The sequence below is a fragment of the Sphingobium chungbukense genome (genome assembly GCF_001005725.1).
GTDB lineage: Bacteria > Pseudomonadota > Alphaproteobacteria > Sphingomonadales > Sphingomonadaceae > Sphingobium > Sphingobium chungbukense.
On the sequence record NZ_LBIC01000005.1, the window covers coordinates 452,883 to 550,239 of the forward strand.

The following is a 97,357-nucleotide window of genomic DNA, read 5'->3' on the forward strand; positions in this document are numbered from 1 at the left end:
GCCTTCGAGATATTGCGTGAATTTCTGGCCGGTGAAAAGCAAGGCGCCGGTTACGCGGAGCGACCGATTGCGAGGCAGCGAAACCTCTACAATCTCCTGGATACCTTCGTTGGTTTTGCGGGCGTCCAACCGGCTTGTGCTGATGTAGAACCATCTGTGGAGCATCGCGCCATTATGACGATTGTAAAATTATGAGTAAAGGCGAGGCGCATGGTGGGGACCATTTTTATGCGCCTCGCCTCCCCCACTTGACCGCCTCTTCGGGGGAAGAAGCGATTGATCGAACAAGGCTTTTCTGCCTGAAAGGGGTGAATGATCGACCTATGTCGATGTTGTAAAAATACGACACTCCGCTGGGTGAGATCGTTATTTATGGAACATTATAGAATTGTTCCGCACTGACGGAGCAAGACTATGTTTTCACCGAACAAATCTGAGTTCCGGTCCGACGGGCCAATCGAAGAACAGCGTCGGCATCCTCGTAAGGCGGTCTTCAAATCCGCACTAATCTATCCCGTGTTGAGCAGAGCCTGCCTGTCTGTCACCAATGTTTCCCCGCATGGCATAAGCGGGCGGGCGGCGCTCACGCTCGGCTTGCGGGAGCAGGTGCATGTCGGCTTTGACGACACCAACTTCATCACGGCCGAAGTTCGCTGGACCAACGGGCAGCAAGTCGGCCTTATGGTCGAAGACCCTCTTCTCTGGGTGACGGGGAATGACTCCCTGCTCGAACGCCTGAGCGACAGCCATCATCCCAGGGAAAGCCGCGTCGTGGTCAATATTTCCGCCACGCTGGTCACATCCGCGCCCGTCATGGTCGGAACCATCCGAAACATGTCGGAAGAGGGCATGATGATCGAATCTTCCGGCCTGAGGGAGGGAACGAGGCTGCTGGTGAAGAGCCGGGGTAGAAGTACCCGGATGGGCCGCGTACAATGGGCGACCGATCACATGGCCGGTGTCTTTTTTGAAGGAGGCGTTTAAAAAAAGTTAACCATGTCTGGAACCTAATTTCCTTAACCACGTTATGGGGGCAGGGAAATTATATATGTAGGTCGCAATGAGGACAAAATGTCCCGTCTACATTGTAATTGGGGAGGCGCCTCTTCGCCGTCATCTGGTGTCGATGCTGCGGTCGCACGGCCATGTCCCGACCCCTTTCTCCACCGGAACCGATTTTCTTGAAGCGAGCCATTTCCTCCATCCGGGCATTGCGGTTCTGGACGTCCATCTGCCCGACATGCCTGGCCTCCTCACCCTTCAGGAATTACTTTCCAGACGGCGCGATATTCCCATCATCATGACGTCCACGGGCGCGGACATTCGCGTTGCCGTGCAAACGATAAAAAAGGGTGCGGACGACTTTGTCGAGCAACCCGTCGATGACCAGATTCTTCTGGAAACCATCGACAATACCGCTTTGCTTCTGGAGGAGAGAATCGATCTGCAGAAGGAAAAGATTCGCGTCGAAATCTTCCTCGACAGACTTAGCAAAAGAGAATTTGACGTCTTGAAAGAGCTTGCCAACCATGACGACAATTACAGTGTCGCGAAGAAGCTCAATTTGACGGTAAGGTCGATAGAAACCTACCGCTCGCGCATCATGCGGAAATGCGGGACATCCAAATTTGCCGATGCCGTCTCCATGTGCCGGGGATATATATCATAGGGGAGCCCCGGATTCTCTTGGTCGCAAACGATCGATCCCACTATGTCCGGCCAATCGTTATCTGGCGCACAGGCCTTGCGGTGACGCCTATATGAGCAGAAATATGGTCAGGAGGTGCGGCAAGGAGTGGGAGCAGGGAGAAGATCACGACCGATGATCCCATATTTGCCGATACCGCTCCCCGCGACAGCCGAGGATGCGTGGGTGGCGATGATCGCCGCGCAATCCATCCCCGCCGGACGCCCCCGCTTGCGATATGCCGGAGCGATCGATCTGATAATGGAATCGGATCGATCGCTCCGTTTCTTTGTTTTACTGCGATTTCTTGACCGTCAAATGATGCCATCGGACGGGAATTCGCCCTATTGCGAGGCCGACCGAATATAGGCGATGACGTTCTGGCGGTCCGCCGGCTGCTTCAGCCCGCCGAACGGCATCCGGTTGCCCGGAAAATTCTGGGACGGGGCAGCCAGAAAGGCGTCCAGCGTCGCGTCGTTCCATGGCCGGGCGGCCTTCGTCATAGCCGGGGAAAAGCGGAAATCGGCCAGGCTGCCCGACTTGCGGCCGAACAGCTTGTACAGATTGGGTCCGATGGTGGATTTTCCGCTGGCATCGATCCGGTGACAGGCCTGGCATTGCGCGAAGACCTGTTTTCCCTTTACCGGATCGCCCGCCGCAAAGGCATTTCCGGTGGAAATCGCGACAAGAAAAGTGACGGCTGACAGGGACGCTAAAGATCGCTTCATGGGACAATTCCATTTGGAGGATGGGAGGAAAGGATGGGGGTGAGAATTGAGCTGCCGCGCATCTTTCACCCGATCGAGCGGGCGATGGATTTCAGGATGCCGCCGCCCAGAAAATAGCGTTTCTCCATCATCGTATCGATCCGGCAGAGCGTTTCGAACGACAGGGATGATCCGTCGGCCCGATCCACCCGGACCGTGACAGGCCCTAGCGGTTCCAGATCGGCCAGATCGAGGATGGTGAAACGATCGCTGTGACACAGCCCCAGACTGTGGCGGTCCTCGCCCGGCATGAACTGGAGCGGCAACACGCCCATGCCGACAAGGTTCGCGCGATGAATCCGCTCGAAACTCTCCGCGATCACGACGCGGACACCAATCGCCGCCGTTCCCTTCGCGGCCCAGTCGCGGGCCGACCCGGTGCCATATTCCTTGCCCGCGACGATGACGAGGGGGATGCCGTCCTGACAGAAACGCAGGGCCGCATCATGGATGGGCATGACCTGTCCTTGATGGAGCGTCATGCCGCCTTCGATGCCCGGCACCATCTCGTTGCGGATGCGGACATTGGCGAAGGTGCCGCGCACCATCACCTCATGATTGCCGCGCCGCGTGCCATAGGAATTGAAATCCTCCGGCGCGACATCCAGCGCGCGCAGATAATGACCGGCGGGGCTGTCGACCGCGATCTGCCCCACCGGGGAGATATGGTCCGTGGTGATCGAATCGCCCAATATCGCGATGGGTGCCGCCCGGAGCACATCGTCTGGCGGCGTCGGTTCGGGGGACATGCCGTCGAAGAAGTCCGGGCGGGCGATATAGGTCGACCCTGCCTGCCAGGGGAAACGCTCCGCCGCGTCCGCCGGAAGGTCGGACCAGCGGGCATCGCCGGTGAAGACATCGCCCGCCAGCGCTGAAAAGCCCGCCCGGGTGACGAAGCGGGCGACAAGGTCCGCCACTTCGCCGGCACTGGGCCAGATGTCGCGCAAATGGACCGGCCTGCCGTCGGCGTCGGTGCCTAGGGGTTCGGTCATGATGTCGCGGGCCGTGGTGCCCAGCAGCGCATAGGCGACGACCAGCGCGGGCGAGGCGAGATAATTGGCCCGGACCAGCGGCGAGATGCGGCCTTCGAAATTGCGGTTGCCCGACAATATGGCGGAGGTAATGAGGCGGTTGTCCGTGATCGCCGCCGCGATATTATCCGCCAGCGGCCCGGAATTGCCGACGCATGTGGCGCAGCCATAGCCGACAAGGTGGAAGCCCAGCGCATCGAGATCGTCCTGAAGCCCGGCGCGCGTGAGATAGTCGCTGACCACGCGGCTACCCGGCGCGAAGGACCGTTTGACCCAGGGTTTGCAGGACAGGCCCATGGCCCTGGCCTTGCGCGCGAGAAGCCCGGCGGTGATGACCGAAACCGGGTTCGACGTGTTGGTGCAACTGGTGATCGCGGCGATGACGATGTCGCCATGGCCAAGGTCGAAATCGCCGCCTTTGACGGGGTGGCGGTCCGCTGCGCCCGCTGTCACGCCGAAGCCGGGCAGCGCGTCGGCGAAGCCTGTCGCCAGCGCCGGCAGATCGACCCGGTCCTGCGGACGGCGCGGTCCGGCGAGCGAAGGGACGATGGCCGACAGGTCCAGTTCGACCAGATCGTCATAGCTCGGTTCGGGGTCGGCCGGGTCGCGCCACAGATCCTGCGCCCGTGCATAGGCTTCGACGAGGGTCACAAGCGCCTCGTCCCGGCCGGTCAGCCGCAGATAGGCGATGGTCTGCCTGTCGGGAAATAGCCGCAGGTCGCGCCATATTCGGGCGCCATATTGGCCAGCGTCGCCCGGTCCGCGACCGGCAGCGTTTCCAGCCCCGGCCCGCAAAATTCGACGAAGCGCCCGACCACGCCCCTGGCGCGCAACAATTGGGTGACGCGCAGCACCAGATCGGTGGCAGTCGTGCCTTCGGGCAGGGCGCCGGTCAGCCGCACGCCTGTCACCTGAGGGCGCAGCATGGATACGGGATGGCCCAGCATCGCCGCCTCCGCCTCTATGCCGCCCACGCCCCAGCCCAGCACGCCAAGACCGTTGACCATGGTGGTATGGCTGTCGGTGCCGACGCAACTGTCGGGATAGAGCAGCGGCATGGCTTCGCCGTCCTGCTCGCTCCACACCACGCGCGCGATATTCTCGATATTGATCTGATGGCAGATGCCCTGACCGGGCGGTACGACATGGAAATTGTCGAGCGAGCGCGCGCCCCAGCGCAGAAAGGCATAGCGTTCCGCGTTGCGCGCATAATCCAGCGCAAGATTGCGTTCGAAGGCGTCCGCGCTTCCCGCATGGTCGACCATCACCGAATGGTCGATCACCAGATGCACCGGGATGGCCGGGTTCACGGCTTTGGGCGACTTGCCCAGGGCGGGCATGGCGTCGCGCATGGCGGCCAGATCGGCGAGGCAGGCGGTGCCGGAGAAATCCTGCATCAAAACGCGGGCGGGATAGAATTGGATCTCCCGCGCCGCGCCCGCTGCGGGCGCCGCGAACGCCTCTATATCCGACGCGCCGATATGGAGCCCGTCCTCCTTGCGCAGCAGATTTTCCAGCAGCACGCGCAGCGAATAGGGCATGTGCCGCAGGCTGCCGAACCGGGCCTCGGCTCGTTTCAGCGAATAATAGGCATAATCCTGACCCCCCAGGTGCAGCGTGGCGCGCGTGTCGAAGCTGTTCATTCCCGATGTCATGGCGATCCTCAGGCCGTCGTGCGCAGGGCGCTGCGCAATGCCGCAAGATTGCCGCCCGTCTTGACCTTGCCGGGCAGGGGGTGGCCGACGATCTGCTCCGCCATGGCGGCGCATTCGATCAGCGCATCCAGGTCGATGCCGGTTTCGATGCCCATTTCATGGCACATCAGCACCAGATCCTCGGTGCAGACATTGCCCGCCGCGCCCGCATGTTTGGCGAAGGGGCAGCCGCCAAGGCCAGCCACCGCCGCGTCGAAATGGGCGACGCCCATCTCCAGCCCGGCATAGGCATTGGCAAGGCCCATGCCCCGCGTGTCGTGCAGGTGGAGCGATATGGCGACGTCCGGATTGGCACCCCGCACCGCGCCGACGACGCGCTTGATCTTTTCCGGCGTGGCCCAGGCCATGGTGTCGCCCAGACCGATGATCTTCAGATCCTCGCCCTGATCCGCCGCGATCCGCCGCATCGTGCCGACCAGTTCGACCACATAGGCGGGATCGACATCGCCTTCGAAATTGCAGCCGAAGGCGGCCGTGACGAAACCGGTGGTGATGGGCACGTCATGCGCCTGATAGAGGCGGATGAGATCGGGCTGCGCGGCCAGTTGCTCTTCGGGCGTGCGGTTCTGGTTGCGCTTCAGAAATGCCCTGGAGGCATAGAGGGTCAGCTTCCCCTCCATATGCAGCCGCTTGCTCTCCAGCGCGCGGAGGAAGCCCTGCTGGTTCAGCCAGAGGCCGGTATAATGCACGCCTGGAACCGGCGTGATTCCGGCCACGACCGCTTCTGCATCGGCCATGCCCGGAACCCGTTTGGGATTGACAAAGGATACGATCTGAATGTGTTTAAGCCCTGTCTGCGACAATGCATTGACCAGGCCGATCTTATGGGACGTGGGAATAGCGGCGGATTCGATTTGAAATCCCTCTCTCGGACCTTCCTCCTTGATATGGATTTCCTTGGGCAGATCATTCATTTCCTGTCTCCGCATGGAATGAAGGCTCGACAATGGCTTTTGCTTCACTAATAAGAATATTGTTCTGATAGTCGGAACCAAGAGGGGTGACGTGACGAAGCGCGATCAAGAAGAAGGCCAAAGCAACTCCAAATCGGGCGTCGCTGCTGTCGACCGTGCTTTCACCATATTGGGGGCATTCACCCATGAGCAGCCGGTGCAGTCGCTTGCCGAACTGGCGCGCAACACCGGGCTTTACAAGAGCACGATCCTGCGCCTGCTGGGATCGCTGGAGGGCTTTGGCTATATCCGCCAGATGGCAGACGGCAATTACCAGCTCGGGCCGAAGCTGGCCGAACTGTCGTCCATCTTCCAGGATGCGTTCGACCTGCGCGACTATGTCGAGCCGGCGCTCAAGGACGTGGTGAACCAGACCCATGAAGGCGTGTCCTTCCTGGTCCGGGACGGCGACACCCAATTGTGCCTGTTCCGGCAGGACGGCCGCCATGCGGTGCGCGATTATCATATCCGCGTCGGCACGCGGCTCAATCTGGACAGCGGCGCTTCCGCGCGGATTTTCCGCCATCTGAGCAATCCCGCCAGGCTGCCCAACCCGCTGCCGCGTTATTATGCGATTTCGCGGGGCGAGGTGAACGGCGAAATGGCGGCGATTTCCGCACCCGTCTTTGGCGCCCGCAACGAACTGGTGGGCGCGCTTCAGATTTCCAGCCCGATCGCGCGCTTCACCGACGATCATGTGGAAATGCTGAAATCGGTCGACACCGAAGCCAGCGTGAGGCTGTCGATTTCGCTGGGTCTCGATCCCCGGCAATTTTCGTCGGATCTGGAAGCCCTGCACGATTGAAGGCGCTCTCCTCTGTTCCCCTGTCCGGAAGGACGGACAGGGGGTGGGGGCGCGCCGTCCCGATGGGGCGGCGCGGGTCGCCGAAGCGCCGGTCACACCACCCTCTGTTCGCGCAGCGCCGTTAGCTCCGCCTCGTCGAGGCCGAATTCACCGTAGATTTCCGCATTATGCTCACCCAGCAGCGGCGGCGCGTGACGCGCGCCCGGTTCGCTGTCGTTGAAGCGATAGCCGCCGCGCACCACCCGGACGCTGTCCAGTCCGCCATGGGCATAGGGTATTTCCTGCACAAGCCGCCGCGACTGAACCTGCTCGGATGCCAGGATTTCCGGAATGGTCAGCACCCGTCCGCTCGGGACGCCCGCTTCGTTGAGCAGCGTTTCCCATTCCAGCGCGGGGCGGGCGCGCAGGGCGGTGTTGACCTCCGCATTCAATGCCTCGCGATGGGCCTTGCGATCCTCGCGCCCGGCAAAGCGGCTGTCGGTGATCAGATCCTCGCGGTCGATCAGGCGGCAGAGCGTCTCGAACTGCTCCTGCTTGTTCGCCGCGATGTTGAGCGGGCCGTCGGCCGCGGTGAACACACCCGATGGGGCCGCCGTCATATTCTGGTTGCCGATGGGGCGCGGCTCCACCCCTGCGAGCAGATAGTTGGACACCGCCCAGCCGAGCGCGGACAGGGTGGAATCCAGCATCGACACATCGATGAACCGTCCCTTGCCGCTGTCCTTGCGGGCATAGAGCGCGGAAACGACGGCGAAGGCGGCCGACAGCCCGCCCAGAGTGTCGCACAGCGGATAGCCCACCCGCAACGGCGCGCTGTCCTTGTCGCCGGTGATGCTCATCACGCCCGACATGCCCTGCACGATCTGGTCATAGGCGGGATTGCCGCGCATCGGCCCATCCTGCCCGAAACCGGAAATGGCGCAGAAGACAAGGCCCGGATTGATGGCGCTCAGCACGTCATAGCCAAGGCCCAGCCGGTCCATCACGCCGGGACGGAAATTTTCCACCAGTACATCGGCGGTGGCGACGAGCTGCTTGAACAGTTCGCGCCCCTCCGGCGTCTTGAGGTTCAGCGAGACGGACTTCTTCCCCGCATTCTGCGCGAGGAAGGAAGTCCCCAGCATCTGCCGGTTGAGGTCGGACGAAGCGCCAAGCTGGCGGGCGAGGTCGCCCCCCTGCGGATTTTCGACCTTGACGACCTCTGCGCCCAGCATCGCCATCTGATAGGTGCAATAGGGACCGGACAGGATATTGGTCAGGTCCAGCACCCTGATGCCCGACAGCAGGTCGGCCGGCGGAAGGGAAGACGCTGCGCTCATCAGATTTCCGCTGTCAGCACGTCGTAGCGATAGAGCCAGTCATAGCGATCGGTGATCGGATCGCGGCTCCATTCGCTTTCCATATAGGTGATGGCGCCTTCTTCGGTCGCCAGCGCCTTTTCATGGAAGCGCCCGGTATTCTCGCGCGCACCCTGCACCATCTTGGTGGTGCGTTCGACGCGGGCGCCCTCATAATGCTGCAAGGCTGTTTCCGCATCGTCGAAGCCGTCGAGGCAACGGCCCAGAATGACGCCGTCCTCGATCGACATCACCGCGCCCTGCGCCAGGAAGGGCAGGGTGGCGTGGCAGGCGTCGCCCAGCAGGGAAACCCGGCCCTGGCCCCAGGTCTGGCGCGGCTTGCGCTCCATGAACGCCCATTTCATCAGCGTGGGGGCGGTCTGGATCAGCGTCTGCACATCCTCGTGCCAGCCGGCGAAGTCGCGGGCGCATTCTTCCTTCGACCCTTCGACGCGCCAGCTTTCCACCTGCCAGTCATTGCGCTCGATGGTGCCGATCATGTTCATCAGCTTGCCGCCGCGCAGCGGATAATTGACCATGTGACCGCCCGGCCCAATCCAGGTGGAGCCGACCATCTCCTGCATATGCCTGGGCAACGTCTCCATCGGAATGACCGAGCGCCAGGCGACCAAGCCATAGAATTGCGGCGCGTCGTCGCCCCAAAGTTGCTGGCGGATCGTCGACTTGACGCCATCGGCGCCGATCAGCACGTCACCCGTCGCGACCGTCCCATTGGCAAGGAGCAGGCGCACGCCATCGTCGTCCTGCTCGAAACCCGTGACGGTGGCGTCGAGATGGATCGAGTCCGGGGAGATCGCCTTTACGCCGTCCACCAGCGCGCCCAGCAGGTCCGGGCGATAGATGGTGAGATAGGGATAGCCGTAGCGTTCGATGGCGGAATCGCCCAGATCGAACATCGGCCAGGCCTTGCCCGTGTTCCAGAGGCGGAATTCCTTGCGCTTGGGCGCGCAGGAGGCGGCGCGCAACTGTTCGAACACGCCCAGCGCATCGAGCGCGCGCGAACCGTTGGGGCTGATCTGCACGCCTGCGCCGACCTCGCCCAGTTCGGGCGCCTGCTCGTACACTTCGACCTCAAAGCCCCGGCGCAGCAGCGCGAGCGCGGCCGACATGCCGCCAATGCCCCCGCCGGCGATGAGTATCTTCTTGGGCTTGCTCACTTCATGCTCTCCTCATGGGAAATTTCAGATGGCCAGATCGGGTCGGCCATTTCAAAAAGTCTGGGTTCTCAACCAGCCGAAGGCGTCCATCGCTGGCGCATCTGACACTTTCAGCAACACGGCATTCTCGCTCGCGCGATGGCGGTAGGGCCGCCATGCGGGCACGCAGACGGTGTCGCCGAAATTCCAGGCGAAGCGCTGGCCGTCGATTTCCGTCTCGCCGCTGCCGCGCACCACCGCGTAGATGATGTTGGCGGTCGTGCGACTGAGGCCTGTCGGCTTGCCCGCATCGAGCTGCTGCATGTCGAGCCGGATGGTCTTGAGCGCCGGATCGCCAAGCTGGACGGAGGCATGGGCATCGACATGGCCGTTGCCGCGATCCGCCTCCAGCCGGGCCAGCGTGTCTTCCCAGCGGAAGGCGAGCGCCCCGCCCTCGCTGGGCGTGCTTTCCTTTTCCAGTCCTTCGGGATGCGGTTCGAAGAACATGGGTTCCAGCAGATGCACCAGCGGAACGTCCAGAAAGTCCATCCAGTAGCAGTCGTCCTTGCCCACATTGTCGTGCGAATGCCATGCCCAGTTGGGCGTCAGCAGCACGTCGCCGGGACGCATCTCGACCCGTTGGCCGTCCACCACCGTATAGGTGCCGCGCCCTTCCAGGATCAGGCGAAGCGCGTTGGGGGTGTGCCGGTGGGCGCGAGCGATCTCGCCCGCCTTGACCAGCTGATAGGCGGCCACCAGCGTCCGGACGGTGGGATAGATGTTCCCTTCCGCCGGATTGAACATGGTGAGGTTGCGCCGTTCGGCCTTGTCCGTGCCGATCAGGTGGCCTGCGGCCTCCAGGATCGGTTTCACCTCGCTGTAGCGCCACTGGAAGGGCAGGAAATTCGCCACCGGCTCCCGCCACAGGGCAGGACGGGTGCGATGCCAGCCGCCTTCCATGTTGAGGTCGGTGAAGGCCGCGTATAGCGCCTCCAGAGACTGAATATTCGCTGCCATCGGATCAGTTCTGCTTGATGATCGGCGGGACATAGGCCTGAGCGAAGACTTCGGTCGCGCCTTCGCTGCCCTGCACGACATCCACGGTCATTTCGCCGACATTTTCGATCCAGATGCGAACCTTGTCGCCGTCGACGATCGGACCCACGCCTTCGGGCGTGCCGCTAGCGATGATGTCGCCGGGCTGGAGCGTCATGACCGCCGAAGCGGTTTCGATCATGCCGGGAATGTCGAGTACCAGGTCGCGGGTGTTGGCCGACTGGCGCAGTTCGTCGCCCACCCACAGCTTGAAGTCGAGCTGTTCGGCGTCGCCCACCTCGTCGGCAGTCGCGATCCAGGGGCCGACCGGGCAGAAACTGTCATAGGCCTTCCGGAAGACGCGCTCCTCGCGGCCGCGCACCACCATGTCCATCAGACAGGCGTAGCCGAACACATAATCCTTCCAGTCTTCGCGCTTAACCCCGCGCGCGGTGCGGCCGATGATGATGCCCAGTTCGGCTTCGTGATGGACCTCGCGGCCCGGCACATTGGGCAGCACCACCGGGTCGGCGGGGCCGGAAAGCGAGGAATTGGGCTTCAGGAAGAAACCCTGATTGGTGGCGCGGTAGCCCGCCTGCATTTCCTTGCCATGGGCATGGTAGTTCACCGGATAGGCGATGATCTTGTTCGGCCATGGCACCGGCGTTTCCAACCGGACGGAGGCGAGGGGAAGCCGCTCGCCCGCAGCCGCCGCCGCTTCGATGGCGGGACGCAGTTCAGCGAAATCGCGGATCAGGCGCACCGGCCCGACCGGGGGCCATTCGCCTGGAGCGATGCCGCAAGCCTCAGTCACCTCGACGATCTCGTCCCCCAGGACGACACCGATCCTACCTCCGTCGAAACGAGCAATTTTCACCGCGATCTCCACTATGTTCTGTCTGATAGAATATAGTTCTATTTTATTATGCGAGGCGTAAAAGAGTCAAGACCGCACACGCCGATTTGCTGCATTTTTGAAAAGAAAAAAGGGCGGAAATCCGCCCTTTTCCTAATCTGAGGCCGGGGCGCGGATGCCGATGCACCCACGCCCCGGAACGCTCAGGCGACCTTTGGCTCTTGCCTTTAGAAATTGGCGCGCAGGCGAACGCCATAGACGCGCGGTGCCGCGATCGTCGCGGCGAAGAAGCCGCCAATGGCCGGGATCTGATCGCCGCCGGTATAGACCGCCTTCTTGGTCAGGTTCTGGACGAAGGCATCCACCGTGAACCGATCTTCCGGCGCTGTGTAAGTCGCGTTCAGATTGACCAGCGCGTAGCCGCCGGCATGCGCGTTCGGCACGAAGGACGCGTGCAGCCAGCGACTCGAAGCGAAGGTCATGTTCGCGCCCAGGTCCAGATGACCGCCATTGCCGACATTGAAGCTGTGCGTATAGCCCGCGCTGCCCGTCCATTCGGGCGAACGTGCCATCTGGAGGCCCGAACAGTCGACGCTGTAATTGGCCGTGCCCGAAATCGGGCTGAAAGCGCATCCGGTCGACGGAGCCGTGGTATAGGCGGTCCAGATGAACTCACCATAGCGCGCCTTGTTATATTCTACCGCGAAGTTCAGCGTATCGGCGTCCGTGACCTTTGCAATCACATCCAGATTCGCGCCCTTGGAGGTCGCCTTGCCTGCATTGATGATGGTGGACACGCTGCGACCATTGCGGCCCAGGCGCTGTAGGCTCTGCTGAAGATTGTTATACTTCCAGTAGAAGAGTTCCAGATTGGCCTGCAAACGCCCGTCGAAGAAGCGGTTCTTGGTGCCGGCCGTGAAGGCGGTGATGGTTTCCGCCTTATAGGGTTCGACATCCGCCACGGTCTGGCCGCCTGACTTGAAGCCGGTCGATACGGTTCCATAGATCATGCTGCGCGGCGCGATATTATATTCGAATCCCGCCCGATAGTTGATCCGGTCATCCTTCAGACTGGTGTTGATGTTCAGCGACGATGCACAGGGCGTCGTGACAGTCGCCGAGCAAGCCGTGGACGGATAGCGCGGCAGCAGGAACTGCTTACCATCGATGATGGAACGCTTTTCATTGGTGTAGCGCAGGCCACCGATCAGCTTGAAACCATCGAACAGTTCATAGCTCAACTGACCGAAGGCGGCATAGCTCTTGGTCTTGAGCAAAGCCGAATAGGCAAGGGCGACGGTCGCCAGGTCGACGGTCGATGCATTGGTCTGATTCTCGTCGAAATAGAACAGGCCCAGCGTGTAGGTCAGCGGGCTGCCGCCATTGTCGATCAGACGGGCTTCCAGCGATTTCGCCTTGGACACCTGGCCTTCGTCGGTCAGCGCGGAAACCGTGCTGTACATAATGCCGGGATAATTTTTGGCCCGCATGCTCACATGCTGATAGGCCGGGACGACCGTCAACGTGGCGAAGCCCAGATTGACGTCGGCCTGCGCGTGCAGATTGTAGGCGTCGATATTCTGATAGCTGTCGGAAGAATCGTAGCGGCGCGGGGCCCGCAGAAGGGCGAGCCGCTTGTTCAGTTCCGGAACAACGCTGGTCCATTCATTGTCGGGCAGGTCGGGACCGCCCAGGGGCGTGCTCGCGCTGGGATTGTAGGACACATTGCCGGGGCCGCGGCCGCCCAGATGCTGATAGCTGCCCCAGAGCCGCAGGGAGAAGGCGTCGCTCGGCTTGAAGAGCAGTTGGAGACGAGCGGACTGGTGCTTGTCGTCATCCGAACCGTCCGAAATATAGCCGTCTCGCGACACAATCTGGCCGGAAGCACGAAGGGCGATGGTATCGCTGATCGGGAGGTTGACCGCTGCCTCGCTGCTGACGCCCGAATAATTCTGGATGCCGAGCTGAACATAGCCGCCGCGCTCGCCCAGCTTGGGCGTCGCGGGAATGACGTTCAGCGCGCCGCCGCTCGAATTGCGGCCATAGAGCGTGCCCTGCGGGCCCTTCAGCACTTCGACGCGTTCAATGTCGAAGAAGGAGCCGCCAAAGGACTGGGACCGGGCGACATAGACGCCGTCGAGGTTGAGCGACACCGACGGATCGCTGAGCGGCGTCGTGGTCGGCGTACCCGCGCCGCGGATATAGACCTGCGTGGCCGTACCGCCCTGGGCGATCTGCACGCCGGGGGCGATCCTCGCTATGTCGGTTGCCTGCGACACGCCTGCCTTGCGCAGGGAATCGGCGGAAAGGACTTCGATGGACAGCGGCAGGCGTTGCGCGCTTTCCGAACGGCGCTGCGCGGTGACGACGATATCGCCAAGGCCGCCCTGGGATGCTTGTTCGGTTGCCGATTCGGCAACGGCTGCGGGCTGGGTGGCGGCTTGTGCCGCGCTCTCCTGCGCCCACACCGCTGCGGGCATCAGCGCGCTGGCCGCGATGCCGGCAAGCAGTGAAGAATAAAGCGAATTCCGGTGCATTAAGCTCCCTCCTGAAAGATTCCGTGATTAACGGAACGGTGATGTACGGCGCCACCGCCAACCATTCTTATTATCGTTCCGTATGTCAGAACGGCATTCTCTTTTTATAACCATCTTTGATACCGGTCAAGTCGGCCCGAAAACTCTTGCTCGATTGTTGCCGATTGGCCGCAGTAAGGCGGCGGCTGCTGGGCGGGGATGACCATTCTCTCCCTTGACCTTCAAAAAAATAGAACATAATTCTCTCTACCGGAACCATGACATCGATAGAGCTGCGTTGACGCCCATCGCGCCCAGCTTCGTCGCCTGATAGGAGAAGAGGATGACCAGCTTTCCCAACACCCCCAGCTTCACCGGCTTCAATACGCCGTCACGGGTGGAAGCCGATGTGCAGGACCTGAATGTCGTCGGCACGGTGCCTACGGAAATAGACGGCGCCTTCTATCGCGTGCAGCCCGAACATCAGTTCCCGCCGCTGCTGGGCGACGACATCGCCTTCAACGGCGACGGCATGATCAGCATGTTCCGGATCAAGGGCGGCAAGGTCGATTTCCATCAGCGTTGGGCAAAGACCGACAAGTGGAAATTGGAAAATGAAGCGGGCCGCGCGCTGTTCGGCGCCTACCGCAATCCGCTGACCGACGACGAGTCGGTCAAGGGCAGGATTCGCGGCACGGCGAACACCAACGCCTATATTCATGGCGGCAAGCTCTATGGCCTGAAGGAGGACTCGCCCGCGCTGGCGATGGATCCGGCGACGCTGGAAACCGAAGGTTACACGGATTTCGGCGGCAAGATGAAGGGCGAGACCTTCACCGCCCATCCCAAGACCGATCCCGTCACCGGCAATATGTGCGGCTTCGGCTATGCGTCGAAGGGCATATTGACCCGCGACATGACCTATTACGAGATTTCGCCGCAGGGCGAACTTCTGTACGATATCTGGTTTGAAACGCCCTATTATTGCATGATGCATGACTTCGCCATCACCGAAGACTATGCACTCTTCTCCGTCATGCCGATGACAAGCAGCTGGGAACGGCTGAAAGCGGGCAAGCCCCATTTCGGGTTCGATACGTCCATGCCCAGCCACCTCGCGGTCGTGCCGCGCAAGCCCGGCACCGCGGCTGACGAGATTCGCTGGTTCAAGGGCGAAAGCTGCTTCACCGCCCATGTCATGAACGCCTATCAGGAAGGGTCGAAACTGATCCTCGACATGCCGGTGGCGCAGAACAACATGATGCCCTTCTTCCCGGACATCAACGACAAGCCCTTCGATCCCATGGCGGGCCGCACCTTCTTGACGCGCTGGACCGTCGACCTCAGCCAGAATGAGGAGGAATATCGCAGCGAGCGCCTGTCCGATATGATCGGCGAATTCCCCCGCTATGACGAGCGTTACACGGGCCGCAAATATCGCTATGGCTGGATGGTCGTGATCGATCCCTCGCAGCCGGTCGAACTCAAGGGCGGCAGCGCGGGCGGATGGGTGATGAACACGCTCGGCATGGTCGATCTGGAGACCGGAGAGGAGCAGAAATATTGGGTCGGGCCGACCTCCAGCATTCAGGAACCCTGTTTCGTGCCCCGTTCCAAGGATGCGCCGGAAGGGGACGGCTGGATCGTCATGGTCTGCAACCGGCTGGACACCCACGGCAGCGACCTGCTGATCTTCGAGGCGACCCGCATTGCCGACGGTCCGATCGCGACCGTCAATATTCCGGTGCGGCTGCGTTTCGGCCTGCACGGCAACTGGGCCAGCGCCGAAGATCTGAAGGTGCTGGAAAATATCTGACTTGCGGCCTGGCCCGGCCGCTGGAAGCGGTCCGGGCCCCGCATAGCGTAGCAGGATGATATGACCTCTCTCACTCCCCGGAATGTCAGCGCCGCCGCCTTCGCCAAGGCCATCGACCGCTTCGGCGCGGCGATCGGAAAGCAATGGGTGCTGACCAGCGACGAGGATCGCGCCACCTATCTCGATCCTTACGCGATGGGCGATGGCATGGACCATGAGTCGTCCGCCGTCCTCGCCCCTGCGTCAGCGGAAGAAGTGCAGGCGCTGGTGCGCATCGCCAATGAGCATAAGGTGCCGCTGTGGCCGGTCGGCCGGGGCAAGAATTTCGGCTATGGCGCTGCTGCTCCGGCGATGCGGGGCAATGTCATCCTGGATTTGAGCCGGATGAACCGCATCCTCGATGTCGACGAGAAATTCGCCCATTGCCTGCTGGAGCCGGGGGTCAGCTATTTCGACCTCTATAATCACCTCAAGGACAATAATATCCCGCTGTGGATGTCGGTGCCGGGCAATAGCTGGGGCAGCGTCGTCGGCAATGCGCTGGATCGCGGCATCGGCTACACGCCCTATGGCGACCATACCGAAACCCTCTGCGGGCTGGAGGTCGTGCTGCCGGACGGCGACATGGTCCGCACCGGAATGGGCGCACAGGCGAACAGCAAGGTGTGGCAGGCCTATCATTACGGCTATGGTCCCGGCTGGGATCAGATGTTCGTCCAGTCCAATCTGGGCGTCGTGACCAAGGCGGGCCTGTGGCTCCAGCCCGAACCGGAAATGACGGCGAAGATCACGCTCGCCCTCCCCAATTTCGAGGATGCGAGCTGGGCGCTCGACATATTGACCGAACTGCGCCGCCGCGACGTCATCCAGCATAATATCGTCTTCGGCAGCCCGGTGCGCGCCGCATCCGTCCAGTCGCAGCGCAAGGACTGGTATGACGGCCCCGGCGCGCTGCCGAATTCGGCCAGCGAAGAAATGATGAAGAAGCTGAACCTTGGCTGGTGGAACACGAAACTGTTCCTGTTCGGCTATGCGGGCGCGGTGCAGGCGCATGTGAAGCTGATCCGCGATCTGTTCGAACCGAAACTCGGCAAGAAGATCGACTTCGAAATCTGGCAGAAGGGTGATCCGGTGGAAAAGTCCGCGCGCGGCATTCCCTCGACGCTCGCGCTGCAATCGGTGAACTGGTATGGCGGCCGCGGCGGGCATTTGAGTTTCGCGCCGGTCATGCCGCCGGACGGCAAGCTGATCCTCGACTATGCCAAGCGCACCAAGCGTCTCTATGACGAGGTCGGCCATGATTATTATGCCAGCTTCACCATCGGCAAGCGGCATATCAACAATGTCAGCCTGATCCTCTACGACCGCGACGATGCCGACATGACGGCGCGCGTGGACAAGCTGTACCGTACCCTCGTCGCGCGCGCGGCGGCGGACGGTTACGCCGAATATCGCGGGCATATCAGCTATATGGACATCGTCGCCGACACGTTCGACTTCAACAACGGCGCCATTACCCGGCTCAACGACCGGGTGAAGAAGGCGCTCGATCCCAACAACATCATCGCGCCGGGCCGCAACGGCATCGGCCGGGAAGGGGCGAAGGCATGATGCGGCGTAACGGGTCCTTCTGGGCGACGGCGGGCACCATGGCGCTCGCCCTGACGGCACTGGTCGCCTGCGCGCGGCCGGATGGCGGGGAAAAGGCTGATGCGGCCACAGTGGAGCCTTCGGCCAGCGCCATGTCGCCCGGCGAAAAGCTTTATCGCCAGGAATGCGGCTTCTGCCATATCGGCCATAATACCGGCACCATCATGCTGGAGCGGCGGCTGGGCGAAGGGCAGGGCGAACTCGCCAAGCGCACCGACCTGGACGCCGATTTCGTCGTCAGCGTGGCGCGCAACGGTCTGATGAGCATGCCGCCCATTTCCCGTGTGGAGGTGACGGACGAGGAACTGAAGCTGATCGCCGGCTATCTGGCCCGCAACAACAAGGCCGGGGAGGCCGCCAAGTGATCACGCGGCGGCGCCTGATCGGGACGATGGGGGGCGGGGCGGTCCTGTCCGCCGTGACCCTGCCCGAGGGGCTGTTCGCGGCGGTGCGCCCGCCCTTTCGCGCCGTCTGCGACAGGCGGCTGGAAGGCGGACGGTCGCTGCATGACGCCGCCCGCGCGGCCGGTTGCGACGTGGCCGATCCGCAGGGGGAAATGGTCCGCCTGTTCCACGGCGATTGCGCGGCATGGCTGGCCTCGGACGTGCCGGTGGTCGGCTATACGAGCTGGTCGGACTATCACATGATGGGTGAACTGGCGCGTTCGGCCGGTCGCCGGATGACACAGGGCGCCATGATAGGGCGTGACCGCGACAGCCGCGAACTTGTGCTGGGCCGGGACAACAGGATGACGCTGCGGATGCGCGGTCTGCTCGACCAGAGCTGTGCCGGTTGCACGCAGGGCGGGATCGCCTGGATCGTCGAGAGCTGATCCCAGGAGCTAATAGTCGCGGGATGTGATGCGGCCGATCTGACCCAGTCAGATCGGCCGCTTTTTCATGGCTGCTGCTTGAAGGGCAAACCGATCCGCCGAGTCACATCAGCACAAAAAAAGGCCGCTCCGAAGAGCGGCCTTTCCTGTATCGCAGGGGATGAAGGGGCGATCAGGCGCCCTTGTACCCCACCCAATATTTGGGCTTGAACGTCAGCGCGAGGGCGCTGGCGACAAGAGCGGTGACGATCACGCCGATGAACGGCACGGTATAGCCGCCGGTCATGTCATAGCCGAGGCCAATCAGGCCGATGCCCGTCGCCGCGCCCAGGTGGAACGCGGCCATCAGGAAGGCGATGGTCTGCGCCACCGGGCGCAGGCCGAACATATGCTTCGCCAGGATGGGTTGCTGCACCACGACGCCGCCCTGGGCAAGGCCACGGAACAGGGTGAAGGTGATGAATGTCACAGGGCCAGCGACCGGGAAGGCCAGTGCGACGGCGACGGCGCACAACAGCCAGCACAGCGCCACGCCGCGCGTGGAAATGCGGTCGAACACCCAACCGAAGGCGATCTTGCCGAGCGCGGAGATCACCATGACCATCGTGAAGCCGAGCGCCGCCATATATTTGCTGAGGTCCGCATGGTGCGACAGGAACAGCGCGGTATGTTCGTTGATGCCGTTACTGAAGGCGCCCGATGCGAACACCGCGGCCAGCAGCACATAGAAGCGCGGCGAACGCAGCATAAGGTTGAAATCCTCGCCCGGAGGCGGTCCCGCGACAGCAGGCGCGGCGTGCTGCGTGCTGCCCTTTGGCGGGTCGATCTCGTCGGACGTGTAGCCATAGACTTCCGGCGATTCATGGGCGAGCAGCGCCACCAGCGTGGTCAGCACCACCAGCACGACCAGACCGGCAAGACCCGAAGTGACATGCCAGCCATATTGCTGGACCAGATAGGTGGTCGTCAGCGGAATGATCGCGCCCGCGACGGCACCGCCCAGCAGCGCCGTGCCGGTGATCGAACCCAGCCGCGCCGAAAACCAGCGGGCCAGCGTCACCTGGAAGGCAATGTTGCAGTTGATGCTGAAAAAGCCCGACAGCGCCGCCGCGCCATAATAAATGGGCAGGGTCTTGGCGAAATAGAGCAGGCAGGTCGAAAGGCCGATGGCGGCCAGCGACACGATATAGACCCGCTTCAGCCCGAATTTGATGAACATCGGCCCGACCAGCAGGCCGGTCAGCGCCGACACCAGCGACTTGATCACCATGAAGTTGGTGGTCTGGCCCAAGGTCCAGCCGGTATCCTTGGCGATGCTGTCATACATGACCGGCATCATCATGGAGATGCCCGCCAAAGCGAAACCCCATACCAGGAAGCTGGCGACGACATTCAGATAGGCATATCGCCGCACGGTGGCGATGGGCAGCCTGGCAGTTGTGGACACGTCAGTGACCCTTTCGATCTCGGGCGTCTCGCCTTCGGTGGATTGAAGGAATATCCGAAGCCGGATATTCGCTCCGACGGGCCATACCGCGCGGAATGCAGGCGCCATCCGAGTCGTCTTGCTGCGCGACCCCTTGAGACATCCTTATCCTAACGGTTCCGTCTGTCAGAACTTCGTTCCCTTTTATGCGCGATTCGTTTGCGCACTGTCAAATGATTTTGCCCTCGACGGGCATGAATGCCCAGGAAATCCGCCGTTTTTCAAGGTCTCATTTTCCATCTTGCGCCCCTGCTTCTTAACGAATACATATGTATTCATCAAACGATTTTCGCTTCAGGAGTAGGGTGAATGGCAGTTCGCAACGGGCAGCAATATCTTGCGGGTCTGAATGACGACCGCGTCGTCTGGCTGGGGGACAAAAAGGTCGATGTGCTGAACGAGCCCAAATTCCAGGGTTCGCTGAACGGCATGGCCAGCTATTTCGACTATCAGATCGAACATGCCGACGACTGCATCGTCGACGATCCCGAAAGGCGCGACGAAAAGATGAGCGCCAGCCTGATCGTACCGCGCTCGAAGGAAGACCTTCAAATCCGTCACCGTGCGCTCGACCGTTTCGCGCGCTATAGCTACGGCATGTTGGGTCGCACGCCTGACTATGTGAACGTGGTTCTGTCGGGCCATGTCGCCCGCCGCGACATCTGGGAAAAGGGCGATCTGGTCTATCATGACCGCCTGACGAAATTCCACCGCGAAGTCATCGAGGGCGACCTTTCGCTGACGCACGCCATCGCTCATGCCAACATCGACAAGGGCACGGGTGATCTGGCTGGCATGAATGCAGACCTTACCCTGCATGTCGTCAAGCGCACCGAAAGCGGCGTCGTGGTACGCGGCGGCAAGATGCTCGCAACGCTCGGGCCGTTCTCCGACGAATTCTATGTCTATCCTTCATCACCGATTCCGAGTGGCGCTGAAGACTATGCACTCTGCTTCTCTGTTCCGTCGAACACCAAGGGTCTTACCATGTTCTGCCGCGACCATTATGGCGTGCAGGCGAGCGTGGCCGATGCACCCTTCTCCTCGCGCTTCGACGAGCAGGACGTGTTCGTGGTCTTCGACGATGTCGAGGTGCCCTATGAGCGGCTGTTCATCGACGGCAATCTCGACGTCTACAACAATGTGACGCGCGGCGTCTCGCCGGGCAACACGCTGCAACAGACCGCGATCCGCGCAATGGTGAAGCTGGAATTCGCTTACGATCTGTGCACGCTGATGGCGCGCATCACCAACAGCGAGGGCCGTTCCGACGTGGCCGCCATGCTGGGCGAAATCCACACCTATATGAAGCTCACCAAGTCGGCGATCACCGCCGCTGAAGCCAATGCCCATGAATGGGGCACCTCGGGGGCCTTCTTCCCCCATGGCGATCTGGCGGTCTTGCGCTCGATCATGCCGGAATGGATGGTGCGGGTGAACCAGATCATCTGCGCGTTGGGGTCGCACAACATGCTGGCGACGCCGTCGATGGACCTGTTCGAAAATCCCGAAGTGGGCGACATGCTGCGCCGCTACCTGCCGGGCGCGAACGACATCCCGGCGGAGGAACGCGCCCAGATCATGCGCACCGCGCGCGATTTCGCCATCTCCTCGCTGGGCGGGCGCGTCGAGCTCTATGAAATGTTCTATCTGGGCAGCCTCAACCGCGCCCGCGCAGGCGACCATATGGTGGCCCAGCGCAACGGCTTCGGCGGTCAGGTCAAGGAATTCCTGGCCAAGTCGGGCGTCGGCCGCAAGTAAGAAGAACAGGTGCAGCCGGGCGGCCTTCACGCCGCCCGGCTGCATGAGGAGTGGAGTGACCCATGGCATCAACTGCATATTTCGAGCGTCTGAACCCGCTTGACGGGACGGTCGCCAGCCGTTCGCCGCGCGCGACCGTGGCCGACGCCATCGCCGCGGCCGACCGCGCCGCCGCCGCGTTTCCCCAATGGTCGGCGCTTGGCCCCAATGCCCGCCGCGCCGTACTGAACCGGGCGGCCGATGCGCTCGACGCCCGCGCCGACGCGCTGGTCGATGCGATGAAGACCGAAATCGGCGCGACCGAGGGCTGGGCGCGCTTCAACGCGACGCTGGCCGTCGGCATGGTCCGTGAGGCCGCCGCGCTGACCACCCAGATCGGCGGAGAGGTGATCCCCTCCGACAAGCCCGGTTGCCTCGCCATGGCGGTTCGCGAACCGGCGGGTGTGGTGCTGGGCATCGCGCCGTGGAACGCGCCGATCATCCTGGGCGTCCGCGCCATCGCCGTGCCGCTCGCCTGCGGCAACACGGTGATATTGAAGGCATCGGAAACCTGCCCGCGCACGCACAGCCTGATCATCGAGGCCTTTGCCGAGGCGGGCTTCCCCGAAGGTGCGGTCAACAGCGTCACCAACGCGCCGGAGGATGCGGGTGACATCGTCGGTGCCCTCATCGACCATCCGGCCGTCCGCCGGATCAACTTCACCGGTTCCACCCATGTCGGCCGGATCATCGCCAAGCGGGCCGCCGAGCATCTGAAGCCCGTTCTGCTCGAACTGGGGGGCAAGGCGCCCTTCGTCGTGCTGGACGATGCCGATCTGGACGAAGCGGTGAAGGCCGCCGCCTTCGGCGCCTTCATGAATCAGGGCCAGATCTGCATGTCGACCGAAAGGATCATCCTGGTCGACGCCATCGCCGACGCCTTTGCCGAGAAATTCGCGGCCAAGGCGGCAACGCTCGTCGCGGGCGACCCGCGTGAGGGCAAGACGCCGCTCGGCTCGGTGGTCGACATCAAGACGGTGAACCATGTCAACGCGCTGATCGACGATGCGCTCGCCAAGGGTGCGCGCTTACTGTCGGGGGCCAAGGGAACGGGCGTGCTGATGTCCGCCACCGTCATCGACGGCGTGACGCCGGAAATGAACCTCTATCGCGACGAGAGCTTCGGCCCGGTCGTCGCCATCATTCGCGCAAAGGACGAGGCGGACGCGATCCGCATCGCCAATGACAGCGAATATGGCCTGTCCGCCGCCGTCTTCACCGGCGACGCCGCGCGCGGCCTGCGCGTCGCACGCCAGATCCGGTCGGGCATCTGCCATGTCAACGGCCCGACCGTGCATGACGAGGCGCAAATGCCCTTCGGCGGCGTCGGCGCGTCGGGCTATGGCCGTTTCGGGGGCAAGGCGGGGATCGACAGCTTCACCGAACTGCGCTGGATCACGGTGGAGACCCAGTCGGGTCATTTCCCGATCTGAACGATAAAGACGCGCGAGAGGAGTATCGAGGGATGAGCCACCCCGCGCTCACGCAGGATCATCCGATATTGGACGATTTCCGCCAGGCCATGCGCCGGGTGGCGAGCGGGGTCGCGCTCGTCACCACCGGCGACGTTGAGGGCAACCGCTTCGGCATTGCGATGACGGCGTTCATGTCATTGAGCTTCGATCCTCCCTCGCTGGTCATCGCGGTCAATCGCACGGCCTCGATTCACAAGCCGTTGCTTGCCAACGGCGCGTTCTGCGTCAATGTGCTGTCCGACAGTCAGGAGGCGCTGTGCCAGGACTTCGTGTCCCGCGCTTCGCACGACCGCTTCGGTGCGGGCGAATGGCTGGCGGACGAACGGGGGATTCCCTATCTTCCCGGCGCGCTTTCCAATATTTTCTGCGCCGTCGGTTCCCGCCAGTCGTCCGGATCGCACGATGTGATCGTCGGCCTGGCGAGCAGGGTGGCCAATCGTGATGAAATATCGCCGCTGCTCTTCGTCGATGGCCGATATGGCGCTATGGCCGGGTCATGAACAAGTCAGACAGCAGCGCGGCGGCAGCCGCCAATGGAAGCAGGGGACGAGGCGCGTCGGAACGCGGCGGGGAAAGCAGCCGCGAGCGTTTCCTGGACGCCGCCGATCAACTGTTCATCCGCGAAGGCTATGACCGCTGCACCATCCGCGCGATCAGCGCCGCGGCGGGCACAAGCCTTGCGGTGCTCAGCCGCCATTGGGACAACAAGCAGCAATTGTTCGAGGAGGTGTTCAAGCGCCATTTCGACCCGATCCATTCGGCGCAGAACGCCCGTTTCGATGCGCTTGAGGCAAAGGGCGAACCGGCCCTGCGCGCCATATTGGAGGCTTTTTTCAGCCCGGCGCTGGCGGGCAATATCGGTCCGCTGGAACAGCGCACCAGCCATCTCGTCTATTGTCGCGCCTTGATGGACCCTTCGCCGGAGGCGCGGGCGATCGCCCGGCCGCTGGTGCGGGCGACGCGTTCGCGGCTGATCCGGCTGCTGCGCACGGCTCTGCCCCATCTTGACGAGACCCGTTTCTTCCTCGCCATGTCCACCGTGCTCGGCGCCTATATCTATCCGCAGGTTAACGGGCCACGGCTGGCAGAAATCATGGATGTCGAATTCGGCAAGATCGACTGGGCCAGCGCCGCGCTCATCATCCCCCATTTTCTGGAGGCCGGCCTGCGCGCGGACAGCGCCGCCCGGACACCCCCTGAGAGGCAGATGTGACATACACCATCGCCACCACCGAGGAGATCGTCGAGGAGGCGCGACAGGGCCGGACGTTCATCCTGGTCGATGACGAGGATCGCGAAAATGAGGGCGATCTGGTCATCCCGGCGCAGATGGTGACGCCCGAAAAGATCAGCTTCATGGCGACCCATGGGCGCGGGTTGATCTGTCTCGCGCTGAGCCGGGAGCGGGTGGAGGCGCTGGGCCTCACGCCCATGAGCCGCACCAACGGCACGCAATATGAAACCGCCTTCACCGTCTCCATCGAGGCGAAGGAAGGGGTGACGACCGGCATTTCCGCTGCCGACCGCGCCCGTACCATCGCCACGGCGATCGACGGGACCAAGGGTGCGGCGGACATCGTGACGCCTGGCCATGTCTTCCCATTGATCGCCCGCGACGGCGGCGTGATGGTGCGCGCCGGCCATACCGAGGCATCGGTCGATATCGCCCGGATGGCAGGGCTGAATCCGTCCGGTGTGATCTGCGAGATCATGAACGATGACGGCAGCATGGCGCGGCTGGACGACCTGATCGGCTTTGCCGAACGTCACGGGCTGAAGATCGGCACGATCCGCGACCTCATCCATTATCGCCGCCGCTTCGACAAGGTCGTCGAGCAGGTCGCGCAGTCCACCCTGCATTCCGATTTTGGCGGCGAATTCACGATCAAGGTCTATCGCAGCACGGTCGACGGCGTGGAAAGCGTGGTGCTGCAAAAGGGCGAGATCGACGATGGCGAACCCGTGCTGGTCCGCGTCCATGGCAGCCTGCCGCTCTACGACCTGTTCGGCATGAGCGGCCCGCGCAGCCGCCTATTGCAGCGTTGCATGGAGGAAATCGGGCGCGAGGGCAGGGGCGTCATCGTGCTGGTGCGCACATCGACATCGGATCATATTTCCCGCGCGGTCGAAACGGGCGATCATGTGTCGGAAATGGAGCTGCGCCATTATGGCACCGGCGCGCAGATATTGGCCGACCTTGGCGTGCAGAAGATGGTGCTGCTGACGACGCTGCGTCGCCATATCGTCGGGCTGGAAGGGTTCGGCCTGGAAATCGTGGGGGAACGGACCCTATCGGGTGACGCCTGATCGTCCCCTCCCTATCTGCGACAAGAAGAGGATATAATGACAGCCTATCCGCAACTCCACATGATGATCGACGGAGAACGCGTCGCAGCCGGGGACCGCGCCACGCACCGGGTGATCAATCCCGCGACGGGCGAGACCCTGGGCGAACTGCCGCTGGCGACCGCCGCGGATCTCGACCGGGCGCTGGAAGCCGCGCAGCGCGGCTTCCGCCGCTGGCGCAATTCCTCCGCGCAGGAACGCGCCGCCGTGCTGCAAGGGGCCGCGCGCCTGCTGATGGAACGGGCAGATACGATAGCCCGCATCGCCACGATGGAGGAAGGCAAGACCGTCGCGGAGGCAAAGGCGGAGGTCGGCATGGTCGCCGGTCTTTTCAACTTCTATGCCGGCGAATGCCAGCGCATCTACGGCCGCACCCTGGTCCGCCCGGCGGGCCTACGCTCCATCGTGACGAAGGAGCCGGTCGGCCCGGTCGCCGCCTTCGCGCCGTGGAATTTTCCGTTGTCCAATCCCGGCCGCAAGTTGGGCGCGCCGATTGCCGCGGGTTGTTCGGTCATCCTCAAATCGGCGGAGGAAACCCCGGCCTCCGCGCTGGGCGTGCTCCAGTGCCTGCTGGACGCGGGCCTGCCCGGCGATGTGGCACAGGCGGTGTTCGGCGTTCCCGATGAGGTGTCCCGTCACCTGCTCGCCAGCCCGATCATCCGCAAGCTGAGCTTCACCGGATCGACCGTCATCGGCCGTCATCTGCTGAAACTGGCGGCCGACGACCTCAAGCGCACGACGATGGAACTGGGCGGCCACGGCCCGGTGCTGGTGTTCGACGATGTCGACACCGGCCGGGTGCTTGACGCGATGGTGCCGCACAAGTTCCGCAATGCCGGTCAGGTCTGCGTCGCGCCCACCCGCTTCATCGTTCAGCAGGACATATTCGACGACTTCGTCCAGGGCTTTGCCGAGCGCGCCGCAGCGCTGAAGGTCGGCAACGGCCTGGACCCGGACGTCCGCATGGGACCGCTCGCCAATCCGCGCCGTCCCGACGCCATGGAAAAGATGGTCGCCGACGCGGTGGCCCGCGGCGCGAAGCTCCACACTGGCGGCGAACGGCTGGGCAATCAGGGCTTTTTCTACGCGCCCACGGTCCTGTCCAATGTTCCGCTCGATGCGGAGATCATGAACGAGGAACCCTTCGGGCCGGTCGCCATCCTCAACCCCTATGTGGGTGAGGAAGAGATGATCGCAGAGGCCAATCGCCTGCCCTATGGTCTTGCCGCCTATAACTGGACCGACAATGCCGCCCGCCAGCGCCGTCTGGCCCGCGAACTGGAGGCGGGCATGATCACGATCAACAACATCTCGGTCGGCGCGCCCGACTCGCCCTTCGGCGGGGTCAAATGGTCCGGCCATGGCTCCGAGGACGGGCCCGAAGGGATCGAGGCGTGCCTCGTGACCAAGGCCGTTCACGAAGCCTGAGTAACATAGAAGGGGGTGCATTCCAGACGAAATGCACCCCCTTCCTGTATCTATGCCCAAGGCTGGCGGCTTGACGAAGGGGCTCGGCCGGTCCGGCGCGCTTTTCCCTTGTCACGACACCGGATCAGCGATGTCGCGATATTTCCCCAGCGCTTCATACCAAGTCGCTGAGATGCTGACGCATCACGACTTGGAAATGCTCAAGCGCCGCGCAGACTTTGCCAATCAGCCATTGCGCATGAACGCCGCGAAAAAGGCATAGAGTCGGTCGATCCCGTCCAGCGGCAGGACATGCGCGACATATTGGTCCGGTCGCACAACCACCATCGCGCCCCGCGCACGGTCGATGCCGCGTCGGTCGTAAATGTCCCCTTCCGGCCCTGCTGCCGCGCAGAAGATCTTTTCATAGTCATGCAGGCCGTATCGACCCTTTTTCGGCCGGAGGATCGCGGGCATGCGATCGATGCGCAGCGCGTCGCGCGGCTGTTGGAACACAGCGCGTATGTCGAGGAAGGCGTCCGGGTCCTCGCCTTCCCGCGTATAGAGCCGCAGCGGCGAGTTTGCGTCCTGCGCCAGCCGGGTGCAAAGACGGGCCACGGGCGAATCCGCGACACCCTCATCCTCCTTCCCTGCGAAGAGGAACAAGCGCCACCGGCCGTCCGCCTTGATTTCATGTCCAAGGTGCAGCGGCTTGCCGTCCGCCAGCCGTTCGACCGGCGCGGAATGGAAACGGGTGCCGATCTCGAAGCCCGTGGCGAGCGGCTGGTCATCGGCCGTGCCGGTGAGCTGCGAGGGTGAATAGCGCGTCGCCGTACCAGCGGTGAACCGGCCCTGCCGGATGAAATATCGCCGGAACTCCTCCGGATCGATCCCCCCCTCGTCATTTTCCGAGGTCTTGGGCTTTTCGCTGAACATCGCCGCCCATTCGCGGTCGAAGTCGATCAATTCCCGGGCGATCGTCTGCCGTTCGGCCGAATAGCTGTGAAGAAGCTCGGGCCTGGCCTTGCCGGAGAGCACGGCGGCGAGTTTCCAGCCAAGGTTGAATGCGTCCTGCATGGACACGTTCATGCCCTGACCCGCCTTCGGACTATGCGTATGGCAGGCGTCGCCCGCAATGAAGATGCGCGGGGTAGTACCGGCAGGATCATCGTCGCGCACGTCGTCGAACTTGTCGGTCAGTCGCTGACCGATCTGATAGCAGGACCACCAGGCGACTTCCTTCACCTCCAGGCTGAATGGTTTGATGATGCGCTGCGCTGCCGCGACCAACTGCTCGATGGTGATGGTCTTTTCGGTGATGCGCTGGTTCTCGTTGAGCGCGTCCAGCTCGACATAGAAGCGCGTCAGATAGCCGCCCTCGCGCGGGATGATGAGGATGCTGCCTTCCTCGGCCGACTGGATCGCCGCTTTGTGCCGGACATCGGGAAAGTCGGTGACGGCAAGCACATCCATCACGCCCCAGGCATGGTTGGCGGAATCGCCGTCGAGCGTGCGGCCGATCAACTGCCGCACGGCGCTGCGCGCGCCGTCGCATCCGACGACATAGCGGGCGCGGACGGTTTCGGTGCCCAGGACCGTGCCATCATCATCGATCCGTTCGATCGTCGCCGTCACCGGATAATCCGGATCGGCGGCATCGTCGCGTACCAGATTGACGAGCTGACGGCTGTAATAGGGCACCAGGCGGCGCGGCGAATTGGCCATGATGCGCAGATAGCGGTCATGGACGCGCGCCTGGTTCAAGATGATGTGGGGCTTTTCCGAAAGCCCTTCCTCCACGTCGCGCACGCGTCCGCTCCGGACGATGCCGCCCCTGGCGTCCGGCTTCCAGAAGGTGACTTCGTTGACCCAATAGCCTTCATTCTCGATCTCGTCGGCGAAACCGAAGGCCTCGAACATTTCCATGGTGCGGCAGGCAATGCCGTCCGCCTGACCATGGGTCAGCGGGCCGTCCTTGCGCTCGATGATCATCGTGCGGATATCGGGGAAGGCGGAAAGCTGGGCCGCCAGCGTCAGCCCGGCCGGGCCGCAGCCGACGATCAGCACATCGACTGCGTCTGGAACGGTTTTCGGGTCAAGGATGGTGGCGGCAGCCTCGGTATAGGAGGGGTCGCCCGGTCGGAAGCCGTTGAGGTGAAACTGCATGTTCGATCCTGCTATATGATATGCGTGGGGAGGCGGGGCGGTATCAGGCCGTCTCTTCGACGACGCCGCTTTCGATATGTCCCAGACCCTCGATTTCGATGCGGACGCGGTCGCCGGCTTTCAGGAATTCGGGCTTGCCCGCATTGGGCGGCGGCGATCCGGTCAGGATCATGTCGCCGGGCCGCAGTTCGAAGAAGCCGGAGAGATAGCTGATCAGCTTGGGCAGCTTGAACACGGCCTCCGACGTATTGGCCGAGGTGCGGAGGTCGCCGTTCAAATACTGGCGCACTTCCAGATCGTGCGGATCGGCGATCTCGTCGCGCGTGGTGATCCACGGGCCTGAAGGCGCGAAGCTGTCGAAGGTCTTGGCCATGGCGTAGGGACCGGGCGATCCGACGATCACCTGCAACCGATGGCTGAAGGCGGTGACGTCGTTCACGATGGTATAGCCTGCGACATGGGACAGCGCGTCTTGCTCCGCGATGTGGCGGCCGCGCTTGCCGATGATGGCGGTCATTTCCGGTTCGACCACGATGTCGCCCGCTATGCGCGGCAGGATGATGTCGGACGTGGGGCCTGTTATGGCGCTGTCGAACTTGGAGAAGAATACGGGCTGGTCCGGCAGCTTCGCCATCGCGGGATTCAGATAATTGACCCAACTGCACAGGATTTTCGAGGGATCGGCAATGGGTGCAAGCAGGCTCACATCGCCCAGAGGCTGCCGCGCCTCAGCTGGCGCCGCCCGCGCAATGGCTTCCAGTTCGGCCAAGGCCTCACCGCCCAGCGTCAGCAGCGTCCGCGTGTCGCCCGGAGCGAAGCGCTCCGCCAGCTCGGGCGCGGCCCAGTGCAGATCGACGACGGTCTCGTTCAGGACGATGCCGCTGCGTTCAGCCCCCTGATGCTCGAAACGGCAAATCCTCATGATAATCCTCCCGCTATTATGAACATGTTTTCGATGGATTGAGGGATGGTCGATGAAAGGCCTACCCCTTGTACCCATAAAGCTTGCTGGCGTTGTCGAACAGGATCGCCGCCTGCATCTCCTGACTGAGACCCGAGAGGGCGGCGCAGGCCTTCTCCACCATCTTCAGATAATCGCCACGCGTCTGACCAATGTCCGATCCCCATATCAGCCGGTCATGGCCGAAGCGGGAAACGGCCTCGTCGACAAAGGCGGCCGGGTCGGGCGCGCAATCGAAATTGATCGTCGACATCTTCATGACGGCATTGGGGCAGTCGGCCAGCGCGCCGCTTTGTTCGACAAAGGGTTCACCGATGGAGAGTCCCTGTTCCTTTAACCACAGCTGTTCGATATGCGCCGGATGAGCGCCGCCGACATGGTCGATCACGAAGGTCGCGTCGCGAAATTCACGGGTCAGGCGCACGACTTCGGGCAGCACGGCATCGCGCTGCACATGCAGGACATGGACGCAGATCGGGATGTCGAGATCGGCCGCCGCGCGAAAGGAGGCCTGCGCTTCATCCGATACCAGCCAGTCGAGCGCGGCGCTGGGGAAACCCGGCGAGACGTAACGGACACCCGCCGCGCCGCGGTCGCGCACAAGGCCGCGCAGCGTGTCGGGCGTCGCGGGATCGGCGGAGTTGAGGACGACGACGGCGCGCAGATCCCGCGGGTGCTCCTTCGAACAGTCGAGAATATAGCTATTGTCATAGCCATAGACATGCGCGCGCTGCACAGCGCAGGTGGAGACCACGCCGGCTTGCGCCGCAAGTGCCAGAAAAACCTCCTTGCTGTTCGGATTGTCGAACTCTCCGGGAGCAAGCACGCCCCTGAGCGGACGTGGCGGATATGCGTCCTGATCCGGCGTGACGAGATGGGCGTGGGTGTCGAATATAGGCTGTTTCTGAGTCATGCCTGATTTATTGTCCTACAATCCATTTTCGTCAACTGCTCTTTTGCGGAATCCTGCTGCCGTGATGAAATTCACCTGTTCCGGAGCAATATTCGGTATCCCGGAATGAAAAAAACGCGACCTCGGATGAGGTCGCGCTTCAATTATTATCCATGATGGAAGAAGTTTATGGCATTCAGCGAAACAGCGTCTTCAACTCGTTGAGGCAATCGGCCGTCGGTTCATCGGTCGTGGGTCGGAAAAGTGGCTTGAAGGACTTGATATAGCCGACACCCATAAGGGCAAGAATGACGAGGATCACTGTTGCCGTCGCAAAGCTTTCCGCCCCTTTGTTCAGGAAATAGTTTATATAGGCGATGACGACTGCGGCGGGCACTGCCAGTACGATGCCGAGCGGCACGAAGCGGTGGGAGAGAAGCAGGATGCCGCTGACGATCTCTCCTCCCTTGATGAGATCGAACAGTCCGGTGTCGATCATGACGCGGATGAGTTGCGAGGTCAGGCTGTCGGATCCTGGCGGTTGCGGAAAGAAATGAACCCAGTGGTTCAGCCCGTGGATCAGGAACCACGCGCCGAAAAAGGTCTGTCCTGACAGCACCGCGACCCGGAACCAGTCCGTCTTCGCCGCAGCGTGGGGCGCTGCGCTGCCTGCTTGCATTATCGGTTGGGAACTCATGGCCTGTATCTTCCTCTGGAAAGCGCCGCTGCGCGGGTCAGGACTTCTTGCTGCGGAATTCGGAAATCTCGGCGATCTTGCCGCCTTCGACGCGATAGGCGACGGATATATTGCCGTTGACGCCGTCATCGTAGAATTCGACGATCATATTCTTGTCGGCAATTTCTTTCGTGACTTTCTGGTCGCCATTCTGCCTCAGCCAGGCGCGCACGGCGTCCCGCCCGGTGCCGCCGGGCAGTTGTGTCGCGACATCGGGCGCGACATATTCGGCGACGGCCTCATCCGGCCGCCCTTGTTGCCCGGCCAGGTCGCGGAAGCCGCGGACGATGTCCCTGGGCTTTGCCTGGGCGGCCTGCTGGGCACGGACGACGGCGTAGTTGGCCTGCGCATTGCGCTCCTTGGTCAAGGTGATGGCAAAGACCAGTGCGCCTGCCGCTACGGCGGCGAGCAGTTTCTGAATGGCTGTCACAATCTCTCCCCAATATATTTTGTGGTGATGGTGGAGGCGCCGGTGCCGGCGCCCGCAATCGAGGGTGGGCGATCACGCACGGGGCGGAAGGTCCCAGGGCCTGGGCTTCTTCCAGGGCTGCGCATGGTTGTCCCAGCGGTTGATGGTGAAGCGGCGGAACTTCCACCGGCCGTCTTCCTTCACGCAGTCGTTGACGAAATAGCCGAGGCTGCGCACGCCCATCGTGACTTCCGCGGGGTAGGGCTTGGACGCAGGCGTGCCACGGAAATGCGTGGCGTAGCAATAGACGATACAGTTGCCGCCATCGCCCTCGAAACGGAACTGGCTGGCTTCGTGAAGCCAGTAATCGTCGGCCTTGTCGCGTATGTCGAGGAGATAGCGGAACCATTTGCGCATGGCGGCCTCGTCCCGGTGCCAGGTGCCATGGCCGATGACCATGCCATCCTTGGCGAAGAGGTCGATGAAACCCTGTTCGTCGCTGCAGTCATAGGCCCAGACATATTCGGTGTGCAGATCCTGAAGCCCGATGCGATCCTCGACCGTCAGCGGGCGGGCGACGGACCCCTTGGCTTGTGCCAGGCCAGGAACGGCAGCGGCTGCCCCCAGCATGCCCGTCGCGAGGAGGGCGGAACGTCTGTTCATTGGGGCGGCGGGGTCGGTCATACGGTCTCTCCTGTCATTTTCGATTTTGGCCGCTGGATGATGAGCAGCAGGATGGAGGCGCTGCAAAGCATGAAACCCAAAGCGATGATGAAGGCCATGCCACTGCCACTGCCATATTCCAGCGTGGCGGCAAGGCTGGCCGCCAGCGTCCCGAAGGCAAAAGTGGTGGCGCCGTAGAGCGCCGAGGTCGAGCCGGCCCGTAGCGGATCGACCGAAAGGGCGCCCGCCATGACATTGGCCTGGACGATGGCGGTGCTGGATACGCCGGCGAACAGCAGCAGCATGAGGAAAGGCAGGCCGCCGATCTGGGTCAGCGCGAACAGCAGGAACAGCGGCCCCATGATCGCGGCGCTTACCGCCGATCGGCGCAGGACGGTTTCCACGTCGCGACTTTTCAGCATATGGCGGTTCGACTGGTTGGCGATCAGCAGCCCGACCGCATTGGCGCCAAAGGCCAGCGAGAAGGCAAAGGGGTTCAGGCCATAGCCCTTCATCAACACCGTCGCCGAATTGGCGATATAGGTGAACAGGCAGGCGCTGTTACCCGACGCGGCGAGCAGATAGCCAAGGATTCGCCGGTTGCCGAGCAGGGTGAGATAGGATCGTAGCGGGCTTTCGCTGCGGGACTGGCTTTCGGCCGCCGCCGATCGGGTTTCCGGCATGAAGGCAAGCTGGCACACCAGAACGACAAGGGCAAATCCGCCCATCACCTGGAAGATGGAGCGCCAGTCGCCGAATTTCGTGACCAAGGTTCCCAGCATCGGCGCCAATATGGGCGCAATGCTACCCACCAGCGCGAGCAGGGAGAAGGTGCGTGCCGCTTCCCTGAGGTCGAGGCAGTCGCGGACGATGGCGCGGCCCGCAACCGTTGCGGCGCAGGCGCCGAAAGCCTGGGTCACGCGCGCGAGCATCAGCAGGAGGAAGCTGTCGCACAGCGCGGCGGCGACGGATGCCGCGATGAACAGGATGAGGCCGCCCGCGATCACTGGCTTGCGCCCATGGCGGTCGGATAGCGGTCCGGCGAAGAGCTGGCCGAAGGCGACGCCAAAGAAGAAGGCGGAAATGGAGTAGCTTGCCGCGCTCATGCCAACGCCCAGATCGTCGGCGAGGCCCGGCATCGCCGGAAGATACATGTCGACAGCCATTGGCGTGAGCGCCGCAAAACTGGCGAGCAGCAGGATCCGCTGGGTGGGAAGCGCCGTCATGACCGGAGCGCGGCTCCGCCCGCAGGGTGCGGAGCGGCTGGTTTGCCCTCCTGCATCTTCATATATTCGGGGTCCTGCGGCAGGAACACCTTGAACGTGCTCCACGGCAGCAACCACTGGTCGACCACCGCCAGCAGCCATCCCGTCGATGTGACGCCAAGGAACAGGGACAGCACGGCCAGCGCGACCATGGCGCGCCGTTTGAGTCGCGTGCCGGCGTTCATGCGGCGAACCTCGGGTTGGCGCGCCATGCCAGCATGGAGCGGTATTGGTCGAAATAGGCGAACATCAGAAAGGCCTGCATCACCAGGACCGCGCCGCCAAAATAGATGGCGTCGAGCAGCTTGGCGAAAATATGGGCGTTGGATGCGTGGCCGGTGGCCCAGGCCACGATGTCCTTCCAGATCAACGCGTCGGTGATGAAGGTCATGAATGTCACCGGCACCGCCACCACGAGCATCAACGCGACGAACCGGTTGGTGATGAGGGCAAGGCCGAGCGCCAGTTCAATGCATTTCGCCGCGCCGAACATCCAGCCGGAATCCAGCATGACGCGGACGATCTCCGCCTTTACCGGCAGGCCGGGCGGGTCGAACATGTTGGGGAAGGGCAGGATCTTGATCCACCAGTTGATGCCATGCAGCATGCACTGGATGCCGAGCAACCAGCGGATACATAGTGTCGACGCCTGCAGGAAGCCTTCGCTCTTCGCGTCGGCCAGGTCATTTTCCGATGTCATCTGCGGTCCTGGATTGAAGGGGTCATGCGCTCGGGACGCGCTTTCGACGCGGGGGTACGGGCGAGCGCAGCGCCCCCCGACAGGAACAGCGCTATGAAGGTCAGCGCGATCATCCCCATCATCAGAATGAAGAAGGTGGAGGTTCCGAACATCTCGAACACCCGCGCTCCGATGAAGGCGCCGACAATGGCACCGACCCGCCCGCAGGTCGCCGAAAAACCGACGCCGGTGGCGCGAACGGCGGGATCGAAGCTGCCTGCGGCATGGGCATAAAGGCTGGTCATCGCACCGTTGAACATGAAACCTGCGGCAGCGATGATGCCGTAGAAGAAGATATAGCCGCCACTGGCCTCCACAGAGGCCGGCGAGGTGGGCAGGGCGACGACGATCGTCATGACCATGAGGATCGCACCCGCCGTAAAGCCCATGGCGACGCGGCGCGTGTCGTGCGCCGACATGAGCAGGCCGGCATGGAGCGTGGCGGCGATGCCCGCAAGACTGAATGTCGACAATGCGCTGCTCGCAATCTCGACCGAGAAACCGCCGCTCTTGAGCAGCGAGGGCATCCAGTTCAGCACCAGCGTCAGCGCGAGATAGGCTGAAAAGAAGGCAATGAAGATGGAGATGGTGAGGCGACGATGTTCCCCTTTGAACAGGGCGCGGGGTGTGGCCTTCGCAGGCTGAGAGGAAGCCGAGGCGCCGCCTCCTCCCTGCCGTTCCGCGGCGCGCGCGAGGAAGGCCGGGGATTCGGGCAGGCCGAAATAGCCGATGACGGCAATGAGGAGGGGAATGAACCCGAAGAGGATATACATGCTCTCCCAGCCGAAGCGCGGGATGGCGAGCGCGGCACATCCGCCCGCCGCCGCAATGCCGAGCGGATTGGCGAGGATGCAGAGCGACACGCCGACCGCTCGGAGACGCGCGGGCAGCGTTTCGGACACCAGCGCCAGCGCCGGCGGCAGGCATCCCCCAAGACCGAGGCCCGCGACAAGACGCGCGAATGCGATTTCGCCGGTCGTCCTGGCCATCAGCGTCGCCAGCGTGAAAAGGCTGAACCACAGCACGCCCAGCAGGATCGTGGTGCGTCGGCCGATGCGGTCTGCGAGCATGCCGCCTGCCGTCGCGCCGATGGCAGCGCCCAGATGGCCGGCAGCCATCGCCATGCCGAAGGCCGATAGCGGCAGGCCCCATTGCTCCGATATGGCGGAAACGGTGACGCTCAATATCTGCATGTCGACGCCATCCACTGTCAGCAGCAGGACGATGACGATCAGGAACAGAATTTGCGATCCGTCCAACCGGACCGGCCCTTCCGCATGATCGGCGTGAACGATGTCTGGTGCGTGCATGCTCTCTCCTCGAGGCGCACCGCAGCGATTTTTCGCTTCCCTGGCGGTTCGCTCTCCTGCTCGAAGATATCGTCCAACAATTTTTTGCTGTCAACAGCGATTGGCGCATGTTTCAGCTTTTTGGTCCGGATTTTTTGAACGGCTTCCAATTCTTTGGCAATTCTTTGGAACGTCGATAGAACCGGAATAATGTAAATGAATCTGAAAATTATGATGGAATAGCAGTTGCCAATGTCCGCAATGTCCGGCGAAACGGAAATCCGATCTGCTTAGGATGGAATGTTGGACAAAATCTGCGATCACTACGCGCGGGGGGCCTTGTTGCCGTCAACGCGATGCCCGACCGGATTCGCGCTGCGTCGCCATGAATGTACAGAATAATCCGCCGATCGCGAAGAGAGTGATGGCAATGGCATAGGGCAACAGAGTGCCGTCGAATGCCTGCCCCGCCCAACTGGCGAGCAGGGTTCCCGCCAGCATCGAACCGCTGCCCTGGATCGAGCTGGCGGTGGCCGCCTGTCGGCCCATATTTTCCATGGCGAGCGCCTGAAAGCAGGTGTTGCAGATGGAGGTGAGCGCGCTGATCGCCGCCTGGAAGGCGATGAAGCCGATGAGTCCGAAGGATCCCAGCGCAACCCATGCAAGCTGCGCCGCGCAGATGGTGGTCAGCAACAGCGTCGTGATGCGGCTCATCCGCATCAGCCCGACCCGTGTCACCAGCCTCGCGTTCACCATCGATCCAATGGCGATGACGGCGGCAACGAAGCCGAAGACCGGGGCCAGCAAGTCCTCGTGCTTCCACACCTGCTCGAATATCTGTTGTAGCGAGAGGAAGAAGGCGAATTGACCGGCAAAGCGGAAGGACATGGCGGTCGTGAACCAGGTGGATTGCCGGTCCTGCAAGACATGCTTCACGCCTTCCACCAACGACTTTGCCGACAATTTTCGCCGCATCGCGGGAGGGAGCGTTTCGGGCAGGCGGAAACAGATGATGAGGAAGGAGAGAATGCCAAAACCGGCAAAGGCAATGAATATCCACCGCCAGGACGCGACCGCCAGGATGAGCGTGCCGAGCGCCGGTCCCAATATAGGCGCGATGATGAAGGCCGTGGTCGCCATGCTCATCACCCGCGCCATCTGCGCGCCGCTATAAAGGTCGCGCACGGCGGCGTTGATGAGGACGCGGGTCATGCCGCCGGCCGCGCCCTGCAGAAAGCGCACGATCAGCATGACGGTCAGATCCTGCGCCGCCGCCGCCGCCAGGCTGAACGCCGCATAGCCGCCGACGGCGCCAAGCAGCAGGCCGCGTCGGCCCAGCGCGTCGGACACTATGCCGACCCCCGCCTGGCTGATCGCAAAACCGAACATGAAGGAACTGATTACATATTGGCGGTCATTGTCCCGCGTGACCGCCAGCGCCTCGCCAATGTCGGGCAGGGCCGGCAGGACGACATCGATGGCCAGCGTCACCAGCATCATCACGCTGGCCACGATGAACGGCAGCGACCTGCCCGGAGCGGCCGGCGCCGATGCCCGCATCGCCGCCATGCTCCGCGTCACCGCGTGGTCGAACGGGGGGTGAACCCGCCTGTCCTCCGGCCGATGGCGATGTTGAGGAGCGAAAGGCAAGCGGCGAGCGCGGCGATGACGAGCAGCGCGTTCTCCAGCCCGCCAAGGCCTGCCGACAATGCGAGTATGACGAGGGGGCTGAGGAAATTGCCGAGGAAAAATGCCGTCTGCCACCCGCCGGTGCCGCGGCCGCGATCCTCGAAGGAGAGGTTGGCCATCAACGCGGTCAATATGGCGGGCAGGGTGATGCCGCAGCCGATGCTGGCGACGATGACGCCTCCGAGCGTCATGAAATAGCTGCCGTCGCCGATGAACAGACCCATGCCGATCGCCACCAGCGAGAAGGCCAGTGCCAGCACATGTTCCAGCGCGACCTTGCTGATGGCCTTGAACAGGAAGCCGCCCGCGGTCACCGCGGTGCCGCTGACTGCGGCCGTGAGGCCGATGAGAGTCGGGGAGTCGAGGCCGCGCCCCGTCAGCAGGAACGGCGTCTGGATGGGCACGATGAAGAAGATGAGGGCGGCCGGAAAACCGATGGCATAGAAGCGCCAGACGGACGCCCAGGGGAAGGGCTGCGTCGCCGGCCGGATCGTGGTTGCCGCACGTGCGCGCCGGGGTTCCCTGATCAGGAACAGGACCAGCGGGATGTAGATCAGCGCCATGCCGTAGACAAGGAAGGGCGCGCGCCAGCCCCATTCGCCCAGCAGGCCGCTCGCAAAGCCGAACAGGACCGAGGCCAGGCTGGCAATGCCTGTCTGGATGACCAGCCAATATTCGCGGCGGCTGCCCTTGAAATAATCGCCGATGAGCGTTGTCGAGGTCGTCATCACCCCCGCCTCTCCCAGCCCCACGCCGATGCGCGAGAAGATGATGTGATCGAGGCTGGCGAGGAAATAGGGGGCGATGCCGCAGAAGAAATAAATGGCGAGTGCCGCCAGCAGCACCGGCTTGCGGCCGACGCGTTCGATCAGGCGCCCGATGAAGGGGGCGGTGATCGTCACCACCAGCGCCGGGATCGTCAGCGCCAGCACGACCTTCGTCTCCGCCGCGGGATCGCCGGCGAAGGCGGCGAGCATGCGCGGCAGCACCGGCGCGATCAGCAGCGCGGCGGCAACGGCCAGGGTGGAGAGTATCGCGAGCAGCGCGCCCTGAAAGGCCGTGCCGGTGCCGCCCTCTTCATCAATGCCGGTCATGGGGATCTCCGGAGAAAGAAAGAACGGTCGCGCCGCATGATGGCGGCGCGGCCGGGGCAGGCGGGGTTCAGGGGGTCGCGGCGACGGCCTGCGCCACCGCTTCGCCTGTCGGCGCCGCCGGTTCCGCCCGCATGACGAACATCGGCAGATAGTAGCGCAGGTAGAAGAGCATCAGCAGCGCCTGCGGCACGACCAGCAGCGCTCCGAAGACGATGCTGTTGGGGCTGACGATCAGGACGAAGTCGACCCAGGCGATCACCACCGTCAGCGGCAGCATCGCCGCCAGCGCCAGCGGTACGAAGCGGTTGAAGATCAGCATCAGCCCCGCCGCGACCTCGACGACCTTGACGCAACTGAACAGCCCCGATGCCACCAGTCCGTGCATCAGGTCGAGCGCGGTCTGGCTGCCGGGCATCTGCACAGGCAGGAACGGGAACCACATGTTGATCCCGTTGAAGAGCAGGAACACCCCCAGGAAGAGGCGTGTCACGGTCAGTAGGATGCGCATGCCCTTGTCTCCTTACGCCTTTTCATATTGCAATGCGCCGGCCAGCCGGGCGGGGACGGCCTTCCAGTCCTCGCTGTTCCGGACGACCTGGTCATAGGACTGCGCGGCGGTCATGTCCTCGACATGGAGCGCGGGCGGGTTTTCACCGGCCTCGAAACGCTTGAGCGCGTCGAGCAGCGTCTGGCGCAGGGTGACCACCGCTATGTCGGCGGCGACCAGATTTTCCGTGCTGCGGTCCCACGGCTCGGTCAGCGACACGGCCATGGCGACGTCTTCCACCTCGATCGCCGGCAGGCCGCTCCAGCTCCTGTCCATGATGCTGCGGTCCTGCTGCATATTGTCCGGCCAGGAAACGTTAACATTGCAGGTCTTTTCATCATAGACGGGCGGAACGAAGCCCAGGAACCGCGCGGCCCATTCGCGGTCGATCGGCTGGCTGTGGCTGTAGGCCATCTGGTAGGTCGCGGTACGCTTGTCGTCCATCGGCACTTCGAAGATCGCGATGGCGAAATCGGCATGGCCGGGGATGATGCGCATATTGGGCAGGATCGCCGGCACCTGCCGGGCATGGCGCGCGTCGGGATTGCCGGGAATGCCGCGGAAGGCGACGTAGCGATAGCCATAGGGCGTCCTTTCGACTTCATAGGTCGGCGCCAGGCTATCCCAGGCCGAAGGCCCCACATCCTCGCCGCGCAGCTTGGCTCCCCAGCTCGGACGCGCATCGTTGGTGTGCAGCATGCCGACATGCGAGCTGTCGACGCCGCCTTCCCACAGCACCAGATAGGGGGCGGCGGCATTGCCGCGGAACACGCTCTTGTTGCCGTCGGGCACCTGGTCGAAGTCGAAGGTGCGGAACGGCGGCTCCTGGTCGGCGGGGCCGATATAGGTCCAGATCAATCCGGAGGATTCGCGCACCGGAAAGGCGCGTGCTTTCTTGCGCTCGCGGAAGGCGCAGCTGTCATGGTTGGGCGTCTCCAATATCCTGCCGTCGCGGGCGAACTTCCAGCCATGGTAGATGCAGCGGATGCCGCCTTCCTCCACGCGCCCAAGGCCGAGCGAAACCCCACGATGCATGCAGTGGTCGTCGAGCACGCCGACCTTCCCTTCCGTGTCGCGGAACACGACGAAGCGTTCGCCCAGAAGCCAGGTGACGAGCGGCGCGCCATCGGGTGCGGCGACCTGCGCGGAGGTGGCGATGGGGTGCCAGTAGCGGCGCATGAAAGTCCCCATGGGCGTGCCGGCGCCCACACGGGTGAGGCGTTCGAATTGCTCGTTGTTCATCGCTGTTTCCTGAATATTAGGTCCGGGTTCAGAAGCGGTTCTGAAGAAATTCGTGGACGACATGGGCGAACTTGTCGGGATGCTCGATCATCGCCCAATGGCCGCAATGCGGCATGATGAAGCCGGTCGAGTTTTCCAGCAGCTCAAGGTAGCGATAGCCCATGGATACGGGGACGACCTTGTCATCCTTCCCGTTGACGACCAGCGTGCGATGCTTGACCCTGGCGATCTCCTCATCTTCTATCCACAGGCCGCCGCGTTCCTTGAGGATTTTCATGGTGGCGCCGAAAGCCTGGCGCTGCGCGGGCTGGAGGGAGAGGTCGAGCCGATACTGAATCAGCCTGTCATCCTGCGGGAAGCCGTCGTGGGTCAGCGCCTCGACGATTCGCTTCATGCCGTTGAAGGTGAAATCATATTCGGTGAGCGCGCGCAGGACGCCGCCCATCGAGCGGTCGAGTCCGGCGCTGCCCATCAGCACGAGATTGCCGATAAGGTCGGGGCGGGCAATGGCGACGGCGAGCGAGGTGCGCCCGCCCATCGAATTGCCGACGATGTCCACCGGGCCAAGCTCCAGCGCCTCGATGAAGGCGATCAGCTGCTCGACGCGCGCTTCGGGAGTGTAGGCGAAATCGTCGGGCGAAGGAGCGTCCGTATGGCCAAAGCCGACCATGTCATAAGCGATCGTCCGATAATTGTGGGCAAGAAGGGGCATGCACAGATGCTCCCAATTGCCACGCGCGTCGGCGCCGGCGCCGCCGCCATGAACCAGCAGGAGCGGGCGGCCCGTGCCCATTTCGATATAATGAGTTGAATATCCAAGTGTTTTGACGAACTGGCTTTGCACGTCGCTCATCCGAGCCCTCTCCATCATTGTCTGATAATTTTTCCTCTTATTGTTCGACAATCTTGTCTTGTCAACCGATGCCCGACGTGGGAAATGCGTGATTGTGGAGCATTTGTGAATTTTTTGCGGTTGCAGCTCTGTCGATCTTGTCAAACAATGTTGTGACACGATATGGCTTAGGCGGGATCGGCACCTGCGGCCGCTTCTGCAAGATGCTCATGAGGAGGCGGCAGCTCGGTACGCCCGGAACAGGAAAGAGGAAGACTTGTCTCAGAATCCAGCGAACGAAGACGGCGACATTCGCAAGACGGTAGCGGACATGGCCTATGACGCCATCGCCGAGCGGATCGCTTCAGCCGAATATGGCGCGCTGGAACGCATCACCGAAGCGCGGATCGTCGAGGAGTTCGGCGTTAGCCGCGGCGCGGCGCGCGAAGCGTTGAGCCGGCTGGCCGCCGACGGGCTGGTGGTGCTGGAGATCTACAAGGGTGCCGTGGTGCGGGCGATCAGCCGCAAGGATATGGCCGATTTCCTGGATGTGCGCGGGTTGTTCGAAGCCTATGCGGCGCAGCGGTCGGCCGGGCGCATCAATGAGGAAGGCGCGCGTGAGCGGGTGCATGAGGTACTGGAGCATTGCCGTCAACTGGAAGAGGCGCCCACGTCCGACGGCATGGTGGAAAATGATACGCTCTACCATTCGACCATCATGGACCTGTCGGGCAATTCGATCCTGCCCGCCGAATGGCGCCGCCTGCGCCGTTCCCGCTACCGCATACGCTTCATCGAATCGCTGAACAGGGACGAGATACTGGAAACCACGGCGCAGACCCGGGACATATTGCACGCGATTCTGGACGGCGACACGGAGCTGGCGGCAGAGCTTGCCACGCGCCACATTCGGCTGGTGAACAGCCGTATCCAGCGTATGCCTACCGAACAGTTCGACGCCATTTTCAATCCTCCCGCCCGCAAGAAGGGCCGGGCAGGCAAGAAAGATGGGGAGGGGGAGGGCGCACCGGCCAAGGCCCGCCGACCCCGCACCAAGGTGGCCTAGGGTGTGTGGGGAGCGTATTTCAAATCCATAAACCACACTAGAATCATATATTTGCTAGTGACCCTGATGAATCTGAAGTTCGTTCAACGCCTGCCCAACAATGTGACGAACTTCAGATTCAGGTCACTAGGTCCAATCGACATTGAGCCCTGACGGCCTGCAAGTGCTCAAGGCGAGTCGCGTGCCTCGCTTCGACCATTTTCGGCTCGTCCTCTTCTGAATGTCGATCGGCCCTGGAAGGCCGAGTCCCATTGCTGCGGACGGAACGCGCTTCATGCGCGTGCCGGGGACCTGTGCCCGCAGCGCATCCATGGAGAGAGATATGAAGGTAGACCAACTCGGATATCTGGCGTTCGATTTTCCCTCAGCGGCGATGGCGGACATGCGCACCCTGTTCCAGCATGTCATCGGCGCGGATGTCGTCGACGGCGAGGACGGATCGGTCCGGGTGCGGCTCGACGGCCGCGCTTTTCGCATCGACATGCGGCCGCAGGACGGTCTGGAAAGCGGCTACCGGGTCGCTGCGGTGGGCTGGGAAGTGGCCGACGGGCCCGCGCTCGACGCCCTCGTCGCCCGCGTGCGGGCGCGGGGGATTGAGGTGACGCAAGGCGATGCCGCTGCCTGCGAAGCGCGCAGCGCGGCCGCGCTGGTGCGTTTCACCGATCCCTTCGGCTTCCCGGTCGAATTTTTCGTCGACCGGCCGTTCGGCACCGATGAGCGGCTGTCCACGCGGTTTGTCTGCGGCTCCACCGATCGGGGCAAGTTCGGACTGGGCCATGTCGTGCAGATCACGCATGACCATTTGGCCGCGCTCGATTTCTATCGTGACGTTCTGGGCTTCGGCTTCAGCGACCGCATCACCTGGGACGCGGCCGACCTGTTCTTCCTTCATTGCAACAAGCGCCATCACAGTGTCGCGCTGGGCGGCGAGATATTCGGAATGAAGAGCGGCCAGATCGACCATTTCATGATCGAGGCGACAGCCAGGGAATATGTGGACGAAGCCTATGCGAAGCTCAAGGAGCATGGCTTTGCCGTGTCGCAGACGCTGGGCCAGCACACGAATGACGATGTCTATTCCTTCTACCTGATGGCGCCGGTCGGCTTTCGCGTCGAATTCGGCTTCGGCGGCAACATTGTGGACGATCCCGAACGCTGGGTGGCGAAACAATATGATTCACCCAGCCGCTGGGGACATGAACTGATGCATCCCTAGAGCGCGCTGCGTTAAATCGTACGCAAACCGCGCGCTCTAAGTTTTTGTTGTCGCATCGTTTTAAGCGCCAAACCGGTTCCCACTTTTGCGCACGATGCTCTAGACGAGGATGGGGATTGCGGGTTGAGCATTTGATCCAAGAGCGGAGGGTTTGCGCTCATGCATATCTATGTCGGCACGTTCACCGATGGATTCATGGGCGGGGCGCCGTCCGAAGGTCTTTACATCTTCGATTTCGACGGCGACGCGCTTCGGGCGAAGCCGGTGGGGATCGCGCGGGATGTCTTCAGCCCCTCCTATCTTGCTCTGGATGCAGCCGGGCGGCGCCTTTATGCGGCCGAGCGGCAATTGGACATCGACGACCGTACCACCGGGGCGATATCGGCCTGGTCGATCGCGGCGGACGGCGGGCTTGCACCACTCTGGAAGATCGCGTCCGGTGGCGCGAACTGCGCCCATATCCGCGTCGCGCCCGACGGGCGGTCGCTGGCGGTCGCCAATCCGCTGGGGCCGACAGTCGCGCTGTGCCGGTTGGGCACGGACGGACGACCGGACGGGCCGCTGAGGATCGCGCGCCATGAAGGACGGGGCGCGCGGCCGCGCCAGGCCGAACCCTGGCCTCACAGCGCCTATTTCGATCGCGACGGCGCACGCCTGCTCGCCTGCGACCTCGCGCTCGACCGGATCTTCGTCTATCGCACGGATGCGCGGGGCATGGGCCTGCCGCCCGGCCCGCAGCCCTTCGCGCAGGTGCATTCGGGCGCTGGCGCGCGTCATATGGCCTGGTCCCGCGATGGCGCGACGGCCTATGTCGCCAATGAGCTGGACAGCACGCTGTCGGTCTTTGCCTATGATGGGGAGAGCGGCAGCCTGATCTGCAAGCAGACACTGCTGTCCGTCGCCGACGAGGCGCAGGCGGAGGGCAATCAGCCGGCCGAGATAATGGTCTCGCCCGATGGCCGCCATCTCTATGTCTCCAATCGCGGGGCGGACTGCATTTCGGTGCTGGCGATCGACGCTGTCACGGGCCGGCTGGCCCATGCCTCGCAGGCGCTGGTGCATGGCCGGGTGCCGCGCAACATCTGCCTCTCTCCCGATGGCCGCTTCGCCTTTGTCGCGAACCAGTTGAGCGGGCAGATCGGGCTTTATCGGGTGGACGGCGCGTCAGGCACGCTCGCCTATGCGGGCGTGCTGTGCGAGGTGCCCAATCCGTCCTGTATCGTGCTGTTCGATTCCGGTTTCGGCTGATGTTCCGTCTGGCCTGGGGCCTGATGTCCTTACGCCAGAGCGGTTTTCGATCTGATTGAATCAGATCGCCGCTCCAAGCCTTTTGTCTGCCGCGATGTCCTGACCAGCGATCGGTTCCGATCGCTTGGGCGGGAGAGGATGCCGCCGGGGCTGCGGATCGCAGCCCCGGCAAGCCGTCAGCGGCCGAAGACCCGGATGTCGTCGCCGTTGTAGAAACCCGGCATCTTCCAGCCGTTGATGTCATATTCGTCCATGCACTGTTCGGTCAGGTCCGCGAACCGCTTGGCATCGCCATTGGCAAGCGCGCGGAACAGCGGGCCCATCAGCACATCCTCATGACCGCCCAGATAGTTGCGTTCATACAGCTCGTGCCGGGCGCCGAATTCACTGCTGACCGAATCCCACAACAGCTTCATCGTCTTGGACCGTTCCTCCGCCGTGATGCCGTCCGATCCGCGCAGATAGACGTCCAGATAGGGGCGCAGCTCCTCATTCTGGAAGTCGACAGAATTGGAGTTCAGATAGATCAGGCTGGAGCTGGAGACCTTCTGCACGATGTCGCGCATGCGGGTGTAGATGTGCGGGCCAAGGCCGCGCAACGTCATGCCATAGGTTTCGTTGAAGGTGATATAGTCGCCATGCAGTTCGTCCGGATGGGCGATCATCGCGTCCGTCAACCCCTTGATGACGTTGCGGTACATGATGAGCTCGCCGATCAGCACCTGATTGGTCCGCATTTCATGCGTGCCGGCGATGCGCGACGCCTTCATCACCAGACCGATGATGAAGTCGAGCTTCACCTTCAGGCGGGTGAAGGCCTGGATGACGACGCGGCCGGTGGTGCGGGCATTCTGCATCAGCTTGTCGGACTTTTCGACATCGCCGTAGAAGAAGACGTTTTCCCACGGAATGAAGGCGTTGTCGAAGACGAGCACGGCGTCATTTTCATCGAGTCGGCTCGACAACGGATAGTCGAACGGACTGCCGGTCGCCGCCGCCGCCAGTTCGTAGCTGTGGCGGCAGATCAGCTTCACACCCGGCGTGTCCATCGGCGCGAAGAAGGCGAGCGCATATTCGCGCTTTCGCAGGGTGCCGCGGTTGCTGGCGCAGAAATTGGCCTGGGTCAGGGCCGATCCGGTCGCCACGACCTTCGCCCCGCGCACGACGATGCCCGCGTCGGTTTCCTTGACCGCATGGACGAACACGTCCTCCACTTCGTCGACCGGGCGGTTGCGGTCCACCGGCGGATTGACGATGGCGTGGTTCAGGAACAGCACCTCGTTCTGCGCCCTGGCATACCAGTTGCGGGCGGTATCGGCGAAGGGCGCGAAATGATCGGGATTGGCGCCGAACACGCCGGTGAACGACGCCTTGTAATCGGGGGTGCGGCCCATCCAGCCATAGACCATGCGCTGCCAATATTCGATGGCGTCGCGTGCATGGGCGAGGTCTTCCCTCGTCTTGGGCGCGCGGAAGAAGGCATGGGTGTAGCCGCCATTGCCGGTGTCGGTGGGGCAGGTCAGTATGTCCTTGCTCTCCGGCGCGTGCAGCGCATCATAGAGGCGCGCGACCGACTGGGCGGAATTGCGGAAGCAGGGATCGGTGGTCACGTCCTTGACGCGCTTGCCGTAGATCCAGATTTCGCGGCCGTCCTGGAGCGATTCCAGATATTCCTTGCCCGTGGGCGGGCGGCTTGCCTGCTTGGCAGGTGCGTTGGCGGGACGGGGGTCTGTGTCGGTCATGTCATTGCCCTGGGCGCTGCTTTCCAAATTCATCTCTCTCTCCCAATATCTTGAATTATGTCTCAAGGATGCAGGTCGTTTTCATAGGCGAGGCCGTTGATCAGAACGTCGTGCGTCGGCTTGCTGATCGGCGCCAGTTCGCGCGCGATCGTCTGCCAGCTCTCACCGCCATCGCTGCTTATCAGCACTTCGCCGTCGGTCGTGCCGGCAAAGATGTCATAACCCCCGGAATGGGCGCACATGGACATCGCCTCGACATTGCTGCGGCCCTCCGGGAAGCCGGAGCGGGGCGCCCGCCACGACCTGCCGCCATCCTCGGAGATCATGACCGTCCCCCTGGCCGATTTCGCCTCCACCCAATAATAGGGAATGGCAAAGCCGCCGGATACGAACAGGCGCTGGTCGTCATTTGGTGCGAAAAGCAGTTGGTCGGGATAGCCGATGCGGAAATCGTCCCCGGTCAGCCGTTCCCAGGTCGATCCGGCATCGTGGCTGCAATAGATGCCAAGGCCGGTCGTGATATAGACTTCGTCGGCATTGCCGGGGCGCAGCAGGACCTGGTGGATGTCCTTGTAGACGAAATTCTCATAGTCGACGAATTCGTCCAGGTCGTTCCAGCTCTTGCCGCCGTCGGTGCTTTTCAGCAGCGCGCCCTGTTCGACGCCGGCATAGATGACATTGGCATCGCGGGGATCGACATAAAGCGTTTTCAGATGCGGCTGGTGCCCCGGCGCGGGAAAGCGCCACTGGTCGTGCATCGGCGCCGTGCGGATGCTGGCAATGTCTTCCCAGCTCGCCCCGCCATCGTCGCTGCGATACAGGCCCGCGGGCTGAGTGCCGACATAGATGCGCGTGCCGCCCTCATGCGGGTAGCAGCGCACCGAATAGGCGCCTTCTTCCCTCCAGCCAGGCGTCAGATCGTCCCAGCTTTGCCCGCCGTCGGCCGAAGCCATCAAGCTGCCGGGCATGCACGCGGCAAGCAGGCGCCCGGTGCCGGGTTCCACCGTCATGGCGGAAATATGGTTGCCGGACAGCATGTCCCGCACGCGGGTCCAGCTTCCGTCGCCTTCCCGTCGCAGCAAGGCAATACCGCTGGTGGTTGCGACGAACAGCTCGGTGACAGGAACGTCGGTCCGAAAATGGTTCCACCCGTTGGTGGAAAGGCAGGCAATGGTCATGAATCGCTCCAACATGGGGTTGCGCCAGGCCGCAAGCGGCCTGCGGCGAATCGTTGTCCTCAGACGAAATTGTTCGATTTGGCGGGCGGCAGGCCGAGCAGCGCGCGGCCGTAATTGGACGCGGCGATATCGTCGGTGAAGGCATAATGGGCGGCACCCGCATTCACATCCCTCAGCATCCGCTCCAGCGTGCCGTTCTGATAGATGGCGCTGCCGCCGCTACCCTCGAACAGACGGATGGTGGCATAGCGTGCCAGTTGCGGCGCGGCCGCCAGATCGCGCCGGAAGCGGGCGAGGACCAGAGGGTCGACCGCCGCAAATTCGACCGTGTCGACGGTCTTGAGGTCGTCGAGGATCAGGCTGTGCGCCGATGCGATGTCCTGATCGCTGTGCGAGAGGCGGCTATAGAGCGCGGCCATGGTCGCCAGCAGTTCATCATCCCATCCGGCGATGCGCTTCTTGACGCCGGTGAGAGCGGTTGTCAGCGCGCCGCGCGCGACGCCGAGCGGGGCACCCACGATGGCATAGGGCGCGATCGCGAAATAGGGCCAGGAAAAGACCGGGCCTTCCTCTGCCGCCGGACCGACGGCAGGACCGCCAAGATCCACGGCAAGCGCCGTCATTTCATCCGAAACGAAGACGTTGTCGATGACGATGGATCGGCTCTGCGTGCCGCGCATGCCAAGCGTATGCCAGTCGTCGAGCAGTTCCAACCGATCCTTGTCGATCATGCAGAAGGCGAGCTGGCCCGCGTTGGGACCGCTGTCGATGACGGCGTTGACGCCCACATATTTCGCATAGTCGACGCCGCTGCAAAAGCGCCCCTGGCCGCCGGTCAGCACATATCCGTCCTTGGCCGGAGTCGCCTTCCACGGTTCCGACAGGCGGAACACCACGGAGATATGCGATCCGGGCGTTCCCAATATCCGTTCCTGAACATGGACGGGAAAACGCGTGAGCATATGATTATGGCCGGTCATTACGCCATAGACCCATGCCGTCGAACCGCAAACCGAACCGATTTCCGATACCACGGAAAAGAAAGCCCGCCATCCCAGCGCCGATCCGCCGAAGGCGCGCGGGGTCAATATGCCGAAAAGCCCGGCATTCTCCAGCGCGCGGATCGACTCTGCGGGAACGCGGCGATTCTGGTCGGTGTCCCGGGCAAACTCGGCGAAACGGGGCAGAAGCGCGCGGACCGCCGCCAGCGCCTCCTCGGTCGACTCCAGCCGAGGAGGGCCGTCACCGATGTCAGACAATCTGGCATCCCTCATGATTTCCGCTTTATGGATTCCCATCGAAATTCCTCGCCTAGAAAGCTGGTAACTTTGTGTTGTCCGACAATCTTATGACATTTATCTCTTCGGTCAATAGGAGAAATCAGGCATTAAATCGCTGACACCAATCGGAGTTGGTAAATTTTGACGTTGAATGATTGACAATACCAGCGACGCGGAATATTCGATGAAAAAGATGTCCGACAATGTTGAAAGATCGCCACTCTGATCCCGGCATGCGGGGTTGGGCTGAGGCGGCTGACAGATCGGACTGACTGAGAGGAGCCTTTGAAAGTGCAAAAGGCCGAAGACCTGGTGCGGGCGCGCATCGTGCAGAAGCGCCTGGAAGCCGACGATATAGTGAGTGTGCTGCTGCGCGGCGAGGGAAGTGGCCCGCTGCCGTCCCATGAAGCGGGCGCGCATATCGACCTTCACCTGGGCGAAGGCGTGATACGTCAATATTCGCTCTGTCCGTCATCGGGGAAAGATGGGGAATATGAAGTCGCGGTGCTGCGGGAACCACAGTCACGCGGTGGATCGAGGGCCGTGCACGACCTTCTCCAGGTCGGGCAAGTGATTGATATCAGTGTGCCGCGCAATCATTTCCCGCTGAAATCCTGCAAGGGCAAGGTTCTGCTCTTCGCCGGTGGCATCGGTATTACGCCGATCCTTGCCATGGCGGAGGAATGCGTACGGCGTGGACAGCCATTTTCCATGCATTATTGCGCCCGCTCGGCTGACCGCATGGCCTATGCGCGCCGCATCAGCGAAGGCGCGGTGGGTCCGCACTGCCAATTGCATTATGATGACGGGCCGGACAGCCAGAAGCTGGATCTCGCGGCCGTTCTTCAGGCTCCTGGCCCCGACGATGCCCTTTATGTCTGCGGCCCGGCCGGTTTCATCAACTGGGTGCTGGAAACGGCGGCGGCCAACGGCTGGACGGAGGCGCAGCTCCACCGGGAATTCTTCGCCGCGCCGGAAATCGATGCCGGCCAGGACAGCGCCTTCACCGTGCGGCTGGCCCGCGCCGGCAGGGATGTGCAGGTCGCGCCCGGCGTGTCCATCGTCGAGGCACTCGATGCCGAAGGGGTGATGGTGCCGGTATCCTGTTCGGAAGGGATTTGCGGCATGTGCGTCGTGTCCGTGCTGGATGGCGAGCCTGAGCATCGGGACTTCGTGCTGAGCGCGGAGGAGCATGCCCGCAACGATTGCCTGACGGCCTGCTGTTCCAGGGCGAAGACCCCGGTTCTGGTCCTTGATCTCTAACAGGGGATGCCGCCGGTCGGCGGTTGTCCCGGACGAGGAGGATGTGAATGTCTCAATCGCAGCTTGAACCGGATGTCGGGATGTCGCTCAAGGTGGCGATGCGCCGTATGGCGAGCGCTGTTTCCATCGTGACGGCAGTGGATGCGGCCGGCGAGCGTGCGGCGATGACGGCAACGTCGGTGACGTCGCTGACGCTCGATCCGCCCTCCATGCTCGTATGTATCAACCGGAATGCCCGTATCCACCGCTTTCTGGAGGCAGCGGGCAATTTCTGCATCAACATCCTTGCCGCCGACCAGATCGTCCACGCCCAGGCCTGCGGCGGCGGGTCCGTGCCCGGTGAGCGGTTCGCCATTCCCGGTTGGGATGAGAAAGCCGGCATTCCCGTGCTGGACGGCGCGCAGGCGGCAATATTATGCCGGCAGAAAAGTCGGATGACTTTTGGGACGCACGATATCGTTATCGGCGAAGTCATGAAAGTTCTGATTGGAAATACGGATGTCGATCCCTTGCTTTATATCGACGGATCCTATGCCCGCGTAGGAGAGAAGATTTGAATCTCAATGTTTCACGGGAACAAATGAACATCAAAGCCACAAGGTCGCTCTAAAAATATATGATCGCAAAACGTCAATCACTCTGTTTGTTCGTATAAATACCGATAAAAGTTCAACACAATCTTGCGCCGGAAAGCAGGCAGCGGGCATTTCTTGTCCCGATGCTACATACCCTGCGCATAAGGAGGAGATCTGAAAAGCCATGTTGCCTAATCCTTGTCATGCGCGCGTGCGGCGCGGCTTCCGGTCGATCGCGGTTTCATCGGCATCCCTGCTGGCGCTGGGGGGCATTCTGGCCCCGGCGGCAGCGCAGGAGGTGGCTCAAGCGCCCGAGCAGACTGGCCTGGGCGACATCGTCGTCACGGCACAGCGTTATGAGCAGCGCCTTCAGGACGCGCCGATCTCCATCGTCGCCGTGGGCGGCGAGCAGTTGGCGTCGATGGGCGTGGACAGCCTCAACGGCTTCGACACGTTCGTGCCCAACGTCACCATCGGGGGTACGTCGGGGCAGGGAAATTCTGTCGCCAACTTCGCCATTCGCGGCATCGGCGGCGCGCCGTCGGGATCGCTGACGCAGGAAAGCGCCGTCGGCGTCTATATCGACGACGTGCTTTATGCGCGCCCGAACGGCGCCTTGCTCGACCTGCTCGACATCGAGCGTATCGAAGTGCTGCGCGGGCCGCAGGGCACGTTGTTCGGCCGCAACACGGCCGGCGGCGCCATCCGCTATGTGACGAAGAAGCCGTCTGACCAGATCGAAGGCAATGTGCGCGCCGTCATCGGCTCATATGACCGCCGCGACTTCTCGGGCGTGCTGAACCTGCCGCTGGGCGACATCTTCGCCGCGCGCGTCTCCTTCTCCAGCAACGACCGCGACGGCTATGTGAAGCGCATCGTTGACGGCAACCGGCTGGGTTCGATCAATTCGCAGACCGGCCGCCTGCAACTGCGGGCGCGCCCGACCGACCGGCTCGACATCAATTTCTCCGTGGATACGATCAGGTCGAAGGATAATGGTTCGGCGACGATCGTCCCCAACTGGTCAGCATCCGACATTTTCACCGCGGGCCTGTACGGCGCGCAGGTCCCCGGCGGTCCTCCCGTCAACGTCGCGCTGGTGAACCAGATGCGCGCGCTGATGCCGGCATCGGTGTCGCGGTCCAATTATTGCGGGCAGGGCACTACGCTGGCGGCGCCTGTGGCGCTCAGCAGCGTCCTCGGCTGCATCCAGTCCGACATGGATTATTACCACAACCAGGGCGGCAAGAAGACCGTCTATGGCGGCGTGCCTGATGTGAGCAAGTTCGACAGTACCGGCCTGTCGCTCAGCCTGTCCTATGAGTTGTCCGATACCGTTACGCTGAATTCGATTTCCGGATACCGCAATTCCGATCAATATATATTCCAGGATTGGGACCGCACGCCGCTCCCGTTCATGCAGCAGGTCGACGAGAACAAGATCGAATATTTCACCCAGGAGTTGCAGGCTATCGGAACCGCCTTTGACAAGCGGCTGAAATGGCAGGCAGGTGTCTTCTATTATTGGGACGATGCGACAAATTATCGCCGGCGTTTCGATCCGACCGCGGGTGCCAACAGCGCGTCCGAGGGCACGATCGGCCTTGGCGCCATCGAGAACAAGTTCATCACGACCAAGAGCATCGCTGCGTACAGCCAGGGCACCTTTGAAATCACGGACCGGCTGAGCGCCACGGTCGGCATCCGCTGGACACAGGACAAGAAGGACTTCTCGACCTTCCGCGACGGGCGCGGCCGTGTCCTGGTGAACGGCGTGCTGACCCCGACCCAGCAGTCGCGCAAGGGCAAGTGGAGCAACTTCTCTCCCAAGGTCAGCATCGACTATAAGTGGACGCCCGACATCATGACCTATGCATCGGTGGCGCAGGGCTTCAAGGGCGGCGGCTTCAACGACACGCTGCAGACCACCTGCTCGACTTCGCCGCTGCCCTTCTGCGGCCTCAGCGAATATCAGGAAGAAAATCTGCTGACCTATGAAATCGGGTTCCGCTCGGAATTCTTCAACCATCGCCTGCGGTTCAACACGACCTTCTTCCAGACCAATTACAAGGATCAGCAGATCCAGCTGATCGACATGGGACCGCCGCCGCTGCAATATATCGTCAACGGGGATTCGACGGTAAAGGGTGTGGAAGTCGAACTCATGGCGGCGCCGGTCGATGGATTGGTGTTGCGCGGGGGCTTTGGCTATGTCGATGCCAAATATGACGATGCCATGATCGGTCTCAGCGGCAAAACCGCACTGACGCCGCAGACGCCCTATTTCCGCAGCCCCAAATATTCCTACACGCTGGGCGCGAACTATAGCTATGATCTCGGGGACTTCGGGGATCTCTCCTTCGACCTGAACTATGGGTACAAGAGCAAGCAGGCGAGCTTCCCCAACCCGACCAACATGTCGATCCTGCCATCTTACGGTATTCTCAACGGACGGATCGAATTGAAGGCGGATGCCGGATGGACATTGGCGGTGGTCGGGACGAACCTCACCAATGAATATTATTTCACCAACGGCTTCAATCCCGGCGGACCGACGACCAAGGCGACACCGGGACTCCCCGGCGGGACGCACGACTTCCTGATGGGGTTTGAAATCCTCGACGTCGGTCGCCCGCGCGAGTTCGCGGTGGAACTGAAGTATAAATTCTAGAGCGGATTCCGATCTGATTGAATCAGATCGGCCGCTCCAAGTCTTTTATTTGCCGCGATTTCTTAACCGTCAGATGATGCCATCTGACTGGAAATCGCTCTAAAAGGACAGAAGAAATATTTAGGGCATGGAGTCGCTCCCGATGCGGGGCGGCTCCATGCTCTGCGTCTGTCCAGACGGGGAAGGGACATGGATTGCCGCTTGCATCATGCTCCCACGCTCAGGTCCGACATCGGCCTGCCGGGTTAAAGCGGCAAGCCCACATAATTTTCCGCGATCGTCGTCTGCGCCGCGGGAGAGGAAGCGATATAGTCGAGATCGGCCAGTTGCATGCGCCGGTCGAACGCATCATTGTCGGGGAAGCGATGCATGAGCCGTGTAAGCTGCCAGGAGAAGCGCTCCGCCTTCCATATCCGTGCCAATGCCCGGTCCGAATAGCCTGCGATCGCGTCCGGGTCCGCCCGACGGAAGTAGCCGGTCAACGCTTCGGACAGATAATGGACGTCCGAAGCGGCCAGATTCAATCCCTTGGCCCCGGTAGGCGGGACGATGTGGGCGCTGTCGCCGGCCAATAGGAGCCGGCCGTGGCGCATCGGCTCGAATACGAAGGATCGAAGGGGAGCGATGGACTTTTCCAGCGCAGGCCCGCGCGTGATCCGGCCGCCTGCTTCCGGTCCAAGACGGACGGCCAGTTCGTCCCACAGCCGATCGTCGGGCCAATCCTCGATCTTCTGGTCGAGGGGCACTTGAATATAATAGCGGCTTCGCTTTTCGGATCGCATCGATGCCAGCGCAAAGCCGCGCTCATGATTGGCGTAGATCAGTTCATCGTCGCATGGGGGCACATCGGCAAGAATGCCCAGCCACCCGAAGGGATAGATTTTTTCATAGGTGCGGGCCGCGGCGGGAGGGATGGCAGCGCGGGATGGGCCGTGAAACCCGTCGCAGCCGCATATGAATTGTGCGTCTATGCGACGCGGAGCACCGTCTTCGACAAAGGTAAGATAGGGCGCGTCGCTTGCCAGATCATGAAGTACGACGTCCCTGGCACCATAGATGATCGGCAGGCCGCGCTCGGGCGCTGCATCCATCAGGTCGCGCGTCAGTTCCGTCTGGCCATAGACCATCACTTGCCGGCCGGTGAGCGCGGCTATGTCGATCCGGATCAGTCGTTGACCATCCGCCAGATGGAAGCCGCCATGAGGCAACCCGTCGCGGTGCATCCGTTCGCCAAGACCGATCCGGTCCATAAGGTCGGTCGTGGTGCGTTCAAGAACACCGGCGCGAATACGCCCGAGCACATAGTCGGCCGTGGCCCGCTCGACGATGACGACCTCCAGCCCCTCGGCCCGCAGCAAATGCCCCAGCAGGAGCCCCGCGGGGCCTGCGCCGACAATGGCGATCTGCGTTTTCATGGGCCATCTCCTCTCTGCTCCTCGATGTCGGCATGGTGGCGGGGATGCCGCTTGCAGACCATGGCCATCCCCGCTAATGATTTGGACGATCCAGCAGGTTTTCTACCCACTATGAGTGCAGCCGTTCCCGCCTTCTACCTTTATGGAGAACCGCAGCGTGCTGTCGAAGTCGGCTTTGTCCATGTGGAAAGCCTCGACGATCGTTCCCGACCCAGCGAATGGACGATTCAGCCGCATGTGCATCGCGACCTCAACCACATCATTCTGATTGCCCAGGGCGGGGGAACGATGCGCGCGGACGGCAACACCCTTTCCTTTGATGCGCCCTGCCTGCTGCTGGTACCTCGCGGCATCATTCATGGTTTTACCTGGTTTCGGGAGTCCCGCGGTTGGGTGATGACGATTTCCGACAGCTACCTTCAGCATTTGCTGGAGCGCGATGAAGACCTCCAGCCTCTTTTTCGCGTCCCGCGCGCCGTCCCTTTGCCGCCAGCAGAGCTGAGCGAAGTGGAGGCGGATATCCAGCGCCTGGCACAGGAACTCGCCTGGTCGGGGCCGGGCCAGCGGGGCGCCATCGAGGCTCTGCTACTCGGCCTGATGGTTCAGGCATTGCGCCACGCTGCCCTGACGGAGGCTGGACCCAGAGCCGGCGGCAGGCAGGCGCGTCTGGTCGCGCGTCTGCGTGAACGCATCGAACTGCATTTTCGGCGGCGCGAACCTGTGGATGCCTATGCCCTGGCGCTGGGCGTCAGCGAGACTGCCCTGCGCCAGGCCTGTTCTCATGTCGCGGGCATGTCGCCGGCCGCCATGGTCGATGAACGCGCTTTGCTGGAAGCGCGGCGTCTGCTGCTCTATTCCAACCTGTCGATAGCGGAAATCGCCTATGCCGTTGGCTTTGACGATCCGGCCTATTTCTCGCGCTTCTTCGCTCGCCATCTCGACCGTCCGCCGCGAGACTGGCGTGCAGAGCACGGCCCCGCGCCGGGTTCATGAGATTGTTGGGGGAACGCAGGCGCGCGTCCCGCCCCATGGAAGAGATGATCACGGAGGCATCCATAATGCCGTCCACACCATCACCAGCCGATCATTACCGACTTCTTTTCGGTAAAGGCTTCCACCCCCTCGCGGCCATTTTCCCGCCCTATGCCCGACTGCTTGAAGCCCCCGAAGGGCAGGGCGAATTCCATGCCGGACCCGTTCACCTTGACCGATCCGGCGCGCAGATAGCGCGCCATGGCATGGGCGGTCGAAAGGTCGCGGGTCCACACATAGGCGGACAGGCCATAGATGCTGTCATTGGCCTGCCGCGCCAGATTTTCCAGATTGTCGTCGGAAAAGCGCATGACTGAGAGGACCGGGCCGAAAATCTCCTCCCGCACGATCCGCATGTCGGGGCGGGTGTCGACGAAGATCGTCGGCTTGACGAAATAGCCCGGCTCGTCCGGCGCGCTGCCCCCGGTCGCGATCTGGGCGCCCTCGGCCTTGCCGGCGGCGATATAGCCCATGACCCGTTCCTTCTGCCCTGCCGAAATCAGCGGACCCAGCGCGACGCCGGGCTGGTCGCCGGGGCCGACCATCAGCTTTTCGGCAAAGTCGACCAGGCCGGTGACGAAGCGGTCGAAGACAGAGTCATGCAGGAACAGGCGGGAACCCGCCGCGCAGACCTGCCCGCTATTGCCGAAAATGCCCATGGCAACGGCAGGGATGGCCTTTTCCAGATCGGCGTCGGGGAAAACCAGCACCGCCGACTTGCCGCCCAGTTCCAGGGAAACCCGCGTCAGCCTGCCCGCGGTTTCGCGCAGGATCGACTGGCCGGTCGCGGTGGAGCCGGTGAACGAAATCTTGTCCACGCCCGGATGACGCACCAGCGCCGCGCCTGCCTGTGCGCCAAGGCCAGTGACGACATTGAGGCAGCCATCGGGAAAGCCCGCTTCCTGCACCAGCTCGGCCAGGCGCAGGCCCGACATGGGGGCCAGTTCGGCGGGTTTCAGCACCACCGTGCAGCCCGCCGCCAGCGCCGCTGACACCTTGTTGCAGGTGATGGCGAAAGGCGCGTTCCACGGCACGATCAGCGCCGCGACGCCCAGCGGCTCGCGGCTGGTATAGCCGTGCCAGCGTCCGGGCACGGAAACGGGTGCTTCCTCCCCCGTCATCCGGCGTGCCCAGCCCGCATTATAGCGGATCGCGCTGATCGCGGAGCCCACCGCCATCATGCGGGCAGGGGCGAAGGGCATGCCATTGTCCAGCGTCTCGATGGCGGCCAGTTCATCGTGGTCCCGCTCGACAAGGTCGGCCAGACGCAGCAGCAGCCTCTCCCGTTCCGCGGCGGGCATGCGCGTCCATTCGGCGCTTTCGAACCGCTGGCGCGCAGCCGCGACCGCCCGGTCGACTTCCGCTTCGCCGCCTGCGGCGATGCTGCCGATCGGCTGCTCGGTCGCGGGATTGACGACAGCGATCGGTTCGCCCGATCCCGCTTCCCATAAGCCATTGATGAAATGGCCGAAGGGACGGGCGATGCGCGCCCGCGCCTGCTCGAAAATCGCCGCGTTCCCCGTGCTCTCCATCATCCTCTTTCCTAATATTCTGAAATTATGCGGCGCGACCCAATATCAGGTCCGACGCCTTTTCGCCGATCATGACGGCTGCGGCATTGGTGTTGGCCCCCACCAGGAAGGGCATGATCGACGCATCGGCCACGCGCAGCCCGTCAATGCCCCGGACGCGCAATTGCGGGTCGACCACGGCATGGGCGTCGGTGCCCATCGTGCAGGTGCCGACCGGATGGTGGACGATGCCGGTCAGTTCCGCCTTCATCGCGTCCAGATCGGCATCGCTGGTCTTGTCCGCGCCGGGCAGAACTTCGCGTTCCAGATAGCGGGCAATCGGCCCGTCCGAATAGATTTTGCGCGAAATGGCGAGGCCTTTTTTCAGCGTCGTCCAGTCATTCTCATTTTGCAGCAGGTTGAACTCGATGCGGGGCGCGGATCGCGGATCGGCGCTTTTCAGCGTTACCGTTCCGCGGCTTGCGGGCCGCAGCAGGCAGATGGAATTGAAGAAGCAGTCCTTCTTGGGCTTGGCGATGCCGGGGAACCAGATATTGGCATCCACGCGGACAGGGCTGACCATGATCTGGAGGTCGGGGCGTTCCAGTCCTTCTTCCGAACGCGCCAGAATACAGGCCGATGCGATCTGGTTGGCGAAGGTTCCGGTGCCGGTCAGATACCAGCGCAGGAAGGAAATCGTCGCCCGATCGAAGCGCAATTCTCGCGCGAAGCTGTGCGGCGGCTCGGCATCATATTGATGCGCGAGGCGGACATGTTCCTGAAGATTGGAACCGATGCCCGCCAGATCGTGCACGACATTGATACCATGTCCGGAAAGTTGCGCACCCGGCCCCACACCCGACAGCATCAGCAGATGGGGCGAACCATAGGTGCCCGCGCTCAGAATGACTTCATGGCTGGCGCTGGCGGTTCGTATCATGCCATCGCGTTCGAAACTGACGCCCGACGCGCGACGGCCCTGGAACAGGATGCGATGCACCTGCGCCCCGGTCAGGATGGTGAGGTTCGGCCGGGATCGCACCGGATCGAGATAGGCACGGGCCGATCCGCAGCGGCGGCCATTGCGCAGCGCCACCTGAACGTCCGAACAGCCCTCGTTGCTGGCCCCGTCATAATCCGGATTATAATCATAGCCGCACAGGGCCGCCGATGCGCGGATTTCCTCCGCCATCAGCTTGCGCGTGTCGACGGGCTCCACCCGGATTGGCCCATCGTTGCCGCGCCATTCATTGCCGCCGCTCCAATGGTCCTCCGACCGTTTGAAATAGGGCAGGACGTCCTGATAGCTCCAGCCGGTGCAGCCATGGGCCGCCCATTCGTCGAAATCGGCCGGATGGCCACGGAAATGGACCATGCCGTTGATGGAGGATGACCCTCCCAGCATCCGGCCACGCGGAACCGGCAACCGGCGGCCGCCGATATGGGTCTGCGGTTCGGATTCATAACCCCAGGTCAGCTTGGGATTCCGCAGCGCCTGGAGGAAGCCCACGGGCATCTGCACATAGGGGTGGCTGGCCTCTCCGCCAGCCTCCAGCAACAGAACGCGGTTCGCCGGATTGGCGCTCAGCCGATTGGCCAGCACGGAACCTGCCGAACCCGCGCCGATGATGATGAAGTCAAATTCCATGATCAAGTCTGAAGCTCTTTCGAGGAAAGCGATTGTTCTATTTAACAGAACGATATTCTGAAAAATTACTGGGATGGAGCATCATTGTCAATGGAGCGCGAAAAGGCCGAAAACATGCCGCGCATAATGTCATAGGGCTTCACGACCCAAAATGCGGATGAGGCCGGTGCTGCGGAATAACGTCCGGTCTGGGGCGCATCGATGGGGCATCCGCCTTTCGGAAGGATCGAAAGGAACGGGTACAACCCAGGCCGTCGCGAAGCGCCGCGATGTCTGTCGGTTTCTGCCGATCAGGGGTGAGCGCTTCTCACCTCATGGTGGAAGCACCCGATTATCTTTATTCGCCGGGCCAGTAGAGGCGCATGGGATTGTCGATAAGCAGCTTGCGTTGCAACTCGATGGTCGGCGCGATGCGGGGGATCATGTCGACCAGCGCGCCATCGTCGGGAATGGCCTTTTCCATGTTCGGGTGCGGCCAGTCGGTCCCCCAGAGTACGCGATCCGGATAGTCCGCCACCAGCGGCGCGACCGAACGCGCAAAATCGTCCCAGGGCGCGCCGTTGGGATCAAGCCGGTCGGGACAGGTCACCTTGGTCCAGATGTCATCGCGGCTGTCGAGCAGCCTGCGGAACGCCCGCATGTCTGCGCCGTCCGGACCCTGGCTGACGTCGGGCCGGCCCATATGGTCGATCACGATCAGCGTCGGGATGGCGTCGAGGAAGGGACGCATTTCCTCCAATATATCCGCTTCGAAATAGACCACGACATGCCAGCCGAGCGGCTGGATGCGTTTTGCGATTTCCAGGAACTTGTCCTTGGGTGCGTCGTCGACCAGCCGCTTCAGGAAATTGAAACGCACCCCGCGCATGCCGCCTTCGTGCAGCTTTTCCAGTTCCGCATCGGTGATGGCGGGATCGACCACGGCAACGCCGCGCGCCTTGCCGTCGGAACGCACAATGGCGTCCAGCGTCGCGCTGTTGTCGGTGCCATGGCAACTGGCCTGAACGATGACGTTGCGGGCGAAACCCAGCCGGTCGCGCAGCGCGAACAGCATGTCCGGGCCAGCGTCTTCGGGAAGATATTTGGCCTTGGGGCTGAAGGGGAACTGCGCCATGGGGCCGAACACATGGCAATGCGCGTCGACCGCGCCCGGCGGAGGGGTAAAGGTCGGGATAGAGGGATTGCCGTGCCAGGAGACGATGCGGGCGGTGTCTTGGGCACTCATGCGAAAACCTCTCCATCCATCAATTTGCGCGCCGTGCGCAGCATGGCCGCACTCGTCACCGCGCCGCTTTCATCCAGTTCCATGACGCAAGTGGTCTCGCCCGTCGGATGCTCGACCGAAAGGGTCTTGCGGCGGCCGCGGGGAATGCTGGCCACTTCGGCGGCGGGCGATCCGTCGATCAGGCAGGCGGTGGCGACGCTGACCGCGCCCAGCACGCCGATCGAGGCGTGGGCGCGATGCGGGATGAAGCTGCGTACCGTGACCGCTCCGCCATTCCTGGGTGGTGCGACCAGCATCATCTTGGGGACGGACTTTTCCCTGACGTCGCCCAGGTTCATCCGTTCTCCCACGGCGAGGCGGATCGCCTCGATCCGGGCCTTGAGGCCGAGGTCATTGTCCAGCGTCTCGCGATCCTCATAGCCGCTGATCCCGACATCCTGCGCCTTCATGACGACGCAGGGCATGCCATTGTCGATCAGCGTGACGCGCACGCCCTCCACCTCGTCGCAGGCATTGCCGGTGGGGAGCAGCGCGCCGCAGGACGAACCGGCGGTGTCGCGGAACTCCAATGGGATCGGCGCGGCGGAACCGGGCACGCCATCAATCTTCGCTTCCCCGTCATAGCAAACCCTGCCGCCGGGCGTTTCGACCGTCGCAATGGCGATCTGCCCGGTATTTTCCATGAAGATGGCGACGCGGGTTTCGCCGTCCCGTGCCGCGACCAGTCCGCGTTCGATGGCGAAGGGGCCGACTCCGGCCAGGATATTGCCGCAATTCTGCGCGTCGCTGACAATGGCCTGGTCGACGAAGACCTGGAGAAAAAGATAGTCGACGTCGACGCCTTCCCGCTGCGATTTCCTGACCACGGCGACCTTGCTGGTCAGCGGGTCGGCGCCGCCCATGCCGTCGATCTGGCGCGGGTCTGGCGACCCCATGATGCGCAGCAGGAAGGCGTCGCGCGCCGCCGCGTCGGCTGGCAGGTCTTCGCCCAGGAAATAGCCGCCCTTGGACGTGCCGCCGCGCATCCACATGACGCGGGCGCTGGCGTGCGGGACGGAATCAGACATATTTCAGTCCCATTTCCTCGAGGCGCGGGCGCATATTGTAGATGTCGAGGCCCAGTTCCCCTGAAGCCAGACGCACGCGCTTGGCTTCCTCCGCGGCCTCACGGGCCTGCGCCTTCTCCAGCACCGCGGCAGCATTCGCGCGCGGTACGACGCACACGCCGTCATCGTCCGCGATCACCACGTCGCCGGGATTGACCAGCGCATTGGCGCAGACGACCGGGATATTGACGCTGCCCAGCGTCGCCTTGATCGTGCCCTGCGCGTGGATGGCCTTCGACCAGACGGGGAAGTTCATCTGCTTCAAATCCCGCACGTCGCGTACACCGGCATCGATGATCAGGCCACGGCAGCCGCGTGCCTGCGCCGAGGTCGCCAGAAGATCGCCGAAATAGCCATCGGTGCAGGGACTGGTCGGCGCGAGCAGGAGGACATCGCCTTCCTTCAGTTGCTCGATCGCCACATGGACCATCCAGTTGTCACCCGGAGGCGCCGAAATCGTGACCGCGCTGCCCGCGATCCTCGCGCCGGTGTAGATCGGGCGCATGGTGGGGGCCAGCAGGCCCGTGCGGCCCTGCGCCTCATGTACGGTGGCGACGCCGCATTTCGCAAGGCCGTCGACAACGGAAAGGCTCGCCCGTTCGATATTCTGGACAACGATGCCGGACATGATCCTGCTCCCATGGAATAAAGTCAATTTCCCATGACGCAGGGGAGCGCTCCGGCCAAATCCGTTCTATGCGGCACCCATAAATTTTTGCTAATCATGCAATATGTCGCCCGATCAGTTGAATATCCGCCACCTTGCCGCCATGGCCGCCGTCGTCGAACGGGGCAGCGTCTCGTTGGGCGCTCGCGCGGTGAACCTGACGCAGCCCGCCGTCACCCAGGGCATCGCCAAGTTGGAGGCGCAATTGGGCTTGCCCCTGTTCGGACGGCAACCGGGCGGCATGGTCCCGACCGAGGCGGCGCTGGTGCTGGCGCCGCGTGTCGATGCGGCGCTGCGCCTGATCGGCAGCAAACGGGTGACCGCGGCGCAGATCCGTGCATTCGTCACCCTCGCGCGGACGGGCAGCTACCCGGCGGCGGCGGCGGAAGCGGGCGTGACCGAACCCTCGCTGCATCGGGCGGTGGGCGATCTGGGGCTGGCCATGGGCTACAGGTTGGCCGACCGGCGTGGCCGGGGGCTGGTGTTGACCCGCCAGGGCGCGGCGTTGGCGCGCCGGCTGCGGCTGGCGCTGGCGGAGCTGCGGTCGGGATTGGAGGATATAGCCGATATAAGGGGGCAGGAAAGCGGACGGATCGTGATCGGCGCCATGCCGTTGTCGCGCGCGCGGCTGTTGCCTGCCGCCATCGCGGGTTTCCGTGCCGATTTTCCGCAGGTCGACATCAGCGTTCATGAAGGGTCTCATGCGGAGCTTGTCGCGCCGCTGCGCGATGGCGAGGTCGACATGATGATCGGCGCGCTGCGCGATCCCTCCATCGGCCAGGATCTGGTGCAAAAACCCCTGTTCGAAGACCGGCCGATCATCATCGGCCGTGCAGGGCATCCGCTTGCGGACGGATGGTTTCCTGACGATCTGCGCCGCTTTCCCTGGATACTCCCGCCCGAAGGCGCGCCGCTGCGCCAGTTGTGGCGGCGCATGTTCGATGCCCTGGACATCGAACCGCCCCCGGTGCCGATCGAATGCGGGTCGGTCATGACGATCCGGCAATTGCTTCTGGGCGGCGATTATCTGACGTTGCTGTCGGTCGACCAACTGGCACTGGAACTGAAGGTGGGGGTGGTGATCGAAATCGGTTCAGCACCGGGATCGGTCAGCCGGACCATCGGCATCACCACACGGGCCGACTGGCGTCCGACGCGCCTGCAAAGCCGTTTCCTGGATGCCGTGGAAAAGGAAAGCAGGAACATATATTCGTAAATTCTTATAGCGGACACATGGATTCGATTGGCGCGTTTGCAGGCGCTGCGCCATGTCGCCGTCCATGGAGCAGGAAGTCGGTCTGATTGGTTTTGGCGAAGCAGGCGCCACCTTTGCCCTGGCGGGCGAATGGCGCGAACGCGCCCATGCGTTCGACTGCAAGACGGACGATCCCGCCGATCGCGAAGCGATGCTGGCGGCTTATGCCGCTGCCCAAGTATCGGGCGCGGCGCTTCTGGAACAAGCCTTGTCGGGTGTCGGCCTCGTGCTTTCGCTGGTGACCGCGGACCAGGCGCTCGCCGTGGCGGAGAAGGCTGCTTCATGCCTCCCGGCCGGAGCGCTCTATTGCGACATGAACAGCGTGGCGCCACAGACCAAGCAGCAGGCCGCGCGCCTCATCGAGGCGGCGGGCGGCCATTATGTCGATGTCGCGGTGATGGCACCGGTCAACCCGGCGCGCCTGTCCGTCCCCCTGCTGCTGAGCGGGCCTGAGGCGGCGGAGGCCGGGCGACGCCTGGCGGCTTTGGGCTTTGCCAGGACGCGGTTGGTGGGTGAAGCCGTCGGTCGCGCCTCTTCGATCAAGATGATCCGATCGGTCATGGTGAAGGGCATGGAGGCGCTGACCGCCGAATGCGTCCTTGCCGCGGAGGCCGCTGGCGTGCGCGAGGAGGTGCTCGCCTCCCTCGATGCCAGTGAAAAGGCGCAGTCCAGTGAAAAGGCGCAGTCCTGGGAAGATCGCGCGGACTATAATCTGGACCGCATGCTGGTCCACGGCCTGCGCCGTGCCGCCGAGATGGAAGAGGTGGTCCGGACGCTTGAAGGGTTCGGCACCGGCGCCGCGATGAGCCGGGGCACAGTGGCACGGCAGCGTGGGATGGGCATGCTGGGCGTCAAGACGCCGCGGGAGGGGCTGAGCGCGAAGATCAGCCAGATCATTCAATCGAACGCACGAAAGGCAGATGCCGCATGAGCCTGATCATTGACTGTCACGGCCATTATACGGTGCTCCCCAAGGGGCATGACGCGTGGCGCGAGGAACAGAAGGCCGCGTTCAAGGCTGGCGTTCCGGCCCCGGCCTATCCTGAGATCAGCGACGATGAAATCCGCGACACGATAGAGTCCAACCAGTTGCGTCTGATCAAGGAGCGCGGCGCGGACCTGACGATATTTTCCCCGCGCGCTTCGGCGATGGCCCCGCATGTCGGCGACGCCGCCATGGCGAAGGAATGGGCGATCCGCTGCAACGACCTGATCGCCCGCGTCGTGGCGATGTTCCCCGAAACCTTCGCGGGGGTGTGCATGCTGCCGCAATCGCCGCAGGCCGACATGACAAACAGCATCGCGGAGCTGGAACGCTGCGTGGGGCTGGGCTTCATCGGCTGCAACCTCAATCCCGATCCGGGTGGCGGCCATTTCCGGCATCCGCCGCTGACCGACCGTTACTGGTATCCCTTCTATGAGAAGATGGTCGAGTTGGACGTGCCGGCGATGATCCATGTGTCGGGAAGCTGCAACCCGGCAATGCACGCCACCGGCGGCTATTATATCGCCGCCGACACCATAGCCTTCATGCAGTTGCTGGAAGGCGACCTGTTCGCGGACTTCCCGACGCTGCGCTTCATCATTCCGCATGGCGGCGGCGCCGTGCCCTATCATTGGGGACGTTACCGGGGGCTGGCGGACATGCTCAAGAAACCCAGCCTTGATATGCACCTCATGAACAACATCTTCTTCGACACCTGCGTCTATCACCAGCCTGGCATCGACCTGCTGGCCGACGTCATCGACAACAAGAACATCCTGTTCGGGTCGGAAATGGTCGGCGCGGTGCGCGGGATCGATCCGACCACGGGCCATTATTTCGACGATACCAAGCGCTACGTCGACGCGCTCGACATCAGCGACGCGGAGCGGCACGCCATTTTCGAAGGCAATGCCCGCCGCGTCTTCCCGCGTCTCGACGCGCAGTTGAAGGCGAGGGGCCTGTGAGCATCGACATTCACGAATATCTGGCCGAGTTCGACGATATTCCCGGCACCCGCGTCTATACCGCGAAACGGGCGCGTCAGGGCTATTGGATGAACCAGTTCGCGATGAGCCTGATGAAGGCGGAAAACCGAGAACGGTGGAAGGCGGACGAACGCGCCTATATCGACGAATGGCCGATGAGCGAGGCGCAGAAACAGGCTATATTGGATCGCGACTATAATCGCTGCCTCGATCTGGGTGGGAACATCTATTTTCTGGCGAAGGTCTTTTCGACCGATGGCCTCAGTTTCTTGCAGGCGGTCGGCACGATGACCGGCATGACGCCCGAAGACTATCAGGCGATGATGATAGCCGGCGGCCGTTCCCCGCAAGGCGTTCGTTCGATCAGGGAGAAGCGTTGATGGCTCGCATTACCGCCGGGGTCGCCACCAGCCATGTGCCCGCCATCGGCGCGGCCATGGATCTGGTCAAGACCGCCGAACCTTATTGGCAGCCCGTATTCGCGGGCTATGACTGGTCGCGGCGCTGGATAGCGCAGGAAAAGCCCGACGTCGTGATCCTGGTCTATAACGATCATGCCTCGGCCTTCGACATGAAGATCATTCCCACCTTCGCCATCGGCTGCGGCGAACGCTACAAGCCCGCGGACGAAGGCTGGGGGCCGCGCCCGGTTCCCGATGTGGAGGGCCATGCCGACCTTGCCTGGCATATCGCCCAGAGCCTGATCCTCGACGAGTTCGACATGACCATCATCAACGAGATGGATGTCGACCATGGCCTGACCGTGCCGATGAGCCTGATGTTCGGCCAGCCCGAGCAATGGCCGTCCAAGGTGATCCCGTTGGCGGTCAACGTCGTCACCTATCCGCCGCCGTCGGGCAACCGCTGCTGGCTGCTGGGCGAGGCGATCGCCCGCGCGGTGGAGAGCTTCCCCGAAGATCTGAACGTGCAGGTCTGGGGCACGGGCGGCATGAGCCATCAGTTGCAGGGACCGCGCGCTGGTCTCATCAACAAGGAATGGGACAATCGTTTCCTCAACCTGATGAGCGATGACGATGGCGAGGCGTTGCGCGCCATTTCGCATATCGAATATCTGCGCGAAACCGGGTCCGAAGGTATCGAGATGGTGATGTGGCTGATCATGCGCGGCGCCTTGGGCAAGAAGGTGAGGCCGCTGCATCGCCATTATCATGTTCTCGCATCCAATACGGCGGTTGGGCATCTGGTGCTCGAACCCGTCAGCTAAGCTCGTTTCAAGGAGAACTCCCCATGCGCATTGCCCTCGCCGGCGCCGGTGCTTTCGGTGAAAAGCATCTAGACGGCCTCAAGAATATCGACGGCGTGACCGTCACCTCCCTCGTCGGCCGCAATCTGGAGCCGACCCAGACGGTTGCCGCCAAATATGGCATCGGCCATGCGACGACCGACCTCGATGAAACGCTCGCCCGCGAGGATGTCGATGCGGTCATTCTCTGTACGCCGACCCAGATGCATGCGCAGCAGGCCATCGCGTGCATGAATGCGGGCAAGCATGTTCAGGTCGAAATCCCCCTTGCAGACAGTTGGGCCGATGCACAGGCCGTGCTCGCCAAGCAGAAGGAAACCGGCCTTGTGTGCATGGTCGGGCACACCCGCCGCTTCAACCCGTCGCACCAATATGTCCATAATCTGATCCGCGCGGGCGAACTGACCATCCAGCAGATGGACGTCCAGACCTATTTCTTCCGCCGCAAGAATATCAATGCCAAGGGCGAACCGCGTAGCTGGACCGACCATCTGCTCTGGCACCACGCCGCGCATACCGTCGATCTCTTTGCCTATCAGGCGGGCAGGATCGTTGACGCGCACGCCATGCAGGGTCCGATCCATCCCGAACTTGGCATCGCCATGGATATGTCCATCCAGCTCAAGAGCGAGAGCGGCGCGATTTGCACCCTGTCCCTGAGCTTCAACAATGACGGGCCGCTCGGCACCTTCTTCCGCTATATCGGCGACAACGGCACCTATATTGCCCGTTATGACGACCTGGTGAACGGCAAGGAAGAACCGATCGATGTCAGCAAGGTCGCCGTGTCGATGAACGGCATCGAACTTCAGGACCGTGAATTCATCGGCGCCATCCGCGAAGGCCGCGAACCCAATAGCAGCGTCGCCCAAGTGTTCGACTGCTATCGCGTGCTCGGCGAACTGGAAAAACAACTCGCATAAGAGGATCCGGCGAGCAGTGCCTTGTCCCTGCTCGCGGCAAGACAGTGTGCTTCGTGAGTTCCTTGCCTCGGCGCAAGGTCGGTCGAGCCAGCCTCTCGGCGATCGAGCTGCGCCGCATGAGTCCGTACCGCGCTTATCTGCCAAAGGCCGAACCGGCCGATGCCGGGCGCCTGCTGCTCCACGCGTTCGATCTGGGCGTCACCTTTCGGTACGGCAGCGCTCCATGGCTTTGGCGCCCATGAAGAGCTGATCGGTCGAACGATCATGCATCGCCCTGCTGGTCGGGCGGCGTGGGGTACGTATGACCGGCTGGAGGGAATGGCCGAGGGGGCGTGAAGGAGGGTTCAGGCCGGTCTTTCGTCGATCAGCATCCGCACCAACGGCCGCATGCCGGCGTCGAACTTGGCGAGCATGACATGATCGTCGGCCGTTTCGAAATGGGTGATAAGGCCATGGTCCGTCCAGCGATGCAGCGCATAGGCAGGTGGGTCCGCGACGATCATCGGGCGGTTGTCGGGGGTTTCGGGGTCCATGGGACGCATGTCGAGCGCCAGTTGTGGGGCGGTCGAGGAGCAGATCGCGATGGTCGTACCGCTCCATGGCGCCGTGATCGCGCGATGGATGTGGCCGCAGAGGATCGCCTGAATGTTGGTCCGCCCGGCAATGGCGGCAGAAAAGCGCTGGACCCAGGGCTCTTCCGGATGCGTGTTCATCCAGTCTATGCCGACCTCGACAGGGGGGTGGTGCATGACGACCAATGTCGGCGTGGTGGCGTCCTCATCCAGCCGGGCGGTCAACCATGCGGCGCGGCGTTCGCAAAAGGCGCCGCCATGGCGGTCCGGCTCCAGCGTGTCGAGCATGATGATCCGCCGTCCTTCCAGCGGGATCACATAGTGGAAGAAACCATCTTCCTGAGGGATATGAGGGAAATGCTGGGCGAAATGGGCTCGGTCGTCATGATTGCCCATGCAGGGCCAGACCGGGAAATCGCACTGGCTGAAGGCGTTGGCGAGGCGACGATAGCTGTCTGCATCGCCCCGGTCCGTCAGGTCGCCCGTTGCCAGGAGCAGGTCGGGCCGGTTCGGGCCATCGTTCAAGGCGCGCAGCACCTGGTCCAGCCGCTTGCGGTTGAATTCGGCGGGGTTGTCGGGATCGAACCCCAGATGGATATCCGTGACCTGTGCGATCAGCATGGCCTTGCTCCCCTTATATCTCTGGGCCGGTCTTGCGCGGTCTGTCTGCCTGATCCCGTCTGGCCGATCGGTCCGCGGGCGTCCGGGGCGCACCGTCGCCGATATGATAGCTGTGGCACATGGCGCAACCCGAAGGGACGTCCGCCTTCGCCTTTTCCCCGCCATGGCAGGTGCGGCAACTGTCGATGTCGGGCAGCAGCAGTTGCCGGGCGTCGTGGGATTTGGGCGCGGCGTGGCAGCTCTCGCATTTCTCCGTCTGGTGCGCGGCATGGTCGAACCAGCCGTTCATCATATAACGCATCGGCTGATGCACCGGCAGCACCTGCCAGTTCGCATTGCCGTTGGCGCCGGGCGGCGCGACCGTGTGGCAATCGTAGCAGGCGCCCCCCTTCGAGAAGACCGCCCTGATGGCGTCGTCCGCGCGGGAAGGGCGGGCCGCTGCGGCGCCGAAATAGGCGTGATAAATCTGCCCCTGCGCATAGTCGCCGGGCCGCCGCCGCGCCATAGCGCCCAACGCAACCGGCTGGGCCGGGCCGGTCGAGCGATAATAGGCGCGCAGATCCGCGATCACCTGATCGGGCTGGCCGTGGCGCAAGGTGCGGACCGTGCCGCCGATCGTTTCGAAGGCCAGGCTGTGGCACATCTGGCAGTCGCGTTCCATCTCGACCGGCAGGAAGCGAACCCCGTCGGCGGTCGGCTTGTGGCAATCCTTGCAGGCGAGCGCGTCGCCGAAACCATATTGCGCCTTCATGGTGCGCGCCATCCTGGCGGCGCCGCCCGTGGCCGACAGGTGAATGTCGTGCGGGAATTTGAGACCGCTGTCGTCCATTGGTTTCGCATCGAGCGAGGCGCGGGTGAAGCGGGGGTGTTTGCCCGGCACCGTCTGGACGAGGGCCGAGAATTGCGGGTGACTGGTGCCGAAATCGGCTGCGTTGCCGAGTTTCGTATCCTTGAGACGATCCTTCAGCGTACCGTGGCAGTCGGTGCAGAAGGCTTGCGGGGCGGGCTGCATCGGGCCTGCCCCTTCATGTTCGCGATGGCAGTCGACGCAGGCGCCCTCGGGCGGCTTGCCGAAAGCCGATGCGACCCCCGCTAGGAATCTGCCGCCGAGCCCAGGTTCGGCGCGGGCCATGGTGATGCGGACGGCCGGGGCGTGGTCGTGGACATCCTGGTGACAGGTCTGGCAGGCATTGTCGCGAACCGAGACGAAGGCCTTCTGATGGCAGGTTTCGCAGCGGCCCTCTAGGGCGTGGTGCGCCTGGCTGAGCGGACCGGAGGACCAGGCCTTGTCGCCCACGACGGTATAGATGTTGCGCGTGTCGTTCGCCGGACGGCTGGCGTAGCTCCAGATCGGAATGGCGAGGAAGCCGATCAGGATCGCCAGCGCCATGCCCCATGCCGTCAGCCGCTTGGGCGGAGCGAGGCCCCGCAGGGAGAAGACCCTTGTCTCCTCCTTTTCCTCCGACGCCTCCGATACGGCGTCGACGCGGCGGATCGAGAGGATGGTGGCGCCATCCTCATCACGCGACACGGTGATGCGATGGCCGCCGAAGCGCAGTTCCGCACCCTTGGCGGGGTCGATTTCGGCGCGCAGGACGGTGCGGCCTTCAAGGTCGAAGCCCAGCGTGCCGGTGGCGCGGACGCGGATGGTGCGTTCGTCGACCTGCTCGATCCGGGCATGGTCCGGCTCCAACGCAAGGTCGGGCAAGTGGATGTCGTTTTCCGCCGAGCGGCCCAGCGAGAGCTGCGGCTTGGGCAGGGTGGCGGCGCGGACGATTTCGCGGCCATCGGCGGTGAGGCTGATCTGACGGACTAGAAAGCTCATTGGCGCGCTCACCAGTAGAAGAAGACGCTGACGATATGCGCGCTCAGCGCGGCCAGCAGGGCAAAGGTGGCGGGCACATGGACGTAGAGCCAGATTTCCAGCAGCGCCTTGAGCTTGAGGTGCCGTCGCAGGCGCGCCAGCATCGCCTGCTTGCGTTCCAGCAGGGCGTCGATGCGTTCGAGCGGGTGGTTGCTGGAATTTGGGCCGGTGTCGGGCTGGTCGCCAGTCCATTGGCGGAGCGCGGCCTGCGCCCTGGCGGTGGCGCAGCGGGGATAACGGCCCGACAGGCGGTTAAGCAGGCTGCCGCCGAAGGGGTCCTGCTCCAGTGACTGGCGGACCAGCGCCGCTTTGTCGTGGGGCAAGGGTTGGGCGGCGTCGTGCAGTTGGCGGTCGATAGCGCGCACGGCGTCCAGCATCTGCACCTGCGTCATTTCGGCGCGGTTGTTGCTGAGCGCGGCGGGCAGAGTGGCGTAGACGGTGATGCCGAACAGGCCGGACAGGATGACCAGCATCATCAGCGCATAGGCCAGCGTGTGGACGTTCCATCCAAGCTGGAAGCCGGTGTGCAGCGTGGCGATGACGATCAAGCTGAGGCCGAGATAGACATGGGCGGAAGTCCAGGCCTTCAAGGACCAGCGGCCCCGCGTCATGGCCCGCTTGCGCAGGCCGAGCAGGGTCAGCCAGAGGATCAGCAGCACGCCGATCGTTCCCATGGTGTAGCCGTACCAGCTACCGCCATTATGGTGCGGCGTGACGTCGACCAGCATGTAACTGGCGATGGCGAGGACGCAGATCAGCGTCGCGATTTTCAGCCAGCGGAAACCGGCATGGCGCAGGAAACCGTCATGCAGCGCGTCTTTGGCGCGGTTGGGACCCTTGGTGCGACGGGTGGGAGCGGCTCTGGTTGCCATCAGTTTGCCTCCCGATCGAGGCGGGCGACGGTCAGGAAATCCTCTGGCGCGACGCGGATGGCGGCGCCGGTGGGGCAGGCGCGGACGCAGGCCGGGCCACCCTCGATACCGGAGCACATGTCGCATTTGATTGCCTTTTTCGGCTTTTCGACGCCCGGTTCCGCATTCTTGTACCGCCATTTCTTCGACGGTTCGCCGGGGCCGGGGCCTTGGCCGAAGAACATCCAGCTCAGCAGGCCGGGCTTCTTGGGTGGGACGCTGTCCATGCGGATCACGCCATAGGGGCAGTTGCGCTGGCAATTGCCGCAGCCGATGCAGGTCTCGTCGATGTAGACCTCGCCGTCCGGGCCGCGATGGATGGCGTTGGGCGGGCAGTCGGCCATGCAGTGCGGATGCTCGCAATGGCGGCAACTGGTAGGGACGTGGAGATGGGCGTAGGTGCGGCCCGCTTCGCGATCGAGGCGGGAAAGGCCGTCATGGCTGTCGGCGCAGGCCTTTTCGCAATTGTCGCAGCCCACGCACAGATGCTCGTCGATCAGCAGCACGTCGGTCGCTTCGCCGATGCCGTTGTCGACCAGGAATTTCGCCGTTTCCGAATACATGTCGACGACGGTCGAGAAGCTGTCCTTGCGGCTTTCGATGAAGGCGTTGACGTCCTGCCGGGCGGCCATGTCGCGGCGGGCGCGTTCCAGCAGGGCGGGCTTGGCCGCCATCAGCCGGGCGAAGGCGTCGCCGTTCAGCTTGATGACTTCGGACTTGACCGTCGCCTTGACCGTGGCGGTACGGGCGCCGCCCGCGATGAGGGCCATTTCGCCCACATAGCTGCCTGCGGGCAGGTAGGAGAGGAAGACGTTCTTTCCTCCGATCTTCTTCTCCACGATCATGGAGCCGACGCGAATGACGTAGATGTCGGTGCCGAGGTCGCCTTCCGTGATGACATGCTCGCCCGCCTTGACGGTCTGGATTTCCGCCGTGTCCAGCACTTCGGTGAGGTCCGCCGGGGTCAGGCCCGCGCCGAACAGTTGCAGCAATTGCCGCTCGGTCGATATGCGGGTGATGGCGCGCTTGGCCGGTGGGTTGGAGGACATGAGCTTCAGCGCCGCGGTGCGCGACACCTCCACCATGATCGAATCCGCGCCCGCCCGCACCGTGGCGCCGCGGCGGCGGCCGGAGATCAGGCCGACCTCCCCGAAGATCGATCCCTGGCCGATGGGGACTTCGAGCGTGGGGCTGACCTCGACCAGCGCCTGGCCCTGCGCCACGCCGAAGAGGGAGGAGCCGGGGTCGTATTTCTCGAAGATCGTCTCACCCTTGCGATAGGCGCGGACTTCGCTGTCGAGCATGAATTCGCGCATCTGGAGCGGCGAGAGGCCCTCCAGGATGGAGACGTTGGAGCGGAGGAACTCCAGCCATTGGTCGACGCTCTTCCTTTCCGGCAGGGCGGCGAATTTGGCGGCCAATATGGGTTCGTCGGCGGGCTTCAAATCCCTGTTGCCGTTGATATACTCGACGACGTCATAGCCCTGGTTCATGCAATGCTTGATCAGCGGATAGCCCGCCAGCGCGCCGATCACGAAAATGCCGGGCGCGGTGCTTTCGAAGACCGGGGACAGTTTCGGGAAGGCGAGGCGATCGCCGCTGGTGAATTCGATGCCGCAGCTTTCCACGAAGGCGCGGGGCGGGGCGGAGCCCATGCGCGCGATGATGCGGTCGCATTTCAGCTTCACCTCGCCGTCGCGGCTGTCGAGCGTGATATAGCCCGGCTCGATCTTCGCCGTGGTCGCCTCGGTCATGATGGTGAGACGGCCAGCCTCCGACGCGGCCATCAGCGCCTTGACATTGGCGGCCTTGGCGCTGGCGAATTCGGTGGATCGGTTGAGGATGGTGACGGCATTGCCCTGCGCCTCGTCGGCGGCAAGGCCGAGGGCGTTTTCTATGCCCGCGTCTCCTGTGCCGACCACGAAGATATGCTCGTCATTATAAGCGGCTGGATCATCCAGTTGATATTGGACATGAGGAAAGTCGGCGCCGGGCACGCGCATGAGGTTGGGGTTGCCCTGCGTGCCAATCGCCATGATCACGGCGTCGGCGATGACCTCCCGACCGTCGCTCAAGGTCAGGCGATAGGGCGGAGCGAGGCGCTGGATTTCCTTCGTGGCGGTGGTGCCGTCGCGCTTGCGCTCCACGATCTTCTGGACGCTGCCCGGGATGGGCTCACCGGTGCCGGTGATCGCCTCCACCTCCGCACGATAGGCCACGTTGATGCCCTGTTGTACCGCCTGCGCGTTCCAGCGGTCGAGGATCGATTCGCGTTTTCCGGCCTCGAAATCGCAATCGGAACGCAGCACGAGCTGACTGGGCGTCGCCATCACATGCTTGCCCTTCTGATATTTGAAGATGGTGTCGGACAGATGGTCCGTCTTCTCGATCAGCAGGTGGGAAAGCCCCAGCCCGGCGGCACGGGCGGCCGCACTCAGACCCGCCGGCCCCGATCCGACGATCGCGATACGCACGCGGTCAGTCAAAGATTATCCCCCAAAATACCCCTGTGCTCCGGATGTTACCGGATGCCTGTCCCGGCCCCACTCTATCATTTCCGCAGCGTCACGCTAGAGAGGATCGGCGGGTAAAGATCGGGGAGAGCAAGAATAATGGGTTGGGGCTTTGGACGCGTCGTGCTGATGGGCGCGGTCGGCATTGCCGCCGTGTCGATCGGCTATAATATGATGCACACGCCCGATGAGGCGAAAGAGCCCGCGGCCCCGTCGCCCCTGATGAACGGGCAGGCGAGCGATCCGGAGGCGGTCATTCGGGGGCTTCAGGACAGGGTGGGGGCCAATCCCAACGATGCGGAGGGCTGGCAGAGGCTGGGCTGGGCCTATTTCGAGAACGGCCGCCATGCCGATGCGCTGCGCGCCTATCGCCATGCGACGAAGCTGGTGCCAGGCAATGCCACATTCTGGTCTTCGCTGGGCGAAGCGGCGGTGATGGCGAGCGATCATGATCCGATGCCGCAGGAGGCAGCAGCCGCGTTCGACAAGGCGATCGCGATCGATCCCAAGGACCCCAGGGCGCGCTATTTCCTGGCGGTGCGAAAGGATCTGGCCAAGGATCATGAGGGCGCAATCCGGGACTGGCTGGCGCTGCTGGGCGACACGCCGCCGGGGGCACCGTGGGAGGCCGACCTGCGCCGGACCATCGAGCAGGTGGGGAAGATCAACAAGATCGACGTGGCCCCGCGATTGGCGGCGGTGAAGCCGGTCGCCCCCCATCCCCCCATGGGCGGCATGTCAGTGGCGGCGGCGGCAATTCCTGGGCCGAGCAGCGAGCAGATGCAGGCGGCCGCGCAGCTTCCCAAGGGGCAGCAGGATGCGATGGTGGAGGGAATGGTTTCGGGGCTCGAGGCCAAGCTGAAGGCGAATCCCGGCAATGTCGACGGCTGGATCATGCTGATGCGCAGCCGGATGACATTGGGCGAGACGGCCAAGGCGGCGGCGGCTTATGCGCAGGCGAAGGCGGCCAACCCGGCGCAGGCGGGACGGATCAGGGATGAGGCGCGGATTTTGGGGGTTCCGGGTGTTTGAGCGGGCGTTCTATTGAACGCTTCCGATCCTGAGCAGGCGGCAGTTCCGGCTCGCCGCAGGATTTTTCTTCGCCGTTTGGACCGGGCTCCCTGTCGGCGCAGGAGCGCAAGGCGTTACTGGGTTTCGGCCCATGCCACAAATCGTAGCGGACCATGCTCCGTCGTTCCAAAGGGATAGCATGTCGTGAGCGCCAGCAACGCCCCTGCCGGATCGCGCGGATAGGCGAAACGATCCCAGCGCACGATCTGGAAGCCGGTGATGCGATAACGCCGCTTCCGTCCGTCGATGGACTGGACTTCGATCTCATCGCCCTTCCGCACCTTCTGCAGGAAGGCGAAATGAGTGTCTCGATGCGCCGCCATGACGCTGACGTGCGGATTGCCCAGGGGCATGAGCGTCGGACCGAAGGCCATGGCCTGTCCGGAACCGCCAGACAGCACGATCTCGCGGACGTCGAGGCGCGGTAGGGTGATGCGGGCGACGGGAGTCATATCGGCCCAAAACCAGGGCTTTAACGGGCGATGTTTCGACAAGCTCTGATCGAATGCGCGGTCGAGCAGGATTTGCGCGATCCATGCCTTGGCGGGGATCATCGCACCGTAGGCGATGAAGCACAGTCCGATGACGCAAAGGCCGATCAGCAGGGCGCGGGCGAGGGCGCCCCGCACGGCGCGCCCTCCTTTCATCACGGTCGTCATGACGGCGATCATGCCCGGACCTGCCGCTGCGCCCGGCGCAGGGCGAGGCCGCCAAGGCCGAGCGCCAGGAACAGCAGCCCCTGTCCGATCAACCCGACATAGCCGGTGGCGGTCTGGGGCAGGTCCATGGCTTCGGCTTCGCCCGCAGGCTGCACGCCACCCGGTTTTGCCGCCTTCGCCGCCTGTCCGCCGAACAGGACATCGAAATCCCAGCCGGCGGGAAGCAACAACGGCAGTTCCTCGCGGGTCAGGTTTACGCCTTCCGGACGCGCGGGGGTTTCGTCGATGGCGACCAGGCTGGTCTGGCTGGTGACGAGGCTGTAGGCGAGGCCGATCCGGGCAATGGCTTCATCGGTGGTGGCGTCATTGGTTTCGCCTGCCCAGCGTGCAGCCTCCACATCGGCGATGCGGCGATTGGCCCAGAGTTTGGCGACGGCGGGACTGTCGATCGCGTCCGACAGGTCGACGCTCTGCGACCAGGGTCTGCCGTCGATCAGGCCGGAGACGGTGAGCTTGCCTGACAGTCCCTCATTTTGGGCCTTGCCCTTGCCCAGCAACACCAGCGGTTCCCCGGCATAGAGATCGGGCAGGCGCCGCGGCGTCAGATCGAGGGGGGCGCCCTCCAAGCGGACCTTCAGGTCGCGCACCACCGGCGCCTTCAGGCGATCCAGCAGGGCGGTCATCTTCGCGGCGACATCCTCGCCCGAGCCGACATTGGTGAAGGTGCCACGCCCCGCTTCGGCCGTGCGGCGCATCAGATATTGATTGGGCGCGGAGCCGATGCCGATCATGAAGATGCGGCTGCGTCCACCCTTCGCCGCAATGGTGGCCATCATCTCCTTTTCATTGGAGATGTTCCCGTCGGTCAGGAACAGCACCTGGCGGACATAATGGCTGTCATCGGGCGTGTTGTCCTCCAGCGCGGCGGTCAGGGCTGGCAGCATTTCGGTGCCGCCATCGGCCTCCAGCCCCTGAGTGAAGCGGCGACCCAGCGCGATCTGGTCGGGCGAGGCGGCGACGCTTTCGTGGAACAGCCGGGTCATGCTGTCGTCGAAGCGGATGATGTTGAACCGGTCCTGGGGGCGCAGCGTGCCGAGCGCGTAGAGCAGGCTGTCCTTGGCGGCGTCCATCGATGCGCCGCCCATGGAGCCGCTATTGTCGATCACGAAGGTCATGTCGCGCGGCGGCGCATCACGGTTCGCGGTCGTGGCTGGATCGCGGCGGGGCGGGGTGATGGCAGCCATCAGATAGGCCTCGCCCTCGTGCCGTTCGCGGAACAGGCCGATGGTGGGATCGGCATTGGCGGAGCGCCAGCGCAGTTCAAAATCGCGATCGGCGGGGACCTGGCCGTCGGCAAGGCGGATCGTCCGGGTTTCGGCGCCATCGCGGTCGATGGCGATGCGGTGGTAGGGGCTGATGAGATTGGCAGGTTTGAAGCCCGGGGCGAGATGGACGGTGATGGAGACCGGATTGATGCCCTTGCCCAGCGCGGGATGGGCGAGCGGGGCGCTGACATTGGCGGCGTCGGCAGCGGGCGTCTGCGCCGGGATGTAGCGGGTGCCGACCACCAGCGGCAGGCGCAGCGCATATTCGCCGCCCAGTTGCCGCACCGGCGCCTGATATTCGATGGCGATCAGCACGGTTTCGCCCGGTCCCACATTAGCAACGCTGTTGCGGAACAGGTTGGGCCGTTCGGATTCGACCAGCGCCGCTTTTTTGCCATCGTCACGCGCCTTTTCGTAAAGGGCGCGGGCTTCCTCGCGGCGTTTGATATGGCCGATGATGACACGCTGCCCGACCACCATCTTCAGGCTGTCGACCGCACCGTCGTCGGGCAGGGGATAGAGATAGCTTGCCTCCATCCACTGACTGCTGCCGTTGCGGAACGCCTGGGTGACGCGGACGCGGGCGATCTGGCCGCTGACGGTCACGTCCATGTCGGTGCCGAGGCGCATGGCTGGCATGGCGTTGGCCACCCCCTTGCCGCGCAGCATCAGCGTGCCGCTGCCGATCGCGTCGGGATCGGCCTCCACATCCGACGCGCAGAGGCGGTCGGTCAGGAAGATGAGGGCGAGGAGGCCGAGCATCAGTGTCAGGCCGAGCATCAGCCTGTGCCGTGACCGACGGGGGAGGGGAAAGGCGGGCATGGGTTCGCTCCTGTTCAAGGGAGCCTTTCCCATAGGGACCCGCCATGCCGGACAACCATCGGCAGACCATGCCGCTTTCCGCCGGAAGATGTGGAAGCGTCCGGGAAGACTTGACGGCTCGTCCGGTTTTGTGCGCATTTGTGCGGACTTGTGGGGAAGGGAAAGCATGGCGGATCAGGACGATGCGGTCGCGGCCCGTCTGCGCGAGGAACTGGCGCGGCGGCGCATGTCGCGCCAGGCGTTGGCGGACATGGCGCGGATCAGCCTCTCAACGCTGGAAAAGGCGCTGTCGGGCAGTCGCCCTTTCACGCTTTCCACCATCGTCCGGATCGAGGAAGTGCTGGGCGTGCCGTTGCGTTCAGCCCATCAGGCGGTGGGCGGCCGCGATCTCGCGCCGGAGCATATGGGCGCCTATAGCCGCGCCGCCGTGCACTGGATCGAACAGGATTATGTGACCTTGCGCGCCAGTTTCGGGACGCTGGGCGCGGTGATCGCCTATCGCACCCGTATCGCCTGGAATGAGGCGGCGGGGTATCTGAGCTTTGCGGAAGCCGACCGGGCCGATGGCGCCTTCGCCCAAACGGGCCATGTATCCATGCCCAATCTGTCGGGCCATATCTATCTGGCGACGAACGAATCCGGGCAGCATCGACTGATCATCCTCGGGCGGCCGACCCGCGACGGACAGATGTTCGGCCTGTTGACCACGCTTCAAGCCGGGGCGGGATCGCAGCTCGTGCCGGTAGCCTGTCCGGTGGCCTTCGTGCCACAGGCGCAATTGGCGGGTCTCGTCATGGGTGTGACGAGGCCGGACGATTCGATGTTCGGCACCTGCAAAGCCATTCTCGACCGGGCCTTGCAGGATGATTTCTGTCGTTGGCGTCAATAGGTCATTCCGGCGGCAGATGCCGTTTCAATCCAGGGGGGATCGGCCAGCTCCATTCTTCGTAAATCGCCGCGACGCTGCCGACCATGGTCGCCAGATGGGGCGAGTGATCGTCCTTCCGGTGGCTCATGATGATCGGCGAAACCGCCCTTTGGGCCAGTTCGCGGAATGCCAGATCGCGCCTGCCCATCAGGTGGATAGAGGAGGGGACGATGCAGATGCCGTCCTCCGCCGCCACCAGGCCGAGCGCGGTCTGCAATTCGCGCACCTCATGCACGGCGGCGGGGGCCACGCCATGGTCGTGCAGGAGCGACAGCACCTGATCGGCATAGCTGGGCCGGGGTTCGCGCGGGTAGACGATCACCGCTTCATCGGACAGGGCGGTAAGGTCGATCGGTCCGTCGTTACGGAGCAGCCGGTGGGCAAGGGGAAGGGCGGCGACCAGTTCCTCCTCGCGCAGCACTTCGCGTTCGATGGCGGAGTCCTCGAACCGCAGGCGCCCGAACCCGACGTCGATGCGGCCTTCCTTGAGCGCGGCCATCTGTTCGATGCTCATCATCTCGACGAGGTTGAGGTCGACATCGGGCGCCGCCTTCCGGAAATGGCGGATGATGTCGGGCAGGCGGGCAAAGAGTACCGATGGCACGAAGCCGACGACGAAGCGCGGGCGGTTGGCATTGACGAAACCGCGCATCGCCTCCTTCAACTCCTCCAATCGGCGCGTGACCTGGACGGCATGTTCGTAGAACAGGCGTCCGGCGTCTGTCAGAGTCATGGGGCGGGCGTCGCGGTCGAAGAGGGTGGCCCCGACCTCCTGCTCCAATTGCTGGATCTGTCGGCTGAGCGGCGGTTGAGCCATATGGAGCCGATCGGCCGCCCGGCTGAAATTACGCTCCGCCGCGACGGCGAGGAAATAGCGTAACTGGCGTATATCCATATATAATACCTTCAAGGTATGGAACTGGACCCAGTTAGTCTTTCACAGGTCAACCTTCAAGGCATATTCCTTCCACCGAAGGAGAGTATGCATGGATATGATCGATCGCATCGCCGGCGCCGTTGTCGAGGACCCGGCCAGGGGAATCTATCGCTGCCGCCGGGATGTCTTCACCGATCCCGCATTGTTCGACCTGGAAATGAAGCATATTTTCGAGGGTAATTGGGTGTTTCTGGCGCATGAAAGCCAGATTCCGGAGCCCAATGACTATTTCACGACCTGGATCGGCCGCAAACCCGTCGTCGTCACGCGCGACAAGGGCGGTGAACTTCATGCGCTGATCAATGCTTGTGCGCATCGCGGCGCGATGCTGTGCCGTCGGAAACATGGCAACAAGGGCAGCTTCACCTGTCCCTTCCATGGCTGGACCTTCAACAATGGCGGCAAGTTGCTGAAGGTGAAGGACGGTAAGACCGGCGACTATCCGGGCTCGTTCAACACCGAAGGGTCGCATGACATGACCCGGCTGGCGAAGTTCGAAAATTATCGCGGCTTCCTGTTCGGCAGCCTCAACGCTGACGTCCCCTCGCTGGAGGAGCATCTGGGCGGGGCACGAGCGGTGATCGACCAGATTGCCGATGCCGCGCCCGAAGGTCTGGAAGTGCTGCGTGGCAACAGTTCCTATACTTTCGACGGCAATTGGAAGTTGCAGATGGAAAATGGCGCCGACGGCTATCATGTCAGCTCTGTCCACTGGAATTATTCAGCGACCATGGGCCGCCGCAACTATGAGGCGGAAGGCACGCGCACGGTCGACGCCAATGGCTGGTCCAAGAGCGTCGGCGGCGTCTATGCCTTCGAGAACGGGCATATCCTGCTCTGGACCAATCTGCTCAATCCCGAAGTGCGGCCGATCCATGCGCATGCGCAGGAACTGGAGGCCCGGCTGGGCAGGGAGCGTGCGGCGCCGATCGTCGGCCAGACCCGTAATCTCTGCCTCTATCCCAATGTCTACCTGATGGACCAGTTTTCCACGCAGATCCGCGTCGTGCGGCCGATCAGCGTCGATAAGACCGAAGTCACCATCTACTGTTTCGCGCCCAAGGGGGAGAGCGCGGCCGAACGGACCCTGCGCATCCGCCAATATGAGGATTTCTTCAACGTCAGCGGCATGGGCACGCCGGACGATCTGGAGGAATTCCGCGCCTGCCAGACCGGCTATGCCGGGGCGGACGATCTGTGGAACGACCTGAGCCGCGGTGCGGTGCACTGGATCGATGGGCCGGATGAAAATGCGCTGGCTACGGGCTTGAAGCCGATCCTCAGCGGCGATCGCAGCGAGGATGAAGGGCTGTTCGTGCGCCAGCATGAATATTGGGCGCAGGCCTTGATCGCAGCGATCCGCCAGAGTGAAAGTGCCGAGCGGATGGGAGAAGCGGCATGAGCACGCTCGCCCGCATCACGCTGGAGCAGGTCGCGGCCTTTCTCTATCGCGAGGCCCGTCTTCTGGACGATCGCCAGTGGGAAGAATGGCTGGCCTGCTATTCGCCCGAGGCCATGTTCTGGATGCCGGCCTGGGACGATGACGACGAGTTGGTGGACGATCCGCACAGCCATATCTCGCTGATCTACTATCCCAATCGCGAAGGGTTGGAGGATCGGGTCTTCCGCATCAAGACCGAACGGTCGAGCGCCAGCATGCCCGAACCGCGCACCTGTCATTTCGTCAGCAATGTCGAAATCATCGGCCAGCAGGGCGAAACCGTCGATCTGCGCTTCAACTGGCAGACGCTCAGTCATCGCTACAAGAAGACGCAAAGTTTCTTCGGCACATCCTTCTACACGGTCGATTTCGGTGGGGAAACGCCCCTGATCACCTCGAAGAAGGTCGTTCTGAAGGACGATTATATCCACCAGGTCATCGACATCTACCACATCTGACCGGTGCTTTTGATCATCGCATTTTCCGGGCCGCTGACTTTCAGCCTGCTTGAAGATGTTCGGATGGGAGAGAAACCATGAGCTTTCGCATAGCCCTGAATTTCGAAGACGGCGCCACCCGCATCATCGATTGCAACGATGGCGAGAAGGTGCTGGACGCGGCCTATCGCCACAAGATCAACCTGCCGATGGACTGTTCCGACGGCGTGTGCGGCACCTGCAAATGCCATTGCGAGCAGGGCAGCTATGATCTGGGCGACGACTATATCGAGGACGCGCTCACCGAAGACGAGGCGGCGGAAGGCATGGTCCTCACCTGCCAGATGGTGCCGTCCTCCGACTGCGTGGTTCAGGTGCCGGTGCCGTCATCGGCCTGCAAGCTGGCGCCCGCGGGGTTCGATGCGGCCATTGCGTCCGTCGAACTGGTGTCGGACAGCACCATCCTCCTCAAGCTGGACCTGGACGATCCGGAAAAGCTGGCCTTCCTGCCCGGCCAATATGTGAACCTGGCCGTGCCCGGCACGGGGGAGAGCCGCGCCTACAGCTTCAGCTCCAGGCCGGGCGCGGAGCAGGCGAGCTTCCTTATCCGCAACGTTCCCGGCGGGCTGATGAGCGGCTGGCTGACGAGGCAGGCAAAGGGGGGCGACCGGATGCGCTTCGTCGGTCCCAATGGCAGCTTCTTCCTTCGCGACGTCACGCGGCCGCTGGTCATGTTGGCGGGCGGGACCGGCCTCGCGCCGTTGCTTTCGATGCTGGAGGTGCTGGCCGATAGGGGCACCGACCAGCCGATCCGCCTGATCTATGGCGTGACCCATGACGGCGATCTGGTCGAGATCGAGCGGATCGAGGCACTGAGCCGGCGGTTGCCGACGATGAGTTGGGCCGCCTGCGTCGCCGACGAGGCAAGCGCGCATCCGCTCAAGGGCTATGTCACCCATCATCTGACCGACGAGCATCTGAACGCGGGCGATTGCGACGTCTATCTGTGCGGCCCGCCGCCGATGGTCGAGGCGGTCAGGCAGTTCTTCAAGCAAAAGGGCGTGGAACCGGCCCACTTCCATTATGAGAAGTTCGCCGCCAGCGAGCCGGTGCCGGCATGATCTTCGCGGGACGCTTTGCGGGCAAGGCCATGGTCGTGACCGGCGCGGCGCAGGGGATTGGCCGGATGGTCGCCCTGCGTGCCGCTGCCGAGGGCGCCAGGGTGCTGCTGGTCGACCGGGCCGAATTCGTGGCCGATGTCGCGGCGGAAGCCGATGGCGAGGCATTCGGCTTCGTCGCCGATCTGGAGACATATGAAGGCGCGAGGGCCGCCATGGCGGCCGCGGGGGAGCGTTTCGGGGGCATCGACATCTTGATCAACAATGTCGGCGGGGCCATACGGATGCGACCCTATACCGCGTTCGAACCTGCGCAGATCGAGGCGGAGGTGCGCCGATCGCTCTTCCCGACGCTCTGGTGCTGTCATGCGGTGCTGCCCTATATGCTGGAGCACCGGAAGGGCACGATCGTCAACGTCTCCTCCAATGCCACGGGCGGGATCAACCGCGTGCCCTATTCGGCGGCCAAGGGCGGGGTGAACGCCATCACCCGGAGCCTGGCCATGGAATATGCGTCAGCTGGCATCCGCGTCGTCGCCACCGCGCCGGGCGGCACCGCTGCGCCCGAACGCCGCGTGCCGCGCAACCCGGACGGCAACAGCGCGCAGGAAGAGGCCTGGATGTCCGATGTGGTGGAGCAGGTCACGCAATCCAGCTTCATGAAGCGCTATGGCACGCTGGAGGAGCAGGCGGGGCCGATCCTGTTCCTGGCCTCGGACGAGGCGAGCTATGTCACCGGCAGCGTCCTGCCGGTCGCGGGCGGCGATCTGGGCTGAAGCTATTCCACGCTTCCGGCCCAGCCGGGGAGATGCGCCGCGTCCCGCGACCGCGCCAGGGTCAGCGCCTTGCCAAGACAGGCCTGGAACCCTTCGGCGAGGCGCGAAGGCTTGATCCGCTGGCGCAGGAAATTGGCCCAGAGAAATTCGGAATAGAGAATATCCACCTTGGCATAGCCCCCAGCACGCCGCAGTTCCCCTGCGAGCGAGCGATAAGGATCGTCCGTCAGCTTGCCGATATGCTTGGGCAACGCGTCATAGTCCTGCCGCCGCCCCTTCCCGTCGAAGGGATGGAGCCAGTTGCGGTTGTCCATATAGGTCAGGAACGCGCTGGGCGTGAGATGCCCCAGATCGGCCACCACGCTGACCAGCACATGGATCACGCCCTCGTCATGCAGGGCGCGGGCGAGATGGTGATGATCGACCATCCAGCGCCGACCCTTCGGACCGATCACCACCGGGATCATGTGGCGGCCCAGGAAATCGGGCCGGTCGCGATCCGCGCGGACGCTCCATTCATGGCGCTTGCGCGCCACTTCGATCAGGCCGACGGTCATCTGGGTGGGGCGCAACTCGGCCAGTTCGACCGAATGCAGCAGGGGTTCCGGAACGACATGCGGCATCATCTTGCCTCCTGTTTGAGCGCCTGGACCGCGTCGTCGACGCTGTAACTGCTGCGCGCGATCAGATCGGCAGCGCCCGCCGCCTGCATCAGGTCGCGGACATGATCGCGCACCCGCGCCAGTTGCAGCGTGATCCCTCTTGCCTTCATCAGCGTGTCGAATTCGATCAGGGCATCCAGCGCGGTGCTGTCGAGGTCGAAACTCTCCTCCAGGCTGAGGATCAGCTTGTGTCGGTCGGCTTGCACGCCCACCATCTCGACGACACGACCCAGCACCCGCTCCGCATTGGCGAAGAACAGCGGCTCGGCGGGACGCAGGATCATCATCCCCGGCGGGCTGACCGCATCGCGGTGACGAGCCATGTCGACATAATCATGTCCGGATGCCAATTGTCCCAACTGCCGCAGTTCCGGCGTTGCGAGCCGACGGATCAGCAGCGCCAACGACAAGGCAATGGCAAAGAGCATGCCGTTGAGCACGCCAAATATCAATACGCCCGCCGCCGCGCCCAGCGCCGCCACACCGTCCCGGCGGATGCGCCAGAGGCGTATCAGCGGTGCCGGATCGAGCGCATGGAGCAGCGCCGCCACGACCACCGCGGCCAGCACAGGTGCCGGCAAGCGGGCCACCAGAGGCATGGCCAGCATCACCAGCGCCGCGAGCGTGACGGCTGCCACCAGGCCGGTCCAACGGCTCTGCGCCCCTGCTGCCTCGGCCGCAGACCCCGCGGAAAAGCCTGCGCCGACAGGCATGCCCTGCACCATGGCGGCAGCGATATTGGCAAGGCCCAGCGCCGCCATTTCCCGGTTGGGCTCCACCTGGTCGCCGTGGCGCAGCGCCAAGGTGCGCATCGTGCCCCAGCTTTCGGCGAAGAGAATGAGGACGATGGGCGCCGCCAATTGCGCGACGCGGGACAATTGCTGCCAGCCCGGCCAGCGCATGCCTTCCCAATGGGGTATCAGGTCGATCATGCCCACGCTCGCCACGCCATGGCCGGGAAGATCGAACAACGCCGAGGCCGCAATACCGCCCGCAAGAACGAGGAAAGCGCCAGGAAGATGGGGCATGCGCCGCAACAGCAGCAGGGCGGCGAGGGCGGCAAGGGCCGTGAAGATGCTGGCGACATGCCAGCTTCGTACGCTGCCCAGCAGGGCGAGCAGCAAGGTGCCGATGGTGGAACCATGCAGCGACAGGCCGACGGCGATCGGCCATTGCTTGACGATGATCGTGATCGCGAGGCCGAAGGCGAAACCGCGCAGCACGGGGCGCGAGATGAAACTGGCGAGGCCGCCCAGCCGGGCAGCCGCCATGACGCAGAACATCATGCCCACCATGATGATGATCAGGGTTGCGACGGTGCCGGTCGGTCCCGCGTCCGGCGGCAATGAGGCAAGCGCGGCCGCCAGGATTGCGGCGGAAGAAGAGGTGGGAGATATGATGGCGAAGCGGCTGCGTCCCAGGACCAGATAGGCGCAGGCGCCCGCCACCGCCGCCAGAATCGCGCGTTGGGGCGGCAGGCCCGCGATGCCGGCATAGGCAATGGCTTCAGGCAGCATGAGGCCCGCGATCGAAAGCCCGGCCATGGCGTCGCGCTTCTGCATGATCGGACGTTCCTCTGTGCAGCTTTGCCGCTCCGGTCAAAGCCCTGTTTTGCAAGCATCCGGGCAGTCAGCAAGCGCAGAAATGCGGAAGGCTGCGGGTACCGGCCCCCCGCCGGAAGGCGGCTTATCGCAGAAATGTTGCCCCGGCGCGGCAAGATGAGGGTAAATTTCCCATTATTCATTGTTAAACCACGGAATTTTCCGCAGTTGGAGAGGATGATGCGGTTCCCAAGGGAGGAATTGAATGGCGCATATCCTGGTTGCCGATGACGACGACCTCCTGGGCGAACTGGTCCGTTTCAAGCTGGAAGCGGCCGGGCATGACGTAACGATTCGGCAGGATGGCGCTTCCGCGCTTGAGGCGGCGCGCAGCGGGGGTGTCGACCTGCTGGTGTTGGATGCCATGATGCCGGTCATGTCCGGTGCGGACGTGCTGCGCGCAGTCACGCAGGAATTGCCGGATATTCCCGTCGTGATGCTGACCTCCCGGAAAGGGCAGGCGGATGTCATGGGCGCGCTGACGGCCGGGGCGCGGGATTATCTGACCAAGCCCTTCATCCCCGACGAACTGGTGATACGCGTCAACGCGATCCTCAAATCGGCCCGGGCGATGCAATGAGGGTGCTGTTCGCTTGCTCCTTGACGCTCGCGATGGCATCGGCGGCGCAGGCGGCGCCCGATAGTCCGCGCGCGGCGCAACTGGACGCGGCGGAGGCAGCGCTGGGACGGCGGGACGAAGGTGGGGCCATCGTTCTGCTGGAGCGGGCCGATGCCGATTTTCCCAATGATCCCCAAATCCTGCGTTTGCTGGGTACGGCCCATGCCCGTGCCGGGCACTATCCGCAGGCGATCGCCACGCTGAAGCACGCGCAGCAATTGGCGCCGACCGACAATGACATCGGCGCGGCGCTCGCCCGTGCCTATATGTGGTCCGGCGACCGCGATGCCGCAGGGCGCGAGGTTGCGGCGATCGAGCAGCGATCGCCGCAGGATCCCGACGCCGCGGCCATTCGCCGTCAGCTCGACGCCAAGCCCGGCCCGCCCCCGCGCAGCCGTTTTGGCTTGGCCGCGGCCCAGGGCTTTTCCCATGTATCCTTCGACAATCGGCCGAGCCGGACATGGTCGACGACGACTTTGGCCATCTATGGCCGGGTCGGGGAGGGGACGACGTTGGCGCTGGCGGGAGAGCGGGAGGATCGTCAGAGCTTTGTCGATACACGCATCGAAGGGCGCATCGATCAGCGTATCGGCCCCAATCTGCGCGCCTACGCGGCCATTGCCGGGACACCGCATGCCGATTTCAGGGAAAAATGGAGCATCAGCGGCGGGATCGAGGCGGACATCAGCTCCTATGCCAGCCTGCTCGCGGACGTGCGTCATGCCCAATATCGCGATGTGTCGGTGACGACGTTCCTGCCCGGTCTTCGCCTCAATGCCGCGAGGATTGGGGTGAGCGCCACGGTTCGGATGATCAACCTCTGGGACGAGCAGGGCACGCATCGCGCCGGTGTTTCCGGGCGGCTGGACGGCACGCTGCGCAGTGGCGCCACTCTCTATGCCGGTGCGGCGACCTATCCCGATACCGAAGCCGGCATCACCCGGCAGGTCCATTCGCTTTTCCTGGGAGGCACCGTGCCGATCGCCGAGCGGATCACGCTTCGGGCAGGTCTGGATTACGACCGCAGGCGATCCACCTACACGCGCAAGGGCGGGTCGGTCGGCCTGCAATTCGGATTCTGATCGTGACGACCATGCCGATCTCCGACCATGTCGCCCAGATCGCCATTTTCGTTTCCTTTTATGGCGCGCTGGGCATGGCGGCGCTGTTGCTGTTCCTTGTCATCCGTCGCGATCGAGCGGAGCGGGGCGAGGCGCAACGGGCCGCCCTGATCAAGGCTCTGATCCGCGAGATCATGGGTGGCGGGGAAGATGCACTGGCCAGCCCGGCCTTTCGCCGCGCGCGCACCGCCGACAAGCTGGCGGCGATTGGCCGCATGATCCAGTTGTTGCGTGGGGAGGATCGGAACAGGCTGATCGCGCTGGTGGAACGCGACGGCCTGTTGAAGAAGGCATTGCGCCGGACTCACAGTTCGCGACGCCGGGCCCAGGTGGACGCGATGCGCATGTTGGGCAGTATTGGCGGGACGCAAGCCGTCGAGGCGCTGATGGCCGTGCTGCATGAGGACCCCCATATCGATACCCGCCTGGAAGCCGCCTCGCTTCTGGCGCAGCTCGACGCCTTGCCCGCGCCGGAGAGTCTGATCGCGGATCTTTCGTTGCATGAAGCGCGGATCACGCCCCTGCATCGCACATTGTTCCGATTGATTGCGGTCAGCCATCCCGTTGAATTGCTGGCCCTCGGCCATTCCAGGCAATTACAGCCCGCCGTCCGCGCCTTGGTCATCGATGCGCTGGGGTGGACGGAGAATTTCGCGGCGTTGCCGTTGCTGGCGGCGGCGGCGGTCGATCCCCATCCGCCGGTGCGGCTTGCCGCGCTCGATTCCGCGACCCGGCTCGGCCATCCAGGCAGCGCGGGATGGATCATCCGCCTGCTGGACGATCCGGAACATCCGGTGCGTTCGCGCGCCATTCGAGCCTGCCAGATCATGAAGCTGTCCGCTGCCGTGCCGCTGCTGGCGGCGATGCGGAACGACCCTTCGCCCTGGGTGCGACTGCGCGCGCAGCAGGCGGTGCAGATGTTGCAGGTGGCGGCATGATGGACCGCATGCTTTCGGGGGCGGCCGATGTCGGCGTCGCGACACTGATCGCCATCGGCCTGCTTTGCTTCGTCGTCGTGACGGTCCGCAATCTGGTATCGACGATCCAGCTGCTGCTGGCGGCCCGTATCTTCGTCACGCGGATCAAGCCGGCCAGCCGGTCCTACGATCTGTGGACCCGCTATGCCGATCTGGCGCTACCGGTGTCGGTGATCGCACCCTGTTATAATGAGGAGCTGTCGATCGCGGACAGCGTGCGTGCGCTGTTGACGCTGGAATATCCCGATCATGAGGTGATATTGGTCAATGACGGTTCCAGCGATCGCACGCTGGCCGTGCTGATCGAGGAATTCGACCTGCGCCCGATCGAGCGGGAGCAATTGGCCGAGCTTCAGAAAACGCGGATCAACGGCATTTACGGGTCGGTACGCTACCCCAATCTGATCCTGGTCGACAAGCAGAACGGACGGAAAGCCGACGCCGTCAATGCCGGGCTGGGCTTTGCCGCCGCTCCGCTGGTGTGCGTGATCGACGCGGATTCGATCATCGAACCGGACGGCCTGCTGCGTGCCGCGGAACCCTTCATGACCGATGACGGATCGCTGATGGCGGTGGGCGGCGCGATCCGCATCGTCAACGGATCGGTGGTGGCGGGCGGTCATGTGCGCGAAATCCGCCTGCCGGGCAAATGGCTGCCGCGCTACCAGATACTGGAATATCTGCGCGCCTTCCTGACGGCGCGGATCGCCAATGCGCGGCTGGACATGCTGATGCTGATATCGGGTGCCTTCGGCATGTTCCGCCGGGCGACGCTGGTCGATATCGGCGGTTATCGCCACGATACGGTGGGTGAGGATCTGGAGGTCGTGACCCGTATCCATCGCCGCATGCGGGAGGAGAAGAAGCCTTATCGCATCGATTTCGTGCCGGAGATCGTCTGCTGGACCGACGCGCCGGAAAGCTGGACGGGCCTGCGCAACCAACGGGCCCGCTGGGAACAGGGGGCGCTGGAGACGATCGTGGAGCATCGGCGCATGCTCGGCAATCCGCGCTATGGCCGGGTCGGCCTTGTCAGCATGCCGCTGATCGTGATCGAGGATGTGCTGGGGCCGCCCTGCGAGCTGTTCGGCTATCTGCTCATTCCGCTGCTCTGGCTGATGGGGGTGGAATCCGGAACGGTGGTGCTTGCCTTCTTCTCGCTGACGGTGCTGTTCGGCACGGCGCTCAGCCTGGGCACATTGGCGCTGGAGGAAGTGCAGTTGCGCCGCACGCCGCGGGCGCGCGACCTGGCGATGATCGGGATCGCCGCCGTCGTCGAAAATCTGGGCTACCGGCAGGCCAATCTGGTCTTCCGGCTCCATGGCATGTGGCGTTTCATCCGCAAGGACAACCGATGGGCCGCCGCCGGCCGTTCGGCCTTCGTGCGGCAATGAGGACGGTGCTCTTTTTCCTACTGGCGACGGCTGCGCCGCCCATGCTGGCCGGATGGCACCGCTTCGTCCGTTTCCGCGTCCATGGCTGGGACGAAGGCAGCAGGGAGACATCCGATGGATAGGAACGCGGACGGTCCGTCTCCCCCCTGGATGCCGGAAATGCTGGCACTTCAGGTGGCTGTGGCGGAATCCTTCGCCGATTTCCAGCAGATCATCGACGAAGTGGCCCGCCGCGCGTTGCGCATCATCCCTCTTGCGACAGGCGCCATTGTCGAGATGCGCGACGGCGAGGAAGTGGTCTATCGTGCCGCCAGCGGCACGTCGATCAGGCAGATCGGCCTGCGCCTGCGGTTGAGCGGCAGCCTGTCGGGGGTCTGCGTCGCGACGGGTGAAACCCAATTCTGCCACGACAGCGAAACCGATCCGCGCGTCGACCGCGATGCCTGCCGGAAGGTCGGCGTCCGATCCATGATGTTGGTGCCCTTGCCCTATCATGGCGAGACGGTCGGGGTGCTGAAGGTCTATTCCGATCAGTTGGCGGCCTTTTCCAGAGCCGATCTGGAGGTCGTGCGGCTGATGGCCGGCCCGATCGTCACCGGCTTTGCCAATGCTGCGCACAGCGATGCGGCGCGCCACTTCGCCGCGACCTTCGATCAGGCGGCGGTGGGCCTGGCCCATGCCTCGCCCGAGGGACGGTTCCTGCTCGTCAACGACCGGTTTTGCGAGATCGCGGGTTATGCGCGGGACGAACTGATCGGAACCGATTACCGGCAGATCACCCATCCCGCCGATTATGCGATCGATGCGCGACAGGTGGGCCGGCTGCTGCTGGGCGAGATCAGCGAATTCGCCCATGAAAAACGCTATGTCCGCAAGGATGGCGGCGTCGTGTGGATCAACATGACCGTGTCGCTGGTACGGGATTCAGGGGGCGCCCCCGATTTCTTCGTCTGCGTGGTCGAGGACATATCGGCGCGGCATTCGGCGGAGATGGCGAGCGCGGCCAAGACCGGGTTCCTCGCCAATATGAGCCATGAGATCCGCACGCCGATGAACGGCATATTGGGCTTTGCCGACCTGCTGATGGGTGCGAAGCTGCCGCCCGAACAGCATCATCAGGTGAAGATGATCGCGGATTCCGGCCGGGCGATGATGCGGCTGCTGAACGACATACTGGACCTGTCCAAGGTGGAGGCAGGGCAGATGGAGATCGCGCATGAACCCTTCGACCTGGTCCATGCCCTGGACGCCTGCCTCAATCTGGTGCGGGCGAGCGCGGAGCAGAAGGGACTCGATCTGATCCGCGACCTGGCCGGGGACCTGCCCCGGATGATGCTGGGCGACGGGTTGCGGCTGCGCCAGATCGTCCTCAACCTGCTGGGCAATGCGATCAAGTTCACCGCCATGGGTCATGTGGCGCTGCGCGTGCACCGGGATGGCGCGGACCGGCTGGTGCTGATGGTGGAGGACAGCGGTCCCGGTATCGCCCCGGAGCGGCAGGCCGCCATTTTCGAGAAGTTCGTGCAGGCGGATGCGACCACCGCGGCCCATTATGGCGGCAGCGGCCTTGGCCTGGCGATCAGCGCCCAACTGGTGACGCTGATGAAGGGGGAACTGACGCTCGACAGCCGGTTGGGGCAGGGGAGCCGCTTCACCCTGCGTCTGCCCTTCGAGCAGGCGGAGGAGGGGGCCGTGCCTGTCCCCGCCCTGCCGCCGGTCGAGGGTGCGGCAATGCATTTCGACGATCTGCGCGTGCTGGTGGCGGAGGATCATGATGTCAACCAGGAACTGGTGCGGGCCCTGTTGGACCGGATCGGGTGTAGGACAACGATCGTTCCCGACGGCGCGGAGGCCGTCGCAGCCGTGTTGCGGGCTCGGGAGGATGGGATGCCCTATGACATCATACTTATGGACATGCAGATGCCGGTGATGGGCGGCCTTGGCGCCGCGCGCACGATCCGCGGGCATGGCGTCACGGCCGAGGAACTGCCGATCCTGGCATTGACCGCCAATGCCTTTGGCGAGGATGCGCATGCTTCGCTGCATGCCGGCATGCAGGCCCATCTGACCAAGCCGATCCGGTTGGCCGAGCTTCGCGACGCGCTGGCGACATGGCTGCCGATGAAGACCGTGCGGGAAAGTCCGGCGGCCTTCGACCCGATCACCGAACGGCTGAGCGAACGCTTTCGCGAGCGGAAAGAGCAAACGTGCACCATATTGACGGCATTGCTGGATCAGCCGGCGCCTTCCCGCCAGGCATTGAAAGAAGCGGAAGAAGAATTGCACAAGATTGCCGGAACGGCGGGGATGTTCGGGGAGGTCCTGCTAGGGAGCGTGGCGGAGGCGGCCGAACAGGCGTTGAGGGAGAGGGGAGCGATGGATACCGTCATCGCAGGTAAGATCAGGGAGGTGATCGGGCTTTGCGGTTCCCCCGCTTGATCGGACGCATAGCCCCCATTCGGCATGACGGATCCGTTATGGGGTTACGACTTTCCCTGAACGGATATATTCTGGGTTCCCGGATTGGAGCCAGAGGCATGACCAACGAACCGTCCTCCCCGGTCTGCTATGCGACCGATGCAACCGATGCCTATATGGGCTATGCGGATCGTGACGAGATATTGTCGACGCTGAACATGCTGCTCGAAGCGGAACGGGCGGGCACCCGCGTGGCGCAGGGCAGCGGCAAATCGGCAACCCTGAGCGGCTATGCTCAACTGATGCGGGGCGTGCGCAAGGATGAGGCGCATTGGTGCGCCATGTTGACGCGCCAGATCCAGCGGCTGGGCGGAACGCCTTCGCGCAGGACAGGCGCCTTTCTGGACAAGGCGATGGCGATTCCAGCGCCGCTCGACCGGCTTGCCTTTCTCAACCGGGGGCAAGTCTGGGTGGTGCGGAAGCTGGACGAGTTGATGCCGCGGGTCCGGGACGCCGCGCTCCATGCGGACCTCAAGGATATGGCGGACAGGCATCGCGCGAATATCCGGTTGGCGGATGATTTTCTGGCACGATCGTCCGATGGCGCTTCAGGGTGAAAGCATCGCCATGATGGCCCGGCGTATCTGTTGCCGTCGGCGGGCCGGTTCATCGATATGGGCAAAGGCTTCCCGTCGCATCCGCCCCACCAGGAAACGCAGTGCCGCCCGGCTTGGCGGCTGTGCCGTGCCGATGCGGGCGACCAGAGCGGGGTAGGTCCACTTCATTTTCCGTTCCGTCCCGCGGAGATGTCGGGTTCGCTGGCGGAAATCCAAAGGAACAGCGCACCGCACAGGCCGCAGAGGGTGCTCAGCCGGACAAATTCGTTGCGGACCATGCCGCTCAGGAACAGGATCGACAGCAGGATCAGGATCATGATCGCAGCCCAACCATGATGATGCAGGCGGTCCGCGCTGATCATCGCCAGCCAACAGAGGAGCCCAGCGGTCAACGCGCTTCCGCCCACAAGGACAATGGATCGCAGGATGATGGCCATGACGAACATGGACGGCCTCCTCTTCTTCCGCTATTTATATCGTAATACGATATAAATGTCAAATGCCGGGTAGGCATGGCCCTGACCGCTCGGTAGTTGAGCAACCTTGGAGCGAGGCTTCGATCGAAGCGGAGGGTTCCCGAAACATGCGCATGCCCCTTTGTTGGGCTGCATATGATATATAATATCGTGGACGATTATTGAGGATGATGACGATGGAAGCCGCCGTCCTGGAGGATGAAGATTATGTGGCCCTGGCGGAATTCCGCTTCGCGCTGCGCCAGTTCCAGGCATTTAGCGGCGAGCGGGCGGCGCAGGTCGGCCTGACGCCGCAGCAGCATCAGGCATTGCTGGCGCTACGCGCCGCGCCACCGGAAGATGCGACGGTAGGGTTCGTGGCGCGGCGCCTGTTGCTGAAGCCGCATAGCGCGACGGGGCTGGTCGACCGGCTGGAAAAGTTGGGCTTGGTGACACGCCATTCCATTGCCGCCGATCGCCGCCGGTCACAGTTGCAGTTGACGCCGCACGCCCTGGAGTTGCTGGCCAGCTTGTCGGCAACGCACAGGGCCGAGATCAAGCGCCTTCGTCCACTGCTCCACGAATTGCTGGCCCGCTTCGCCTGATGTTCTTGCTGCGGGCGGTGCGATGGGAAACGTCCCGGCTTGCCGTGCGCGGGCCGCGTCCAGCAAAAGAACGAACTAAGCCTTTGGCAGTTCCCGATAAAATCAGGAATCGGCGAGAAAATCCGCTACACATGCGCCAAACGCGATTGGTTGTTCGACATTGGCGAGGTGAGCGGCCTTGAGCATGGCGAGGCGGGAGCCTGCGATGGCTGTTGCCAGAGCGTTGCTGTGGGTTGGCGGTGTTGCGGGGTCGTGCGTTGCGCCGATGACGAGGGTGGGGATTTGGATGAGGGCGACGGTGCGTCGCATGTCCATGTCGCGGATGGCGGCGCAGCAGCCGGCATAGCCCTGGGGGTCGGTGGCCTGGAGCATGGCGGCGATGGGGGCGATGGCATGCCGGCCGCTTTGGGCGAAGGCCTGGGTGAACCAGCGCTCGACCGAAGCCCTGGCGAGCGGGGCCATGCCCTGCCGGCGTACCAGGGCGATGCGCGCGTCCCAGGCGTCGGGCGGCCCCATGAAGCTGGAGGTATTGGCAAGGACCAGGCGGCGCAGCCGGTGCGGCTCGCGGATGCCGAGCCATTGCCCGACCATACCGCCCAGCGACAGGCCGCAAAAATCGACCGTCGCGATGTCGAGCGCATCGAGCAGTTCGATGACGTCGCGCCCCAGCCGGTCGATGGAATAGGCGCCCGCAGGGGCATCGGACGCGCCATGGCCGCGCTGGTCGTAGCGCAGCACCCGGAAGCGGTGGGCCCATTGCTCCATCTGCGGCGCCCACATGCCCATGTCGGTGCCCAGCGAGTTGGAGAGCAGGAGGATGGGAGCGCCTTCCGGCCCGTCGAAGCGCCAGGCGATGCGGCAGCCGTCGCCGGTGGTGATGAACGCCTTGTCCATCAGACCCGCTCCACCGCGGGCGCCGGCCCCCCATATGTCCCGATCTGCGGGTTCGGCTTGCCGGGATTGCCCGAGAACCCGAACCCGCCCGACATGATCATCATGCCGTCGAACGACAGTCCGTTCAGTGCGACCCGAGGGCTGTCGTGGATACAGGATGCCATGGAACGCCTCTTCCCGCTTCAGGCCGCAGCGCGGATGCGGGACGAGAAGCCCTCGTCGCTGGCGACGTCCGCCTTCTGGAGTTCGAAATCGAAGGCGATGGTGGCGGTGTCGCCCTGCCGGTTGGGAACGGGCAGCAGGCCATCGCGCGTGGCGAAGGCGAAATCGTCCGCGGCGAAGGGATCGTCGCCGAAGTTGATCTGCGTGGTCAGCGTGCGGTAGCCGGGCGCCTCGACGAAGAAATGGACATGGGCCGGACGGTTGCCGTGGCGGCCGAGCCCCTGCATCAGCCGGTCCGTGGCGCCCTGCGGCGGCACGCTGTAGCCGTTGGGCATCTTCGAATGGAAGGCGTAGCGCCCGTCGCTGCCGATGCGGATGCGGCGGCGGTTGTTGAAGGGGGTCTGTTCGCGGGTCGGGTCGAAATGCGAATACCAGCCCTGGCTGTTGGCGTGCCAGACATGCAGGATCGCGCCTTCGACGGGCGCGCCGTCCGGTCCCTTGATCGTGCCGCTCATGAAGAGCGTGCCGGTGTCGTCGGCATCGTCGGTCAGGTTGACGTCGCCCTCCACCAGCGGCGCGCCCGCGACATAGAGCGGCCCTTCGATGGTGCGCGGGGTGCCGCCGGTCCTGCCGGCCTGGGCATCCCGGGCGTCCATCAGCAGGTCCATGAAATGTTCCAGCCCCACGCCCGGCACGATCAGGCCGAACTCCGCCGCGCCGTTCTGGAAATAGTTGGATCGCGGCCCAGAACTCGCTCTCGCTCACCTCATGGCGCACGATCGTCTTCATCACCGCCTCGACCAGGTCGCGGGTGATCGCCTTGAAGCCGCTTGTCGCCGCCCTGCGCGTCGACGCCGCTGGCGCGGTCGAGCAGGGCCTGTACCGGCGCGGATGCAACAAAATCTTCAGTCATCATGCCTCTCCAAAGGGTTGAATATCAGCGATCATCGTCATGCAGCGAGGAGGGATGGCGGCAGAGCGCCGTCACCTTCACCTCCATGAAGGGATAAAGCGGCAGGCCGGTCAGCAGGTCGTGGAGCTGCGCGTTGCTCTCCACATCGAAGATGCTGACATTGCTGTACTGGCCCACGACCCGCCAGATATGGCGCCAGGTCCCGGCCCGTTGCAGCTCCTGGAAGCGCGCCTTCTCCGCCGCCTTCAACGCTTCGAACCGGGCTGGATCATAATCCAGCGGGACACGCACATCCATTTCGACTTTGAAGAGCATGGGTCAGGCCATCCGTGCAGAGGGGAGGGAAATGGTGGTGCGCGCCGCGTCCCGGCGCAGGAAGGCGATCCGTTCCTCGTCCAGCGTCACGCCCAGGCCCGGGCCGTCCGGCACGCCCAGGCCGTAATCGGCATAGTCGAGCGGCTCGGCCAATATCTCCTCGGTCAGCAGCAGAGGGCCGAACAGTTCGGTGCCGAACGGCAGGGTGGGGAAGGTCGCGAAGACATGGGCCGATGCCGCCGTGCCCACCGCCGCTTCCAGCATCGTGCCGCCATAGACGGCGATCCCCGCCGCCTGCGCGATCGCCTGCACGTCCTTCGCCGCGTACAGCCCGCCCGACTGTTCGATCTTGACGGCGAAGACGTCGGCGGCGGCGGCGGTCGCATAGTCATAGGCGCTGGCGGGGCCCTGCAATGCCTCGTCCGCCATGATCGGGATCGGCGAGCGGGCGGCGAGACGCGCCATGCCCGCGCGGTTATGGCGCATGATCGGTTGTTCGACCAGGTCGCAGCCGGCATCGGCCAGCATCGCGACGCCCTGGCGCGCCACCGTCTCGTCCCACGCCATGTTGACGTCGACCCGCACGCTGGCCCGGTCGCCCAGCGCCCGCTTGATCGCCGCGACATGAGCCACATCCTCGCCCAGCGGCCGCTTGCCGATCTTGAGCTTGAACGCATTGTGACGACGGGAAGCGAGCATCGCCTCGGCCTCCTCGATATCGCGCCCGGTATCGCCGCTCGCCAGCGTCCAGAGCACCGGCAGCCGGTCCCGCACCCGACCGCCCAGCAGTTCGCTCACCGGAACGCCCAGCCGCTTGCCCTGCGCATCGAGCAGCGCGGTCTCCACCGCGCATTTGGCAAAGTGATTGCCCACCACATGCTTCCCGATCACGCCCATCAGCGACGCGATCCGGGTCGCATCCCCAGAACGCAACAGGGGATCGAAATAACGATCGATGGCAAGCTTGATACCCTCAGGGCTCTCCGGCCCATAGCTCAGCCCCCCAATCGTCGTCGCCTCGCCAACCCCCTCAATCCCGTCGCTGCAATGAAGCCGCACTAGGCAAACAACCTGCGCTTCCATCGTCGCCATCGCCAAAACATGCGGACGAACCGTAGGCACTTCCAATATATTCGTCTCAATACCCGTGATCGTGAT

General features: G+C 63.4%; 88 protein-coding genes and 2 pseudogenes (1 of these 90 running past the window's edge). 40 read left to right on the forward strand and 50 right to left on the reverse strand.

What is annotated here, in order from left to right:
• On the reverse strand, positions 1-165 hold the beginning of the coding sequence (locus YP76_RS13020; RefSeq protein ID WP_046763998.1) for a BLUF domain-containing protein. It extends 252 nt beyond the left edge of the window; only the first 165 of its 417 coding nucleotides appear in the window; its start codon is at positions 163-165; the stop codon falls past the left edge of the window.
• A gap of 351 nt (positions 166-516) precedes the next feature.
• Between YP76_RS13020 and YP76_RS13025 the strand changes: the two genes are divergently transcribed.
• Together YP76_RS13025 and YP76_RS13030 are read left to right on the forward strand one after the other, a co-directional pair.
• Positions 517-984 (forward strand): PilZ domain-containing protein, encoded by a 468-nt coding sequence (locus tag YP76_RS13025; RefSeq protein ID WP_232307534.1) that lies wholly within the window; start codon positions 517-519, stop codon positions 982-984.
• A 76-nt stretch (positions 985-1,060) separates the two neighbouring features.
• Positions 1,061-1,669: a response regulator transcription factor gene (locus YP76_RS13030; protein WP_046764000.1), complete on the forward strand. Its 609-nt coding sequence runs from the start codon at positions 1,061-1,063 to the stop codon at positions 1,667-1,669.
• Between the two features lie 362 nt (positions 1,670-2,031).
• On the opposite strand, the gene YP76_RS13040 is transcribed toward YP76_RS13030, so the two are convergent.
• From YP76_RS13040 to YP76_RS13050, 3 genes and pseudogenes are all read right to left on the reverse strand, one after another.
• On the reverse strand, positions 2,032-2,415 hold the full coding sequence (locus YP76_RS13040) for a c-type cytochrome (protein ID WP_046764002.1): 384 nt from the start codon (positions 2,413-2,415) through the stop codon (positions 2,032-2,034).
• A gap of 65 nt (positions 2,416-2,480) precedes the next feature.
• Positions 2,481-5,140: pseudogene (gene acnA, locus YP76_RS13045) on the reverse strand (aconitate hydratase AcnA).
• Positions 5,141-5,148: 8 nt separating this feature from the next.
• The gene (locus YP76_RS13050; RefSeq protein ID WP_332307415.1) at positions 5,149-6,129 is read right to left on the reverse strand and encodes a hydroxymethylglutaryl-CoA lyase; all 981 of its coding nucleotides are present in this window, start codon (positions 6,127-6,129) and stop codon (positions 5,149-5,151) included.
• Between the two features lie 76 nt (positions 6,130-6,205).
• On the opposite strand from YP76_RS13050, the gene YP76_RS13055 reads away from it, so the two are divergent.
• Positions 6,206-6,958: an IclR family transcriptional regulator gene (locus tag YP76_RS13055; RefSeq protein WP_046764004.1), complete on the forward strand. Its 753-nt coding sequence runs from the start codon at positions 6,206-6,208 to the stop codon at positions 6,956-6,958.
• A 92-nt stretch (positions 6,959-7,050) separates the two neighbouring features.
• Here YP76_RS13055 and YP76_RS13060 read toward each other — a convergent pair whose 3' ends face one another.
• The 5 genes from YP76_RS13060 to YP76_RS13080 form a co-directional block, all read right to left on the reverse strand.
• Positions 7,051-8,277, reverse strand: a complete 1,227-nt coding sequence (locus YP76_RS13060) for a CaiB/BaiF CoA transferase family protein (RefSeq protein ID WP_046764005.1) — start codon at positions 8,275-8,277, stop codon at positions 7,051-7,053.
• Positions 8,277-9,473, reverse strand: a complete 1,197-nt coding sequence (locus tag YP76_RS13065) for an FAD-dependent monooxygenase (RefSeq protein WP_084733140.1) — start codon at positions 9,471-9,473, stop codon at positions 8,277-8,279. The genes YP76_RS13060 and YP76_RS13065 overlap by 1 nt, the downstream gene beginning before the upstream one ends.
• A 51-nt stretch (positions 9,474-9,524) precedes the next feature.
• The gene (locus tag YP76_RS13070) at positions 9,525-10,469 is read right to left on the reverse strand and encodes a cupin domain-containing protein (RefSeq protein ID WP_046764006.1); all 945 of its coding nucleotides are present in this window, start codon (positions 10,467-10,469) and stop codon (positions 9,525-9,527) included.
• A 4-nt stretch (positions 10,470-10,473) separates the two neighbouring features.
• Positions 10,474-11,364: a fumarylacetoacetate hydrolase family protein gene (locus YP76_RS13075; protein WP_046764134.1), complete on the reverse strand. Its 891-nt coding sequence runs from the start codon at positions 11,362-11,364 to the stop codon at positions 10,474-10,476.
• 206 nt (positions 11,365-11,570) lie between these two features.
• Positions 11,571-13,880 (reverse strand): TonB-dependent receptor, encoded by a 2,310-nt coding sequence (locus YP76_RS13080; RefSeq protein WP_046764007.1) that lies wholly within the window; start codon positions 13,878-13,880, stop codon positions 11,571-11,573.
• 322 nt (positions 13,881-14,202) lie between these two features.
• Here YP76_RS13080 and YP76_RS13085 point away from each other — a divergent pair, with 322 nt between their 5' ends.
• The 4 genes from YP76_RS13085 to YP76_RS13100 are packed head-to-tail and all read left to right on the forward strand — an operon-like array spanning position 14,203 to position 18,157.
• Positions 14,203-15,675 carry a carotenoid oxygenase family protein gene (locus YP76_RS13085; protein WP_046764008.1) on the forward strand — a complete coding sequence of 491 codons (1,473 nt, stop codon included), beginning with the start codon at positions 14,203-14,205 and terminating at the stop codon, positions 15,673-15,675.
• 60 nt (positions 15,676-15,735) lie between these two features.
• On the forward strand, positions 15,736-17,286 hold the full coding sequence (locus YP76_RS13090; RefSeq protein ID WP_046764009.1) for an FAD-binding oxidoreductase: 1,551 nt from the start codon (positions 15,736-15,738) through the stop codon (positions 17,284-17,286).
• On the forward strand, positions 17,283-17,690 hold the full coding sequence (locus YP76_RS13095; RefSeq protein WP_052757412.1) for a c-type cytochrome: 408 nt from the start codon (positions 17,283-17,285) through the stop codon (positions 17,688-17,690). The genes YP76_RS13090 and YP76_RS13095 overlap by 4 nt, the downstream gene beginning before the upstream one ends.
• The gene (locus YP76_RS13100) at positions 17,687-18,157 is read left to right on the forward strand and encodes a hypothetical protein (RefSeq protein ID WP_046764010.1); all 471 of its coding nucleotides are present in this window, start codon (positions 17,687-17,689) and stop codon (positions 18,155-18,157) included. The genes YP76_RS13095 and YP76_RS13100 overlap by 4 nt, the downstream gene beginning before the upstream one ends.
• Before the next feature lie 172 nt (positions 18,158-18,329).
• Here YP76_RS13100 and YP76_RS13105 read toward each other — a convergent pair whose 3' ends face one another.
• A complete protein-coding gene (locus YP76_RS13105; RefSeq protein WP_157801297.1) occupies positions 18,330-19,604 on the reverse strand; it encodes an MFS transporter in 1,275 nt (424 codons plus the stop codon).
• A 348-nt stretch (positions 19,605-19,952) separates the two neighbouring features.
• On the opposite strand from YP76_RS13105, the gene YP76_RS13110 reads away from it, so the two are divergent.
• The 6 genes from YP76_RS13110 (at position 19,953) to YP76_RS13135 (ending at position 26,692) form a co-directional block, all read left to right on the forward strand.
• The gene (locus tag YP76_RS13110) at positions 19,953-21,404 is read left to right on the forward strand and encodes a 4-hydroxyphenylacetate 3-hydroxylase N-terminal domain-containing protein (RefSeq protein ID WP_046764012.1); all 1,452 of its coding nucleotides are present in this window, start codon (positions 19,953-19,955) and stop codon (positions 21,402-21,404) included.
• 62 nt (positions 21,405-21,466) lie between these two features.
• Positions 21,467-22,876 (forward strand): aldehyde dehydrogenase, encoded by a 1,410-nt coding sequence (locus YP76_RS13115; protein ID WP_046764013.1) that lies wholly within the window; start codon positions 21,467-21,469, stop codon positions 22,874-22,876.
• A 32-nt stretch (positions 22,877-22,908) separates the two neighbouring features.
• Complete coding sequence (locus YP76_RS13120; protein WP_046764014.1) at positions 22,909-23,418, forward strand: flavin reductase family protein; 510 nt, start codon at positions 22,909-22,911, stop codon at positions 23,416-23,418.
• A complete protein-coding gene (locus tag YP76_RS13125) occupies positions 23,415-24,131 on the forward strand; it encodes a TetR/AcrR family transcriptional regulator (protein ID WP_046764015.1) in 717 nt (238 codons plus the stop codon). Before YP76_RS13120 ends, YP76_RS13125 begins: the two co-directional genes overlap by 4 nt.
• Positions 24,128-25,225 carry a 3,4-dihydroxy-2-butanone-4-phosphate synthase gene (ribB, locus tag YP76_RS13130; protein ID WP_046764016.1) on the forward strand — a complete coding sequence of 366 codons (1,098 nt, stop codon included), beginning with the start codon at positions 24,128-24,130 and terminating at the stop codon, positions 25,223-25,225. The genes YP76_RS13125 and ribB overlap by 4 nt, the downstream gene beginning before the upstream one ends.
• Positions 25,226-25,261: 36 nt before the next feature.
• A complete protein-coding gene (locus YP76_RS13135) occupies positions 25,262-26,692 on the forward strand; it encodes an NAD-dependent succinate-semialdehyde dehydrogenase (protein WP_046764017.1) in 1,431 nt (476 codons plus the stop codon).
• Between the two features lie 225 nt (positions 26,693-26,917).
• Here YP76_RS13135 and YP76_RS13140 read toward each other — a convergent pair whose 3' ends face one another.
• From YP76_RS13140 to YP76_RS13210, 15 genes are all read right to left on the reverse strand, one after another.
• Positions 26,918-28,837 (reverse strand): FAD-binding monooxygenase, encoded by a 1,920-nt coding sequence (locus tag YP76_RS13140; RefSeq protein ID WP_046764018.1) that lies wholly within the window; start codon positions 28,835-28,837, stop codon positions 26,918-26,920.
• A gap of 43 nt (positions 28,838-28,880) precedes the next feature.
• A complete protein-coding gene (locus tag YP76_RS13145; protein ID WP_052757413.1) occupies positions 28,881-29,759 on the reverse strand; it encodes a fumarylacetoacetate hydrolase family protein in 879 nt (292 codons plus the stop codon).
• A gap of 61 nt (positions 29,760-29,820) precedes the next feature.
• The gene (locus YP76_RS13150; RefSeq protein ID WP_046764019.1) at positions 29,821-30,711 is read right to left on the reverse strand and encodes an amidohydrolase family protein; all 891 of its coding nucleotides are present in this window, start codon (positions 30,709-30,711) and stop codon (positions 29,821-29,823) included.
• A 175-nt stretch (positions 30,712-30,886) separates the two neighbouring features.
• Complete coding sequence (locus YP76_RS26665) at positions 30,887-31,387, reverse strand: hypothetical protein (protein ID WP_157035775.1); 501 nt, start codon at positions 31,385-31,387, stop codon at positions 30,887-30,889.
• Between the two features lie 37 nt (positions 31,388-31,424).
• A complete protein-coding gene (locus YP76_RS13160) occupies positions 31,425-31,856 on the reverse strand; it encodes a nuclear transport factor 2 family protein (protein WP_046764020.1) in 432 nt (143 codons plus the stop codon).
• Between the two features lie 72 nt (positions 31,857-31,928).
• Entirely contained in the window at positions 31,929-32,498 is a 570-nt protein-coding gene (locus YP76_RS13165) for a nuclear transport factor 2 family protein (protein WP_198147484.1), read from the reverse strand.
• 17 nt (positions 32,499-32,515) lie between these two features.
• Positions 32,516-33,724, reverse strand: a complete 1,209-nt coding sequence (locus tag YP76_RS13170) for a multidrug effflux MFS transporter (RefSeq protein WP_046764022.1) — start codon at positions 33,722-33,724, stop codon at positions 32,516-32,518.
• Positions 33,721-33,975 carry a hypothetical protein gene (locus YP76_RS28260; RefSeq protein WP_198147485.1) on the reverse strand — a complete coding sequence of 85 codons (255 nt, stop codon included), beginning with the start codon at positions 33,973-33,975 and terminating at the stop codon, positions 33,721-33,723. Before YP76_RS28260 ends, YP76_RS13170 begins: the two co-directional genes overlap by 4 nt.
• A complete protein-coding gene (locus YP76_RS13180; RefSeq protein WP_046764024.1) occupies positions 33,945-34,463 on the reverse strand; it encodes a hypothetical protein in 519 nt (172 codons plus the stop codon). The genes YP76_RS28260 and YP76_RS13180 overlap by 31 nt, the downstream gene beginning before the upstream one ends.
• Positions 34,460-35,812: an MFS transporter gene (locus YP76_RS13185; protein WP_046764025.1), complete on the reverse strand. Its 1,353-nt coding sequence runs from the start codon at positions 35,810-35,812 to the stop codon at positions 34,460-34,462. The genes YP76_RS13180 and YP76_RS13185 overlap by 4 nt, the downstream gene beginning before the upstream one ends.
• A gap of 327 nt (positions 35,813-36,139) precedes the next feature.
• The gene (locus tag YP76_RS13190) at positions 36,140-37,372 is read right to left on the reverse strand and encodes an MFS transporter (RefSeq protein ID WP_052757415.1); all 1,233 of its coding nucleotides are present in this window, start codon (positions 37,370-37,372) and stop codon (positions 36,140-36,142) included.
• Positions 37,369-38,574: an MFS transporter gene (locus YP76_RS13195; RefSeq protein WP_046764026.1), complete on the reverse strand. Its 1,206-nt coding sequence runs from the start codon at positions 38,572-38,574 to the stop codon at positions 37,369-37,371. Before YP76_RS13195 ends, YP76_RS13190 begins: the two co-directional genes overlap by 4 nt.
• A 67-nt stretch (positions 38,575-38,641) precedes the next feature.
• The gene (locus YP76_RS13200) at positions 38,642-39,082 is read right to left on the reverse strand and encodes a DoxX family membrane protein (RefSeq protein ID WP_046764027.1); all 441 of its coding nucleotides are present in this window, start codon (positions 39,080-39,082) and stop codon (positions 38,642-38,644) included.
• Between the two features lie 12 nt (positions 39,083-39,094).
• Positions 39,095-40,363 (reverse strand): Rieske 2Fe-2S domain-containing protein, encoded by a 1,269-nt coding sequence (locus YP76_RS13205; RefSeq protein ID WP_046764028.1) that lies wholly within the window; start codon positions 40,361-40,363, stop codon positions 39,095-39,097.
• A gap of 28 nt (positions 40,364-40,391) precedes the next feature.
• Positions 40,392-41,216: an alpha/beta fold hydrolase gene (locus YP76_RS13210; RefSeq protein ID WP_052757416.1), complete on the reverse strand. Its 825-nt coding sequence runs from the start codon at positions 41,214-41,216 to the stop codon at positions 40,392-40,394.
• A gap of 256 nt (positions 41,217-41,472) precedes the next feature.
• Between YP76_RS13210 and YP76_RS13215 the strand changes: the two genes are divergently transcribed.
• From YP76_RS13215 to YP76_RS13225, 3 genes are all read left to right on the forward strand, one after another.
• Positions 41,473-42,261, forward strand: coding sequence for a GntR family transcriptional regulator (locus tag YP76_RS13215; RefSeq protein WP_046764030.1), 789 nt, complete (start codon positions 41,473-41,475; stop codon positions 42,259-42,261).
• Between the two features lie 322 nt (positions 42,262-42,583).
• On the forward strand, positions 42,584-43,477 hold the full coding sequence (locus tag YP76_RS13220; protein WP_046764031.1) for a VOC family protein: 894 nt from the start codon (positions 42,584-42,586) through the stop codon (positions 43,475-43,477).
• 159 nt (positions 43,478-43,636) lie between these two features.
• Positions 43,637-44,725, forward strand: coding sequence for a lactonase family protein (locus tag YP76_RS13225; protein ID WP_052757417.1), 1,089 nt, complete (start codon positions 43,637-43,639; stop codon positions 44,723-44,725).
• Positions 44,726-44,901: 176 nt separating this feature from the next.
• Here the strand turns inward: YP76_RS13225 and YP76_RS13230 are convergent, their stop codons facing one another.
• From YP76_RS13230 to YP76_RS13240, 3 genes are read right to left on the reverse strand one after another with little or no spacing between them, the layout of a single operon-like run.
• Positions 44,902-46,500, reverse strand: a complete 1,599-nt coding sequence (locus YP76_RS13230; RefSeq protein ID WP_084733146.1) for a 4-hydroxyphenylacetate 3-hydroxylase N-terminal domain-containing protein — start codon at positions 46,498-46,500, stop codon at positions 44,902-44,904.
• Between the two features lie 29 nt (positions 46,501-46,529).
• The gene (locus YP76_RS13235; RefSeq protein ID WP_046764032.1) at positions 46,530-47,645 is read right to left on the reverse strand and encodes a WD40/YVTN/BNR-like repeat-containing protein; all 1,116 of its coding nucleotides are present in this window, start codon (positions 47,643-47,645) and stop codon (positions 46,530-46,532) included.
• 59 nt (positions 47,646-47,704) lie between these two features.
• Positions 47,705-48,904 carry an acyl-CoA dehydrogenase family protein gene (locus YP76_RS13240; protein ID WP_197707480.1) on the reverse strand — a complete coding sequence of 400 codons (1,200 nt, stop codon included), beginning with the start codon at positions 48,902-48,904 and terminating at the stop codon, positions 47,705-47,707.
• A 312-nt stretch (positions 48,905-49,216) separates the two neighbouring features.
• On the opposite strand from YP76_RS13240, the gene YP76_RS13245 reads away from it, so the two are divergent.
• From YP76_RS13245 to YP76_RS13255, 3 genes are all read left to right on the forward strand, one after another.
• Positions 49,217-50,188: a PDR/VanB family oxidoreductase gene (locus YP76_RS13245; protein ID WP_046764142.1), complete on the forward strand. Its 972-nt coding sequence runs from the start codon at positions 49,217-49,219 to the stop codon at positions 50,186-50,188.
• Positions 50,189-50,235: 47 nt separating this feature from the next.
• Complete coding sequence (locus YP76_RS13250; RefSeq protein ID WP_046764033.1) at positions 50,236-50,745, forward strand: flavin reductase family protein; 510 nt, start codon at positions 50,236-50,238, stop codon at positions 50,743-50,745.
• Between the two features lie 202 nt (positions 50,746-50,947).
• A complete protein-coding gene (locus YP76_RS13255) occupies positions 50,948-53,434 on the forward strand; it encodes a TonB-dependent receptor (protein ID WP_084733147.1) in 2,487 nt (828 codons plus the stop codon).
• 245 nt (positions 53,435-53,679) lie between these two features.
• On the opposite strand, the gene pobA is transcribed toward YP76_RS13255, so the two are convergent.
• Positions 53,680-54,849, reverse strand: coding sequence for a 4-hydroxybenzoate 3-monooxygenase (pobA, locus tag YP76_RS13260; RefSeq protein WP_046764035.1), 1,170 nt, complete (start codon positions 54,847-54,849; stop codon positions 53,680-53,682).
• Positions 54,850-54,960: 111 nt separating this feature from the next.
• Here pobA and YP76_RS13265 point away from each other — a divergent pair, with 111 nt between their 5' ends.
• Positions 54,961-55,842: a helix-turn-helix domain-containing protein gene (locus YP76_RS13265; protein WP_046764036.1), complete on the forward strand. Its 882-nt coding sequence runs from the start codon at positions 54,961-54,963 to the stop codon at positions 55,840-55,842.
• Between the two features lie 80 nt (positions 55,843-55,922).
• Here the strand turns inward: YP76_RS13265 and YP76_RS13270 are convergent, their stop codons facing one another.
• The 5 genes from YP76_RS13270 to ligK form a co-directional block, all read right to left on the reverse strand.
• Positions 55,923-57,413 carry an aldehyde dehydrogenase family protein gene (locus YP76_RS13270; RefSeq protein ID WP_198147486.1) on the reverse strand — a complete coding sequence of 497 codons (1,491 nt, stop codon included), beginning with the start codon at positions 57,411-57,413 and terminating at the stop codon, positions 55,923-55,925.
• 25 nt (positions 57,414-57,438) lie between these two features.
• Positions 57,439-59,040, reverse strand: a complete 1,602-nt coding sequence (locus tag YP76_RS13275; RefSeq protein ID WP_046764038.1) for a GMC family oxidoreductase — start codon at positions 59,038-59,040, stop codon at positions 57,439-57,441.
• 337 nt (positions 59,041-59,377) lie between these two features.
• Complete coding sequence (locus YP76_RS13280) at positions 59,378-60,265, reverse strand: amidohydrolase family protein (RefSeq protein WP_046764039.1); 888 nt, start codon at positions 60,263-60,265, stop codon at positions 59,378-59,380.
• A complete protein-coding gene (locus tag YP76_RS13285; RefSeq protein ID WP_046764040.1) occupies positions 60,262-61,332 on the reverse strand; it encodes a 4-oxalomesaconate tautomerase in 1,071 nt (356 codons plus the stop codon). Before YP76_RS13285 ends, YP76_RS13280 begins: the two co-directional genes overlap by 4 nt.
• Positions 61,325-61,999 (reverse strand): 4-carboxy-4-hydroxy-2-oxoadipate aldolase/oxaloacetate decarboxylase, encoded by a 675-nt coding sequence (ligK, locus tag YP76_RS13290; protein WP_046764041.1) that lies wholly within the window; start codon positions 61,997-61,999, stop codon positions 61,325-61,327. The genes YP76_RS13285 and ligK overlap by 8 nt, the downstream gene beginning before the upstream one ends.
• A gap of 103 nt (positions 62,000-62,102) precedes the next feature.
• Between ligK and YP76_RS13295 the strand changes: the two genes are divergently transcribed.
• From YP76_RS13295 to YP76_RS27800, 7 genes are all read left to right on the forward strand, one after another.
• Positions 62,103-63,254, forward strand: a complete 1,152-nt coding sequence (locus tag YP76_RS13295; RefSeq protein WP_046764042.1) for a LysR family transcriptional regulator — start codon at positions 62,103-62,105, stop codon at positions 63,252-63,254.
• Between the two features lie 64 nt (positions 63,255-63,318).
• Positions 63,319-64,224, forward strand: a complete 906-nt coding sequence (locus tag YP76_RS13300) for an NAD(P)-dependent oxidoreductase (protein WP_046764143.1) — start codon at positions 63,319-63,321, stop codon at positions 64,222-64,224.
• Positions 64,221-65,243, forward strand: coding sequence for an amidohydrolase family protein (locus YP76_RS13305; RefSeq protein WP_046764043.1), 1,023 nt, complete (start codon positions 64,221-64,223; stop codon positions 65,241-65,243). The genes YP76_RS13300 and YP76_RS13305 overlap by 4 nt, the downstream gene beginning before the upstream one ends.
• Complete coding sequence (gene ligA, locus YP76_RS13310; protein WP_046764044.1) at positions 65,240-65,644, forward strand: protocatechuate 4,5-dioxygenase subunit alpha; 405 nt, start codon at positions 65,240-65,242, stop codon at positions 65,642-65,644. Before YP76_RS13305 ends, ligA begins: the two co-directional genes overlap by 4 nt.
• A complete protein-coding gene (locus tag YP76_RS13315) occupies positions 65,644-66,489 on the forward strand; it encodes a class III extradiol dioxygenase subunit beta (protein ID WP_046764045.1) in 846 nt (281 codons plus the stop codon). Before ligA ends, YP76_RS13315 begins: the two co-directional genes overlap by 1 nt.
• 23 nt (positions 66,490-66,512) lie before the next feature.
• Positions 66,513-67,451 carry a Gfo/Idh/MocA family oxidoreductase gene (locus YP76_RS13320; protein WP_046764046.1) on the forward strand — a complete coding sequence of 313 codons (939 nt, stop codon included), beginning with the start codon at positions 66,513-66,515 and terminating at the stop codon, positions 67,449-67,451.
• Between the two features lie 53 nt (positions 67,452-67,504).
• Positions 67,505-67,693: a hypothetical protein gene (locus tag YP76_RS27800; protein WP_157035777.1), complete on the forward strand. Its 189-nt coding sequence runs from the start codon at positions 67,505-67,507 to the stop codon at positions 67,691-67,693.
• Positions 67,694-67,795: 102 nt separating this feature from the next.
• Here the strand turns inward: YP76_RS27800 and YP76_RS13325 are convergent, their stop codons facing one another.
• The 4 genes from YP76_RS13325 to YP76_RS13340 are packed head-to-tail and all read right to left on the reverse strand — an operon-like array spanning position 67,796 to position 73,893.
• Positions 67,796-68,644, reverse strand: a complete 849-nt coding sequence (locus YP76_RS13325) for a metallophosphoesterase (protein WP_046764047.1) — start codon at positions 68,642-68,644, stop codon at positions 67,796-67,798.
• Between the two features lie 13 nt (positions 68,645-68,657).
• On the reverse strand, positions 68,658-70,469 hold the full coding sequence (locus tag YP76_RS13330; protein ID WP_046764048.1) for a cytochrome c3 family protein: 1,812 nt from the start codon (positions 70,467-70,469) through the stop codon (positions 68,658-68,660).
• An 8-nt stretch (positions 70,470-70,477) separates the two neighbouring features.
• Positions 70,478-71,380 carry a hypothetical protein gene (locus YP76_RS13335; protein ID WP_046764049.1) on the reverse strand — a complete coding sequence of 301 codons (903 nt, stop codon included), beginning with the start codon at positions 71,378-71,380 and terminating at the stop codon, positions 70,478-70,480.
• On the reverse strand, positions 71,380-73,893 hold the full coding sequence (locus tag YP76_RS13340) for a cyclic nucleotide-binding domain-containing protein (protein WP_046764144.1): 2,514 nt from the start codon (positions 73,891-73,893) through the stop codon (positions 71,380-71,382). The genes YP76_RS13335 and YP76_RS13340 overlap by 1 nt, the downstream gene beginning before the upstream one ends.
• Before the next feature lie 168 nt (positions 73,894-74,061).
• Here YP76_RS13340 and YP76_RS13345 point away from each other — a divergent pair, with 168 nt between their 5' ends.
• The gene (locus YP76_RS13345; RefSeq protein ID WP_046764145.1) at positions 74,062-74,964 is read left to right on the forward strand and encodes a tetratricopeptide repeat protein; all 903 of its coding nucleotides are present in this window, start codon (positions 74,062-74,064) and stop codon (positions 74,962-74,964) included.
• 113 nt (positions 74,965-75,077) lie between these two features.
• Here YP76_RS13345 and YP76_RS13350 read toward each other — a convergent pair whose 3' ends face one another.
• The gene (locus YP76_RS13350) at positions 75,078-75,662 is read right to left on the reverse strand and encodes a class GN sortase (protein ID WP_052757425.1); all 585 of its coding nucleotides are present in this window, start codon (positions 75,660-75,662) and stop codon (positions 75,078-75,080) included.
• An 8-nt stretch (positions 75,663-75,670) separates the two neighbouring features.
• On the reverse strand, positions 75,671-77,809 hold the full coding sequence (locus YP76_RS13355) for a marine proteobacterial sortase target protein (RefSeq protein ID WP_046764051.1): 2,139 nt from the start codon (positions 77,807-77,809) through the stop codon (positions 75,671-75,673).
• A gap of 166 nt (positions 77,810-77,975) precedes the next feature.
• On the opposite strand from YP76_RS13355, the gene YP76_RS13360 reads away from it, so the two are divergent.
• Positions 77,976-78,698, forward strand: coding sequence for a helix-turn-helix domain-containing protein (locus YP76_RS13360; RefSeq protein ID WP_046764052.1), 723 nt, complete (start codon positions 77,976-77,978; stop codon positions 78,696-78,698).
• Between the two features lies 1 nt (position 78,699).
• Here the strand turns inward: YP76_RS13360 and YP76_RS13365 are convergent, their stop codons facing one another.
• Positions 78,700-79,632, reverse strand: coding sequence for a LysR substrate-binding domain-containing protein (locus YP76_RS13365; protein WP_046764053.1), 933 nt, complete (start codon positions 79,630-79,632; stop codon positions 78,700-78,702).
• A 91-nt stretch (positions 79,633-79,723) separates the two neighbouring features.
• Here YP76_RS13365 and YP76_RS13370 point away from each other — a divergent pair, with 91 nt between their 5' ends.
• From YP76_RS13370 to benD, 4 genes are all read left to right on the forward strand, one after another.
• Positions 79,724-81,076, forward strand: coding sequence for a Rieske 2Fe-2S domain-containing protein (locus tag YP76_RS13370; protein WP_046764054.1), 1,353 nt, complete (start codon positions 79,724-79,726; stop codon positions 81,074-81,076).
• Positions 81,073-81,573 (forward strand): benzoate 1,2-dioxygenase small subunit, encoded by a 501-nt coding sequence (benB, locus tag YP76_RS13375; RefSeq protein WP_046764055.1) that lies wholly within the window; start codon positions 81,073-81,075, stop codon positions 81,571-81,573. The genes YP76_RS13370 and benB overlap by 4 nt, the downstream gene beginning before the upstream one ends.
• A 77-nt stretch (positions 81,574-81,650) precedes the next feature.
• A complete protein-coding gene (gene benC, locus YP76_RS13380; protein WP_046764056.1) occupies positions 81,651-82,673 on the forward strand; it encodes a benzoate 1,2-dioxygenase electron transfer component BenC in 1,023 nt (340 codons plus the stop codon).
• A complete protein-coding gene (benD, locus tag YP76_RS13385; RefSeq protein ID WP_046764057.1) occupies positions 82,670-83,446 on the forward strand; it encodes a benzoate diol dehydrogenase BenD in 777 nt (258 codons plus the stop codon). Before benC ends, benD begins: the two co-directional genes overlap by 4 nt.
• Positions 83,447-83,448: 2 nt before the next feature.
• Here the strand turns inward: benD and YP76_RS13390 are convergent, their stop codons facing one another.
• Both YP76_RS13390 and YP76_RS13395 read right to left on the reverse strand, forming a co-directional pair.
• Complete coding sequence (locus YP76_RS13390) at positions 83,449-84,069, reverse strand: ParB-like protein (RefSeq protein ID WP_046764058.1); 621 nt, start codon at positions 84,067-84,069, stop codon at positions 83,449-83,451.
• Positions 84,069-85,670 (reverse strand): SulP family inorganic anion transporter, encoded by a 1,602-nt coding sequence (locus YP76_RS13395; RefSeq protein WP_084733148.1) that lies wholly within the window; start codon positions 85,668-85,670, stop codon positions 84,069-84,071. The genes YP76_RS13390 and YP76_RS13395 overlap by 1 nt, the downstream gene beginning before the upstream one ends.
• Before the next feature lie 244 nt (positions 85,671-85,914).
• Between YP76_RS13395 and YP76_RS13400 the strand changes: the two genes are divergently transcribed.
• The 6 genes from YP76_RS13400 to YP76_RS13425 all read left to right on the forward strand — a co-directional run bounded on the left by YP76_RS13400 (position 85,915) and on the right by YP76_RS13425 (position 92,855).
• Entirely contained in the window at positions 85,915-86,289 is a 375-nt protein-coding gene (locus YP76_RS13400) for a response regulator transcription factor (protein ID WP_046764059.1), read from the forward strand.
• Between the two features lie 20 nt (positions 86,290-86,309).
• Complete coding sequence (locus YP76_RS13405; RefSeq protein ID WP_232307535.1) at positions 86,310-87,410, forward strand: YaiO family outer membrane beta-barrel protein; 1,101 nt, start codon at positions 86,310-86,312, stop codon at positions 87,408-87,410.
• Between the two features lie 11 nt (positions 87,411-87,421).
• Positions 87,422-88,387, forward strand: coding sequence for a HEAT repeat domain-containing protein (locus YP76_RS13410; RefSeq protein WP_232307542.1), 966 nt, complete (start codon positions 87,422-87,424; stop codon positions 88,385-88,387).
• The gene (locus YP76_RS13415) at positions 88,384-89,820 is read left to right on the forward strand and encodes a glycosyltransferase family 2 protein (protein ID WP_232307536.1); all 1,437 of its coding nucleotides are present in this window, start codon (positions 88,384-88,386) and stop codon (positions 89,818-89,820) included. The genes YP76_RS13410 and YP76_RS13415 overlap by 4 nt, the downstream gene beginning before the upstream one ends.
• A gap of 114 nt (positions 89,821-89,934) precedes the next feature.
• Positions 89,935-92,259 carry an ATP-binding protein gene (locus tag YP76_RS26670; protein ID WP_198147488.1) on the forward strand — a complete coding sequence of 775 codons (2,325 nt, stop codon included), beginning with the start codon at positions 89,935-89,937 and terminating at the stop codon, positions 92,257-92,259.
• A gap of 98 nt (positions 92,260-92,357) precedes the next feature.
• A complete protein-coding gene (locus tag YP76_RS13425) occupies positions 92,358-92,855 on the forward strand; it encodes a DUF6306 domain-containing protein (protein WP_046764062.1) in 498 nt (165 codons plus the stop codon).
• On the opposite strand, the gene YP76_RS27805 is transcribed toward YP76_RS13425, so the two are convergent.
• Both YP76_RS27805 and YP76_RS13430 read right to left on the reverse strand, forming a co-directional pair.
• Positions 92,847-93,023 (reverse strand): hypothetical protein, encoded by a 177-nt coding sequence (locus YP76_RS27805; RefSeq protein WP_157035778.1) that lies wholly within the window; start codon positions 93,021-93,023, stop codon positions 92,847-92,849. The two genes, YP76_RS13425 and YP76_RS27805, sit on opposite strands and share 9 nt — an antisense overlap.
• Positions 93,020-93,301 (reverse strand): hypothetical protein, encoded by a 282-nt coding sequence (locus YP76_RS13430; protein WP_046764063.1) that lies wholly within the window; start codon positions 93,299-93,301, stop codon positions 93,020-93,022. The genes YP76_RS27805 and YP76_RS13430 overlap by 4 nt, the downstream gene beginning before the upstream one ends.
• A gap of 200 nt (positions 93,302-93,501) precedes the next feature.
• On the opposite strand from YP76_RS13430, the gene YP76_RS13435 reads away from it, so the two are divergent.
• Positions 93,502-93,915 (forward strand): MarR family winged helix-turn-helix transcriptional regulator, encoded by a 414-nt coding sequence (locus YP76_RS13435; RefSeq protein ID WP_046764149.1) that lies wholly within the window; start codon positions 93,502-93,504, stop codon positions 93,913-93,915.
• A 102-nt stretch (positions 93,916-94,017) separates the two neighbouring features.
• On the opposite strand, the gene pcaD is transcribed toward YP76_RS13435, so the two are convergent.
• The 5 genes and pseudogenes from pcaD to YP76_RS13455 form a co-directional block, all read right to left on the reverse strand.
• Entirely contained in the window at positions 94,018-94,809 is a 792-nt protein-coding gene (gene pcaD / locus YP76_RS13440; protein ID WP_198147489.1) for a 3-oxoadipate enol-lactonase, read from the reverse strand.
• Positions 94,809-94,973: a hypothetical protein gene (locus YP76_RS29260; RefSeq protein ID WP_408640437.1), complete on the reverse strand. Its 165-nt coding sequence runs from the start codon at positions 94,971-94,973 to the stop codon at positions 94,809-94,811. The genes pcaD and YP76_RS29260 overlap by 1 nt, the downstream gene beginning before the upstream one ends.
• A gap of 18 nt (positions 94,974-94,991) precedes the next feature.
• Positions 94,992-95,884: pseudogene (locus tag YP76_RS13445) on the reverse strand (dioxygenase family protein).
• Between the two features lie 24 nt (positions 95,885-95,908).
• The gene (gene catC / locus YP76_RS13450; RefSeq protein ID WP_046764065.1) at positions 95,909-96,199 is read right to left on the reverse strand and encodes a muconolactone Delta-isomerase; all 291 of its coding nucleotides are present in this window, start codon (positions 96,197-96,199) and stop codon (positions 95,909-95,911) included.
• Positions 96,200-96,202: 3 nt separating this feature from the next.
• Positions 96,203-97,357, reverse strand: a complete 1,155-nt coding sequence (locus tag YP76_RS13455) for a muconate/chloromuconate family cycloisomerase (RefSeq protein ID WP_084733150.1) — start codon at positions 97,355-97,357, stop codon at positions 96,203-96,205.

Excerpts from the sequence above, each read along its gene's own strand:
- YP76_RS13090 (WP_046764009.1), top strand. The coding sequence starts at position 15,736 with ATGACCTCTCTCACTCCCCGGAATGTCAGCGCCGCCGCCTTCGCCAAG.
- YP76_RS26665 (WP_157035775.1), bottom strand. The coding sequence starts at position 31,387 with ATGAGTTCCCAACCGATAATGCAAGCAGGCAGCGCAGCGCCCCACGCT.
- YP76_RS13030 (WP_046764000.1), top strand. The coding sequence starts at position 1,061 with ATGAGGACAAAATGTCCCGTCTACATTGTAATTGGGGAGGCGCCTCTT.
- YP76_RS13085 (WP_046764008.1), top strand. The coding sequence starts at position 14,203 with ATGACCAGCTTTCCCAACACCCCCAGCTTCACCGGCTTCAATACGCCG.
- YP76_RS13315 (WP_046764045.1), top strand. The coding sequence starts at position 65,644 with ATGGCTCGCATTACCGCCGGGGTCGCCACCAGCCATGTGCCCGCCATC.
- YP76_RS13325 (WP_046764047.1), bottom strand. The coding sequence starts at position 68,644 with ATGCTGATCGCACAGGTCACGGATATCCATCTGGGGTTCGATCCCGAC.
- YP76_RS27805 (WP_157035778.1), bottom strand. The coding sequence starts at position 93,023 with ATGAAGTGGACCTACCCCGCTCTGGTCGCCCGCATCGGCACGGCACAG.
- YP76_RS13335 (WP_046764049.1), bottom strand. The coding sequence starts at position 71,380 with ATGGCAACCAGAGCCGCTCCCACCCGTCGCACCAAGGGTCCCAACCGC.
- benD (WP_046764057.1), top strand. The coding sequence starts at position 82,670 with ATGATCTTCGCGGGACGCTTTGCGGGCAAGGCCATGGTCGTGACCGGC.
- YP76_RS13040 (WP_046764002.1), bottom strand. The coding sequence starts at position 2,415 with ATGAAGCGATCTTTAGCGTCCCTGTCAGCCGTCACTTTTCTTGTCGCG.
- YP76_RS13435 (WP_046764149.1), top strand. The coding sequence starts at position 93,502 with ATGACGATGGAAGCCGCCGTCCTGGAGGATGAAGATTATGTGGCCCTG.
- YP76_RS26670 (WP_198147488.1), top strand. The coding sequence starts at position 89,935 with ATGGATAGGAACGCGGACGGTCCGTCTCCCCCCTGGATGCCGGAAATG.
- YP76_RS13365 (WP_046764053.1), bottom strand. The coding sequence starts at position 79,632 with ATGGATATACGCCAGTTACGCTATTTCCTCGCCGTCGCGGCGGAGCGT.
- YP76_RS13255 (WP_084733147.1), top strand. The coding sequence starts at position 50,948 with ATGTTGCCTAATCCTTGTCATGCGCGCGTGCGGCGCGGCTTCCGGTCG.
- YP76_RS13250 (WP_046764033.1), top strand. The coding sequence starts at position 50,236 with ATGTCTCAATCGCAGCTTGAACCGGATGTCGGGATGTCGCTCAAGGTG.
- YP76_RS13395 (WP_084733148.1), bottom strand. The coding sequence starts at position 85,670 with ATGCAGAAGCGCGACGCCATGGCCGGGCTTTCGATCGCGGGCCTCATG.
- ligK (WP_046764041.1), bottom strand. The coding sequence starts at position 61,999 with ATGTCCGGCATCGTTGTCCAGAATATCGAACGGGCGAGCCTTTCCGTT.
- YP76_RS13300 (WP_046764143.1), top strand. The coding sequence starts at position 63,319 with ATGGAGCAGGAAGTCGGTCTGATTGGTTTTGGCGAAGCAGGCGCCACC.
- YP76_RS13370 (WP_046764054.1), top strand. The coding sequence starts at position 79,724 with ATGGATATGATCGATCGCATCGCCGGCGCCGTTGTCGAGGACCCGGCC.
- pobA (WP_046764035.1), bottom strand. The coding sequence starts at position 54,849 with ATGAAAACGCAGATCGCCATTGTCGGCGCAGGCCCCGCGGGGCTCCTG.
- YP76_RS13165 (WP_198147484.1), bottom strand. The coding sequence starts at position 32,498 with ATGAACAGACGTTCCGCCCTCCTCGCGACGGGCATGCTGGGGGCAGCC.
- YP76_RS13195 (WP_046764026.1), bottom strand. The coding sequence starts at position 38,574 with ATGACCGGCATTGATGAAGAGGGCGGCACCGGCACGGCCTTTCAGGGC.
- YP76_RS13275 (WP_046764038.1), bottom strand. The coding sequence starts at position 59,040 with ATGGAATTTGACTTCATCATCATCGGCGCGGGTTCGGCAGGTTCCGTG.
- YP76_RS13235 (WP_046764032.1), bottom strand. The coding sequence starts at position 47,645 with ATGACCATTGCCTGCCTTTCCACCAACGGGTGGAACCATTTTCGGACC.
- YP76_RS13225 (WP_052757417.1), top strand. The coding sequence starts at position 43,637 with ATGCATATCTATGTCGGCACGTTCACCGATGGATTCATGGGCGGGGCG.
- YP76_RS13330 (WP_046764048.1), bottom strand. The coding sequence starts at position 70,469 with ATGAGCTTTCTAGTCCGTCAGATCAGCCTCACCGCCGATGGCCGCGAA.
- YP76_RS13295 (WP_046764042.1), top strand. The coding sequence starts at position 62,103 with ATGTCGCCCGATCAGTTGAATATCCGCCACCTTGCCGCCATGGCCGCC.
- YP76_RS13150 (WP_046764019.1), bottom strand. The coding sequence starts at position 30,711 with ATGACTCAGAAACAGCCTATATTCGACACCCACGCCCATCTCGTCACG.
- YP76_RS28260 (WP_198147485.1), bottom strand. The coding sequence starts at position 33,975 with ATGGCGCGCCAACCCGAGGTTCGCCGCATGAACGCCGGCACGCGACTC.
- YP76_RS13430 (WP_046764063.1), bottom strand. The coding sequence starts at position 93,301 with ATGTTCGTCATGGCCATCATCCTGCGATCCATTGTCCTTGTGGGCGGA.
- YP76_RS13425 (WP_046764062.1), top strand. The coding sequence starts at position 92,358 with ATGACCAACGAACCGTCCTCCCCGGTCTGCTATGCGACCGATGCAACC.
- YP76_RS13120 (WP_046764014.1), top strand. The coding sequence starts at position 22,909 with ATGAGCCACCCCGCGCTCACGCAGGATCATCCGATATTGGACGATTTC.
- YP76_RS13320 (WP_046764046.1), top strand. The coding sequence starts at position 66,513 with ATGCGCATTGCCCTCGCCGGCGCCGGTGCTTTCGGTGAAAAGCATCTA.
- YP76_RS13230 (WP_084733146.1), bottom strand. The coding sequence starts at position 46,500 with ATGAATTTGGAAAGCAGCGCCCAGGGCAATGACATGACCGACACAGAC.
- YP76_RS13280 (WP_046764039.1), bottom strand. The coding sequence starts at position 60,265 with ATGAGTGCCCAAGACACCGCCCGCATCGTCTCCTGGCACGGCAATCCC.
- YP76_RS13410 (WP_232307542.1), top strand. The coding sequence starts at position 87,422 with ATGCCGATCTCCGACCATGTCGCCCAGATCGCCATTTTCGTTTCCTTT.
- YP76_RS13305 (WP_046764043.1), top strand. The coding sequence starts at position 64,221 with ATGAGCCTGATCATTGACTGTCACGGCCATTATACGGTGCTCCCCAAG.
- YP76_RS13205 (WP_046764028.1), bottom strand. The coding sequence starts at position 40,363 with ATGAACAACGAGCAATTCGAACGCCTCACCCGTGTGGGCGCCGGCACG.
- YP76_RS13170 (WP_046764022.1), bottom strand. The coding sequence starts at position 33,724 with ATGACGGCGCTTCCCACCCAGCGGATCCTGCTGCTCGCCAGTTTTGCG.
- YP76_RS13360 (WP_046764052.1), top strand. The coding sequence starts at position 77,976 with ATGGCGGATCAGGACGATGCGGTCGCGGCCCGTCTGCGCGAGGAACTG.
- YP76_RS13125 (WP_046764015.1), top strand. The coding sequence starts at position 23,415 with ATGAACAAGTCAGACAGCAGCGCGGCGGCAGCCGCCAATGGAAGCAGG.
- YP76_RS13345 (WP_046764145.1), top strand. The coding sequence starts at position 74,062 with ATGGGCGCGGTCGGCATTGCCGCCGTGTCGATCGGCTATAATATGATG.
- YP76_RS13185 (WP_046764025.1), bottom strand. The coding sequence starts at position 35,812 with ATGCACGCACCAGACATCGTTCACGCCGATCATGCGGAAGGGCCGGTC.
- YP76_RS13080 (WP_046764007.1), bottom strand. The coding sequence starts at position 13,880 with ATGCACCGGAATTCGCTTTATTCTTCACTGCTTGCCGGCATCGCGGCC.
- YP76_RS13350 (WP_052757425.1), bottom strand. The coding sequence starts at position 75,662 with ATGACGACCGTGATGAAAGGAGGGCGCGCCGTGCGGGGCGCCCTCGCC.
- YP76_RS13265 (WP_046764036.1), top strand. The coding sequence starts at position 54,961 with ATGAGTGCAGCCGTTCCCGCCTTCTACCTTTATGGAGAACCGCAGCGT.
- YP76_RS13145 (WP_052757413.1), bottom strand. The coding sequence starts at position 29,759 with ATGAGGATTTGCCGTTTCGAGCATCAGGGGGCTGAACGCAGCGGCATC.
- YP76_RS29260 (WP_408640437.1), bottom strand. The coding sequence starts at position 94,973 with ATGGCATCCTGTATCCACGACAGCCCTCGGGTCGCACTGAACGGACTG.
- YP76_RS13390 (WP_046764058.1), bottom strand. The coding sequence starts at position 84,069 with ATGCCGCATGTCGTTCCGGAACCCCTGCTGCATTCGGTCGAACTGGCC.
- YP76_RS13285 (WP_046764040.1), bottom strand. The coding sequence starts at position 61,332 with ATGTCTGATTCCGTCCCGCACGCCAGCGCCCGCGTCATGTGGATGCGC.
- pcaD (WP_198147489.1), bottom strand. The coding sequence starts at position 94,809 with ATGGACAAGGCGTTCATCACCACCGGCGACGGCTGCCGCATCGCCTGG.
- YP76_RS13070 (WP_046764006.1), bottom strand. The coding sequence starts at position 10,469 with ATGGCAGCGAATATTCAGTCTCTGGAGGCGCTATACGCGGCCTTCACC.
- YP76_RS13270 (WP_198147486.1), bottom strand. The coding sequence starts at position 57,413 with ATGGAGAGCACGGGGAACGCGGCGATTTTCGAGCAGGCGCGGGCGCGC.
- YP76_RS13220 (WP_046764031.1), top strand. The coding sequence starts at position 42,584 with ATGAAGGTAGACCAACTCGGATATCTGGCGTTCGATTTTCCCTCAGCG.
- YP76_RS13135 (WP_046764017.1), top strand. The coding sequence starts at position 25,262 with ATGACAGCCTATCCGCAACTCCACATGATGATCGACGGAGAACGCGTC.
- YP76_RS13200 (WP_046764027.1), bottom strand. The coding sequence starts at position 39,082 with ATGCGCATCCTACTGACCGTGACACGCCTCTTCCTGGGGGTGTTCCTG.
- benC (WP_046764056.1), top strand. The coding sequence starts at position 81,651 with ATGAGCTTTCGCATAGCCCTGAATTTCGAAGACGGCGCCACCCGCATC.
- YP76_RS13355 (WP_046764051.1), bottom strand. The coding sequence starts at position 77,809 with ATGCCCGCCTTTCCCCTCCCCCGTCGGTCACGGCACAGGCTGATGCTC.
- YP76_RS13060 (WP_046764005.1), bottom strand. The coding sequence starts at position 8,277 with ATGAGCGCAGCGTCTTCCCTTCCGCCGGCCGACCTGCTGTCGGGCATC.
- benB (WP_046764055.1), top strand. The coding sequence starts at position 81,073 with ATGAGCACGCTCGCCCGCATCACGCTGGAGCAGGTCGCGGCCTTTCTC.
- YP76_RS13210 (WP_052757416.1), bottom strand. The coding sequence starts at position 41,216 with ATGAGCGACGTGCAAAGCCAGTTCGTCAAAACACTTGGATATTCAACT.
- catC (WP_046764065.1), bottom strand. The coding sequence starts at position 96,199 with ATGCTCTTCAAAGTCGAAATGGATGTGCGTGTCCCGCTGGATTATGAT.
- YP76_RS13400 (WP_046764059.1), top strand. The coding sequence starts at position 85,915 with ATGGCGCATATCCTGGTTGCCGATGACGACGACCTCCTGGGCGAACTG.
- YP76_RS13095 (WP_052757412.1), top strand. The coding sequence starts at position 17,283 with ATGATGCGGCGTAACGGGTCCTTCTGGGCGACGGCGGGCACCATGGCG.
- YP76_RS13050 (WP_332307415.1), bottom strand. The coding sequence starts at position 6,129 with ATGCGGAGACAGGAAATGAATGATCTGCCCAAGGAAATCCATATCAAG.
- YP76_RS13110 (WP_046764012.1), top strand. The coding sequence starts at position 19,953 with ATGGCAGTTCGCAACGGGCAGCAATATCTTGCGGGTCTGAATGACGAC.
- YP76_RS13115 (WP_046764013.1), top strand. The coding sequence starts at position 21,467 with ATGGCATCAACTGCATATTTCGAGCGTCTGAACCCGCTTGACGGGACG.
- YP76_RS13415 (WP_232307536.1), top strand. The coding sequence starts at position 88,384 with ATGATGGACCGCATGCTTTCGGGGGCGGCCGATGTCGGCGTCGCGACA.
- YP76_RS13180 (WP_046764024.1), bottom strand. The coding sequence starts at position 34,463 with ATGACATCGGAAAATGACCTGGCCGACGCGAAGAGCGAAGGCTTCCTG.
- YP76_RS13140 (WP_046764018.1), bottom strand. The coding sequence starts at position 28,837 with ATGCAGTTTCACCTCAACGGCTTCCGACCGGGCGACCCCTCCTATACC.